Origin of the sequence: Pseudomonas campi (genome assembly GCF_013200955.2) — a bacterium.
Taxonomy (GTDB): Bacteria; Pseudomonadota; Gammaproteobacteria; order Pseudomonadales; family Pseudomonadaceae; genus Aquipseudomonas; species Aquipseudomonas campi.
The window spans coordinates 1,419,973-1,532,623 of record NZ_CP053697.2 but is presented as its reverse complement, the minus strand read 5'-3'; the positions used below and the strand labels follow the sequence as shown (position 1 = coordinate 1,532,623).

The 112,651-nt window shown below is 63.5% G+C and carries 110 protein-coding genes, 1 pseudogene and 2 riboswitches (2 of these 113 running past the window's edge); of the genes and pseudogenes, 58 read left to right on the top strand and 53 right to left on the bottom strand.

The genetic code is table 11. The features are described 5' to 3' along the window. Positions 1-237: the 3' end of a type I glyceraldehyde-3-phosphate dehydrogenase gene (gap, locus tag HNE05_RS07040; protein ID WP_173204832.1), read on the top strand. Its footprint begins 780 nt before the window's first position; the window shows 237 of its 1,017 coding nt (coding positions 781-1,017); its start codon lies beyond the left edge, outside the window; it ends in the stop codon at positions 235-237. Between the two features lie 12 nt (positions 238-249). Here the strand turns inward: gap and HNE05_RS07035 are convergent, their stop codons facing one another. The 8 genes from HNE05_RS07035 to HNE05_RS07000 form a co-directional block, all read right to left on the bottom strand. Beyond that, positions 250-720, bottom strand: a complete 471-nt coding sequence (locus HNE05_RS07035; protein ID WP_240008829.1) for a GNAT family N-acetyltransferase — start codon at positions 718-720, stop codon at positions 250-252. A 32-nt stretch (positions 721-752) separates the two neighbouring features. Beyond that, on the bottom strand, positions 753-1,847 hold the full coding sequence (locus HNE05_RS07030) for a PLP-dependent cysteine synthase family protein (protein WP_173204829.1): 1,095 nt from the start codon (positions 1,845-1,847) through the stop codon (positions 753-755). Positions 1,848-1,856: 9 nt separating this feature from the next. Then, entirely contained in the window at positions 1,857-2,765 is a 909-nt protein-coding gene (locus tag HNE05_RS07025) for a DMT family transporter (protein WP_240008828.1), read from the bottom strand. 257 nt (positions 2,766-3,022) lie between these two features. After that, positions 3,023-4,801: an ABC transporter ATP-binding protein gene (locus HNE05_RS07020; RefSeq protein WP_240008827.1), complete on the bottom strand. Its 1,779-nt coding sequence runs from the start codon at positions 4,799-4,801 to the stop codon at positions 3,023-3,025. Beyond that, on the bottom strand, positions 4,794-5,402 hold the full coding sequence (locus tag HNE05_RS07015) for a DsbA family protein (protein ID WP_173211622.1): 609 nt from the start codon (positions 5,400-5,402) through the stop codon (positions 4,794-4,796). The genes HNE05_RS07020 and HNE05_RS07015 overlap by 8 nt, the downstream gene beginning before the upstream one ends. A gap of 37 nt (positions 5,403-5,439) precedes the next feature. After that, the gene (gene trhO / locus HNE05_RS07010) at positions 5,440-6,375 is read right to left on the bottom strand and encodes an oxygen-dependent tRNA uridine(34) hydroxylase TrhO (RefSeq protein ID WP_173204827.1); all 936 of its coding nucleotides are present in this window, start codon (positions 6,373-6,375) and stop codon (positions 5,440-5,442) included. Between the two features lie 183 nt (positions 6,376-6,558). Beyond that, the gene (locus HNE05_RS07005) at positions 6,559-6,867 is read right to left on the bottom strand and encodes a BolA family protein (protein ID WP_173204825.1); all 309 of its coding nucleotides are present in this window, start codon (positions 6,865-6,867) and stop codon (positions 6,559-6,561) included. A 10-nt stretch (positions 6,868-6,877) separates the two neighbouring features. Further along, the gene (locus tag HNE05_RS07000) at positions 6,878-7,375 is read right to left on the bottom strand and encodes a DUF2059 domain-containing protein (RefSeq protein WP_173204823.1); all 498 of its coding nucleotides are present in this window, start codon (positions 7,373-7,375) and stop codon (positions 6,878-6,880) included. A 229-nt stretch (positions 7,376-7,604) separates the two neighbouring features. Here HNE05_RS07000 and HNE05_RS06995 point away from each other — a divergent pair, with 229 nt between their 5' ends. The 4 genes from HNE05_RS06995 to HNE05_RS06980 all read left to right on the top strand — a co-directional run bounded on the left by HNE05_RS06995 (position 7,605) and on the right by HNE05_RS06980 (position 11,122). Continuing rightward, entirely contained in the window at positions 7,605-8,618 is a 1,014-nt protein-coding gene (locus HNE05_RS06995; RefSeq protein ID WP_173204821.1) for a DUF2804 domain-containing protein, read from the top strand. Positions 8,619-8,696: 78 nt separating this feature from the next. Continuing rightward, a complete protein-coding gene (locus HNE05_RS06990) occupies positions 8,697-10,091 on the top strand; it encodes a class II fumarate hydratase (protein ID WP_173204819.1) in 1,395 nt (464 codons plus the stop codon). Continuing rightward, entirely contained in the window at positions 10,084-10,704 is a 621-nt protein-coding gene (locus tag HNE05_RS06985) for an NAD(P)H-dependent oxidoreductase (RefSeq protein WP_173204816.1), read from the top strand. The genes HNE05_RS06990 and HNE05_RS06985 overlap by 8 nt, the downstream gene beginning before the upstream one ends. Before the next feature lie 208 nt (positions 10,705-10,912). Next, positions 10,913-11,122: a DUF6316 family protein gene (locus HNE05_RS06980; protein WP_173204813.1), complete on the top strand. Its 210-nt coding sequence runs from the start codon at positions 10,913-10,915 to the stop codon at positions 11,120-11,122. Between the two features lie 304 nt (positions 11,123-11,426). On the opposite strand, the gene pap is transcribed toward HNE05_RS06980, so the two are convergent. Further along, the gene (pap, locus tag HNE05_RS06975; protein WP_173204810.1) at positions 11,427-12,914 is read right to left on the bottom strand and encodes a polyphosphate:AMP phosphotransferase; all 1,488 of its coding nucleotides are present in this window, start codon (positions 12,912-12,914) and stop codon (positions 11,427-11,429) included. 85 nt (positions 12,915-12,999) lie between these two features. Here pap and mnmC point away from each other — a divergent pair, with 85 nt between their 5' ends. From mnmC to HNE05_RS06950, 5 genes are all read left to right on the top strand, one after another. Further along, entirely contained in the window at positions 13,000-14,964 is a 1,965-nt protein-coding gene (gene mnmC, locus HNE05_RS06970; RefSeq protein WP_173204807.1) for a bifunctional tRNA (5-methylaminomethyl-2-thiouridine)(34)-methyltransferase MnmC2/FAD-dependent 5-carboxymethylaminomethyl-2-thiouridine(34) oxidoreductase MnmC1, read from the top strand. A gap of 225 nt (positions 14,965-15,189) precedes the next feature. Next, the gene (locus HNE05_RS06965; protein ID WP_173204804.1) at positions 15,190-15,456 is read left to right on the top strand and encodes a metal-sensing transcriptional repressor; all 267 of its coding nucleotides are present in this window, start codon (positions 15,190-15,192) and stop codon (positions 15,454-15,456) included. Positions 15,457-15,475: 19 nt separating this feature from the next. Then, entirely contained in the window at positions 15,476-16,018 is a 543-nt protein-coding gene (locus HNE05_RS06960; protein ID WP_173204801.1) for a rhodanese-like domain-containing protein, read from the top strand. Next, complete coding sequence (locus HNE05_RS06955) at positions 16,018-16,773, top strand: sulfite exporter TauE/SafE family protein (RefSeq protein WP_173204798.1); 756 nt, start codon at positions 16,018-16,020, stop codon at positions 16,771-16,773. Before HNE05_RS06960 ends, HNE05_RS06955 begins: the two co-directional genes overlap by 1 nt. A 2-nt stretch (positions 16,774-16,775) precedes the next feature. After that, the gene (locus HNE05_RS06950; protein ID WP_173204795.1) at positions 16,776-17,468 is read left to right on the top strand and encodes an MBL fold metallo-hydrolase; all 693 of its coding nucleotides are present in this window, start codon (positions 16,776-16,778) and stop codon (positions 17,466-17,468) included. Between the two features lie 39 nt (positions 17,469-17,507). On the opposite strand, the gene HNE05_RS06945 is transcribed toward HNE05_RS06950, so the two are convergent. Then, complete coding sequence (locus tag HNE05_RS06945; protein ID WP_173204792.1) at positions 17,508-17,972, bottom strand: MarR family winged helix-turn-helix transcriptional regulator; 465 nt, start codon at positions 17,970-17,972, stop codon at positions 17,508-17,510. A 111-nt stretch (positions 17,973-18,083) separates the two neighbouring features. Between HNE05_RS06945 and HNE05_RS06940 the strand changes: the two genes are divergently transcribed. From HNE05_RS06940 to HNE05_RS06920, 5 genes are all read left to right on the top strand, one after another. After that, a complete protein-coding gene (locus HNE05_RS06940; protein ID WP_173204787.1) occupies positions 18,084-19,853 on the top strand; it encodes an N-acetylglutaminylglutamine amidotransferase in 1,770 nt (589 codons plus the stop codon). A 14-nt stretch (positions 19,854-19,867) separates the two neighbouring features. Beyond that, positions 19,868-21,604 (top strand): N-acetylglutaminylglutamine synthetase, encoded by a 1,737-nt coding sequence (ngg, locus tag HNE05_RS06935; RefSeq protein ID WP_173204784.1) that lies wholly within the window; start codon positions 19,868-19,870, stop codon positions 21,602-21,604. 194 nt (positions 21,605-21,798) lie between these two features. Further along, positions 21,799-22,995: an osmoprotectant NAGGN system M42 family peptidase gene (locus HNE05_RS06930; RefSeq protein ID WP_173204781.1), complete on the top strand. Its 1,197-nt coding sequence runs from the start codon at positions 21,799-21,801 to the stop codon at positions 22,993-22,995. Positions 22,996-23,076: 81 nt separating this feature from the next. Continuing rightward, positions 23,077-25,830 carry a hybrid sensor histidine kinase/response regulator gene (locus tag HNE05_RS06925; RefSeq protein ID WP_173204778.1) on the top strand — a complete coding sequence of 918 codons (2,754 nt, stop codon included), beginning with the start codon at positions 23,077-23,079 and terminating at the stop codon, positions 25,828-25,830. A 91-nt stretch (positions 25,831-25,921) separates the two neighbouring features. After that, on the top strand, positions 25,922-26,158 hold the full coding sequence (locus HNE05_RS06920) for a YheU family protein (protein WP_173204775.1): 237 nt from the start codon (positions 25,922-25,924) through the stop codon (positions 26,156-26,158). Positions 26,159-26,233: 75 nt separating this feature from the next. Here the strand turns inward: HNE05_RS06920 and HNE05_RS06915 are convergent, their stop codons facing one another. From HNE05_RS06915 to HNE05_RS06905, 3 genes are all read right to left on the bottom strand, one after another. Next, positions 26,234-26,566: a YnfA family protein gene (locus HNE05_RS06915; RefSeq protein WP_173204772.1), complete on the bottom strand. Its 333-nt coding sequence runs from the start codon at positions 26,564-26,566 to the stop codon at positions 26,234-26,236. Between the two features lie 75 nt (positions 26,567-26,641). Next, entirely contained in the window at positions 26,642-27,070 is a 429-nt protein-coding gene (locus tag HNE05_RS06910; protein ID WP_173204769.1) for a hypothetical protein, read from the bottom strand. A gap of 67 nt (positions 27,071-27,137) precedes the next feature. Then, the gene (locus HNE05_RS06905) at positions 27,138-28,298 is read right to left on the bottom strand and encodes an MFS transporter (RefSeq protein WP_173204766.1); all 1,161 of its coding nucleotides are present in this window, start codon (positions 28,296-28,298) and stop codon (positions 27,138-27,140) included. A gap of 218 nt (positions 28,299-28,516) precedes the next feature. Here HNE05_RS06905 and HNE05_RS06900 point away from each other — a divergent pair, with 218 nt between their 5' ends. Next, a complete protein-coding gene (locus tag HNE05_RS06900) occupies positions 28,517-30,163 on the top strand; it encodes a GGDEF domain-containing protein (protein ID WP_173204763.1) in 1,647 nt (548 codons plus the stop codon). A gap of 279 nt (positions 30,164-30,442) precedes the next feature. Next, on the top strand, positions 30,443-32,494 hold the full coding sequence (locus HNE05_RS06895) for a hypothetical protein (RefSeq protein ID WP_240008848.1): 2,052 nt from the start codon (positions 30,443-30,445) through the stop codon (positions 32,492-32,494). Between the two features lie 91 nt (positions 32,495-32,585). Here HNE05_RS06895 and HNE05_RS06890 read toward each other — a convergent pair whose 3' ends face one another. From HNE05_RS06890 to HNE05_RS06875, 4 genes are all read right to left on the bottom strand, one after another. Then, positions 32,586-34,598: a polysaccharide biosynthesis protein gene (locus HNE05_RS06890; RefSeq protein ID WP_240008826.1), complete on the bottom strand. Its 2,013-nt coding sequence runs from the start codon at positions 34,596-34,598 to the stop codon at positions 32,586-32,588. Between the two features lie 98 nt (positions 34,599-34,696). Beyond that, positions 34,697-35,485 (bottom strand): hydroxypyruvate isomerase family protein, encoded by a 789-nt coding sequence (locus HNE05_RS06885; RefSeq protein WP_173204760.1) that lies wholly within the window; start codon positions 35,483-35,485, stop codon positions 34,697-34,699. Next, complete coding sequence (locus HNE05_RS06880; RefSeq protein ID WP_173204757.1) at positions 35,482-36,372, bottom strand: NAD(P)-dependent oxidoreductase; 891 nt, start codon at positions 36,370-36,372, stop codon at positions 35,482-35,484. The genes HNE05_RS06885 and HNE05_RS06880 overlap by 4 nt, the downstream gene beginning before the upstream one ends. Before the next feature lie 147 nt (positions 36,373-36,519). Beyond that, positions 36,520-36,837 (bottom strand): DUF2288 domain-containing protein, encoded by a 318-nt coding sequence (locus HNE05_RS06875; RefSeq protein WP_173204754.1) that lies wholly within the window; start codon positions 36,835-36,837, stop codon positions 36,520-36,522. A 324-nt stretch (positions 36,838-37,161) separates the two neighbouring features. Here HNE05_RS06875 and HNE05_RS06870 point away from each other — a divergent pair, with 324 nt between their 5' ends. The 6 genes from HNE05_RS06870 (at position 37,162) to sstT (ending at position 43,720) form a co-directional block, all read left to right on the top strand. Then, positions 37,162-38,283 (top strand): branched-chain amino acid ABC transporter substrate-binding protein, encoded by a 1,122-nt coding sequence (locus HNE05_RS06870; RefSeq protein ID WP_173204751.1) that lies wholly within the window; start codon positions 37,162-37,164, stop codon positions 38,281-38,283. Positions 38,284-38,400: 117 nt separating this feature from the next. After that, the gene (gene livH / locus HNE05_RS06865; RefSeq protein WP_173204748.1) at positions 38,401-39,324 is read left to right on the top strand and encodes a high-affinity branched-chain amino acid ABC transporter permease LivH; all 924 of its coding nucleotides are present in this window, start codon (positions 38,401-38,403) and stop codon (positions 39,322-39,324) included. After that, complete coding sequence (locus HNE05_RS06860) at positions 39,324-40,580, top strand: high-affinity branched-chain amino acid ABC transporter permease LivM (RefSeq protein WP_173211619.1); 1,257 nt, start codon at positions 39,324-39,326, stop codon at positions 40,578-40,580. The genes livH and HNE05_RS06860 overlap by 1 nt, the downstream gene beginning before the upstream one ends. Before the next feature lie 109 nt (positions 40,581-40,689). Further along, positions 40,690-41,457 (top strand): high-affinity branched-chain amino acid ABC transporter ATP-binding protein LivG, encoded by a 768-nt coding sequence (gene livG, locus HNE05_RS06850; RefSeq protein ID WP_173204745.1) that lies wholly within the window; start codon positions 40,690-40,692, stop codon positions 41,455-41,457. After that, a complete protein-coding gene (locus HNE05_RS06845) occupies positions 41,457-42,158 on the top strand; it encodes an ABC transporter ATP-binding protein (RefSeq protein ID WP_173204742.1) in 702 nt (233 codons plus the stop codon). Before livG ends, HNE05_RS06845 begins: the two co-directional genes overlap by 1 nt. Positions 42,159-42,499: 341 nt before the next feature. Next, a complete protein-coding gene (sstT, locus tag HNE05_RS06840) occupies positions 42,500-43,720 on the top strand; it encodes a serine/threonine transporter SstT (protein WP_173204739.1) in 1,221 nt (406 codons plus the stop codon). A 151-nt stretch (positions 43,721-43,871) separates the two neighbouring features. Here sstT and HNE05_RS06835 read toward each other — a convergent pair whose 3' ends face one another. Beyond that, on the bottom strand, positions 43,872-45,209 hold the full coding sequence (locus tag HNE05_RS06835; protein WP_173204736.1) for a DEAD/DEAH box helicase: 1,338 nt from the start codon (positions 45,207-45,209) through the stop codon (positions 43,872-43,874). A 233-nt stretch (positions 45,210-45,442) separates the two neighbouring features. Here HNE05_RS06835 and HNE05_RS06830 point away from each other — a divergent pair, with 233 nt between their 5' ends. The 3 genes from HNE05_RS06830 (at position 45,443) to HNE05_RS06820 (ending at position 47,262) form a co-directional block, all read left to right on the top strand. Beyond that, on the top strand, positions 45,443-46,096 hold the full coding sequence (locus HNE05_RS06830) for a 7-cyano-7-deazaguanine/7-aminomethyl-7-deazaguanine transporter (protein WP_173204733.1): 654 nt from the start codon (positions 45,443-45,445) through the stop codon (positions 46,094-46,096). Between the two features lie 102 nt (positions 46,097-46,198). Then, on the top strand, positions 46,199-46,612 hold the full coding sequence (locus tag HNE05_RS06825; protein ID WP_173204729.1) for an anti-virulence regulator CigR family protein: 414 nt from the start codon (positions 46,199-46,201) through the stop codon (positions 46,610-46,612). 86 nt (positions 46,613-46,698) lie between these two features. Next, positions 46,699-47,262, top strand: a complete 564-nt coding sequence (locus HNE05_RS06820) for a dihydrofolate reductase family protein (RefSeq protein ID WP_173204726.1) — start codon at positions 46,699-46,701, stop codon at positions 47,260-47,262. Here the strand turns inward: HNE05_RS06820 and rarD are convergent. The 3 genes from rarD to HNE05_RS06805 form a co-directional block, all read right to left on the bottom strand. Further along, a complete protein-coding gene (rarD, locus tag HNE05_RS06815; protein ID WP_173204723.1) occupies positions 47,259-48,155 on the bottom strand; it encodes an EamA family transporter RarD in 897 nt (298 codons plus the stop codon). The genes HNE05_RS06820 and rarD overlap by 4 nt on opposite strands. Positions 48,156-48,342: 187 nt before the next feature. Next, positions 48,343-48,942 carry an FMN-dependent NADH-azoreductase gene (locus HNE05_RS06810; protein ID WP_173204720.1) on the bottom strand — a complete coding sequence of 200 codons (600 nt, stop codon included), beginning with the start codon at positions 48,940-48,942 and terminating at the stop codon, positions 48,343-48,345. 297 nt (positions 48,943-49,239) lie between these two features. Continuing rightward, positions 49,240-49,554 carry a 3-phosphoglycerate kinase gene (locus HNE05_RS06805; RefSeq protein ID WP_173204716.1) on the bottom strand — a complete coding sequence of 105 codons (315 nt, stop codon included), beginning with the start codon at positions 49,552-49,554 and terminating at the stop codon, positions 49,240-49,242. A gap of 48 nt (positions 49,555-49,602) precedes the next feature. Between HNE05_RS06805 and HNE05_RS06800 the strand changes: the two genes are divergently transcribed. The 3 genes from HNE05_RS06800 to HNE05_RS06790 are packed head-to-tail and all read left to right on the top strand — an operon-like array spanning position 49,603 to position 51,913. Further along, positions 49,603-50,529, top strand: a complete 927-nt coding sequence (locus HNE05_RS06800) for a PA3225 family LysR-type transcriptional regulator (RefSeq protein ID WP_173204713.1) — start codon at positions 49,603-49,605, stop codon at positions 50,527-50,529. A 10-nt stretch (positions 50,530-50,539) separates the two neighbouring features. Beyond that, the gene (locus tag HNE05_RS06795; RefSeq protein WP_173204710.1) at positions 50,540-51,331 is read left to right on the top strand and encodes an alpha/beta fold hydrolase; all 792 of its coding nucleotides are present in this window, start codon (positions 50,540-50,542) and stop codon (positions 51,329-51,331) included. Between the two features lie 15 nt (positions 51,332-51,346). After that, positions 51,347-51,913 (top strand): peptidylprolyl isomerase, encoded by a 567-nt coding sequence (locus HNE05_RS06790; RefSeq protein ID WP_173204707.1) that lies wholly within the window; start codon positions 51,347-51,349, stop codon positions 51,911-51,913. Between the two features lie 177 nt (positions 51,914-52,090). Here HNE05_RS06790 and HNE05_RS06785 read toward each other — a convergent pair whose 3' ends face one another. From HNE05_RS06785 to HNE05_RS06755, 7 genes are all read right to left on the bottom strand, one after another. Beyond that, entirely contained in the window at positions 52,091-52,444 is a 354-nt protein-coding gene (locus tag HNE05_RS06785; protein WP_173204702.1) for a VOC family protein, read from the bottom strand. A 42-nt stretch (positions 52,445-52,486) separates the two neighbouring features. Next, positions 52,487-52,981, bottom strand: coding sequence for an STM3941 family protein (locus tag HNE05_RS06780; RefSeq protein ID WP_173204699.1), 495 nt, complete (start codon positions 52,979-52,981; stop codon positions 52,487-52,489). Continuing rightward, complete coding sequence (locus tag HNE05_RS06775) at positions 52,978-53,328, bottom strand: hypothetical protein (protein ID WP_173204696.1); 351 nt, start codon at positions 53,326-53,328, stop codon at positions 52,978-52,980. Before HNE05_RS06775 ends, HNE05_RS06780 begins: the two co-directional genes overlap by 4 nt. Positions 53,329-53,349: 21 nt before the next feature. After that, positions 53,350-53,673, bottom strand: a complete 324-nt coding sequence (locus HNE05_RS06770; RefSeq protein WP_173204693.1) for a low molecular weight protein tyrosine phosphatase family protein — start codon at positions 53,671-53,673, stop codon at positions 53,350-53,352. Positions 53,674-53,689: 16 nt separating this feature from the next. Further along, positions 53,690-53,911, bottom strand: a complete 222-nt coding sequence (locus HNE05_RS06765; protein WP_173204689.1) for a hypothetical protein — start codon at positions 53,909-53,911, stop codon at positions 53,690-53,692. Between the two features lie 103 nt (positions 53,912-54,014). Continuing rightward, entirely contained in the window at positions 54,015-55,673 is a 1,659-nt protein-coding gene (locus HNE05_RS06760) for a cation acetate symporter (RefSeq protein ID WP_173204686.1), read from the bottom strand. Further along, positions 55,670-55,981, bottom strand: a complete 312-nt coding sequence (locus HNE05_RS06755; protein ID WP_173204683.1) for a DUF485 domain-containing protein — start codon at positions 55,979-55,981, stop codon at positions 55,670-55,672. The genes HNE05_RS06760 and HNE05_RS06755 overlap by 4 nt, the downstream gene beginning before the upstream one ends. Before the next feature lie 454 nt (positions 55,982-56,435). Here HNE05_RS06755 and HNE05_RS06750 point away from each other — a divergent pair, with 454 nt between their 5' ends. After that, positions 56,436-56,660 (top strand): DUF2061 domain-containing protein, encoded by a 225-nt coding sequence (locus HNE05_RS06750; protein ID WP_173204679.1) that lies wholly within the window; start codon positions 56,436-56,438, stop codon positions 56,658-56,660. Between the two features lie 62 nt (positions 56,661-56,722). Next, complete coding sequence (locus HNE05_RS06745) at positions 56,723-58,276, top strand: glycoside hydrolase family 17 protein (protein ID WP_173204676.1); 1,554 nt, start codon at positions 56,723-56,725, stop codon at positions 58,274-58,276. Between the two features lie 169 nt (positions 58,277-58,445). On the opposite strand, the gene HNE05_RS06740 is transcribed toward HNE05_RS06745, so the two are convergent. After that, a complete protein-coding gene (locus HNE05_RS06740; protein WP_173204672.1) occupies positions 58,446-59,435 on the bottom strand; it encodes a tRNA dihydrouridine synthase in 990 nt (329 codons plus the stop codon). A 279-nt stretch (positions 59,436-59,714) separates the two neighbouring features. On the opposite strand from HNE05_RS06740, the gene HNE05_RS06735 reads away from it, so the two are divergent. Further along, positions 59,715-60,413 (top strand): pirin family protein, encoded by a 699-nt coding sequence (locus HNE05_RS06735; RefSeq protein WP_173204669.1) that lies wholly within the window; start codon positions 59,715-59,717, stop codon positions 60,411-60,413. A 66-nt stretch (positions 60,414-60,479) separates the two neighbouring features. Here the strand turns inward: HNE05_RS06735 and HNE05_RS06730 are convergent, their stop codons facing one another. From HNE05_RS06730 to HNE05_RS06710, 5 genes are all read right to left on the bottom strand, one after another. Further along, on the bottom strand, positions 60,480-61,961 hold the full coding sequence (locus tag HNE05_RS06730) for a DNA recombination protein RmuC (protein WP_420827001.1): 1,482 nt from the start codon (positions 61,959-61,961) through the stop codon (positions 60,480-60,482). A gap of 66 nt (positions 61,962-62,027) precedes the next feature. Further along, positions 62,028-62,450 (bottom strand): tetratricopeptide repeat protein, encoded by a 423-nt coding sequence (locus HNE05_RS06725; protein WP_173204665.1) that lies wholly within the window; start codon positions 62,448-62,450, stop codon positions 62,028-62,030. Between the two features lie 534 nt (positions 62,451-62,984). Further along, positions 62,985-63,737: an RES family NAD+ phosphorylase gene (locus HNE05_RS06720; RefSeq protein WP_173204662.1), complete on the bottom strand. Its 753-nt coding sequence runs from the start codon at positions 63,735-63,737 to the stop codon at positions 62,985-62,987. A 271-nt stretch (positions 63,738-64,008) separates the two neighbouring features. Further along, positions 64,009-64,380, bottom strand: coding sequence for an antitoxin Xre/MbcA/ParS toxin-binding domain-containing protein (locus HNE05_RS06715; protein WP_173204659.1), 372 nt, complete (start codon positions 64,378-64,380; stop codon positions 64,009-64,011). A 114-nt stretch (positions 64,381-64,494) separates the two neighbouring features. Continuing rightward, entirely contained in the window at positions 64,495-64,932 is a 438-nt protein-coding gene (locus HNE05_RS06710; protein WP_173204656.1) for an HIT family protein, read from the bottom strand. Between the two features lie 130 nt (positions 64,933-65,062). On the opposite strand from HNE05_RS06710, the gene HNE05_RS06705 reads away from it, so the two are divergent. Next, a complete protein-coding gene (locus HNE05_RS06705; protein ID WP_173204653.1) occupies positions 65,063-65,767 on the top strand; it encodes a glutathione binding-like protein in 705 nt (234 codons plus the stop codon). A gap of 124 nt (positions 65,768-65,891) precedes the next feature. On the opposite strand, the gene HNE05_RS06700 is transcribed toward HNE05_RS06705, so the two are convergent. From HNE05_RS06700 to HNE05_RS06690, 3 genes are read right to left on the bottom strand one after another with little or no spacing between them, the layout of a single operon-like run. After that, the gene (locus HNE05_RS06700; protein WP_173204650.1) at positions 65,892-66,119 is read right to left on the bottom strand and encodes a DUF2798 domain-containing protein; all 228 of its coding nucleotides are present in this window, start codon (positions 66,117-66,119) and stop codon (positions 65,892-65,894) included. Continuing rightward, on the bottom strand, positions 66,116-66,715 hold the full coding sequence (locus HNE05_RS06695; protein WP_173204647.1) for a flavodoxin family protein: 600 nt from the start codon (positions 66,713-66,715) through the stop codon (positions 66,116-66,118). The genes HNE05_RS06700 and HNE05_RS06695 overlap by 4 nt, the downstream gene beginning before the upstream one ends. 38 nt (positions 66,716-66,753) lie before the next feature. Further along, positions 66,754-67,251: a DUF2938 domain-containing protein gene (locus HNE05_RS06690; protein WP_173204644.1), complete on the bottom strand. Its 498-nt coding sequence runs from the start codon at positions 67,249-67,251 to the stop codon at positions 66,754-66,756. Positions 67,252-67,332: 81 nt separating this feature from the next. On the opposite strand from HNE05_RS06690, the gene HNE05_RS06685 reads away from it, so the two are divergent. Continuing rightward, positions 67,333-67,770: a helix-turn-helix domain-containing protein gene (locus HNE05_RS06685; protein ID WP_173204641.1), complete on the top strand. Its 438-nt coding sequence runs from the start codon at positions 67,333-67,335 to the stop codon at positions 67,768-67,770. Positions 67,771-67,815: 45 nt separating this feature from the next. Here HNE05_RS06685 and HNE05_RS06680 read toward each other — a convergent pair whose 3' ends face one another. From HNE05_RS06680 to HNE05_RS06655, 6 genes are all read right to left on the bottom strand, one after another. After that, on the bottom strand, positions 67,816-69,261 hold the full coding sequence (locus HNE05_RS06680) for a SulP family inorganic anion transporter (RefSeq protein WP_173204638.1): 1,446 nt from the start codon (positions 69,259-69,261) through the stop codon (positions 67,816-67,818). 283 nt (positions 69,262-69,544) lie between these two features. Beyond that, a complete protein-coding gene (locus HNE05_RS06675; protein WP_173204635.1) occupies positions 69,545-70,846 on the bottom strand; it encodes an MFS transporter in 1,302 nt (433 codons plus the stop codon). 449 nt (positions 70,847-71,295) lie between these two features. Continuing rightward, entirely contained in the window at positions 71,296-71,970 is a 675-nt protein-coding gene (locus HNE05_RS06670) for a DUF3313 domain-containing protein (RefSeq protein WP_173204632.1), read from the bottom strand. A gap of 195 nt (positions 71,971-72,165) precedes the next feature. Beyond that, positions 72,166-73,209 (bottom strand): FUSC family protein, encoded by a 1,044-nt coding sequence (locus HNE05_RS06665; RefSeq protein WP_173204629.1) that lies wholly within the window; start codon positions 73,207-73,209, stop codon positions 72,166-72,168. Next, positions 73,199-74,353: an HlyD family secretion protein gene (locus tag HNE05_RS06660; protein ID WP_173204626.1), complete on the bottom strand. Its 1,155-nt coding sequence runs from the start codon at positions 74,351-74,353 to the stop codon at positions 73,199-73,201. Before HNE05_RS06660 ends, HNE05_RS06665 begins: the two co-directional genes overlap by 11 nt. 66 nt (positions 74,354-74,419) lie before the next feature. Then, positions 74,420-74,944 carry a transporter suffix domain-containing protein gene (locus HNE05_RS06655; RefSeq protein ID WP_173204623.1) on the bottom strand — a complete coding sequence of 175 codons (525 nt, stop codon included), beginning with the start codon at positions 74,942-74,944 and terminating at the stop codon, positions 74,420-74,422. 410 nt (positions 74,945-75,354) lie between these two features. Here HNE05_RS06655 and HNE05_RS06650 point away from each other — a divergent pair, with 410 nt between their 5' ends. Further along, the gene (locus HNE05_RS06650) at positions 75,355-75,750 is read left to right on the top strand and encodes an ElaB/YgaM/YqjD family protein (RefSeq protein ID WP_173204619.1); all 396 of its coding nucleotides are present in this window, start codon (positions 75,355-75,357) and stop codon (positions 75,748-75,750) included. A gap of 193 nt (positions 75,751-75,943) precedes the next feature. After that, positions 75,944-76,420, top strand: a complete 477-nt coding sequence (locus HNE05_RS06645) for a PA2169 family four-helix-bundle protein (RefSeq protein WP_173204617.1) — start codon at positions 75,944-75,946, stop codon at positions 76,418-76,420. Positions 76,421-76,471: 51 nt separating this feature from the next. Here HNE05_RS06645 and HNE05_RS06640 read toward each other — a convergent pair whose 3' ends face one another. After that, positions 76,472-76,876: a DUF1801 domain-containing protein gene (locus HNE05_RS06640; protein ID WP_173204614.1), complete on the bottom strand. Its 405-nt coding sequence runs from the start codon at positions 76,874-76,876 to the stop codon at positions 76,472-76,474. A gap of 162 nt (positions 76,877-77,038) precedes the next feature. Then, positions 77,039-77,231: pseudogene (locus tag HNE05_RS20655) on the bottom strand (winged helix-turn-helix transcriptional regulator). A gap of 473 nt (positions 77,232-77,704) precedes the next feature. Here HNE05_RS20655 and HNE05_RS06630 point away from each other — a divergent pair. Together HNE05_RS06630 and HNE05_RS06625 are read left to right on the top strand one after the other, a co-directional pair. Beyond that, positions 77,705-78,520, top strand: a complete 816-nt coding sequence (locus tag HNE05_RS06630; RefSeq protein WP_173204611.1) for an FRG domain-containing protein — start codon at positions 77,705-77,707, stop codon at positions 78,518-78,520. A 2-nt stretch (positions 78,521-78,522) separates the two neighbouring features. After that, positions 78,523-79,971, top strand: coding sequence for a GmrSD restriction endonuclease domain-containing protein (locus tag HNE05_RS06625; RefSeq protein WP_338053201.1), 1,449 nt, complete (start codon positions 78,523-78,525; stop codon positions 79,969-79,971). 134 nt (positions 79,972-80,105) lie between these two features. Here the strand turns inward: HNE05_RS06625 and HNE05_RS06620 are convergent, their stop codons facing one another. Next, positions 80,106-80,567 carry an Lrp/AsnC family transcriptional regulator gene (locus tag HNE05_RS06620; protein WP_160495428.1) on the bottom strand — a complete coding sequence of 154 codons (462 nt, stop codon included), beginning with the start codon at positions 80,565-80,567 and terminating at the stop codon, positions 80,106-80,108. Between the two features lie 300 nt (positions 80,568-80,867). Between HNE05_RS06620 and HNE05_RS06615 the strand changes: the two genes are divergently transcribed. The 6 genes from HNE05_RS06615 (at position 80,868) to HNE05_RS06590 (ending at position 87,568) form a co-directional block, all read left to right on the top strand. Then, positions 80,868-82,100, top strand: coding sequence for a 3-methyl-2-oxobutanoate dehydrogenase (2-methylpropanoyl-transferring) subunit alpha (locus HNE05_RS06615; RefSeq protein ID WP_173204605.1), 1,233 nt, complete (start codon positions 80,868-80,870; stop codon positions 82,098-82,100). Continuing rightward, a complete protein-coding gene (locus tag HNE05_RS06610; protein ID WP_173204603.1) occupies positions 82,097-83,149 on the top strand; it encodes an alpha-ketoacid dehydrogenase subunit beta in 1,053 nt (350 codons plus the stop codon). Before HNE05_RS06615 ends, HNE05_RS06610 begins: the two co-directional genes overlap by 4 nt. After that, the gene (locus HNE05_RS06605; protein WP_173204601.1) at positions 83,150-84,430 is read left to right on the top strand and encodes a dihydrolipoamide acetyltransferase family protein; all 1,281 of its coding nucleotides are present in this window, start codon (positions 83,150-83,152) and stop codon (positions 84,428-84,430) included. A gap of 4 nt (positions 84,431-84,434) precedes the next feature. Beyond that, a complete protein-coding gene (gene lpdA / locus HNE05_RS06600) occupies positions 84,435-85,841 on the top strand; it encodes a dihydrolipoyl dehydrogenase (RefSeq protein ID WP_173204599.1) in 1,407 nt (468 codons plus the stop codon). A 302-nt stretch (positions 85,842-86,143) separates the two neighbouring features. Beyond that, complete coding sequence (locus HNE05_RS06595; protein WP_173204597.1) at positions 86,144-86,872, top strand: hypothetical protein; 729 nt, start codon at positions 86,144-86,146, stop codon at positions 86,870-86,872. A gap of 36 nt (positions 86,873-86,908) precedes the next feature. Beyond that, positions 86,909-87,568 (top strand): OmpH/Skp family outer membrane protein, encoded by a 660-nt coding sequence (locus tag HNE05_RS06590; protein ID WP_173204595.1) that lies wholly within the window; start codon positions 86,909-86,911, stop codon positions 87,566-87,568. Between the two features lie 87 nt (positions 87,569-87,655). On the opposite strand, the gene HNE05_RS06585 is transcribed toward HNE05_RS06590, so the two are convergent. Both HNE05_RS06585 and HNE05_RS06580 read right to left on the bottom strand, forming a co-directional pair. Then, positions 87,656-88,555, bottom strand: a complete 900-nt coding sequence (locus HNE05_RS06585; RefSeq protein ID WP_173204593.1) for a serine hydrolase domain-containing protein — start codon at positions 88,553-88,555, stop codon at positions 87,656-87,658. A 250-nt stretch (positions 88,556-88,805) separates the two neighbouring features. Further along, positions 88,806-89,333, bottom strand: coding sequence for a DUF3087 domain-containing protein (locus tag HNE05_RS06580; protein WP_173204591.1), 528 nt, complete (start codon positions 89,331-89,333; stop codon positions 88,806-88,808). Positions 89,334-89,480: 147 nt separating this feature from the next. Between HNE05_RS06580 and HNE05_RS06575 the strand changes: the two genes are divergently transcribed. Next, on the top strand, positions 89,481-90,164 hold the full coding sequence (locus tag HNE05_RS06575; RefSeq protein WP_173204589.1) for a ParA family protein: 684 nt from the start codon (positions 89,481-89,483) through the stop codon (positions 90,162-90,164). Between the two features lie 129 nt (positions 90,165-90,293). On the opposite strand, the gene hrpA is transcribed toward HNE05_RS06575, so the two are convergent. After that, positions 90,294-94,391: an ATP-dependent RNA helicase HrpA gene (gene hrpA, locus HNE05_RS06570; RefSeq protein ID WP_173204587.1), complete on the bottom strand. Its 4,098-nt coding sequence runs from the start codon at positions 94,389-94,391 to the stop codon at positions 90,294-90,296. A 201-nt stretch (positions 94,392-94,592) separates the two neighbouring features. Between hrpA and HNE05_RS06565 the strand changes: the two genes are divergently transcribed. Continuing rightward, positions 94,593-96,074, top strand: coding sequence for a methyl-accepting chemotaxis protein (locus tag HNE05_RS06565; protein WP_173204584.1), 1,482 nt, complete (start codon positions 94,593-94,595; stop codon positions 96,072-96,074). 144 nt (positions 96,075-96,218) lie between these two features. Here the strand turns inward: HNE05_RS06565 and fadD1 are convergent, their stop codons facing one another. Together fadD1 and fadD2 are read right to left on the bottom strand one after the other, a co-directional pair. Next, complete coding sequence (gene fadD1, locus HNE05_RS06560) at positions 96,219-97,910, bottom strand: long-chain-fatty-acid--CoA ligase FadD1 (protein WP_173204582.1); 1,692 nt, start codon at positions 97,908-97,910, stop codon at positions 96,219-96,221. Positions 97,911-98,149: 239 nt separating this feature from the next. Continuing rightward, a complete protein-coding gene (fadD2, locus tag HNE05_RS06555) occupies positions 98,150-99,838 on the bottom strand; it encodes a long-chain-fatty-acid--CoA ligase FadD2 (protein WP_173204580.1) in 1,689 nt (562 codons plus the stop codon). A gap of 464 nt (positions 99,839-100,302) precedes the next feature. Here fadD2 and HNE05_RS06550 point away from each other — a divergent pair, with 464 nt between their 5' ends. From HNE05_RS06550 to HNE05_RS06540, 3 genes are all read left to right on the top strand, one after another. Then, complete coding sequence (locus tag HNE05_RS06550; RefSeq protein WP_173204577.1) at positions 100,303-101,034, top strand: substrate-binding periplasmic protein; 732 nt, start codon at positions 100,303-100,305, stop codon at positions 101,032-101,034. A 67-nt stretch (positions 101,035-101,101) separates the two neighbouring features. Next, positions 101,102-102,061, top strand: a complete 960-nt coding sequence (locus HNE05_RS06545) for an alpha/beta hydrolase (RefSeq protein WP_173204574.1) — start codon at positions 101,102-101,104, stop codon at positions 102,059-102,061. Then, positions 102,058-102,528, top strand: a complete 471-nt coding sequence (locus HNE05_RS06540; RefSeq protein WP_173204571.1) for a MaoC family dehydratase — start codon at positions 102,058-102,060, stop codon at positions 102,526-102,528. Before HNE05_RS06545 ends, HNE05_RS06540 begins: the two co-directional genes overlap by 4 nt. Before the next feature lie 72 nt (positions 102,529-102,600). Here the strand turns inward: HNE05_RS06540 and HNE05_RS06535 are convergent, their stop codons facing one another. Beyond that, entirely contained in the window at positions 102,601-103,602 is a 1,002-nt protein-coding gene (locus tag HNE05_RS06535) for an AraC family transcriptional regulator (RefSeq protein ID WP_173204568.1), read from the bottom strand. 125 nt (positions 103,603-103,727) lie between these two features. On the opposite strand from HNE05_RS06535, the gene HNE05_RS06530 reads away from it, so the two are divergent. The 3 genes from HNE05_RS06530 to HNE05_RS06520 all read left to right on the top strand — a co-directional run bounded on the left by HNE05_RS06530 (position 103,728) and on the right by HNE05_RS06520 (position 106,211). After that, a complete protein-coding gene (locus HNE05_RS06530) occupies positions 103,728-104,045 on the top strand; it encodes an Mpo1-like protein (protein WP_173204564.1) in 318 nt (105 codons plus the stop codon). A 40-nt stretch (positions 104,046-104,085) separates the two neighbouring features. Next, positions 104,086-104,673: an HD domain-containing protein gene (locus HNE05_RS06525; protein ID WP_173204560.1), complete on the top strand. Its 588-nt coding sequence runs from the start codon at positions 104,086-104,088 to the stop codon at positions 104,671-104,673. A gap of 161 nt (positions 104,674-104,834) precedes the next feature. Further along, on the top strand, positions 104,835-106,211 hold the full coding sequence (locus HNE05_RS06520) for an adenylate/guanylate cyclase domain-containing protein (RefSeq protein WP_173204557.1): 1,377 nt from the start codon (positions 104,835-104,837) through the stop codon (positions 106,209-106,211). Positions 106,212-106,295: 84 nt separating this feature from the next. On the opposite strand, the gene HNE05_RS06515 is transcribed toward HNE05_RS06520, so the two are convergent. Next, complete coding sequence (locus HNE05_RS06515; protein WP_173204554.1) at positions 106,296-106,802, bottom strand: hypothetical protein; 507 nt, start codon at positions 106,800-106,802, stop codon at positions 106,296-106,298. Between the two features lie 315 nt (positions 106,803-107,117). After that, a riboswitch (guanidine-I (ykkC/yxkD leader) is annotated at positions 107,118-107,229 on the top strand. Between the two features lie 60 nt (positions 107,230-107,289). Between HNE05_RS06515 and HNE05_RS06510 the strand changes: the two genes are divergently transcribed. The 6 genes from HNE05_RS06510 to HNE05_RS06485 form a co-directional block, all read left to right on the top strand. Continuing rightward, on the top strand, positions 107,290-108,351 hold the full coding sequence (locus HNE05_RS06510; RefSeq protein ID WP_173204551.1) for a putative urea ABC transporter substrate-binding protein: 1,062 nt from the start codon (positions 107,290-107,292) through the stop codon (positions 108,349-108,351). 258 nt (positions 108,352-108,609) lie between these two features. Next, positions 108,610-108,721, top strand: a riboswitch (guanidine-I (ykkC/yxkD leader). Between the two features lie 71 nt (positions 108,722-108,792). Next, a complete protein-coding gene (locus HNE05_RS06505; RefSeq protein ID WP_173204548.1) occupies positions 108,793-109,860 on the top strand; it encodes a putative urea ABC transporter substrate-binding protein in 1,068 nt (355 codons plus the stop codon). 72 nt (positions 109,861-109,932) lie between these two features. Further along, positions 109,933-110,748, top strand: coding sequence for an ABC transporter permease (locus HNE05_RS06500; RefSeq protein WP_173204545.1), 816 nt, complete (start codon positions 109,933-109,935; stop codon positions 110,746-110,748). Beyond that, positions 110,745-111,539, top strand: a complete 795-nt coding sequence (locus HNE05_RS06495; RefSeq protein WP_173204542.1) for an ABC transporter ATP-binding protein — start codon at positions 110,745-110,747, stop codon at positions 111,537-111,539. Before HNE05_RS06500 ends, HNE05_RS06495 begins: the two co-directional genes overlap by 4 nt. A gap of 9 nt (positions 111,540-111,548) precedes the next feature. Beyond that, positions 111,549-112,277, top strand: coding sequence for an urea amidolyase associated protein UAAP1 (locus tag HNE05_RS06490; RefSeq protein ID WP_173204539.1), 729 nt, complete (start codon positions 111,549-111,551; stop codon positions 112,275-112,277). A gap of 11 nt (positions 112,278-112,288) precedes the next feature. After that, positions 112,289-112,651, top strand: partial view of an urea amidolyase associated protein UAAP2 gene (locus HNE05_RS06485; RefSeq protein ID WP_173204536.1) — the 5' portion only. Its footprint extends 273 nt past the window's final position; 363 of the gene's 636 nt are visible here — the first part of the coding sequence; its start codon is at positions 112,289-112,291; the stop codon falls past the right edge of the window.

Genomic DNA, 112,651 nt, shown 5'->3' with positions numbered 1-112,651 from the left:
CTGAGCAAGGCCGCCCGGCAATTCCCCTTAGGGGTGATGGAATGCAACGACCTGCCGCTGGTGTCCTGCGACTTCAATGGCTACCCGGTGTCCTGCGTGGTCGACCTCAATCACACCCGCGTGCAGGGCAATGACCTGGTCAAGGTACTGGCCTGGTACGACAACGAATGGGCGTTCGCCAACCGCCTGCTGGATGTGCTGCTGGCCTGGCTCAAGCCGCAGGGGCCAGGCGTCTAGCCCGCTGCGCCTTTACTCGACCTGCAGATAGCACAGCGTGGTGCGCCGTGAGCCATTGGCGCGGCGCTCGGGGTCGGCAAAGGTGCGCACCTCGACGAAACCGGCCTTGCGCATCATCCCCGCCGAGCCGGGATTCTCCTCGTGGCGTTCGATGTAGATATCGCGTACGCCCTGCGCCGCCAGCTGACTCACCGCCTCGCTCAATAAACGCGAACCCAGCCCCTGGCCAACCCAGTCACGATGCACCACCGCCTCTCCGATGTAGCCCTGGGGCAGATCACGGCGCGGCGCTGGCTGATAATCACGGCAGTTGCTGCTGTGCAGGAAGGTGACGAAACCAACCAGCTCCCCCGCTTGCTCCGCCACCACGGCCTGCACACTGCCCTCGACTATGCCGTGCAGATGCCCCAGTACCGCCTCCTGCGGCAGGTAGTTCCAGGGGTTGGCGCCATGCTCGAAGATAAAGACGGCCAGCGCTGGCACATCCGCAGGCCGCGCCAGCCTGCTAGCGGGATTCACAGGCCAGCCCGGCGCAGATGGTCCGGCAAGGCGATGCCCTGCTCGGCGCAGGCGGCCACGCAGTCGATCAGCGGCGCCAGCTCGAAGCCCTCGGCCTGCAGCCAGGCGGCATCGTAGTAGCTGGTGGCGTAGCGCTCGCCACCATCACAGAGAATCGCCACCAGCGAACCCTGTTCGCCGGCCGCGCGCATCTGCTGCGCGGCCAACAACGCGCCAACCAGGTTGGTGCCACTGGAAGCGCCAACCCTGCGCCCCAGGCGCTGCGCCAGGTAATGCATGGCCGCCAGCGACAGGCCGTCCGGCACCTTGCACATGGCGTCGATCACCTGCGGCACGAACGACGGTTCGACCCGTGGCCGACCGATGCCCTCGATGCGCGAACCGCAGTCCAGGGTCAGGCTGCGGTCGCCACTGACGTAGCTGTCGAAGAACACCGAACGCTCGGCATCGGCGCACAGCACGCGGGTGGCGAGCTGACGGTAGCGCACGTAGCGCCCGAGGGTCGCCAAGGTGCCGCCCGTGCCGGGGCTGGAGACCAGCCAGCTGGGCTCGGGGAAACGCTCGTGACGCATCTGCTGGAAGATCGACTCGGCGATATTGTTGTTGGCGCGCCAATCGGTGGCGCGCTCGGCGTAAGTGAACTGATCCATGAAGTGACCGCCGTGCTCAGCAGCCAGACGCACGGACTCGGCGTGGATCTGCGTCGGGTCGGCGACCAGATGGGTCTGGCCACCGTAGAAGGCGATCTGCGCCAGCTTCTCGCGGGCCGTGCTGGCCGGCACCACGGCGATAAAAGGCAGGCCGAGCAGACGGGCGAAATAGGCCTCGGAGATTGCCGTGGAGCCGCTGGAAGCCTCGATCACCGGCGCCCCCGGCTTGAGCCAGCCATTGCACAGGGCATAGAGAAACAGCGAACGGGCCAGGCGATGCTTGAGGCTGCCGGTGGGGTGACTGGATTCGTCCTTGAAATACAGCTCGATACCGGGAAAACCCGGCAGATCGAGGGGGATCAGGTGGGTGTCGGCGCTGCGCTGGAAGTCCGCCTCGATGATGCGTACGGCTTCACGGGTCCACTGACGGCTATCGCTCATGACTGTTCCTCAATCGAGAATCCCGGCTGGCGGCGGCACACTGCTGCGCCACTGGCTCAACGCCACGCCGACGAACACCAGCGCCGCCGCCAGGTATTGCAGCGGACTCAGGCTCTCACCCAGCAACAGCGCGGCGAAGATCAGGGTGAATACCGGGATCAGGTTGGTGAACCCCGACGCCTGGCTGGCCGGCAGGCTGCTCACCCCATAGTTATAGAGGCCATAGGCGCCCACCGTAACCACCAGGCCGAGGTACACCACCGAGCCGACACCCAAGGCGCTGAACTGACTGGGCAACGGCTCGGTCAGCAGCGCCAGCGGCAGGAAGAACAGCGAGCCGATGAAGGCCTGCATGGCGGTGAGGATGAACGGAGAGTAGCGCTGCGAGAGAAATTTCAGCAGCAGCGTGTAGCCCATGGCACAGAGCATGGCGAGAAACTCGTAGAAGTTGCCCAGCAACGGCGCCGGCGCGCTGCTGCTGGCTTCACCGGCCAGGCTCAGCCACACCGCACCGACCACCGCCAGGAGAAAGCCGGCCAGGGTGGTGCGGGTGATACGTTCGCGCAGGAACAGATAAGCGCCCATGGCCACTAAAAGCGGCAACAGCGCGGTGATCATGCCGGCCTGGGCGGCGCTGGTGTTCTGCAACGCCAGGGCCTCGAAGATGAAGTACAGGCAGGGCTCGCACGCCGTCAGGGCGAGCAGGTATTGCCAGTCGCCGGCCCGGTAGTCGAGCCGCCCACGCCAGCGCCAGGCCAGCAGAAAGACCAGGCTGCCGAGGGCCATACGGCCGAAGATCACCCACATCGGCGGCAGTTCGCTGAAGGCGAATTTAAGGGCAATGAACGAACTGCCCCACAGGGCCATGGCCAGTACCAGGCAACCCATCGCCAGCCCGCGGCTATGCTGCAGCGTCATTGCACACTCCGATCAGAAAACGCTCAGCATAGAGACTGGAAAGAGACGGCGACAGACACAGCCGGGCAGCAAAACTGTGTGGCTAGCAGGCGATTGAAGAACGGTGGCGAGGCAGCCGAGACAAGGCACAACGAGCAACGGGAGTAACAGCCACAGGCTGGCCCTGCGGGTCGCGCTGAAGCGCGTTAGCCGCAAGCGGCTTGCTGAGCCTGTTGTTAACGCCGCGATGGCAACGCAGGTGGTTTTTCAACAGCCTGCTAGTGCTGCAGATGCCCGTAGAGCTTGGCATACAGCCCCCCGTCGGCGATCAGCTGCTGATGGCCGCCATCCTCGGCGATGCGCCCGCCGTCGAACACCAACACCCGATCGGCCTGTTTCACCGCACTCAGGCGGTGGGCGATGATCAGTGTGGTGCGGCCGCGGAGGAAGCTGGTCAGGGCCTGGTGCAGGGCATATTCGGTGGCCGCATCCAGGGCCGAGGTGGCTTCATCGAGGATCACCACCTTGGGCTCGGCCAGCACCATGCGCGCCACGGCCAGGCGTTGGCGCTGGCCCCCGGACAGGCGCACGCCGGAACGGCCGACCATGCTGTCCAGACCCTGCGGCAGCGCACGGATGGTCGCCGCCAGCTGGGCGATTTCCAGGGCCCGCCAGCAGGCTTCGTCGTCACGCTCGCGGCCCATGCACAGGTTGGCGCGCACCGTGTCGTTGAACAGGGCCGGATGCTGCAGGACCACGGCGACGTTCTCGCGCACGGTTTCCAGGCCGATTTCCTCCAGACTGGCGCCACCGAAGCGGATGCTACCCGCCTGGGCCGAGTACAGACCTAGAAGCAATTGCACCAGGGTGCTCTTGCCACCACCGCTGGCGCCGACAATCGCGACCTTTTCACCCGGCGCGATGCTCAGGTTAAGGTCATCCAGCACCGGTTCCTCGCGGTAGGCGAAACTCAGTCCGCGCACCTCGATACCCACCGTATCGCGACCCTTGAACGGGTCGAAACGGCCGGGATGCTGCGGCTCGTCGGCCCGTGCCAGCAGCTCGTTGATCCGCTGCAGCGCACCACCGGCCGCGTAGTAGGCATATTGCAGGCTGAGCAGTTGCTCCACCGGGCCGATCATGAACCACAGGTAGCTGAACACGGCGAGCATCTGCCCGATCGACAGGTCGGACAGCAGCACGGTGAGCATGGCTGCGGCACGGAACAGGTCGATGCCGAACTGGAACAGCAGGCCGCTGCTGCGACTGGCCGCATCGCTCTTCCACTGCGAAGCCACCGCGTAGTCGCGGACCTCTTTGGCGCGCAGGCCGAGGCGGCCGAGGAAGAAGCCCTGGCGATTGCCGGCGCGTACTTCCTGGATGGCTTCGAGGGTTTCAGTGAGGGCCTGGGTAAAGCGCGAGGTGCTGTCGTTCTCCAGTTTCTTCAGGTGCTTGACCTGTTTACCCAGCTGCACCGTGGCGAAGATCACCAGCGGGTTGAACAGCAGGATCAGCAGCGCCAGCTGCCAGTGCATCCACAGCAGGATCGCGGCGGTGCCGGTCAGGGTCAGCAGGGCGACCAGGACGCGGCTGAGGGTTTCCCCGATGAACTTGTCGAGGGTGTCCAGATCGGTCACCAGGTGCGCGCTGACCGTGCCACCCCCGAGGTTCTCGTACTCGCCGAGGGAGATGCGCTTGAGCCGCTCGATCAGGCGAATGCGCAGGCGATAGATCACATCTTTGGACAGCCGGGCGAACAGGCGCGCCTGCAGCACGTTGCTGGCCAGGGCGCCGAGGCGCAGCAACAGGGTCAGGCCGAGCATCAGGCCGATATAGCCGGCGGCGTTTTCCCAGGAAGCCGGGAGGAACTGATCCATCACCTTGAGCGCGGCATTGCCATCGCCGAGCAGGACTTCATCGACCAGCAGCGGCAGCAACAGGGGAATCGGTACGCTGCACAGGGTGGCGAAGACGGCAATCAGGTTGGCCAAAATCAGCGCCTTGCGATGCTGCAAGGCGAGCTGGCGGATCTCCGCCCAGGTCAGCCGATCAGCCACGCGCACCTCGCTGCAGCCAACGTTCGAGCATGGGCGCCAGCTCCTCCAGCGGTTGGTAGCCATTGGTCAGCAGCGCCAGCTGGCCATCGCGTTCGGCCAGCAAGGTAGGGAAACCGGCGATACCCAGATCCTGCACCCAAGAAAAATCGGCGGCAGTCGCCGCGTGCATCTGCTCGCTGTCGAACAGCTCGGCGAATTCGATGCGCGGGATACCGGCCTGCTCGGCCAGTTCCACCAGCAACTGCGGGCGAGTCACATCGCGGCCCTCGGCGTAGAAGGCCTCCTGGATCAGCTGCAGCAGCGGCCACACACTCTGCTCGTCCAGGCTACGCGCAGCCACCAACGCGCGGCAGGCCGGCTCGGTGTTGTAGACCAGGCCATCGGGCAAGGCGTCATGGAAGTTGAACAACTGGCCAGTGCGCGCGTTGACCGCCTGCCAGTGCGCGAGGATGCGCACCTTACTTACTGGGTCGAGCGCAGCGCGCTCCTGGCGCAAGCCGCCCACCACGATATGCAACGGCACCCCGCCGGCCGCCGCCTGCTGCGCCAACGCCGCAACCACCGGAGCGAAGCCCCAACACCAGGAGCACATGGGATCCATCACGTAGAGCAGGCGGGGTGGGCGCACAGGCTGATCCTTACTGGTCGAGGGCCTTGTAGTTGAAACCTATGGGGTGCGGCAGATTGCGCGCCTTGGCGATCTCGATCTGCTTCTGCCGTTCACGGGCGCTGGTGCGGGTCTTCTCCGACAGCGTATCCCAGCAGTGCGGGCAGCTGATGCCGGGGGCATAGTGCTCGGACTGGCGATCATCCACGGAAATCGGCGTACGGCAGGCATGACACTGGTCGTAGTCGCCTTCGGAGAGATCGTGACGCACGGTGACCCGGTTGTCGAACACGAAGCAGTCACCGCGCCATTTGGTCGCTTCCTGCGGCACTTCTTCGAGGTATTTAAGGATGCCGCCCTTGAGGTGATAAACCTCCTCGAAACCTTCGCCCAGCATGTAGCTGGAGGCCTTCTCGCAGCGGATGCCGCCGGTGCAGAACATCGCCACTTTCTTGTGCTTGCTCGGGTCGAAGTGCGCCTTGATGTATTCGGGGAACTCGCGGAACGACTTGGTCTTGGGGTCGATGGCGCCTTCGAAGGTACCGATGGCCACTTCGTAGTCGTTGCGGGTATCGATCAGCAGCACTTCGGGGTCATTGATCAGGGCATTCCAGTCCTGCGGCTCGACGTAGGTGCCGACCTTGCTGTTCGGATCCACGCCCGGTACGCCGAGGGTGACGATTTCCTTCTTCAGCTTGACCTTGGTGCGGTAGAACGGCTGATCGTCGCAGTAGGATTCTTTATGGTCGATATCGGCCAGGCGCGGATCCAGGGCGAACCAGGCAAGCAGGCCATCGACGCCTTCGCGGGTACCGGAAACGGTGCCATTGATGCCCTCTTGGGCCAGCAGCAGGGTGCCTTTGATGCCGTTGTCGAGCAGGGTTTGCAGCAGGGGTTCGCGCAGCGCTTCGTAGTCCGGCAGGGAGACGAACTTGTACAGCGCCGCGACGACGATCTTTGCAGTCATCGGGACTTCTCTCCAGTGGTCGTCCTCGCAAAGGACGGACCGGGGTTTAAACGACAGCGCCGGCAAGGGCCGGCGCGGGAGCAATTCTAACGCAGGGCAAGGCGGCGGTGCAGCCTGGCTGGATCAACGGAGTCTGTAGGGCGGGTGAAACCCGCCAACCGAGCAACGCGGGTTTCACCCGCCCTACGTATGATCGTGCTGGCTGCCGCCCTTACAGGTCGGCGAGGCCGGCGCGACGCCCTGCTCCGTCCACTCCTCGGGGGTATAGGTGTGCAAAGCCAGGGCATGGAACTGGCCCATCAGCTCGCCCAGGCTGGCATACACCTTCTGGTGCCGTTTGACTGCGTTGAGGCCGCCGAAAACCGGGCTGACGATGATTGCCTTGTAGTGGGTCTGCTGGCCACGGCTGTGCATGTGGCTCTCGTCCAGCACCTCGAGGTGCTCGGGTTGCAAGGCGTCCAGGGCCTGCAGAATCTGTTCGCGCATGTTCATCGATCAGTCCTCAGGGCTTCTGCTTGTCCAGTTCGGCGCTCATTTCTTCCAGCAACCGGTTCACTTCCGGCACTGCAGCTTGCAGGCGCGACTGGGAAATCTGTACCGACTGGGCCGCCAGCACCGGCATCTTCTCCAGCACCTTGCGCCCGATCGGGCTCTGGTAGAAAGCCATCAGTTCCTGCAGCTCGGACTCGCTGAAGGTGCTGGTGTAGAGCTTGATCATGTCCGGCTCCAGCTTGTCCCAGCCGATGGCGCGGTTCAGCGCCGCATCGGCCTTGACCTGATAGCTCTCCAGCAGAGCCTGCTTGTCGGCCGGCGCCTGGGCCTGGGCAAAACGCTGGGCAAACATCTGCTGCACCTGGGCATACACCGGCACGGCCAGCTTGTCGGCACGGGTCAGTTCGAGGAAGCGTTCGGCCTGGGCAGCATGGCTGGCGGCATCGGCGAATACCGGACCACTGACGGCCAGCAGCAAAGCAGAACAAACAAGGCGCAGACGGCTCATGGAGTTTCCTGGGTTAATAAAGGCAGAAAAGTGCGGGCGCACATTCTGCGCCCACCGCCTGCTCCGCTCAAGCCAGGGCCAGCACGCGGCAGCGTCCAGCGGTTGTCAAAAGGCCAGCACTTGCCCATTCTTGATCCATGGAGGCATGCTGCGCAGCACTTGAGCAGCTGCCCCACTTTATATACGTCACCGGCACAGCCCGGTGACGCCTTGCACATGGACGTGTCTGATGAACAGCTTCATCAACAGCATCACCGCCCCGCCCTTACAGCCACTGTGCGACAGCCAGGGCCGGCTCAACCCACAGGCCGTGGGCTGGTCGTCACGCCCCGTGGTGCATTGCGCCCTGCCCGGCAATGTCGGCCGACGCAAACGCTGGAACCACTGGTGCATCACCACCCCGCACTGGATGCTGGCCCTGACCTTCGCCGACCTCGATTACCTGGGTTATGGCGCGGCCTACTTCCTCGACCTCGACAGCGGCAAGCTGGTCAGCCACACCCAGCTGCGCCTGCTCGGGCGGGGCTGCACGCTGCCCGATACGCCACTGGAAAGCCATGAGTTCTGCAGCAACCGCCTGCACCTGCGCGCCGATGACCGTGGCTCGGCGGTACGCCTGACGGCCAGGGCCGCCAATATCGGCGGCCAGCCCCTGCAGGCGGCTCTGGACATCCTGCGGCCCGCGCACCTGGACTCGGTCAACCTGGTCTGCCCCATGGGCGGCCGCGCGTTCCACGCCACCTGCCGCCAACTGGGCCTGCCCGTCAGCGGTAGCGTGCAACTGGGCGGTCGGCAGTACCACTGTGTGCCGGGGCAGAGCTTTGCCTCGCTGGATTTCGCCCGTGGCATCTGGCCCCTGCGCAGCCACTGGACGCGCGCTGCCTTTGCCACTGCGGGCGGCATCGCCGGCAACTTCGGCGCCGGCTGGAGCGACTACAGCGGGCTCTCGGAGAACGCCTTGTGGTTCGGTGGCGAGCTGCTGCACCTGGAGGAGCCGGTGCAGATCGAACAGAACCCACAGGGCCCGTTGGCGCCGTGGCGCCTGAGCAGCGCCAGTGGTCAGGTCGAACTAACCTTCACACCCCGCCAGCAGCATCAGGCCTATCCGAAAATCGGCCCGTTCTACGCCGATACCCGCCAGTGGTTCGGTTGCTTCGATGGCGTCCTGCGCGGCCCGCGCGGCGAGAAGGTGCCGGTGGCGAATGCCTATGGCTGGGTCGGAGCAACCCACGCACGCTGGTAATCGCTTCGATAGAAACAGCCGGGAACCGCTCCAGCCTGGCGCGGCCTAAACTGCCGGAAGCCCATTTGGAGAAAGCCCATGAGCCGCATCGAAACCGACAGTATCGGCGCCATCGAAGTCCCCTCCGAGGCTTACTGGGGCGCGCAGACCCAACGCTCGCTAATCAACTTCGCCATCGGCGAGCAGCGCATGCCGCTGGCAGTGGTGCATGCCCTGGCACTGATCAAGAAAGCCGCGGCGCGGGTCAATGACCGCATCGGCGAACTGCCACCGGATATCGCCCGACTGATCGAACAGGCCGCCGACGAGGTGCTGGCTGGCCAGCATGACGCGCAGTTCCCGCTGGTGGTGTGGCAGACCGGCAGTGGCACGCAGAGCAACATGAACGTCAACGAAGTGATCGCCGGACGCGCCAATGAACTGGCCGGCAACGCACGGGGCGGCAAGAGTCCGGTACATCCCAACGACCACGTCAACCGCGCACAGAGTTCCAACGACAGCTTTCCCACCGCCATGCACATCGCCGCGATGCAGGCCGTGCAGCATGAGCTGCTGCCGGCCATTGCCGAGCTGTCCGGCGGCCTGGCCGAGCAGGCGGCGCGGCACATGGATCTGGTCAAGACCGGGCGGACCCACCTGATGGACGCCACGCCCATCACCTTCGGCCAGGAGCTGTCGGCCTTCGTCGCGCAGATCGACTACGCCGAGCGGGCGATCCGCGCCACCCTGCCGGCCGTCTGCGAACTGGCTCAGGGCGGCACCGCCGTGGGCACCGGACTGAATGCCCCGCACGGCTTTGCCGAAGCCATGGCGGCCGAGCTGGCAGCACTGGCCGGCCTACCCTTCGTCCCGGCGCCGAACAAGTTCGCCGCCCTCTCCGGCCATGAGCCGCTGACCAGCCTGTCCGGTGCGCTGAAAACCCTGGCCGTGGCGCTGATGAAGATCGCCAATGACCTGCGTTTGCTCGGCTCGGGGCCGCGCGCCGGCTTCGCCGAGGTCCGCCTGCCGGCCAACGAGCCGGGCAGCTCGATCATGCCCGGCAAGGTCAATCCGACCCAGTGCGAGGCGCTGTCCATGCTCGCCTGCCAAGTGCTGGGCAACGACACCACCATCGCCTTCGCCGCCAGCCAGGGGCACCTGCAGCTCAACGTGTTCAAGCCGGTGATCATCCACAACCTGCTGCAATCGATCCGCCTGCTCGCCGACGGCTGCCGCAACTTCAACCAGCACTGCATCGACGGCCTGCAGCCGGATGCCCGGCAGATGGCCGCACACCTGGAGCGCGGGCTGATGCTGGTCACCGCGCTGAACCGCCATATCGGCTACGACAAGGCCGCCGAGATCGCCAAGAAGGCCTACGCCGAAGACCTCAGCCTGCGCGAAGCGGCCTTGCAGTTGGGCTACCTGAACAACGAACAATTCGACGCCTGGGTGCGTCCGCAAGACATGCTGGAGTCTGGACAACATGGTTGATGAAGCGAAAAGCGGCGCCACCCCGCTGGAAGGTGACGGCAAACGTATCCTGATGATCCTGGGTACGCCCAAGACCGACAGTTTCTGCCATGCCCTCGCCGAGGCCTATAGCAACGGCGCGCGCGGCGAAGGCCACGTGGTACGCCAGCTCAAATTAGGAGAAATCCACTTCGATCCGATCCTGCGCGACGGTTACAGCCAGGGCCAGGCCCTGGAACCGGACCTGCTGGAAGCGCAGCGGCAGATCCACTGGGCCGAGCACCTGGTGTTCGTCTACCCGGTCTGGTGGGGTGGCGTGCCGGCCCTGCTCAAGGGCTTTTTCGACCGCACCTTCCTGCCCGGCTTCGCCTTCAAGTACCGCAACCGCTCGCAGCTGTGGGACAAGCTGTTGAGCGGTCGCACCGCCGACCTGCTGGTGACCCTGGATACGCCGCCCTGGTACTTCCGCTGGATCTACGGCGCGCCGGCGCACCGCCAGATGACCCGTACCATCCTTGGCTTCAGCGGCATCAAGACCCGCCGCCTGGCCGAGTTCGCCCCCGTGCGCCCGTCCACCGAGGAACAGCGCCAGGGCTGGCTGCGCCGTGCCGAACGCCTGGGAGTTCGCGCCTGAATCTCTCTTGATCGACGACCTGAGGCACCTTGCTCGCCATCCGTCAGGTAAGCCTCCACAGCCCGCGCCGAGCAGACGACAGCAGGAGCCGATAATCGGCTCCACCGCCTGCAACTGAACAAAATTTGACCACTTGTCGCCCACGCCTGCTCGGCGCCCTGCAGCCGCTAGACTAAAAACAGTGCAGCTTCGAGCAGGAGATTCCACTATGTTTGGTCAGCGTCGCGTCGACCCGACCGCCGGCACCCATTACCGCAGCGAGCGGGTCAGTGCGGTCAACGGCCAGTACTTCTTTTCCACCCGCGAAGGCACCCTGGAAGGCCCTTACTTCACCCGCGTCGATGCCGAACGTGAGATTGGCTCCTATATTCGCCGCATGATGCAGGCCAACCAACTCGCCGCTAGCAGGGTGTACTAGGGTCTGTTGCCGTTCCGTTCGCGAACCGCGTTGCTGCGCAAAATCGCGCCAGGCTAGGCGCGGGACGCAGGCAATGGCATCCCCTTGGCAAGTCCCGCAACAACGCATGGCGCGATTTTGCGCGCAACCCGCAGGGACGGGCCCGTTTTTTGCGCGGGACGTCGTTACTCGACGGCTCATTTGGACGACCAAACTTCGCGTCTCGCGCCTAGCCCCGCGCAAAAACGGGCTCCGTCGCGGCCGTGAACGAAACGGCAACAGACCCTAGGCATCAGGGCGCCTGTCGGGCTCACATCAGCGTCGATCAACCCTTGGCAAAGGCCTTCTCCAGCGCCTCATTGATGGTGCGCAGCACCTTGACCCGGGCAAAGCGCTTGTCGTTGGCTTCGACCAGGGTCCAGGGCGCAATCGCCGTACTGGTGCGGTCGACCATGTCACCTACCGCATCGCGGTACTCCTGCCACTTGTCCCGGTTGCGCCAGTCTTCCTCGGTGATTTTGAAGCGCTTGAAGGCGATCTGCTCACGCTCCTTGAAGCGCTGGTACTGGGTGTCCTCGTCGATAGCCAGCCAGAACTTCACCACCACCACCCCAGCCTCGCTCAGTTGCTCCTCGAAATCGTTGATCTCACTGTAGGCACGCAGCCAGTCGCCAGGCTCACAAAAACCTTCGACCCGCTCCACCAGCACCCGCCCATACCAGGAGCGGTCGAACACGGTGAAGTTGCCGCGCGCCGGGATATGCCGCCAGAAGCGCCACAGATACGGCTGGGCACGTTCCTCCTCGGTGGGTGCGGCGATCGGCACGATGCGGTACTGGCGCGGGTCCAGCGCCGCCGCCACGCGGCGAATGGCGCCGCCCTTGCCGGCGGCGTCGTTGCCTTCGAACACCGCCACCAGGGCGTGCCGGCGCATGCGCTTGTCACGCATCAGGCCGGCCAGGCGGGCCTGCTCGGTGGCCAGCTGCTCCTGGTAGTCCTCCTTCTCCAGCGCCTGACTCATATCCAGGCTGTCGAGCAGGCCGCGGTTATCCAGGCTGGCCGTCAGCGGCGCCACATGCGGGTGCCCCGACCGCCGCGCCTTGGCCTTCAGCGCCGCCTGCAGACCGTCGAGCAGAATGCGTCCAACCGTCAGGCTGCGGTAATACTCGTCGACACCCTCCACCACGTACCAGGGCGCGAAATCGCGGCTGGTGCGCCGCAGCACCCGCTCGCCGTAGCGCACGAAGCGGTCGTAGGTCTCCGACTGCTGCCAGTCCAGCGGGCTGATGCGCCAGCTGTGCAGCGGATCATCGCGCAGCGACTTGAGGCGCGCCTTCATCTGCTTCTTGGACAGGTGGAACCAGAACTTGAAGATCAGCGCACCCTCGTCGCAGAGCATCTGCTCCAGGTTGAGCGCGCCATCGATGGCCTGATCCAGCACCGCGGTCTTGAAGTGGCCATGCACCCGCCCCTGCAGCATCTGGCTGTACCAGTTGCCGAAGAAGATGCCGATCCGCCCCTTCGGTGGCAGCTGCCGCCAGAAGCGCCAGCCCGGCGGTCGCGCGCGCTCCTCATCGGTCTGCTGATCGAAGGTGCTGACCTGGATCAGACGGGGGTCCATCCACTCGTTGAGCAGTTTGACCGTCTCGCCCTTGCCGGCACCCTCGACCCCGTTGATCAGGATGATCACCGGGAAACGCCCCTGCTGCTTGAGCTCGTACTGGGCTTCCAGCAGCGCTTCGCGCAGCGCCGGCGCTTCCTTGTCGAAGGTTTCCTCGTCGACGGCGTGGCCCAACTCGGCGGATTCGAACATGTGCAACTCCCTGATGTGATTTGCACAGCCTAGCCCGTCGGCGCGCTGCTGGCATTACAATGCGCGCCTCTGCACAGGTGTCCGCATGCCCGACTCTCCCTACGCCCAGCTCGACTGGGATGCCCAAGGCCAACCGCTGTCACGTCAGTTCGACGACGTGTACTTCGCCCGCGAAGATGGCCTGGGCGAAACCCGCCATGTCTTTCTCGCCGGCAATCAGCTGGCCGCGCGCTGTGCCGCGCTGCCAGCCGGCGGGCGCCTGTGCATCGGCGAAACCGGTTTCGGCACCGGTACCAACTTCCTCTGCGCCTGGCAGCTGTTCGAGCAGAGCGCACCGAGCGACGCCCAGCTGCATTTCGTCAGCGTGGAAAAATACCCGCTGAGCCCCGCCGACCTGCAACGCGCCCTGGCCCTGTGGCCGGAACTGGCGCCCTGGTCCAGCCAGTTACTGGAGCAGTACGTGGCCATCCACGCCGGCTTCCAGCGCCTGCTGCTGGCCGGTGGCCGGGTGGTGCTGACCCTGCTGATCGGCGATGCCATGGAGCTGCTGCCGCAGCTCGATGGACAGATCGACGTGTGGTTCCTCGACGGCTTCGCCCCGGCGAAGAATCCGGACATGTGGGGCTTGCCGCTGTTCCAGCAACTGGCCCGGCTGTCCGCTCCCGGCGCCAGCCTGGCCACCTTCGCCAGCAGCGGCTTCGTGCGCCGCGCACTGATCGAGGCCGGCTTCGCCATGCGCCGCGTGCCGGGCTATGGGACCAAGTGGGAAAACCTCAACGGCCATTACGCCGGGCCCGCCGCAGCAGCGGAAAAACCCTGGTTTGCCCGCCCGCAGTACCGTCCGCCGCAACGCACGGCGCTGGTGATCGGTGCCGGCCTGGCCGGCTGCGCCACGGCCGCCAGCCTGGCCGCACGGGGCTGGCAGGTGAGCCTGCTGGAGCGCCACGCCGACGTGGCCCAGGAGGCCTCAGGCAATCCTCAGGGCGTGCTCTACCTCAAGCTCTCCGCCCATGGCACGGCGCTGTCGCAGCTGATCGTCAGCGGCTTCGGCCATACCCGCCGCCTGCTCCAGCGCTTGCAGACGGGCAGCGACTGGGCGCCCTGCGGTGTGCTGCAACTGGCCTTCGACGCCAAGGAAGCAGAACGCCAGGCGCGCCTGGCCGCCGCCTTCCCCAGGCAGCTACTGCACAGCCTCGACCAGGCCCAGGCCGAAGACCGCGCCGGTATCCGCCTGCCGGCCGGAGGCCTGTTCTACCCCGACGCTGGCTGGGTGCATCCGCCGGCACTCTGCCAGCTGCTGGCCGAGCACCCGCAGATCCGTCTACTGACGCATAGCGAAGCCCTGCAGCTGCGCCGGGTCGATGGCCAGTGGCAGGCCCTGGACGGCGAGCGCCTGCTGGCCAGTGCGGCGGTCGCCGTGCTGGCCGGCGCCGCCGAGGTCAAGCGCTTCGCCGCTGCCGCCGAGCTGCCGCTCAAGCGCATTCGCGGGCAGATCAGCCGCCTGCCGCAAACGACTGCCAGCGCCGCACTGGCCTGCGTGGTCTGCGCCGAAGGCTATGTCGCCCCGGCGCGCCACGGCGAACATACCCTGGGCGCCAGCTTCGACTTCCACAGCGACGACCTCAGCCCGACCGCCGCCGAACATGCCGGCAACCTGCAGCTGCTGCAGGACATTTCCAGCGACCTGGCCGCCCGCCTGCAGGCCGATCAGCTCGACCCGGCGCAGCTCGAAGGCCGCGCCGCCTTCCGCTGCACCAGCCCGGACTACCTGCCCATCGTCGGCCCGCTGGCCGACAGCACGGTCTTCGCGGCGGCCTATGCCGTGCTCGGCAAGGATGCCCGTCAGGTGCCGGACAGCCCCTGCCCCTGGCTCGACGGCCTGTACGTCAACAGCGGCCACGGTTCACGCGGGCTGATCACGGCCCCGCTGTCCGGCGAACTGCTGGCCGCCTGGCTGAATGACGAGCCGCTGCCCGTACCACGCAGCGTGGCCGAAGCCTGCCACCCCAATCGCTTCGCCCTGCGCAGACTGATCCGCAACACCAAATAACCCTTCATCGCTGCGCAGGGTGCGCCATGCACCCTCAGCGCAAAGCAGCACCGCGACGTAGTGTCCCTGCACCAAGCAGTAGCTGACGCTACTTCGCGCCCATCCCTCAGCGCGCAACTCACCAGACTCGCACCAGAGCGACAGACGGACTTGCCTGTCGAGCCACCCCGGCACATACTCCCCCCAGTAATTTTATACCCCCACGGGTATACCAGGAGAGCACAAATGACCGCCCCCAACCTGCAGCAGCAAGACGCCATGCTCAAGCGCCTGGCCCGTGTCGAAGGGCAGATTCGCGGTATCCAGGCCATGATCCGCCGCGGCGAGGAATGCGAGGCCATCGCCCAGCAGTTCGCCGCCGCACGCAAGGCCCTGGATAAGGCCTACCAGGAAATGCTCGCCTGCCTGCTCGAAGAAACCATGCTCGACCCGGAACGCGACGATGCCGAGACCCTGGCCCGGGTCCGCGCCATTTTCACCAAATACACCTGATACCCCAGGGGAGTATCCAATGAACCAATCAATCTGCCTGATCGACGCCCCACGCTTCGCCGCCGCCCAGCGCCAGGGCCAGGTGCGCTTCCTTATCGATGTGCGCAGCCCGGCCGAATTCCGCGCCCAGCATGTGGCCGGCGCGCGCAACGTACCGCTGGACCAGTTGCAACCCGAGCAACTGGTCGCTCAGCTCAAGCAAGAAGGCCTGCGTAGCGGCGATGAACTGTTCCTGCTGTGCCAGCGCGGACAACGCGCCCAGCGCGCCGCCGAGCAGCTGCAGCATCTGCTCCCAGGGGTGCAGGTGATCGACGGCGGCACCGAGGCCTGCGTGGCCTGCGGCATGGCTACCAATCAGGGTGCCAGTGGCGTGATCAGCCTGCAGCGCCAGGTACAGATCAGCGCCGGCAGCCTGGTGCTGCTCGGCTGCGCGCTTGGCACCTGGCTGCATCCGGGCTGGTACGGCCTGGCGGCATTCGTCGGTGCCGGGCTGACCTTTGCCGGCCTCAGCAATACCTGCGCCATGGCCCTGCTGCTGGCGCGCATGCCCTGGAATCGCTGATGGATCTGTTGCTCCTCGAAGCCCTGGGGGTCGGCGCGATCCTCGGCCTGCTGCTGGGCCTTACCGGTGCCGGCGGTTCGCTGGTGGCCCTGCCCCTGCTGCTCAGCCTGCATCTGCCGCTGCGCGATGCGATCGGCGTGAGCCTCGGCGCCGTGGCACTGACCGCCCTGGTTGGCGCCACCCCCCGCGCCTTCCAGGGGCTGGTGGCCTGGCGCCCGGTGCTGCTGCTGAGCCTCTGCGGTTTACCGGGCAATGCCCTGGGTCAATGGCTCGGGCAGTTCATCGCCGAAAGCCTGCTGATCATCGCCTTCTGCCTGCTGGTGTTGTGGTCGGCCTGGCGCATGTGGCGCGGCGCCAAGCTGCCGCGCAGCAACCAGCAGCACACCCGTAACTTGCCGCTGCTTGGCATCGGCCTGGGAGTCGGCCTGCTGTCGGGACTGATGGGGGTCGGCGGCGGCTTCCTGGTGGTGCCAGCGCTACTCTGGTTCACCCCATTGTCGATGCTGGCGGCCACCGCCACCTCAATGGCCTTGATCGCCATCGTTTCCGGCGGCGGCTTCCTGCTCTACCTGAGCGAGGCCAATCCCTCGCCACTCCTGTTACTCGGTCTGGCCGGCGGCGGCGCCCTCGGCGTGCTGGCCGGCAACTACTGGGCCCAGCGCCTCGGCGGGCAACTGCTGCAACGCCTGTTCGCCCTGATGCTCGTTGTGGTCAGCCTGTCGCTGGCCGCGCAGAAACTCTTTGGAGGACACTGACCGTGTTATTTCGCCAACTCTTCGATGCCGCCAGCTCGACCTACAGCTATCTGCTGGCCGACCAGGGCGAAGCCGTCTTGATCGACCCGGTGAAGGACAAACTGGACGACTACCTGCGCCTGCTGCACGAGCTGGATCTCAAGCTGATCCTGGCCATCGACACCCATACCCATGCCGACCATATCACCGCCCTCGGCGACCTGCGCAGCGCCACCGGCTGCCGCAGCGGCTTCGGTACGCAGAGTGGCAGCCAGTGCGCCAGCTTCACCTTCGTCGACGGCCAGGCGCTGACCTTCGGCCAGCGCCAGTTGATCGCCTGGCATACGCCGGGACATACCGATGATTCCTACTGTTTCCTGCTGCCCGCAGCCGGCAACGAAACGGCCCAGCTGTTCAGCGGCGATACCCTGCTGATCCGCGGCAGCGGCCGTACCGACTTCCAGAACGGCGACGCCCGCACCCAGTGGGCCAGCCTGCAGCGCCTGCTGGCCCTGCCCGGCGACACCGTGGTCTGGCCCGGCCACGACTACCGCGGCTGGACCCGCTCCAGCATCGCCGAAGAGGCCGCGCACAACCCGCGCCTGCAGGTGGCCGATGTGGAAGCCTATGCGCAGCTGATGGCTAACCTCAAGCTGCCCAACCCCAGGCTGATGGACATCGCCGTGCCGGCCAACCGCGCCTGCGGCCAGGACTAGCAGAGTGCTGCAGAACTACCTACGTTCCTCAACACTCTGCTAATCCACTTCCCCACACAGCTCCGCCACCCGCAGCAGGGCGGCGGTCAGGCTGTGCCTCTCCCACTCCGGCAGCGCCGCGAAGCCGGCACGCAGAGCCGGCGGTAACAGCGGCGGTGCCGCCACCAGTAGCGCGCGCCCCGCTTCGCTGACGCTCATCCACTGACGGCGGCGATCCGTTTCGTCACGCTGACGCAGCAGCAGGCCACGCTCCTCCAGGCGTTCGAGCATGCCCGAGAGGGTCGCCGCGCTGAGGCTGACCCGCCGGCTCAGCCCGCTGGCGGTGAGCCGTCCCTCCCCCTCCATCACCCGCAAGATCATCAGCTGCATCGGCGTCAGCCCACCGAAGCGTCCAAGGCGCTTGGCGTGCACCTCTCCGGCCTGCTGCAGGCGCCGCATGGCGCCGAACAGGGCCGGCTCGAAGGCGGATAAATCGATTTCAGTTGGAAGTAATTTATCTGACATACACACCGCTTTATCGGAAATAAAACTTTGACATCAAAGCACTAGTTTGTTTTTTTAAAAAGGTTCGTCACCGCGCGAACACCTCCCCAACGGCAACACCGGTAAGGAATTATGTGCGGAATCGCTGGAGAAATACGCTTCGACCAACAGCCGGCCGACCTGGCTGCCCTCGAGAAAATCACCCACCACCTGGCCCCGCGTGGCCCTGACGCCTGTGGCTTCCACAGCAGCGGGCCACTGGCCTTCGGCCACCGCCGCCTGAAGATCATGGACCTCGCGCCGGCCTCCGGCCAGCCGATGATCGACCACCAGCTGGGCCTGAGTCTGGTGTTCAATGGCGCCATCTACAACTACCCGGAACTGCGCGAGGAACTGCAGGCACTGGGCTACCAGTTCCACTCCGACGGCGACACCGAAGTGCTGCTCAAGGGCTACCACGCCTGGGGCGAACAGCTGCTGCCGAAACTCAACGGCATGTTCGCCTTCGCCATCTGGGAACGCGACCGCGAGCGCCTGTTCCTGGCCCGTGACCGCCTCGGCATCAAGCCGCTGTACCTGACTCAGGACGGCGCGCGCCTGCGCTTCGCTTCGACCCTGCCGGCCCTGCTCGCCGGTGGTGGCGTGGACACCGACCTGGACCCGGTGGCGCTCAACCACTACCTCAACTTCCACGCCGTGGTGCCCGCACCGCGCACCCTGCTGCGCGACGTGGAGAAACTGCCGCCGGCCAGTTGGCTACGCCTGGACCTGGCCGGCAACCGCGAGCAGCAGTGCTGGTGGCAGCTGGAGTTCGGCCCGCACCGCGACGAAGTCATGCTGGAACTGCCGGACTGGCGCGACCGCGTGCTCGACGGCCTGCGCGAGGCCGTGACGATTCGCCAGCGCGCCGCCGTGGAAGTCGGCGTACTGCTTTCCGGCGGGGTGGACTCCAGCCTGCTGGTCGGCCTGCTGCGCGAGGCCGGGGTCGACGACCTGTCGACCTTCTCCATCGGCTTTGCCGATGCCGGCGGCGAGCGCGGCGACGAGTTCCACTACTCCGACCTGATCGCCAAGCACTACGGCACCCGCCACCACCAGCTACGCATCGGCGAGCGGGAGATCATCGAGCAGCTGCCGGCAGCCTTCCGCGCCATGAGCGAGCCGATGGTCAGCCACGACTGCATCGCCTTCTACCTGCTGTCGCGGGAAGTAGCCCAGCACTGCAAGGTGGTGCAGAGCGGCCAGGGCGCCGACGAACTGTTCGCCGGCTACCACTGGTACCCGCAGGTGGACGGCCACAGCGATCCCTTCGCCGCCTACCGCGCGGCCTTCTTCGACCGTGACCACGGCGAACTGCTGGAGACCCTGCAGCGCAAGTGGCAGGGCGAGGACTGGGCCGGCGAGTTCGTCCGCGAGCACTTCGCCATGCCGGGCGCCGCCGCCCCGGTGGACAAGGCGCTGCGCCTGGACACCACGGTGATGCTGGTCGACGACCCGGTGAAACGGGTCGACAACATGACCATGGCCTGGGGCCTGGAAGCACGCGTACCGTTCCTCGACTACCGCGTGGTCGAGCTGGCCGCGCGCATCCCGGCGCGCTTCAAGCTCGGCGACGGCGGCAAGCAGGTGCTCAAGGAAGCTGCGCGCCAGGTCATTCCGCACGCGGTCATCGACCGGCCCAAGGGCTACTTCCCGGTGCCCGGTCTCAAGCACCTGCAAGGCGCCACCCTGGACTGGGTGCGCGAACTGCTGCTCGACCCCAGCCAGGATCGCGGCCTGTTCGAGCCGGCCATGCTCGACCGCCTGCTCAGCGACCCGCAGGGCCAGCTCACGCCGTTGCGCGGCTCCAAGCTGTGGCAGCTGGCGGCGCTTCACCTGTGGCTGGATCAACAGGGACTCTGAGGGAGGGATCATCCATGCGTGCCACTGCCTACAACCAGCGCCTGCAACGTGGCCAGGCACCGTCCTACCAGCGCCTGCAAGCGCACCTGGCCAAGGATGGCGCCGAGAGCTGCCAGCCGCAGAGCCTGCATTGCGGCTGGGGCCGTCTGCTGATGGGCCACACTTACCCGGATGCCGCCAGCCTGGCCGCAGAGCTGCAGCAGGAACGCCCCGGCGAACGCGACATCGCCCTGTACGTGGCCGCACCGCAGCAGGTGCTGGCCCAGGCGCCGCAGCAGCTGTTCCTCGACCCCTCCGATACCCTGCGTCTGTGGTTCACCGACTACCGCCCGGCGTCGCGCAGCTTTCGCGGTTTCCATATCCGTCGGGTGCAGAACGAGGCCGACTGGCAGGCGATCAACCGCCTCTACCTGCAGCGCGGCATGCTGCCGGTGGATAACACCCGGCTGACCCCGCGCGAGGCCGGCGGCCCCAGCTACTGGCTGGCCGAGGATGAGGTCGGCGGCACGGTGATAGGCAGCGTAATGGGCCTGGACCATCACAAAGCCTTCGCCGACCCGCAGCTCGGCAGCAGCCTGTGGTGCCTGGCAGTGGCGCCGGACTGCCAGCGCCCAGGCGTCGGCGAGGCCCTGGTGCGCCATCTGATCGAGCACGGCATGAGCCGCGGCCTGGCCTACCTGGACCTGTCGGTGCTGCACGACAACCTGCAGGCCAAAGCGCTCTACGCCAAGCTCGGCTTCCGCGACCTACCGACCTTCGCCATCAAGCGCCGCAACGGCATCAACCAGGCGCTGTTCCTCGGCCCCGGGCCGGAGACCGGGCTCAACCCCTACGCCCGCATCATCGTCGACGAGGCCCAGCGCCGCGGTATCGAGGTGCAGGTGGACGACGCCGAGGGTGGCCTGTTCACCCTTAGCCAGGGCGGCCGGCGCATCCGCTGCCGCGAGTCGCTGTCGGATCTGACCAGCGCGGTGAGCATGAGCCTGTGCCAGGACAAGCGCCTGACCCACCGCGCCTGCGCCCGCGCCGGCCTGCGTCAGCCGGTGCAGCGCCTGGCCGGCGACGCTGCGGAAAACGCCGCCTTCTTCGCCGAACACGGCAGCCTGGTGGTCAAGCCGGTGGACGGCGAACAGGGCCAGGGCGTGGCCGTGGACCTGCGCAGTGCGGAAGCGGTCGAGGACGCCATCGAACGCGCCCGCCACTTCGACAGCCGCGTGCTGCTGGAGAGCTACCACCCAGGCCAGGATCTGCGCATTGTGGTGATCGGCTACCAGGTCGTGGCCGCCGCCATCCGCCACCCGGCCACGGTGGTCGGCGACGGCACACACTGCATCGGCGCGCTGATCGAGGCGCAGAGCCGCCGACGCCAGGCCGCCACCGGCGGCGAAAGCCGCATCCCGCTGGACGCCGAAACCCAGCGTACCCTGCACGATGCCGGCTACGACTATTCCAGCGTGCTGCCGGCCGGCACCCGCCTGGCCGTGCGCAAGACCGCCAACCTGCACACTGGCGGCACCCTGGAGGACGTCACCGCGCGCCTGCACCCGACATTGGCCGAGGCGGCGATCCATGCCGCGCGGGCCCTGGAGATCCCGGTGGTCGGCCTCGACCTGCTGGTGCCGGCCGCCGACCAGCCCGACTACGTGCTGATCGAAGCCAACGAGCGCGTCGGCCTGGCCAACCACGAGCCACAGCCGACCGCCGAACGCTTCATCGACCTGCTGTTCCCGCTCAGCCGTCCCCACCTATGAGAGCCTGTTCACGATCTTTTGGACTAGAGCCAGACAAGGCGCTACGCCAGTAACAGCCTCCGGCTGGTCAAAACAGGCGAGGAAGCGGAGCTTACGAGCTGTAAATGAGCATTCCGAGCCTGTTTTTAACGCGGTATGGCCGACGGACAAGAGATCGTGGACAGGTTCTGAAACCTGGTTCCTGAGGAGACCGTATGACCCGACTCGTCGAACCCGACCTCATCTATTTGCGCCAGGTGCTGCTGGAGATGCTCGCCATCCCCAGCCCCACCGGCTTCACCGACACCATCGTGCGCTACGTCGCCGAACGCCTGGAAGAGCTCGGCATCCCCTTCGAGCTGACCCGCCGCGGCACCATCCGCGCCACCCTCAAGGGCCGCCAGACCAGCCCGGATCGCGCCGTATCGGCGCACCTCGACACCATCGGCGCCATCGTCCGCGAGCTGAAAGACAACGGTCGTCCGGCCCTGGCACCCGTGGGTTGCTGGTCCAGCCGCTTCGCCGAGGGCAGCCGGGTCAGCCTGTTCACCGACAACGGCGTACTGCGCGGCAGCGTGCTGCCATTGCTGGCCTCCGGGCACGCCTTCAACACCGCGGTGGATCAGTTGCCGGTGAGCTGGGATCAGGTCGAGCTGCGCCTCGACGCCTACTGCGCCACCCGCGCCGATTGCGAGTCCCTGGGCGTGGCGGTGGGCGACTTCGTCGCCTTCGACCCGCTGCCGGAGTTCACCGAGAGCGGCCACATCAGCGCCCGTCACCTGGACGACAAGGCCGGCGTGGCAGCCCTGCTGGCCGCACTCAAGGCCATAGTCGAGAGCGGCGAAGAGCCGGAAATCGACTGTCACCCACTGTTCACCATTACCGAGGAAGTCGGCTCCGGTGCCGCCGCCGCGCTGCCCTGGGACGTCAGCGAGTTCGTCGGCATCGACATCGCCCCGGTGGCGCCCGGCCAGCAATCCAGCGAACACTGCGTCAGCGTCGCCCTGCAGGACTCCGGCGGCCCTTACGATTATCACCTGTCACGCCACCTGCTGCGCCTGGCCGGCGAAGGCGAGATCCCGGTACGCCGCGACCTGTTCCGCTACTACCACAGCGACGCCCAGTCGGCGGTGACTGCCGGCCACGATATCCGCACCGCCCTGCTGGCCTTCGGCTGCGATGCCACCCACGGCTACGAGCGTACCCATATCGACAGCCTGGCGGCGCTGAGCCGCCTGATCGGCGCCTATGTGCTCAGCCCGCCGGTATTCGCCAGCGACGCCCAGCCGGCTCGCGAACATTCGCTGGAGCGCTTCAGTCACCAGATCGAGCACGACGTGCAGATGGCCAGCGATACCCAGGTGCCGGCCATCGACAGCCTGCTCGGCGGCCGTTCAAGCCCGCCGGAATAACAGGCAGACGGAACTCTTGCTGACAACGACACAACTGGGCACAGTGCAGGCAACAACCGACACGAAAGCAGAGGGTGGTGGATGTCGCGCTTCTGTCTGGCTTTGCTTCTGCTCTGCCTCAGCGGACCGCTCTGGGCACTCGCGCCAGCACCACTGGACCGGGATGAGTTGCGCCTGTCACTGGCGCCCTACATGGGCTTCCACGAAGACCCTAGTGGCACACTGACGGCCGAACAGGTCCAACAGCTGCCCGACAGCGCCTTTACCGGCGTCAGCGGCGACCACGCCAACCTGGGCAAGAATGATTCGGTGTGGTGGTTCAAGGTGCGCCTGGTCAACAGCCGCCCGCAGCCGCTGAACGGCTACCTGGAAGTCAACTACGCCCTGCTCGACCAGATCGACGTCTACCTGGCCGACGCCGGTGGTCAATTGCAAGCCCAGCAGGGCGGCGACCGCTTCGCCTTCGTGCAGCGCCCGGTGCAAGTCCGCCATTTCTGGTTCCCGCTGCAACTGCCGCACGGCAGCAACGAGCTGCTGCTGCGCGTGGAAACCACCAGCACGGTATTCGTGCCGCTGTTCTTCAGCACCTACGGTGCCAGCGCGGCGGCCCAGGAAAACCTGATGGGCATCAACGGCGCCTTCTATGGCGTGCTGTTCGCCATGTTCATCTACAACCTGTTCCTGTTCATCTCGCTGCGCGAGCGCGCCTACTTTTGGTACCTGATCTACAACATCAACGTCGGCCTGTTCGCCGCCTGTTTCGACGGCATGCTGTTCAAGCTGTTGCCCGAGCACGTGGCCCTGCAGTCGGTGAGCATCTACATCCTGATGTTCCTCCACTGCCTGACGGCCACCCAGTTCAGTCGCCACTTTCTGCACACCCGCCAGCACTTCCCGCGCCTGGATCGCAACCTGCGCCTGCTGATGCTGGCGACCTTCGGCTGCCTGCTGTCGGTGCCGCTGATCGGCCTGCAGGCCTGGAACATCCTGGCCAGCCTGACGGTACTGGTGATCTCGCTGCTGCTCTTGCTGACCGGTATCTACGTCTGGCGCCAGGGCATCCGCCACGGCTCCTACTATGTGCTGGCTTGGAGCGTGCTGCTGGTGGCCTTCATGCTGGTCACCAGTGGTTCACTGGGCGTCGAGCTGTTCGGCATCTATGGCTCGGCAGTGGTCAAGATGGGCGTCACGGTCGAGCTGCTGACCCTGTCCATCGGCCTGGCCGACCGCATCAACCTGCTCAAGGAAGAAGGCTATCGCTCACGCCAGGCGGCCGAGCAGGCCGCCTTCGAGAACCAGGCCAAGAGCCGTTTCCTGGCCAAGATGAGCCACGAGATCCGCACCCCGCTGAATGGTGTGCTGGGCATGCTGCAGCTGCTGCGCGACACGCCACTGGATCGCAACCAGCGTTTCTATGTGGACACCATCAGCAGCTCCGGCAGCTCACTGATGGCGGTGATCAACGACATCCTCGACTACGCGCGCATCGAGTCCGGCAAGCTCAGCCTGGAAGCGATCGAGTTTGATCTGGAGCAGATGGTGTCCGACACCCTCAGCCTGTTCACCGGCCAGGCCCTGGAAAAACGCCTGCGCCTGTACGTCAGCCTGGAAGGCGGCGTGCCGCGGCGGATCAATGGCGATCCGACCCGTCTCAAGCAGGTGCTGATGAACCTGCTCAGCAATGCCCTGAAATTCACCCAGGAAGGCCATGTCGCGCTGCATGTGGGCAAACGCAGAGACAGCCAGGGCCAGGAACATCTGCTCTTCGCCATCCGCGACAGTGGCATTGGCATGCGCAGCGAAACGCTCAGCCAGCTGTTCAAGTCCTTCTCCCAGGGCGACTCCAGCACCACCCGCCGTTACGGCGGCAGCGGCCTGGGCCTGGCCATCAGCAAGGAGCTGGTGGAGATGATGGGCGGCCATATCGAAGTACAGAGCAGCCAGGGCCAGGGCTCGCGCTTTGCCTTCGACATTCCGCTGCAAGCCGTCAACGCCGAGGCGGATGAACTGGCCCAACGGCTCAACAGTCGTACCGCCCTGCTCTGCTCGCTGGATAGCCTGGGCCTGGATGCCCTCAGCCACCTGCTCGGCCGCTGGGGCATGCGCACCGAGCGTTGCCAGGACCCGGAGCGTCTGCGCGACTACCTGGAAGATTTCAGCAACCCGCCGCTGCTGGTGTTGATGGCGCCCTGGCCGGGCAGCATCGGCCATTGGCTGGACAGTCTCAGCCCGCTGCTGGAGCGCGGTCAGCGGGTGCTGTTGCTGCATCCACCCCAGCACAGCCAGCAAATACCCGATACCCGCGGCCTGCGCCTGCTCAATCTGGCCCTGCCGGTAGCCATCACCAGCCTGCGCGATGCCTTGCAGGAGCTCTACAGCGAACGGCGGGTCGAGCCACGCGCAGCGGTTACCGAACTGCGCAGCGATGGCAGTGCCACCCCATGCATCCTGGTCGCCGAAGACAATGCGGTGAATCAACTGGTGGTGCAGGGCTTCCTGAAGAAGCGCGGCTACTGCGTGCGCCTGGTGACCAACGGCCTGGCCGCAGTCGCCGAGTACAACCGCGACCCAACCTCGATCCAGCTGATCCTGATGGATTGCGAGATGCCGGAGATGGACGGCTTCGAAGCGACCCGGCAGATCCGCAAGCTGGAGCACAGCAAGCGCCTGCCAGCAGTGCCGATCATCGCCCTGACCGCCCATATCCTCGACGAGCACCGCGAACAGGGCGCCCAGGCCGGCATGGATGACTTCCTCGGCAAACCACTGGATTGCCAGCTGCTCTATGCCACCCTGGATCACTACCTGCTTACCCAGCCACTGGATAACGGCTAGGTCGACGTCCGCCAGCGAACTGGCGAGGCATCGCCAACCCTGCAACAGCGCCACATGTTCTAAGATGGCCGCCCGCCGACAAGGACCCGCCATGCTGATCCCCTACCAGATGCTCGAAGCCGATACCCTCACCCGCCTGCTGGAGGACTTCGTCAGCCGCGACGGCACCGACAACGGTGACGAAACCCCGCTGGTCACCCGCGTCGAGAGGGCACGCAAGGCGCTGCTCAAGGGCCAGGCGTTGATCGTCTTCGATCCGGAAAGCCAGCAATGCCAGTTGCTATTGAGAGAAGAAGTGCCACGCGAGTGGCTGCAGGATCAGAACTGAACAGTCCTGCTCCGCAGCAGAGATCACCTACAGCGCCCGGTGCGCGCGGCGCACCCTACGTGAGGAGGACGCCCCTCAGCGCCAACCGAAACGCGGCCCGAGCAGGATGATCGCCGCGCCCAGCAGACAAACAGCGGCTCCCAACCAGTCGCTGGGCATGGGCCGGGTACGTTCGACGGCCGCCAGCCAGAGCAGCGAAGCGACGATATAGACCCCGCCATAGGCGGCATAGGCACGCCCGGCATAGGCTGCCTCGACACGGGTCAGCAACAGGGCGAACAGGCTCAGGCTGAGCAGGCCGGGCACCACCCACCAGGCACTCTTGCCCAGGCGCAGCCACATCCAGAAGGCATAGCAGCCAGCGATCTCGAAGAGTGCGGCGAGAAAGAACCACAGGTAGTTGAGCATCGAGGGGCGCTCTCCAGGCGAATGTCATCAGGGGGCGCTGGTGTGCGAGCAGCGCTCGCTCTCACCGCGGGTAACTCAACCGCGCAGGCTGCCTTCGCGCTCCCACACGCAGCGCATGCGCAGATCGCCTTCCTGCGGGCTGTGGAAACCGCTCTCGGATTCCCAACGAAAGGTATGCACGCCGTTCAGCTCGGTTTCCAGGTGCACCACCGCACTGGCCCAGTACAGGCGCTTGAGCAGGGCCTCGAACTCCTGCACCCAGAGTGCCCATTCGTACTCCACCGCACGGTAACTGGCACCGAAGTGAATCACCTGGGTCTGGTACAGGCCCTCGCCTTCGTCGGCACAGAAGGAAAACATCTCCCGCCCGAGAAACGGCCAGCCCTCGCCCTGTGGCAACTGGTCGAGCACACGGTGATTGCTGCTACGGCGCAACAAGCGCTGCTCACGCTCACCCGAGGGCCAGTCGCGGATGCAGCCGTAGACGATGGATTCAGGCTCCACGCGGGTACTCCAGAAAATGCAGGCTGCCTTCTATCACAGGGTCTGGCCGCTGCAAAGGAACCACTGCCTAACTCTGCCGATTGGGCGTGCGCAGGCACCAGGCAATCAGCGTCATCAACACACCCAGGCCGGCCAGCACCATGAACGGTACCTGATAGTTGCCCGCCAAGTCGCGAGCCAGCCCCGCCAGAATGGGCGCCAGGCAGGCCATGCAATAACCGGCGCAGAGCATCATCGCCGTCCAGCGACTGACCGCCAGCGACGTATGCACCTCGTACAACGGCAGCACCAGCGACAGGGCGAAAGAGCCACTCAGAGCCAGGCCCATGAGCAGCGCCCAGACTTCCGGCAGCCACTGCGGGACAACGCTGATCATGCCCAGGCACAGGGTCATCGTCAGGCCACAGAACACCAGCAGCGGCTGACGGATATCGAAGCGCTGGGCCAGCCAGGGCAGCAGCCAGGCGCTGGGCAAGCCGACCAGCATGAAGCTGCCAAACAAGCCGTTGCTGTACAGCAGGCTGAAGCCGGCTTCGTGGTAACGCGCCACCAACCAGGTGGCCAGCGTGTAGAACATCCCCGCCTGAATGGCGAAGAAGCCGGTCACCAGCCAGGCCCGCGGCTCACGCCAGGGCAAACCCTGGCCATCGTTCTCACCGGGAATTTCCTTGCGGTTCGGCAAGCAGGCCCACAGCGCCGCGGCGATCAATGCGGGCACGGCCCAGCCAGCCAAGCCGAAGCTCCAGTTATCGCCCAGCGCGCGCGTGACGGGAATGGTCAGCACCGCCCCGGCCGCCCCACCAATCGCCATACCGAACGAATACCAGCCCACCACCCGGCCGATATGGCCGACGAAATGACGTTTGATATAGGCCGACAGCAGCGGCCCGGCCACGGCGATGGCGCAACCCAGCAGCACGGCGCTGCCGATCAGCAAACCACTGGCCTGGCTGCCCAGACGCAGCAGCAGGGCCAGACCGATCAACACCAGGCAGCCGGTAATCGTGCGCTCCAGGCCGAAACGTACCGCACAGCGGGGCGCCAGCAGGGCCAGCAGGCCCATGCACAACACGGGCAAGGCCGTGGTCAGGCTGATCAGCCCACGGCTCAGCGCGAGCTCACTGGCAATTCGCTCGATCAAGGGGGCAAGGGAAGTGATGCCGGGGCGCAAATTGATCGCCGCCAGCAGCAGAGCCAGCATCAGCAAGGCCCGAGAAGCAGATTTCACAGCACATCCACACGCAGAACGGCCGCCTGGACCGGGCCCGCCACCCTACCCCGCAGGCTGCGCGCCGGGCAAGCCCGCACAGGAAAATACTGACCAGACAGACAAGTAGAAATCACCTCAGCACATTCATCCAACGCTCTGATCAGGCAATCTGCGGATATCCAGAAAGCGCCAGAAACCGCTACAGTGAAAGCAAAGTGCCACTCCCAGAGTATTCCGTGCCGCCCAGCCAGCCACTCATCTCGCGCCGCCATGCTAGCCAGAGGGCCATCTGCCTATGCCTGCTGGCTCTGTTCGCCCTCTGTTCACTGCATGCGGGCACGGCCCTGGCCGCCGACAAACTGCGCCTGCAACTGCGCTGGCTGCACCAGTTCCAGTTCGCCGGCTACTACATGGCCCTGGAAAAAGGCTATTACCGCGATGCCGGGCTGGACGTGGAAATCCTCGAAGGCGGCCCCAGCGCGCTCAAACCAGTGGATGCCCTGCTGGCAGGCGACAGCGACTTCGCCATCAGCAACAGCGGCATGGTCATCGAGCGCATGGCCGGCAAGCCGGTGGTGGCGCTGGCGGCGATCATGCAGACCTCGCCCATCGTGTGGATCGTGCGCGCCGACTCCGGCATCCGCACCCCGATGGACCTGGCCGGCAAGCGCCTGATGCTGATGCCGGCGCCGGAAAGCGCCGAACTGCTGATCACCCTGCGCCGGGAAGGCATCGACATCAACCAGCTGACCATCCAGCCCACCAGCTTCAACCTGCAGGACCTGCTCGACGGCAAGACCGACGCCTACGACGGCTACATTTCCAACGAACCCTACTGGCTGAGCCAGCATGGCGCCGACTACCACCTGATCAACCCGCGCGAGTACGGCGTCAACTTCTACAACGATGTGCTGTATACCCGCGAGCAACTGGTGGAAGACAAACCCGCTCAGGTTGCCGCCTTCGTCGCGGCCAGCCTCAAAGGCTGGCAGTACGCCCTGGCACACCAGGAAGAAACCATTCGCCTGATCCAGCAGCGCTATGCGCCCGGCAAAACCCTGGAGCACCTGCGCTTCGAGGCCGAGGCCCTGCACAAACTGATCATGCCGGAGCTGGTGCAGCTCGGGCACATGAACCCCGGGCGCTGGGAATACATCGCCAACAGCTATGTGCAACTGGGCATGGCGCCCGGGCCGGTCGACCTGCAGGGGTTTCTCTACACTGAGCATGTCGCGCAGGATTACCGCATGGTCTACCTGGGCGGCGTGCTCGCCCTGCTGGTCATCGTTCTAGTCGGCGCCATTGCCCTGCGCTTCGCCACGCTGTCCCGCGCCCTGCAACGCGAGGTCAACCGTCGGCAAACGACCGAACAGCAGCTGCTCACCAGCAACTGCACGCTGGAGCGCCTGGCCAATACCGATCGCCTGACCGGCCTGTGGAATCGCCTGAAGTTCGAGGAAGTCGCCCACCAGGAGGTAAGCCGCGCCGAGCGCTATGGCTACCCCCTGTCGCTGGTGTTCTTCGACCTCGACCATTTCAAGGATATCAACGACCAGCATGGCCACGAGGTGGGCGATCAGGTGCTGTGCCGCCTGGCGCAACTGGTCGGCGGGCACCTGCGTGAATCCGACAGCCTGTGCCGCTGGGGTGGCGAGGAATTCCTTATCCTCATGCCCCACACAGACCGGCAGCAAGCCGAACAGTTGGCGGAAAAGCTACGTGAACGGGTAGCCAAGGCCTCATTGCTGGTACAGCAGCCCATCAGCGCCAGTTTCGGCATTGCCCAACTGGTGCCCGGAGAGCTCCTGCGCGACCTGGTGCGCAATGCCGATGCCGCACTTTATAGAGCCAAGCAACTGGGTCGTAATCGAGTGGAGGCATAAACAAAAAGCCAATAAAAAACCGCCAGCAATCCGGCACCACCTCGAAGAATGCACATTCGCTGTATATAGTGCGTATTCGTGTAACAAGAATGCATTTAGTTGAATACCAACCCCTGATACGCCGCACACATCCACGGAATGTCGATGATGAAAACAACAAAAGACGCAGATTCCACCGTTTCCGAAGCGCGCCAAGTCGTTGCCGAAATCGCTGAAGTTGCTGAAGCACCCGCGCCGCCCCGGGTAACCATCAGCCCAGCTGGCAATGGCGAGCAGTACATGTACTTCACCGAGCGCGACATCGACCGCATCCTGGAAAATCTCGACGGCCTGCGTGAGCGGGTATTCCCCAAGGTACTGGGCGACGATGGCAGTGACATACGCTCCAGCCAGCACTTCCCCTCCGTGTGCCTGATCGGCCTGGGCCGCTGCGGCTCCAACATCGCCCTGGATGTTGCCTCCCTGGTGTACAACGCGCGCAAGTTCTACCTCAACGAATTCAGCAGCCAGGAAAAACCGGCCAACGAGCAGCGCCCGACCAGCTGGATCCGCAGCAACCTGCGCCTGGCGCCCAGCCGTGCAGCCAAGCCGGTGTTCCTCATCGAGCCACTGGTGATGCTCGGCGACTTGGACAAGGACATCGAGGGACGCATCCGCTTCTCGCGCAAGACCGAGAAAAGCGGCTTCCTCAGCGACTACAGCAAGATGAAGATCATGGACCTGTCCGAGGTGCATGCCGGTGGCGCCGGTAACGCGCCGATCCTCGGTCAGTACCTGGCCAAGATCATCCTCAACAAGGACACCCAGCGCTTCAGCAATGCCGACTGGAAGTTCATCCACAGCTACCTGATCGACTCCTGCGGGATCAAGGCCAACCAGTCGCGCCTGTACTTCTACATCTTCAGCGCTGGCGGCGGCACCGGCTCGGGCATGGCCTCGGAATTCGGCCTGGCCCAGCAGTTCGCCTACATGAGCAAGACCTTCGAGACCAAGGCCGAAGAAAGCAACGACGACAACCGCGATCACTCCTTCGTCTTCGAACCGATCTTCACCAGCGGCATCTGCATCCTGCCGAACATCTCCGACCAGCGAATAGAAATGTCGGAGGCCCTGCATATCAACGCCGGCCGCCTGCTGTGCAAGTACCTCGCCGAGGAGTGGGACTTCTCCTACAACTTCGACAACGAGGAAACCGGTGAAGAAAGCGTGATGCGCCGCATCCGCCCGTGGAACGCGATGATGCTGATCTCCAACGACATCATGCGTTACGCCGAGGAAAGCGACGGCGGCAACATCCAGAACATCGACGTGAACGCCATGGAGCGCCACGCCAACCAGTACATCTCGCAGCAGATCTTCAACATCCTCACCGCCCAGGCGGTGACCACCGACTACGACCAGAACTACTTCCGCCGCGCCGGCATCGACATCGGCGAGACCATCCGCCTGGATGCCAACGACCTGTTCATGAGCCTGGCCGGCCCGGTGGCCGTGGCCTATGCCGAATCGGTCGTGGCCGAACAGGCGCCGCCGACCACCACCGACAAATTCAAGGTATTCGAGAAAGAGCAGCCCAAGCTCAATATCGACGACCTGTTCTTCCGCTCCATCGACCTGCCGCACTTCAACAAGGCGACCCAGGCCATCGAAGGCATCAGCCTGCTGCCGATCGAATCCAAGCGTTACCGTGCGGCGCTGGAGCAATACAAGAAGTCCAACTTCGACGCCAGCGAGCTGAGCGATCTGCACTTCTTCAAGAACTGCTCCTCGGTGGTGTCCATCGTGTCCCTGCCCAAGGACTACAAACTGTCCTACATGGACCTCAACCGCCTGAAGAGCCACCTCAACAGCCTGTTCCCCAACACCACCCTGAAGCGCTACGCCCTGGTGATCGGCGCCTCGGCCAACCTGTCGCTGACCACCCTGATCGTCAAGAGCCCGTGCCTGTCGGACGATTTCCTGACCCTGATCGTGGCCTTCATCAAGCGCTGCTTCGCCCGCGACCAGTACCGCTACGACGACAGCCTGGACAACGCCATGCTCGACTTCATCGTCTCCGAGGAGTTCGATGAGGAATTGATCGAAGCCATGCTCAACGAGCACGAAAACCCGGCGAAGATCCTCGACACCAACTGGTACGCGATCAAGCCGATGTACGAGAAGAAGTACCGCGAGCTGATCAACGACAAGGACAAGTTCGTCTCGATCAATGACATCCGCCTGTCCCGCGAGAGCGTGAAGAAAGCCATCAAGTACCTGCGCGAGATCTACCGCCACCGTGTCGGCAAGACGCGGGTCATCTCGCTCAATGACTACAGCGGCAAGGACTGAACGGACGGCTGCGGCAACAAAAAAAGGGCCTGCATATGCAGGCCCTTTTTGTTAGGTGAATGGGGTGCAGGCAATCTTAGCCTGACCCGCTTCAGTTACCGTGGCCAGGTCCCTGTTGCTGCAAATACATCAGATCAACGATGTCATCACTCGGCGCATAACCATTGACTGTCTGGCGCAGCAGCTGGCGCACCCTGGAGAAATCACCGTCATCTACCGCACCCAGCAGTTCAGTCAAACGCTGTTTGAAATCGTCCCAAGCCAAATGCTCTTCACTGGCACAGAGAATCATCGGATGCTCTGTAGGCCTTACATTTTCCCCAATCAACAACTCTTCATAGAGTTTTTCGCCGGGGCGCAGGCCGCTGTACTCGATGGCAATATCGCCATGGGTATTTTTTTCATTACGCACGGTCAATCCAGACAGATGAATCATCTTGACCGCCAGATCAACGATCTTGACCGGTTGCCCCATGTTTAACACGAACACATCGCCGCCCTGGCCCATGGCGCCCGCCTGGATAACCAGCTGGGCAGCTTCGGGGATGGTCATAAAGTAACGGGTAATATTCGGGTGAGTCACCGTCACCGGACCACCGCACCGAATCTGCTCACGAAAGCGCGGAATAACCGAGCCCGAAGAGCCCAGCACATTACCGAAACGGACCATGGTAAAGCGTGTCTTGTTGATCTGGCGCACGCCATCCTTATCGCCCATGAGCACCGGGGCAGTCTCGCGACTGAGAGCCTGAAGCACCATTTCGGCAAGGCGCTTGGTGCTGCCCATGACATTGGTCGGACGAACTGCTTTATCCGTAGAAATCAGAACGAAGTGTTCCACTCCGGCCCGGACAGCTGCTTGTGCAGCATTGATGGTACCCAGCACATTATTGAGCACGCCCTCGGCGATATTGTGCTCAACAATCGGTACATGCTTATAGGCCGCGGCATGGTAAAGCGTGTTCACCTTCCAGCAGCGCATGACATCGAGCAAACGGGAAGCGCTGCCGATTGAGCCCAGAATCGGTACCAATTTGATGGATAGCGCCTCTCTCTCAATGCGTGCTTCCAACTCACCATGAATTGCATACAAGTTGTATTCAGCGTGATCGAACAATATTAATGCAGCGGGCTCCACACTGATGATCTGCCGGCACAGTTCAGCACCAATAGATCCGCCGGCGCCTGTCACCAGAACAACCTGCCCACGAATGCAGCGCTCGAACAACGCCTTCATGGGTGGCACGGCATCACGCCCCAATACATCGGCAATATCGACTTCCTGAAGCGCGTCAACCTGCACGCGGCCGCTGGCCAGGTCCATGAAGTCAGGCACACTGCGCACATGCAGAGGGAACTGTTCCAGGTACTCGAGAATTTCCCGTCGGCGCATACGCGACACCGACGGCATGGCCAACAAAATCTCCTGCACCCCGGTATCTTCAATTAGCTGGGTAATCCTGCCCGGCTTATAGACTTTGAGCCCGGCGATGACTTGACTGACGATACCCTTGTCATCATCGATGAACGCTACGGGGTTCATCGATCGCCCCATGCGCAGCGCAGCAACCAGCTGATTACCTGCAGTACCAGCGCCATAAATGGCTACCTTAGGGGCTCTGCCATCGCCCTGAGAAAGCCTGGCACTCCGACCGCTGCTGTACCAGTCACCCATAAAGTAATGACGCATGAGCAAACGCAACCCGCCAATCAGGGTCAGGCTCAGCCACCAGTAATTGAATACCAGAGAACGCGGAACAACGACAGGCGCATCCCGATACCAGTACACGACCAAGGCCAGAAGCAGCGCAGATACCGAAACCGCCTTGGCAATGGTCAATAGCGCATCATTACCCAAGTAGCGCAATACCGCCCGGTACATACCCAAGCGGATAAACAAGGGGATAGCTATCACGGGGGCAGCAATAAACAGCCAACCATATTTGCTGAAGACATTAATGGAGTTGTCAAAACCAATCCGAACAACAAATGCCAACCAGAGTGCCAACCAGACCAGAACCACATCGGCAGCAACCTGCAACAAACGTTTATGACGGCGACGCAGCCCCAACAAGCGTTCACGCAATACAGTAGGCTTGATCACGCGCTATTCCATCCTGATAGACAAAAATCCCAACACCCTAACTTACCCACAGTACTCCATGCGTCAGCCAGCAGCTGACTCATACAACATCTGCGCAATCATACCCCAAGGAGGTTCTGCCATAGTCGGAGCCAGGCGAACGACCCGACGTGCAGTCTATCTCCCTTGTACTCGGCGCCCAACCAGCCACCATATCCCCGTGCCTGCAATACCCTGATCAAGGGTAGAAAATCCAGCTCGCCACTCCCCGGTTCTCCTCTGCCTGGGCAGTCCGCGAACTGCACATGGCCAATGCGCCCGGCCAACAAAGCAATGCCCGCCTCGATATCCAGCCCCTGCCGGGCCATGTGGTAGAGATCGAACTGAGCCTGGCAGTTCGGGTGATCGACTGCTCGCAGCAGCTCGTCCAGCTGCTCGGGGGTATTGATCAGAAAGCCCGGCATGTCGAGGGGATTGATCGCTTCGCACAGCACGCGAATCCCTAGGCACTGAAAAGCCTCGGCCGCCTTGCGTAGATTGGCCACCAGAACTGCCAGAGCCTCTTCACGTGTCACGCCCTCGGCCAGTCGCCCCGGCAGTACGTTGACACAGCTCGGCCGGACCATAGCGGCATAGGTCAGCGCTTCCTGCAGCGCTGCAGCAAACTCGGCCTGCCGCGCAGGCACTGCCGCCAGCCCCGGGCCGCCAGTCATCAGATCAGCGGCCGGCAGGTTGATCAGCACCAGCGGCAAACCGGCGCGCTCCAGCGCTTCCTTGAGACGAATGGCCGGTACTTCATAAGGGAACTGGATTTCCACGCCCTCGAAACCGACCGCCGCGGCCGCCTGTGCGCGCTCGAGCAGCGGCAGTTCGGTGAACAGCATGGACAGGTTGGCCGCAATTTTCATGCGTCAGTCTCGCGATAGAGCTGCACCAGCGTGGCGGGATCATGCTCCAGATGCCCCTGACTGCCATGCAAACGCATCAACTGCGCCGCCAGGCCACTCATGGGTGTAGCGCTGCCCTGCTCGCGAGACAGTTTGCTGGCCGTATCGAGATCCTTGAGCAGGGTGCGCACATGCCACTTGACCGGCTCGAACTGGCTGTCCGCCATCTGCGGCGCCAGTATCTGCAGCGGCCTGGAATCGGCAAAACCGCCGGCCAGTGCCGGAGCCAGCAGACGAGCATCGACTCCGGCCTGCTCGGCCAGGGCCACCACCTCGGCGATCACCAGAGCATTGCAGGCAACGATCATCTGGTTGCAGACCTTGGTCACCTGCCCGGCCCCAACTTCGCCCATGCGTGTGAGGCGCTGGCCCAGGTGCGCGAGGATCGGCCGCAGCCGCTCAATGTCTTCGACCCGCCCACCCGCCATGATCGCCAGACTGCCGGCTTCTGCGCCGAGCGTGCCACCCGACACCGGGGCATCGACCCAGCGCATGCCCGTGCGCTGCTCCAGCTCGACAGCCATTTCGCGCGTGGCGGCGGGCTCAAGGCTGGAGAAGTCGACCAGCAGCTGGCCAGGACGTGCGCCCTCGACGATGCCGCCAGGGCCGAACACCACCTCGCGCACCGCCGCAGTATCGGCCAGGCAGAGCATGACGATCTCCGCCTCGGCACACAGCTGTGCCGGCGCCGCGGCCGCCTGCGCGCCCTGCGCCAACAAGTCCTGCAGTTTTTCCGGCGAACGGTTCCACAGCCGCAGCGGATACCCCGCCGCCAGCAGGCGACGGCTCATGGGCAGTCCCATCAGGCCAATACCGGCGAAGGCCAAAACAGGCGGGGATACAGGCATGCAGGGCTCCAATACTTGAAGGGACGGCTTTCACCGACCTGTGGCGAATTTATCCTCGATAAAACCTCGGTGGCGGAGCCTCTTGCGTGGCTCAAACCGCTGCCACGAAAAGCGCGCGGGCCTTGGCCCAACCCTGGCCACCCGGTTTCAGTGCACTGTGGGCGCTTCTGCACGCTCCTGAATCAGCACCCAGGGCGCCACCACCACGGCCCAGAGCTTGGGGTCACGGGCCAGCAGGTCTTCGGCACGAGTTTCCTCGACTTTGGCCACCTGCCCGGCCTGCAACCAGCCAGCCACCTTGGCCTGATCGTCTTCGGCAACGGCCAGCGCGACCTCCACCAGATCCAGTGCGCTATCGACCCAGAGCAAGGCGCCACGAGCAAAGAAAGGTTGCAGCTCCTGCCAGGTGATCGGCGCGGTTTCGCCAAGCAGCTTGGCATAGAGGGTGCTAGGTTGTTCTGTCATGACGGGCCTGTTTACAAGCAGCTGGTTGAGGGTGCGGCGCGCATGATAGCGTCGGACGTCCGACAGGCAAGTCAGTTGAGCGGCCAGCCCTTCGCCAACGACTGGCCAGTCAGCAAAAGCTGCGCCGTTATTATGTACGTTTGTTTCAATTAAGCGACACACCCCCTCTTCGCTCCGGACTGCCCGCTTTTCAAGGCAGGAAACGGAGTTCTACACTGTCCCGGTACAGTTGCCGGGGGGTGTGGCCGGGGAAACTGAACCGGTCCCGCAGCTTTGGCCGCGTGGATTACAACAACGAAAAACACCAATAAAGAGTGGAGCACTATGAATAAGGCTAGCAAGCAAGTATCCAAGCTGTTCGCCGCCATGGCTCTGGCTGGCATGACCAGCTATTCGATGGCCGCTGATACCATCAAAATCGCTCTGGCAGGCCCGGTTACCGGTGCTGTTGCCCAGTACGGCGAGATGCAGTTCATCGGTGCCGAAATGGCCATCGAGCAGATCAACAAGGCCGGCGGGGTGAACGGCGCGATGCTCGAAGGCGTCAAGTACGACGATGCCTGCGACCCGAAACAAGCCGTTGCCGTAGCCAACAAGATCGTCAACGACGAAGTCAAATTCGTGGTTGGCCACCTCTGCTCCAGCTCCACTCAGCCGGCGTCCGACATTTACGAAGACGAAGGCATTCTGATGGTCACCGCGGCGTCCACCAGCCCGGAAATCACCGCTCGCGGTTATCAACTGGTGTTCCGCACCATCGGTCTGGACAGCCTGCAAGGCCCGACCGCCGGCAACTTCATTGCAGACCACGTCAAACCGAAAACCGTTGCCGTGATCCACGACAAGCAGCAGTACGGTGAAGGCATCGCCACCGCGGTCAAGCAGACCCTGGAAGGCAAAGGCACCAAAGTTGCCCTGTTCGAAGGCATCAACGCCGGCGACAAGGACTTCTCCGCCCTGATCGCCAAGCTCAAGCAGGCCGGTGTCGACTTCGTCTACTACGGCGGCTACCACCCGGAACTGGGTCTGCTACTGCGCCAGACCAAAGAGAAAGGCCTGAACGTCAAGTTCATGGGTCCGGAAGGCGTGGGTAACAAGGAAATCTCGGCCATCGCTGGCCCGGCTTCCGAAGGGATGCTGGTGACCCTGCCGAAATCCTTCGACCAGGATCCGAAGAACCAGGCTCTGGTAGACGGCTTCAAGGCCAAGAACCAGGACCCGAGCGGCCCGTTCGTATTCCCGGCCTACGCTGCCGTGCAAGTGATTGCCGAAGGCATCAAGAAGGCGGGCGATACCGACACCGCCAAAGTGGCTGCGGCGCTGCGCGCCAACAGCTTCGACACCCCTACCGGAACCCTCGGCTTTGACGAGAAAGGCGATCTGAAGGACTTCAGCTTCGTGGTTTACGAGTGGCACCAGGACGGCACCAAAACCGAAGCTAAATAAGCTTCCCGCCTGAACCCAGAGCCCACTGCCAATGCAGTGGGCTTTGTTTATTCGAAGAATCCCGGTCTTACGCTGCGCCACAAGCGCCGCCTTGCGTAGCGACCCAGGAGTTAGGCAATGCCTGATCTTTATCACTACCTGCAGCAGCTGATCAACGGGCTCACCGTTGGCAGTACCTATGCCCTGATCGCCATCGGCTACACCATGGTCTACGGCATCATCGGCATGATCAACTTCGCCCACGGCGAGGTTCTGATGATTGGTTCGTATGTGGCCTTCATCGCCATCGCCGGCCTGACCCTGATGGGTCTGGACAGCCTACCTATCCTGATGATCGGCGCTTTTTCCGCCAGCATCATTGTCGCCAGCGCCTATGGCTACAGTATCGAACGGGTGGCCTATCGCCCCCTGCGCGGCAGCAACCGCCTGATCCCGCTGATCTCCGCGATCGGCATGTCGATTTTCCTGCAGAACGAAGTGCTGCTGGCCCAGGACTCCAAGGACAAGGCCATCCCCAACCTGCTGCCGGGCAACTTCGTGTTCGGTGAGAGCGCCATGCACAGCGTGACCATCTCCTACATGCAGGTGCTGATCTTCGTCGTCACCTTTGCCGTGATGTACGGCCTGACCCTGTTCATCTCCCGTTCGCGCCTGGGTCGCGCCTGCCGCGCCTGCGCCGAAGACATCAAGATGGCCAACCTGCTGGGCATCAACACCAACAACATCATCGCCCTGACCTTCGTCATCGGCGCCACCCTGGCCGCCGTGGCTGCGGTGCTGCTGGGCATGCAGTACGGGGTGATCAACCCGCACATCGGTTTCCTCTATGGCATCAAGGCGTTCACCGCCGCGGTGCTGGGCGGCATCGGCAGCATCCCCGGCGCCATGCTCGGCGGCCTGGTGCTCGGTGTGTCCGAAGCCTTTGGCGCCGATGTCTTCGGCGATCAGTACAAGGACGTGGTGGCCTTCGGCCTGCTGGTCCTGGTGCTGCTGTTCCGTCCGACCGGCATCCTCGGCCGCCCGGAGGTCGAGAAAGTATGATGACCAAGAATCTCAAGACCGCCTTCTTCAGCGCCCTGCTGGTGCTGGCCGTAGCCTACCCGGTACTGGGCCTGAAGCTGACCACCGTTGGCATCCAGCTGGAAGTGCATGGCGCCAGCCCCGCCGTGCTGTGGACCATCGCAGCCTGCGCCATTGCCATGTTCTTCTGGCAGCTGTTTCGCGATCAGCTCGGCGCCGCCTGGGCCAATGCGCCCAAGCTGCCGGTGATGCCGGACAAGGCCAGCAACTTCCTGACCCTGCCCTCGACCCAGCGCTGGATCATTCTCGGCCTGATCGTGGTCGGCCTGGCCTGGCCGTTCTTCGGCAGCCGTGGCGCGGTGGATATCGCCACGCTGATCCTGATCTACGTGATGCTCGGCCTCGGCCTGAACATCGTGGTCGGCCTGGCCGGCCTGCTCGACCTCGGTTACGTCGGTTTCTACGCCGTCGGCGCCTACAGCTACGCGCTGCTGTCGCACTACTACGGCCTGGGTTTCTGGATCTGCCTGCCGATTGCCGGTCTGATGGCGGCCTTCTTCGGCTTCATCCTCGGCTTCCCGGTGTTACGCCTGAGGGGCGACTACCTGGCCATCGTCACCCTCGGTTTCGGCGAGATCATCCGCATCCTGCTGCGCAACATGACCGAACTGACTGGCGGCCCCAACGGCATCAGCAACATCGAGAAACCGAGCCTGTTCGGCCTGTCCTTCGAACGCCGCGCCGCCGAAGGCATGCAGACCTTCCACGAGTACTTCGGGATTGCCTACAACGGCATCAACAAGGTGATCTTCCTCTACCTGATCGCCCTGCTGCTGGTATTGCTCACCCTGTTCGTGATCAACCGCCTGCTGCGCATGCCGATCGGCCGTGCCTGGGAAGCCCTGCGTGAAGACGAAATCGCCTGCCGCGCGCTGGGTATGAACCCCACCGTGATCAAGCTCTCGGCCTTCACCCTCGGTGCCACCTTCGCCGGTTTCGCCGGCAGCTTCTTCGCTGCGCGCCAGGGCCTGGTCACTCCGGAGTCGTTCACCTTCATCGAGTCGGCGATCATCCTCGCCATCGTCGTGCTGGGTGGCATGGGCTCGCAGCTCGGCATCATCCTCGCCGCCGTGGTGATGATCCTGCTGCCGGAACTGGCTCGCGAGTTCAACGAGTACCGCATGCTGATGTTCGGTGCCCTGATGGTACTGATGATGATCTGGCGTCCGCAGGGCCTGCTGCCCATGCAACGCCCGCACCTGGAGTTGAAATCATGAGCCGCCCGATTCTTGAAGTCAGCGGGCTGACCATGCGCTTCGGCGGCCTCTTGCAGCCCGTCAACGGTGTGGCCCTCAGCGTGCAGCCCCAACACGTGGAGTTGAAAGCATGAGCCGGCCAATACTTGAAGTCAGCGGGCTGACCATGCGCTTCGGCGGCCTGCTGGCCGTCAACAATGTCGCCCTCACCGTGCAGCCCAAGCAGGTGGTGTCGATGATCGGCCCCAACGGCGCCGGCAAGACCACCGTGTTCAACTGCCTGACCGGCTTCTACCAGCCCACCGGCGGGGTGATCCTGCTCGACGACGAGCCGGTGCAGCACCTGCCCGGCCACAAGATCGCCCGCAAAGGCGTGGTGCGCACCTTCCAGAACGTTCGCCTGTTCAAGGAAATGACGGCGGTGGAGAACCTGCTGGTCGCCCAGCATCGCCACCTCAACACCAACTTCCTCGCGGGCCTGCTGAAGACCCCGAGCTTCCGCCGCAGCGAACAAACGGCAATGGAATATGCCGCGCACTGGCTGGAACAGGTCAACCTGACCGACGTCGCCAACCGCCCGGCCGGCACCCTGGCCTACGGCCAGCAGCGCCGCCTGGAAATCGCACGTTGCATGATGACCCGCCCGCGCATCCTCATGCTCGACGAGCCGGCCGCCGGTCTCAACCCGCGCGAGACCGAAGACCTCAAGGCGCTGATCGGCATGCTGCGCCATGACCACGACGTCACCGTGCTGCTGATCGAGCACGACATGAAGCTGGTCATGAGCATTTCCGACCACATCTACGTGATCAACCAGGGCACCCCCCTGGCGGACGGCACGCCGGAGCAGATCCGCAACAATCCGGACGTGATCAAAGCCTACCTGGGGGAAGCCTAATGCTGCGTTTTGACAACGTCTCCACCTTCTACGGCAAGATCCAGGCCCTGCACGATGTCAGCATCGAAGTGCAGCAAGGCGAGATCGTCACCCTGATCGGCGCCAACGGTGCCGGCAAGTCGACCCTGCTGATGACCCTGTGCGGCAACCCGCGCGCGGCCAGCGGCAGCATTCGCTACATGGGCGAGGAACTGGTCGGCCAGGACTCCTGCGACATCATGCGCAAGAGCATCGCCGTGGTGCCGGAAGGACGTCGCGTGTTCGCCCGCCTGACCGTGGAAGAAAACCTGGCCATGGGCGGCTTCTTCGGCAGCAAGGCCGACAACCAAGAGCAACTGGACAAGGTCCTGCACCTGTTCCCGCGGCTCAAGGAGCGCTTCGACCAGCGTGCCGGCACCATGTCCGGCGGCGAACAGCAGATGCTCGCCATCGGCCGGGCGCTGATGAGCAAGCCCCAGCTGCTGCTGCTCGACGAGCCGTCGCTGGGCCTGGCACCGATCATCATCCAGCAGATCTTCGACATCATCGAACAGCTGCGCAAGGACGGGGTCACGGTGTTCCTGGTCGAGCAGAACGCCAACCAGGCGCTCAAGCTGGCCGACCGCGCCTACGTGCTGGAGAACGGCCGCATCGTCATGCAGGGCAGCGGCGCCGACCTGCTGGTGGACCCGAAAGTGCGCGACGCCTACCTCGGCGGTTGATGCTCGCAAGGTCAATGGCAACGGCCCTCACGGGCCGTTTTCATTTGCCCAGATCGACATTACCTGCTGCACGAAAGCCCGTCTGACTAGGGAGCACCGTGCACACTAGTTTTAACCTGACGCGCATGGCACACCCACAGCAACCAACTGACGGAAGGCCATCACCCGCGGCTTCGAGCCTTTAGAATCGCCGCCTTGTTTTCTGCGTCTGCCGTAATCCGGCAGGCACCCGGAATCCGACTGCCCAGCCAGCACGAGTTACCACTCCTGCCCGACTGGACTGTCGCCCCGCATGCAGTGCGCCCACCGACGCGGCATGCCGAACCTCAGGAACATCGACCATGATCCATCGCCCTATCCTGCAATTGCTGACCCGCACCAGCCTGGTCAGCCAGATCATCATCGGCCTGATCGCCGGTATCCTGCTGGCCCTGCTGTGGCCGCAAGCCACCGATGAAGTCGGCTTCCTCGGCAGTCTGTTCATCTCCGCGCTGAAAGCCGTGGCACCGATCCTGGTATTCATCCTGGTGGCCTCGGCGATTGCCAACCACAAGCCCGGCCAACCGACCCATATCCGCCCGATCCTGATTCTGTACCTGATCGGCACGCTGGCCGCCGCCATCGTCGCGGTGATCGCCAGCAGCCTGTGGCCAACGACCCTGGTGCTCAGCGATGTCGCCACTGGCAGCACGCCACCCGGCGGCATCGCCGAAGTACTCAAGACCCTGGCCATGAGCACCGTGGACAACCCGGTCAATGCCCTGCTCAAAGGCAATTTCATCGGCATCCTGGCCTGGGCCATCGGCCTGGGTATCGCCATTCGCCACGGCAGCGCAACCACCCGCAGCGTATTCGGCGACCTGGCCGAAGGCGTTTCGCTGATTGTCAAAGTGGTGATCCGCTTCGCCCCACTCGGGGTGTTCGGCCTGGTCGCCACCACCTTTGCCGACGCCGGCATCAAGGCCCTGCTCGGCTATGTCCAGCTGCTGGCGGTGCTGGTCGGCTGCATGCTGTTCGTGGCGCTGGTGGTCAACCCGCTGATCGTCTTCAGCCAGATCCGCCGCAACCCCTATCCGCTGGTATTCACCTGCCTGCGCGAGAGCGGCATCACCGCCTTCTTCACCCGCAGCTCGGCGGCCAACGTGCCGGTCAACCTGCAGTTGGCCGCACGCCTGGGTCTGCATGAAGACACCTATGCGGTGTCCATCCCGCTGGGTGCGACCATCAACATGGCCGGTGCCGCCATCACCATCAGCGTGCTGACCCTGGCCGCCGCGCACACGCTCGGCGTCGTCGTCGATATGCCGACCGCCATTCTGCTGTGCGTGGTGGCCGCCGTCTGCGCCTGCGGCGCCTCGGGCGTGGCCGGTGGTTCGCTGCTACTGATTCCGCTGGCCTGCAGCCTGTTCGGCATCCCCAGCGAGACCGCCATGCAGGTGGTGGCCATCGGTTTCATCATCGGCATCCTGCAGGACAGCGCGGAAACCGCACTGAACTCCTCCACCGACGCGCTGTTCACCGCTGCGGCCTGTCTGGCCAAGGAAGAGCGCCCGGTGAGCTGATAGCTCAGCCCCAGTGGCGGATCTATCCGCGAAAAGCCGCCAGCGCGGAACAGCTTTCGTGGCTAAAACAGCCCTACGAATCGGCGGCCTGGATCAACGCCGACTCGGCATAGCGACAATAAAAAAGGGAGCCAACTGGCTCCCTTTTGTTTTATTCCGCCGCCGGCTTCTTGCGCTTGAGCGGTGCCAGGCCGTCCTGGCTGACCACCGCGGACGGTGCATTGTTCGGTCGTGCAGTCGGCTTGCGCTTGGGTGCGGCGGCCTTGGCGCCCGGCTTCTTGGCGTCCTTCTTGTCGACCTTTTTCTTCTTCGGCCCGACCGGCTTGCCGGAGGCCTTGAGGTTCTTCGGCCCCTGGTAGATGCCCTTCAGGTCTTTGATATTGCGTCGTTCGAAACGCTGTTTGAGGTAGCGTTCGATGCTCGACATCAGGCTCCAGTCGCTGTGGGTGATCAGCGAGATCGCCAGGCCTTCACCACCGGCACGCCCGGTACGACCGATACGGTGCACGTAGTCATCGCCGGAGCGCGGCATGTCGAAGTTGATCACCAGATCCATGCCGTCGACATCCAGGCCGCGGGCGGCCACGTCGGTGGCGACCAGCACCTTGGCCCCGCCCTGCTTGATGCGGTCGATGGCCAGTTTGCGGTCCTTCTGGTCTTTCTCGCCGTGCAGCACGTACACCTTGTGCTCGGCCGCCACCAGCTTGCCCCACAGACGGTCGGCCTGGACCCGGGTGTTGGTGAAGATGATCGCCTTCTGGTAGGTCTCGTTGGCCAGCAGCCACTCGACCAGTCGTTCCTTGTGGTAGTTGTGGTCGGCGGTGATGATCTGCTGGCGGGTGCCCTCGTTCAGCTCGCTGACGCTGTTGAGCTTGAGGTGCACCGGCTCGCGCAGCACGCTGGCGACCATTTCGCGCAGGCCGTTACCGCCGCTGGTGGCGGAGAACAGCATGGTCTGCTGGCGGTTCGCACATTCCTTGCCCAGGCGCTGCACGTCTTCGGAGAAGCCCATGTCGAGCATGCGGTCGGCTTCGTCGAGGATCAGCACTTCCACGTCATTGAGCTTGAGGGTGCCGGCGTTGAGGTGTTCGAGCAGGCGCCCCGGAGTACCGATAAGGATGTCCGGCACCTTGCGCAGCATGGCTGCCTGCACCTTGAAGTCCTCGCCACCGGTGATCATCCCGGACTTGATGAAGGTGAACTGAGAGAAGCGCTCGACTTCCTTGAGCGTCTGCTGGGCCAGTTCGCGGGTCGGCAGCAGAATCAGCGCGCGGATGGTCACCCGCGGCAGGGCATCGCCCATCAGGCGGTTGAGCAGCGGCAGGACGAAGGCCGCGGTCTTGCCGCTGCCGGTCTGCGCCGTCACCCGCAGGTCGCGCCCTTCCAGTGCCGGCGGAATCGCCGCTTGCTGCACCGGCGTCGGCTCGGTGAAGTTGAGCTCGGCGACGGCCTTGAGCAGGCGTTCATGCAGGGCGAATTGGGCGAACACGGGGCATACCTCGACAAAAAATCAGCAAAACAGCCGCATAGATTACCGGTTGTCAGGGTAAATGACCGCCTCTGTTATGCAAAAAGCCACTCGGCACCGGCCGAACGGCAGTTTTCTGCCCCACAACTGCTGTTTGTTTTTTGTACAAAGTTGAACAAGCAGATAGAATGCGCGCCGCTTTCAATCCCGAAAGCATGGGTTCCCTAACCCCATTTATTAAAAAGGTAATGCCCATGTCCCTGCTTCCCGAGCAGCGTCGGCGCTCCGCGCTGGCCGTACTGATCGCCTTCCACATCCTCATCATCATCGCCAGCAACTACCTGGTGCAGCTGCCGATCACCCTGTTTGGCTGGCATACCACCTGGGGCGCATTCAGCTTTCCGTTCATCTTCCTCGCCACCGACCTGACCGTGCGCCTGCTCGGCAAGAAGCCGGCGCGTCAGGTGATCGCCCGGGTCATGCTGCCGGCGCTGCTGGCCTCCTACATAGTCTCGGTGCTGTTCCAGGAAGGCGCCTTCCACGGTGTTGCAGCGCTGGGCCAGTTCAACGAATTCGTCCTGCGCATTTCCGTGGCCAGCTTCCTCGCCTATGTGCTCGGACAGGTCCTCGATATCCAGGTGTTCGACCGCCTGCGCCGCCTGCCGCAGTGGTGGATCGCCCCCACCCTGTCGACCATCGTCGGCAACCTGCTGGATACCTTCGCTTTCTTCTCCGTGGCCTTCTGGCGTAGCAACAATGCCTTCATGGCCGAGCACTGGGTGGAAATCGCCACCGTGGACTACGGCGTCAAACTGGCCGTCAGCCTGCTGCTGTTCGTGCCGCTCTACGGCCTGCTGCTCAACGCCATCCTGCGTCTGCTGGCTGGGCGGGCGCGCGTGGCTGCCTGACGAAGCAGGCGACGATGGCGTTTTCCCTGAACCCGGCAACACTCAGGGAACACCCAACGTCTGCCGGGCTCCAATGCCCTGTCCCCACACGGAGTAGTCAGCATGTCGCGCTCAACCTTTCTCGTACTCACCGGTCTGGCCCTGACCATCAGCCTGAATGGCGCCAACGCCGCACCCAAGCACGACAAACACAGCAATGAGGGTAAGCACGGTGGCGGCGAGGATGTTCAGGTCGACCTGCGCGGCCCGACCATCGACATCGGCCAGGTCCGCATCACCCTGGGCAACAACCGCGAGCTGATCGGCCCGACGCAAGCGCTGCCACCGGGCATCCGCAAGAACCTGGCGCGCGGCAAGCCGCTGCCGCCCGGTATCGCCAAACGCTTCGACAGTCGTCTGCAGGGGCAACTGCCGCACTACGATGGCTACGAGTGGCAGCAGGTCGGTACCGACGTGGTGCTGGTCGCCATTGCCACCGGCATCATCTATGAAGTGCTGCAGAACGTACTGGACTGAGTCGCAGGAAACTTTGCCGGCGCAGCGCGGCTCCAAACTCTAGCGGCCCGCGGGTGGTCGCCTTGGGCTGACTGAGAACCGCGCACTTGAAACCAGCATTGATCTATTACGTGGCCGCCAGCCTGGATGGCTATATCGCCCGTCCGGATGGCCGGGTGGACTGGCTGCAACCCATCGAAGCCTCTGGCGACGACCATGGCTACCAGGCTTTCTACGCCAGCATCGATGGACTGCTGATGGGCCGCGGCACCTATGACACGGTGTTGGGCTTCGCCGGTGACTGGCCCTACCCCGACAAACCCTGCCGAGTCCTGACCCGCCACCCCATGGAGCAGACGCCGGCAGGCGTGATCGCCCGGCATGCCAGCCCCGCAGAAGCCCTCAGCGAACTCGAAGCGCTGGGTTGCCAACGTATCTGGCTGGTCGGTGGCGGCGCCCTGGCCGGCACCTGCTTTGCGGCAGGCCTGCTCGACGAACTGGTGGTCAGCCTGGTGCCTTACCTGCTCGGTGCCGGCATCCCGCTGTTTGCCACCGGCCTGGAACGCCACCTCAAGCTGCATGAGCAGCGCAGCTTCAGCAGCGGCGTGGTGCAGCTGCATTATCAGGTCCTGCCAGAGAACGCCCTGCCGGACAGTTTTCAGCAGACCTAGGGACCCTGCCGCGCCTGCTTGCGCAACAAGCGCGCGCTGTCCCAACCGGTCAGCAATACGGCCAGCCAGATCGGTGCATAGGTCCACAACTGCAGGGGGTCGAAGGTCTCGCCGAGAAACACCACCGCGAGGGCAAACAGCAGCACCGGCTCGACATAGCTGAGAATACCGAACAGGCCCAACGGCAGCAGGCGACTGGCTGCCATCATCGCGCCGAAGGCCAGGGCGCTGAGCAGCCCCAGGCCGGGCAGCAACCACCAGAGCTGCGGCGCCTGATCGAATACCCCGAGCGGACCGTGGGCATGGATCAGCCAGATCGCCAGGGGCGCCAGCACCAGCATCTCCAGGATGAAACCGGATAGCGCATCCAGGCGCATCCAGCGGCGCAGCATGAAGTACGGCGGATAACCCAGCGCCGCCACCAGCGTCACCCAGGAAAACGCCTGAGTCAGCCACAACTCATGGGCCACACCCAGCAGCGCACAGACCACCGCCAAGCGTTGCAGCGGGCGCAGGCGCTCGCCGTAGAACAGGCGGCCGACCAGGACCATGGCCAGCGGCAGCAGAAAATAACCGAGCGACACTTCGAGCATGCGCCCAGCCAACGGTGCCCAGACGAACAGCAACCACTGCACGCCCATCAACGCCGCCGCCAGCACCAGGGCCGGCAACAGCAGCGGCTCACTGCGCAGGCGATTAAACGCTGCGGCCAATACCGTCCACTGGCGCGCCAGGGCGACCAGCAGCAGGACTGCAGGAATCGACCAGAGAATGCGCTGGGCGAACACCTGCACGCCATCCAGCGGTGCCAGTTCGCGCACATAGCCGGGAATCAGCACGAACAGCACCGACGCCGCCACCGACAGCGCCACACCACGACCCGACAAATACACGGGAGCCTCCGGCCCTGATTAAGTGGCGACGATATCAGCACAGGCCGTGCGATATTTCAAACACAGTTGCGCAGGAAAGCGAGCATACAGCCGGATAAAAAATGACCCGCCAAACGCAGGGCCTGGCGGGTCAAACGTCGGGCCGAGGAGCACGGCCCGGAGGGAAGATCGGTGGTTCAGGTGTAGATCAAGCGACCTTGGCCAGCTGCTCGCGCGCCTGGGCCAGGCCCTTCTCGAGGAACTCGGCGCCCATGTTCAGGCCTTCGGCATGGATGAAGGTCACGTCATGGATACCGACGAAGGCCAGCGCCTGGCGCAGGTAGGGTTCCTGGTGATCCATCGCGCTGCCGCTGTAGACGCCGCCACGGGCGGTCAGCACATAGGCGCGCTTGCCGGTCAGCAGGCCTTGCGGGCCGGTTTCGGTGTACTTGAAGGTGACGCCGGCACGCAGCACATGGTCCAGCCAGGATTTCAGGGTGCTGGGGATGGCGAAGTTGTACATCGGCGCCGCCAGAACCAGCACATCGGCGGCCAGCAGTTCGTCGGTGAGCAGATTGGAACGGGCTGCAGCGGCCTTCTCCACTTCGTTCTGCTGGTCGGCCGGCTTCATCCAGCCACTGAGCAGGTCGATATCCAGATGCGGCACCTGCTCCACGGCCAGGTCGCGGACCTGGATCTGATCCTGCGGATTGGCGGCTTGCCACTGACCGATGAAATCGGCGGTCAGCTGACGGGATACGGAACCTTCTTTGCGGGCGCTGCTTTCGATAACCAGGACACGGGACATTTGGCTTACCTCCATCGGGGGTTGTTGTGCGTCGATGGGGGCAGATTAGGGTGATGCAGATCGATTAAAAAGCGCAAAAAACCGCTACTAACTATCGATTAAGTTGATTTGTAGGCAGCCCCGCACTAGGCTGCCAGCAGCTCTGCTTAACGCTTCAGAACCTGTTGACGATCTTTTGGACTAGAGCCAGACAAGGCAAAAATAGCCGAGGAAGCGGAGTTTACGAGTTGTAAATGAGCATTCCGAGGCTGTTTTTAACGCCGTATGGCCGACGGCCAGGAGATCGTAAACAGGTTCTCAGATGGGCTTGCAGGTCAGGTCGACGCGCAGCTTGATCACCTGACGACCGAACTTCACCGTCAGATTGCTGTTCTGCCCCGGCGCCAGATCGATCTTGCGCGTACGCGGCGCATCCGGGCCATTGCGGAACGTGGCCTTGCACTGGGCAGCCCGCTGACCGTAGTTGTAGAGCATCACCGAGCCGATATCGCTGTCGATATCCTCAAGCGTCGCCGACACTTCGGCGCCATTCATCTGCTTGTTCATTTCCACCGGATAAGCCACGGCGGTGAGCGGCAACAGAGTGACCAGAGCCAGGCAAAGCTTTTTCATGCAGCGTCTCCTTCAGGGGACACCAAGAGTAGAGAAGAGGAAGCAACGATGAAAGCGCCCCGTGTCACCCTTGATCAATGGCGCACGCTGCAGGCGGTGGTCGACCACAACGGCTTCGCCCAGGCCGCCGACGTGTTGCATCGCTCGCAATCCTCGGTGAGCTACACGGTGGCGCGCATGCAGGAGCAGCTCGGCGTGCCGCTGCTGCGCATCGACGGACGCAAGGCGGTGCTGACCGAGGCCGGCGAAGTGCTGTTGCGCCGCTCGCGGCAGCTGGTCAAACAGGCCAGCCAGCTGGAAGACCTCGCCCATTATATGGAGCAGGGCTGGGAAGCCGAGGTGCGCCTTGTGGTCGATGCCGCCTACCCCAACGCCCGCCTGGTCCGCGCCCTCTCCGCCTTTATCCCGCAGAGCCGCGGTTGCCGTGTGCGCCTGCGCGAGGAAGTGCTGTCGGGGGTCGAGGAAGTGTTGCTGGAAGGCACCGCCGACCTGGCCATCACCGGCCTGAACATCGCCGGCTACCTGGGCACCGAGCTGTGCAGCATCGAATTCGTCGCCGTCGCCCATCCTGATCACGCCCTGCACCGCCTACAGCGAGAACTGACTTTTCAGGATCTGGAGAGCCAGATGCAGGTGGTGATCCGCGACTCCGGCCGCACCCAGCCACGTGATGTCGGCTGGCTCGGTGCAGAGCAGCGCTGGACGGTCGGCAGCCTGCCCACCGCCGCCTCCTTCGTCAGCAGCGGCCTGGGCTTTGCCTGGTTGCCGCGCCACCTGATCGAACGCGAGCTGCGCGAAGGCCTGCTCAAGCCCCTGCCCTTGGCTCAGGGCGGCACGCGCAATCCCTCCTTCTCGCTGTATGCCAACAAGGAAAAACCCCTGGGCCCGGCCACGCAGATCCTCGTCGAACTGATCAAGACCTTCGATGCCGCCCCACTCGATGCGCCGTTCGCCGCGCCCCTGCCCGCCAACTGAAGGCCCAGCCATGTCTTATTTCGAACACGCCGGCTGCCAACTGCACTTCGAGGACCATGGGCAGGGCAGCCCACTGCTACTGATTCATGGCCTCGGTTCAAGTACCTGTGACTGGGAATACCAGGTGCCGCTGCTCAGCCGCAGCCACCGGGTGATTGCCCTCGACGTGCGTGGCCACGGCCGCTCCGGCAAGCCACGCGAAGCCTACAGCATCGCGCAGTTTGCCGACGACGCGGCCGCACTGATCGAGCACCTCAGCCTCGGCAAGGTGCACCTGGTCGGCATTTCCATGGGCGGCATGATCGCCTTCCAGCTTGGCGTCGACCGCCCTGAGCTGCTGCACAGCCTGACCATCGTCAACAGCACCCCGGAAGTCCGCGCCAAGAGCCTGGGCGACTGGTGGCAGTTGGGCAAGCGCTGGGCACTCTCGCGCCTGCTCAGCCTGGAGACCATTGGCAAGGGCCTGGGCCGCATCCTCTTCCCTCGTCCGGAACAGGCCGAGCTACGGCAGAAGATCGAGCAACGCTGGCCGCAGAACGACAAGCGCGCCTACCTCGCCAGCCTCGATGCCATCATCGGCTGGAGTGTGCGGGAACACCTGGGCCGCATCACCTGTCCTACGTTGGTGATCAGCGGTGATCGCGACTACACCCCGGTGGCGCACAAGCAAAGCTACGTCGAGCTGCTGCCCGACGCGCGCCTGGTGATCATCCAGCAGTCGCGCCACGCCACGCCGATGGATCAACCCGAGCAGTTCAACACGACCCTGCTGAGCTTTATTGGCTCAGTTGAAAAAACCTGAAAACAAGGAACTACCATGCTCAACAAACTTGCCCTCGCCGCCTGCAGCCTGCTGCTCAGCCTCAATCTGATGGCCGCCGAGACTGCCACCGAGAACCCCCATGTGCTGCTGACCACCAGCCTCGGTGAAGTCGAAATCGAGCTGGCCGCCGACAAGGCACCGATCAGCGCCAAGAACTTCCTCGCCTATGTGGAATCCGGTTTCTATGACGGCACCCAGTTCCACCGGGTGATCCCCGGCTTCATGATCCAGGGCGGCGGCTTCGATGCCGACATGGGCGAAAAAGACACCCAGGACCCGATCAAGAACGAGGCCGATAACGGCCTGCGCAACCTGCGTGGCACCCTGGCCATGGCCCGCACCCAGGTAGTCGACTCGGCCACCAGCCAGTTCTTCATCAACCACAAGGACAACGCCTTCCTCGATCACGGCGGCCGCGACTTCGGCTATGCGGTGTTCGGCAAGGTAGTGCGCGGCATGGAAGTAGTCGACAAGATCGCCCAGGTCCCGACCGGCAACCGCGGCATGCACCAGAACGTACCGCGCCAACCGGTGCTGATCATTTCCGCGAAGAAGCTTTAAACCCCCAGTTGACGCAGAGTCGGCTCAAAAGCTCTCAGAACCTGTTTAGGGGCTTTTGAGCTAGAGCCAGGCAAGGCGAAATTGGGCGAGGACGCGGAGTTTACGAGGTGTAAATGAGCAGTCCGAGCCCAATTTCAACGCAGCATGGCCGACGATCAAGAGATCCTAAATAGGTTCTCAGTGCTCGGACCAGACCGCCAGCTCATTCCCATTCGGATCGGCGAACTGGAAGCGGCGGCCACCGGGGAAGCTGAAGATATCCTTGACGATGCACCCACCACCCTCGCGCACCCGCGCCAGCACGGCTTCCAGGTCATCGGCGTAGAGCACCACCAGCACCGAGCCATTGGCGGTGGTGGCATTCAGGTTGGCCTTGTAGAAACCTCCGTCCAGGCGTCCGTCATTGAAGGCGCAATACTCCGGTCCGTAATCGACGAACTGCCAGCCGAATACGCTGTTGTAGAACGCCTTGGCCAGCAGCAGATCCCTGGCGGGCAACTCGATATAGTCGATCTTGCGGTCTGCGGGCATGACACTGTTCCTCAATGAAATGGATAACGGCCGGCCAATCGATCAGCGCATGGCTAAGCGCCGGGTCAGGCACAAGCTATTGAGCTGCTGCGCCAACACCTCGGCGCGCAGACCATAAGTATCCGGCAAGGCACTGTGGTAACCCGACAGCGCCTGCGAAATTGCCACACCACGACCGTGCGGCACATGGCCCTGGGCGAAATTCCAGGCCACCAGCGAGTTGCTGCTGATGCGCACCACCGCGAAACCGGTCACCGCGACCCAGGCAATACGGTGCGCACGAAACAGACTGCAGTAGGTGAAGCCCTGCTCATCCAGATGCAGATAAGCAGCACGCGGATGCAACTGCATGAGAAACACCAATGCGCCCAGGGCAAATAGCAGCGCACAGAAATAACCGAGCAGCACGCCGTTGAGCACCATCCATACGCCCACCCCGCTGAACAGCAGGCACCCCAGCAGCAGAAGCAGGGTTTTCCCGCGCGCGGGATAGAGCACCAGCGGCAAACTCAGCTCAGGCTGCAGGGCTGCGTTCATTGGCGATTGCCTCCATCCGGCCTGGACAGCACCTGCAGGCGATCGCTACGCACCCAGACGCCGGCATCCTCCTCGTCACCCGCCGGGTAGAGGATCTGCGACCAGGAGCCGTACTCGGCGTAGATGGCAACACCATCACCGGGAATGATGAACTTGCCGCGAATCGGGCAGGCCGCATCCGGCGCCGAATGAAACTGCGCGCGCCCCTGGCCGATCACCTCGCCGATATAGGGACGGTGCTCGGCACCGGTCTTCACCGCAGCATCCAGCGCTGCGCAGTCGATCTGCTGCGCCAGTGCCGCTGAGCTGATCAGGCACAACGCCGCCAGCCACTTACCCTTGTGCATCCCTGCTCCTCCTGTGCCCGCTCAGCGCAGCAAGGCGCCTACCTTCTGCTCCAGCAGGCGCACCAACTCCAGCTGCATGAAATCGTAATTGTCGGGAATATCCAGACAGATCACCCGCTTGCCTTTCAGCGCGGCGGCGAAGCGTTGCTTGAGCCGGCGCCCGTGCACCGCTTCCATGACGAAAATCAGTTCGGCCCACTGCACCTGCTCCAGCGACAGCACCTGTTCGGCATCCGGACTGAGGCCCGCCGAGTCGCTTTGTACACCCGGCCAACTGGCAAACACTTGCTCCGCCGTCGGGCTGCGCAGGCGGTTGCGGCTGCAGATAAACAATACGCGCGGCAAGCGCTGCTCTCCGAGATCAGGCGCGGCGGTGCGCGCGGGCCAGCAGGATAATCCCGAGCAGCGCCAGCGCGCCAATCGACAGACCATAGCACCAGGGCGCCGGCCCGGAATGCCCCAGCGCCTCGATACCGATACGGGTATCCAGCCAGCCCCACAGCGGCAGCAACAGCAGCGTCAGCAAGACCCCGCCACACAAGGCGCCCAGGCCGATGGCCAGCAACATAAAAAACACCCGCATCAGTAACACCCTGCTGGTTTAACGTCGATCCAGCCTAGCAAAACAGCGCGCATAAAAAAGGGCAGCCAACAGGCTGCCCGAAACACGCGGAGTATCTTGCGGGTTAGTGCGCGACCGCACCACTGGCGCCCAGGCCGGTCTGCGAGCGGACGAACTGCGAGTAGAAACGTGCACGTTCCTCGCCGGCGGCAACGGACTTGTCGGTGATCGAGAAGAACCAGATACCGGTGAAGGCAATCGCCATGGAGAACAGTGCCGGGTACTCGTAGGGGAAGATCGCTTCGGCATTGCCGAGCACCTGCACCCACACGGTTGGGCCGAGAATCATCAGGCCCACGGCGGTGATCAGGCCCAGCCAGCCGCCAACCATGGCGCCACGGGTGGTCAGCTTCTTCCAGTACATGGAGAGAATCAGTACCGGGAAGTTGCAGCTGGCCGCGATGGAGAAGGCCAGACCGACCATGAAGGCGATGTTCTGCTTCTCGAACGCGATGCCCAGGCCGATGGCCAGGATGCCGAGTGCCACGGTGGTGATTTTCGATACGCGCAGTTCATCTTTCTCGTTGGCTTTGCCTTTCTTGATCACGCTGGCATACAGGTCATGAGACACCGCCGACGCACCGGCCAGGGTCAGACCGGCCACCACGGCGAGGATGGTGGCGAACGCCACAGCGGAGATGAAGCCGAGGAACCAGCTACCGCCCACCGCGTTGGCCAGATGCACTGCCGCCATGTTGTTACCGCCGAGCAGAGCACCGGTGGCGTCCTTGAAGGCCGGGTTGGTGCTGACCAGCAGGATCGCGCCGAAGCCGATGATGAAGGTCAGAATGTAGAAGTAGCCGATGAAACCGGTGGCGTAGAACACCGACTTGCGCGCTTCCTTGGCATCGCTCACGGTGAAGAAGCGCATCAGGATGTGCGGCAGGCCAGCGGTACCGAACATCAGCGCCAGACCGAGGGAAATCGCCGAGATCGGGTCTTTCACCAGGCCGCCGGGGCTCATGATCGCTTCGCCTTTCGGGTGTACGGCGATGGCTTCACTGAACAGGCGGGCGAAGTCGAAATCGACGTGCTTCATCACCATCAGCGCCATGAACGAGGCACCGGAAAGCAGCAGCACGGCCTTGATGATCTGTACCCAGGTGGTCGCCAGCATGCCGCCGAACAGCACGTAGAGCACCATCAGGATGCCGACCAGGATCACCGCCACATGGTATTCGAGGCCGAACAGCAGCTGGATCAGCTTACCGGCGCCGACCATCTGCGCGATCAGGTAGAAGGCCACCACCACCAGCGAACCGCTGGCAGACAGGGTGCGGATCTGGGTCTGGCCGAGACGGTAGGAAGCCACGTCGGCGAAGGTGTACTTGCCGAGGTTGCGCAGGCGTTCGGCGATCAGGAACAGGATCACCGGCCAGCCGACCAGGAAGCCGATCGAGTAGATCAGGCCGTCATAGCCAGAGGTGAACACCAGCGCGGAAATACCCAGGAACGAGGCCGCCGACATGTAGTCGCCGGCAATCGCCAGGCCGTTCTGGAAACCGGTGATGCTGCCGCCGGCGGTGTAGAAGTCGGAGGTCGAGGTGTTGCGCTTCGACGCCCAATAGGTGATGTACAGCGTGGCGCCGACAAAGGCGAGGAACATGACGATGGCCGAAGTGTTCAGCGGCTGGCGCTGCACTTCACCTTCCAGTGCACCGGCGGCCCAGAGTGCTGGGGCCAGTGCCATCAGGCCGATGGCGGTAAGAAGACGCGCGATCATTTCTGCACCTCGTCGAGAATGGACTGGTTCAGGGTGTCGAACTCGCCATTGGCGCGCTGCACATAGATACCGGTCAGCACGAAGGCCGAGATGATCAGGCCCACACCCATGGGAATGCCCCAGGTAATCGGCGAATCCGCACTGATGCGGGTACCGAGCAGCTGTGGCTCGAAGGCGATGAGCAGGATGAAGGCCACGTACAGGCCGAGCATGATGGCGGAAAGGATCCAGGCGAAGCGTTCGCGCTTGGCGACCAACTCCTGGAATTGCGGATTCTGTTCAATCCGCTTGTAGATGCTGTCGTTCATTGTTGTTGTCCTCCGCAGCACGGGTTGCTGGTGAGTCCACTCTAGAACGATGAGCAATCCACGACAGACGACCTTAGTCGTAGCCGGGGGCATTCTCGACCAAAGTCTTAGAACCTGTTTACGATCTCCTGACTCGCGGCCATACCGCGTTAAAAACGGCCTCGGCAAGCAGCTTGCCGCTAACGCGCTTCAGCGCGACCCGAAGGGCGAGTGAACGAGTCATGCTCATTTACAGCTCGTAAACTCCGCTTCCTCGGCGTTTTGACCAGCCGGTGGCTGTTACTGGCGTAGCGCCTTGTCTGGCTCTAATTCAGAAGATCCTAAACAGGTTCTTAGAGCCCGAGACATTCATTAGGCGAATCTATCCAACGGATACATAACCGCCATTTCACCGGGCTCCGGACGCCACCTAAGCTGCACCTCAAGAAAGAACAATTCTTATTCGAGGTGCGCCATGCTCAAGACCATCACCTTCACCCTTATGCACTTCTGCATTGCGTTCGGCGTAACCTACGCACTCACCGGCAGCGTGGCGGCCAGTGGCCTGGTGGCAGCGATCGAGCCGCTGTGCAACTCGGTAGGGTTCTACTTCCACGAAAAAGTCTGGCAGCGCTTCGAGCGGCGTGGCGCGCAGAAGTCAGTCATCCCCCAGCATGCGTGGTTGCACCACCAGGCATGAGCTGCCCGCAGGGGCTTCTGATCCGCTAAGATGCGCGGCTTTGTCGCCACGCATCCAGAACCATGAGCCAGCCCGATCGTTCCCTAGCACTGCCCTACCTGTTTGCCAGCCTGCTCGCCATGCTGGCCCTCGCTGCCCTCTGGTACGCGATTGGCCGTCCGGTCGTGCTGGCCGATGCCGCCACACCGACACACAAGCTGCAGTGCGCTTCCTACACGCCGTTCGGCAAGGATCAGTCACCCTTCCAGCAGCCATTCGTGCTGCGCCCGGAACTGGTGGATGCCGACCTGGCCCTGCTGGCCCAGCGTTTCACCTGCATCCGTACTTACTCGCAGATCGGCCTGGAAGCCATTCCCGAGCTGGCCCGCAAACATGGCCTGAAGATGCTCGCCGGCGCCTGGGTCAGCAGCAATCCGGTCGATAGCGCCAAGGAAGTCGCGGCGCTGATCGACACCGCCAATCGCTATCCCGATGTGGTCGACGCGGTGATCGTCGGCAACGAAGTGCTGCTGCGCAAGGAAACCACCCCCGAACACCTGGTCGAGCTGATCGGCCAGGTCAAGGCCGCGGTCAAACAGCCCGTGACCTATGCCGATGTCTGGGAGTTCTGGCTGGAACACCCCGAGGTGGCGCCCGCGGTGGACTTCCTCACCATCCACCTGCTGCCCTATTGGGAAGATGACCCGAGCAGCATCGAGCGCGCCCTGCACAAGGTCGCCGAGGTGCGCCAGACCTTCGGCAACGCCTACGCACCCAAGGACATCCTGATCGGTGAAACCGGTTGGCCGAGTGAAGGCCGCCAGCGCGAAACCGCCCTGCCAAGCCGGGTCAACGAAGCGCTGTTCATGCGTGGTTTCGTCAAACTGGCCGAGGAACATGGCTGGCGCTACAACCTGATCGAGGCCTTCGATCAACCCTGGAAGCGTGACAGCGAAGGTGCCGTTGGCGGTTACTGGGGCCTGTTCGATGCCGATCGCGGCGACAAGGGCATCCTCGCCGGCCCTGTCTCCAACCTGCCGCACTGGCCGCTGTGGCTGGCACTCAGTGGCGTGCTGCTGGCGGCGACCCTGCTGTTCGCCGGGCGGCCGGCTTCGCGCCGCGCCGCCCTGTTGCTGCCGCTGGCCGCCGCCCTGGGCGGTGCCTGTATCGCCGGCTGGAGCGAGCTGGCCAGCATCACCAGCCGCAGCACCGGCGAATGGCTGTGGGCGCTCGCCCTGCTGCTGCTCAACCTGATCGTGCTGGCGCATATCAGCCTGGCCTTGTCCGCCCGCAACGGCTGGCGCGCCGGTCTGTTCGCCTGGCTGGAAGCCCGTGCTGGCTGGTGGCTGGCGGCCAGCGGCTTTGCTGGCGCGGTGTTGATGCTGGGGCTGGTGTTCGACGCGCGCTATCGCAGCTTCCCCAGCGTGGCCCTGCTGCTGCCGGCACTGGTTTACCTGTGCCGCCCGGTGCACGGCCCGCGCCGGGAAATCGCCCTGCTCGCCCTGCTGATCGGCGCCGGCATCGCCCCGCAGCTGTACCAGGAAGGGCCACACAATCTGCAGGCCATCGGCTGGGCGATCAGTTCGGTACTGCTGGTCGCGGCACTGTGGCGCAGCCTGCGCCTCAAGCGCAGCTGAGCAGCGGTTTTCATCGGTTGGGTGCGCCATGGGCAGCCGACCCTCTCGGCGCACTTACTGAGTGTGCAGGGTGTTCAACCAGGGCATAGGGATAACACCCGCGCACCGCTAACCCCGCGCCAGCCCCTGAGGCGCAGTGCGCACCCGCGTCAGCATCGAACGACCGGGATCAGGACAGCTCAGTACAAGGTTCGGCATCGGCAAGCCGCGCCGTGCTCTGGCAACCGAGCAAGGCATCCAGCCGTTCACAGTCGGTCTCGCGGCGCATGGCCGTGAACAGCGTCAGCGCCTCCGGGTAACTGCGAGTGAGCATGGCCAGCCACTGTTTGAGCCGGCCCGGCGCATAGCGGGGGGCGATCTTGCGCCGCGCCTGTTGCCAGAAGTCCTGCAGCAGCGGTTGCAGATCTATCCAACTCAGCGGCTCGAGCTCCTGCCCAGTGCGGGCGGCGGCGATCTGCCGGGCCAGGTCGGGCCGTGACACCAGGCCGCGGCCGAGCATGATGTCCTCGACACCACTGACTTCGCGGCAGCGCCGCCAGTCGTCGAGGCTCCAGATCTCGCCATTGGCGTATACCGGCACGGCCACCGCCTCCTGCACCCGCGCCACCCATTCCCAGTGCGCGGGCGGCTTGTAGCCATCGGTCTTGGTCCGCGCATGCACCACGATCTGCCCGGCGCCGCCATCGGCCAGGGCCCTGGCGCAATCCAGGGCGCCATCCGGGCTGTCGAAGCCCAGGCGCATTTTCGCCGTTACCGGGATATCCCGCGGTACGGCGCGGCGCACTTCGCTGAGAATCGCGTGCAGCAGCTCCGGCTCCTTGAGCAGCACGGCGCCGCCGCGCGACTTGTTCACCGTCTTGGCCGGGCAACCGAAGTTCAGGTCGATGACCGGCGCGCCCAGTTCGCAGGCATAGGCGGCGTTTTCTGCCAGGCATACGGGATCGGAGCCGAGCAGCTGCACCCGCAACGGTGTGCCGCTGCGCGTACGCGCGCCCGTACCCAGCTCCGGGGCAAGCTTGCGAAAGTGCGAGGCCGGCAGCAGGCGGTCGCTGACCCGGATGAACTCGGTCACGCACCAGTCGATGCCGCCGACACGGGTCAGCACATCGCGGAGGATTTCATCGACCAGGCCTTCCATGGGTGCCAGGGCTATTTGCACAGCGGGAGTCTCGCGAAACGGGGCGGCGATTGTAACGGCCGCCGCCCAGGCTTTACAGGCTGGCCGGGCTTTTACGCCGAGCGGTGGTCGTACCTGCCTGATAAGCGCCGTGACCAGGCGCAGAACTGGGTAACGGGCCATCAGCCCCGACAAATAAACATCTAATTAATAGATATTAAACCTGGATATTTTGCGCTTTTTATCCACACCTAACAGATAGATCATGCCTGCCATCACCACTGCACGGCACGTGCGCCGCGCACCAGCAGGAGTACGAACATGATCGAACTGCGCCCCTTCAACTCCCTCGGCCATGCCCAGCACGGCTGGCTGAACGCTCGCCACCACTTTTCCTTCGCCGAGTACCACGATCCGCAGCGGGTCAACTGGGGCACGCTGCGGGTCTGGAACGACGACGAGATCGCCGCCCACAGCGGCTTCCCGCCGCACCCGCACCACGACATGGAAATCATCACCTACGTCCGCGAGGGTGCCATCACTCACCGCGACAACCTGGGCAACCAGGGTCGCACCGAGGCCGGTGATGTGCAGGTGATGAGCGCCGGCACCGGTATCGCCCACTCCGAGTACAACCTGGAGGATGTCACCAGCAAGATCTTCCAGATCTGGATCATCCCCAACCAGGTCGGTACTGCGCCGTCCTGGGGTGCCAAGCCTTTCCCAAAGGGTGAGCGCGCCGGTCAGTTCGTGGTGCTGGCCAGTGGTCACGAGAGCGATGCCGACGCCCTGCCGATCCGTGCCGACGCCCGCCTGGTGGCCGCCACCCTGGCCGCCGGGCAGAGCGCCGAATACCCGCTGGGCCGCCTGCGCAAGGGTTACCTGGTGGCGGCCAAGGGCCTGATTGAGGTCAATGGCATCAGCGCTGCCGAACGCGATGGCGTCGCCATCTCGGGCGAGGAAGTGGTACGGGTTACAGCGCTCGAAGACAGCGAAGTGATCCTGGTCGACGTGGCCTGAGCCGCAACGTAGCCCGGACTTCGGTCCGGGGCTCACCAGCGCCCCGGCTTGCCCGGGGCCGGCGCCCTACTCGCCTGCTTCGTCCAGCAATGGCACGCCGGCTGCGCGTTCGAGCAGTTCGGTCGGCAAGCTCTTGCTGGCGCGAGCACCAAGCAGCTTGAGGTTTTCAACGCGGTTGATCAGGTTGCCACGGCCTTCACAGAGCTTGTTGCGCGCCGCCGCATACGCCTTGTCCAGCTGCTGCAGGCGGCTGCCGACTTCATCCAGATCACCGATGAAGGCGACGAACTTGTCGTACAGGTCGCCGGCACGCTTGGCGATCTCGATGGCGTTCTGGCTCTGCCGCTCCTGGCGCCACAGGCTGTCGATCACCCGCAGGGTGGCCAGCAGCGTGGTGGGGCTGACGATCACGATGTGCTGCTCGTAGGCCTCCTGGAACAGACCCGGATCGGCCTGCAGGGCGGCGGCAAAGGCCGCCTCGATCGGCACGAAGAGCAGCACGAAGTCCAGGCTGTGCAGGCCCTCCAGGCGTTGGTAATCCTTCACCGAGAGGCCCTTGAGGTGGCTGCGCAGGGACAGCACATGCTGCTTCAGCGCCGTGGCGCGGCTGTCCTCGTCCTCGGCGGCGACCAGTGCCTGGTAGGCGGTCAGGCTGACCTTGGCGTCCACCACCACCTGCTTGTCGCCCGGCAGCTGGATCAGCACGTCCGGCTGGAAGCGCTCGCCATCGGCACCCTTGAGGCTGACCTGGGTCTGGTACTCGCGGCCCTTCTCCAGGCCGGCATGCTCCAGCACCCGCTCCAGCACCAGTTCGCCCCAGTTGCCCTGGGTCTTCTGGCCTTTGAGGGCGCGGGTCAGGTTGGTCGCTTCGTCACTCAGGCGCTGGTTGAGCTGTTGCAGGCGCTCCAGCTCCTTGCCCAGGGAGAAGCGCTCGCGGGCTTCCTGCTGGTAGCTCTCCTCGACGCGCTTCTCGAAGGCCTGGATGCGTTCCTTGAGCGGATCGAGCAACTGGCCCAGGCGCTGCTGGCTGGTTTCGGCGAAGCGCTGCTCGCGTTCATCGAAGATCTTCCCGGCCAGCTCGGCGAACTGCGCGCGCAGTTCGTCGCGGGCGGCCTGCAAGTCGCTCAGGCGTTGCTGATGGTGTTCCTGCTGTTCGCGCAGTTCGGCCGCCAGGCCGGCACGCTGGCTCTCCAGCTGGCGCAGCTCGGCTTCCTTCTGTTCGCGCTCGCGACCCCAGCTCTGCGCCGCCTCGCGCGCCGTTTCACGCTCAACCCCGAGCAGCTCGGTTTCACGGCGCAGGGCCGCCAGATCGGCTTGCTGGCGCGCACCTTCCTGCTGCAGGTGACGCAGTTCGTCGACACTGCTGTCGAGCTGGGCGGATAAGCCGTCCTGGGCCAGGCGCGCGTTATTCAGGCGCTCTTCCAGCAACTGCCGCTCGGCACTGCCCTGTGCCTGCTGGCGTTGCAGACGCCAGACCAGCAGAGCCAGCGGTGCGGCACCCAGCAGCAGGCCGAGCAACAGATTGGAAAGGTCGAGGGTAAAGGGCAAAGGCACGGGCGGGCTCGCTGTCTGGTTCGCGGTGCCCGGCAGTATACCTAGCGAAGAGAGGGTCGATCAGGCGCTTTTTGGCAAGCGGCCAAGCAGTCGAGCGGCTTCGTGGGAGCCTTGTGCGGCAGCCAGTTCCAGCCAGTGGCGGGCCTGCTGCGGTTCGCGCTGGCGCGGCTGGCTATACAGGCGACCGAGCTCCAGTTGCGCACGCGCATCGCCCGAACGCGCAGCCTGACGCAGCAGCTCCAGACCGATGCGGCGGTCACGGGCATTGCCGCAATCGCGGCAGAGCAACTGACCCAGGCGGCTTTGTGCCACCACCACGCCCTGGCGTGCCGGCTGCTTGAGCAGACGCCCGGCCAGCCGCTTGATGCTGGCACTGTGCCCCAGGCGCGGGCTCTCGAGCAGCCAGAGGGCCAGGCGCATCGACAGACGCGGATGTTCGCTGGGTAGATTGTGGGCAGTAACGGGCAGGACGCGAGATTTCATGGAAACACGAGCTGGCTGCGGGGCGCGCCACTCTACTCTCTTTTTTCCAGCGGTAAAGACTTGAAAAAAGCGCAGAAAGCCGTCCTAGAGCAATCGCTCGGGACAATCCACAAAAGCTGTGGATAACTCCGTGGACAACTTGCTGAAAACTCCTCTCGACTCCGATGCCATGGGCCTTCCGCTCAAACTGGTGCTTTTTTCACCAACTTAAAAAATCTTTATTTTTCATTGACTTAAAAAATCGCCATGGATAATCAAGCGGTTACGCGGGTTTATGACAGAAGGTTGACAAGGCGCCTCGCAATTGTGCACAAGTGCGCCCAGCTTGGCTGCGGCGCGCCCCGTTTAAGGGCGATTTCCGGGCACCGTAGAGCCCTAGGGGGCTGCAGGCCGGTGGCTCGTCAGAATGAGGATTAGCTCCTCGTCTCACGGCGATAAAACAGCCCTTGAGAACGAGCACAGTTCGCCCAGCTAGCAGAGGGCGCCGTGCGCCCCATATGGGCCTCTGGGTGCGCAGGGCGGACCCTACGCGCCTCAGGCAGGCAGCGGCAAACGCCCATCAAGCAGAAACAGCGGCAACGGGAAGATCCGCGGCGTGTCCGGGGCCTGGGCATTCTTGAAAGCCACGTAGGTGGGCGTGGTTTCGCACAGCCAGGGCAGCAGGTTGCGCGGGCGCCGCTCGCTGAAGGCCTGCGGTGTATAGAGGGCGACGTTGTTGCCCTGCTGCGGGCAGCGTGCTGAGGGGAACTCGAACGCTTCCACCCCGGCCTCGCGCATGGCGCTGCCCAGTGCGTGGGTGGCGCGGTAATCGCTGCGGTGAGTCAGCAGCTCGCGGTGCTGGTCGAACGGCGGTTGGTGCAGACGGATACCGTGCTGCACCTGGTAGCGCGCCTCGAAGGAAGCATGTTCGGAAAGGATCCGCCCGCTCGGCGGCGGCTCGGCCATGCCGTGCCACAGCACGAAGCGGTAGAAGGCGGTCTCCGCCATCGCCGTTTCCAGCCGGCAGGCGGCGTAGAACAGGCTCGGCTCGTGGCGCCGACCGAAGCGCGAACCCCAGCGCAGCGGCGGATAGCGGAACGGTGTGTGCAACAGGTAATGCAGCGGCTCGTCACTGCGCGGCAGCGGTGGCTTGCTGCTTTCCAGCAGCTGTTCGAGCAGGGCCTGCTCTTCCAGGGTATCGACCAGTTGCAGGGTGGCCACCTGCTCCTGGCTTTCCACCAGGCGCACCAGGCGCCCGCGCAACGGGGTGATCTGCTCTGCACCGGCACAGGCCTGCCAGATATCCATATCGCTGCTCACTTGGACCGACCACTGCGGTCATGAAAACGTAGCCCGGATGCAATCCGGGGAAACCTTGTGGTGCCGCTCCCGGATTGCATCCGGGCTACGTCAGCAGGAAATACCCGAGGCAGGCTCCCAGAACCTGTTTAGGATCTTTTGAGCTAGAGCCAGGCAAGGCGAAATTGGGCGAGGGCGCGGAGTTTACAACTGTAAATGAGCAGCCCGAGCCCAATTTCAACGCAGCATGGCCGACGATCAAGAGATCCTGAACAGGTTCTCAGACCTTGCCGCGAATGGCGTCCAGGTACTCCACCACCCGCACCAGCCCCTGCACCTGGTTCATCTGCTGCAACGGCACGCCGGCCAGGTGGCGGTTGTCGGTGCGCAGGAAGTGGCGCATGTCTTCGAGGTTGCCGCCGAACAAGGCGAACAAGGCGCGGTAGGCGCGGATCAGCAGCAGGGCCAGCTCGCCGGTCTTGCTCTGCGGGCGCAGGCCACCGCTGTCGCCCCAACGGCTGATGGCGGAACGGTTGACCCCGACAATGCCGGCCAGCTCCGCCTGGGTCAGGCCCAGTTGCTCACGGGTATTGAGCAAGGCCTTGAGCAGAACCGCATCGGCGTCGACACCAGGCTTGTTGAGCGCACTCATGGCTGCCTCCTGATTCCTGTTTGAAACAAATCTAGCAAACAATGAAACAAACAGACACCACAATATGCAATCCAGCGCCCAACGGCGCGCCAGGCCGCACCACCGATGGGCGGCCTAGCCTGCCATGCGCGCCAACAAACGCGCCTGCAGCCGCTCCAATTCGGCCGCATCGGCCTTGGCGCTAGCATGCACGCCCAGCTTCTCGCCCTCGAAGCGCGGCACGATGTGCATGTGGATATGGAACACCGTCTGCCCGGCCGGCGCGCCATTGAACTGTGCCACCTGCACGCCGACCGGCTGCAGCTCGTCCACCAGCACGCGGGTCAGGCGCTGCACCACGGCCATTACCTTGGCCAGGCTGTCGCTGTCGATTTCCAGGATATTGCGTGCCGCCGCCTTTTTCGGGATCACCAGCGTGTGGCCGTAGGACTGCGGAAATACGTCGAGAAAGGCCAGCACGTCGTCGTCCTCGTACAGCTTGTAGCAAGGGGCCTCGCCGCGAATGATCAGGGCGAAGATGTTCTGCGGATCGTAAGTGCCGTGCAGGCTCATCGGGGTTCTCCATGGTGCGTGGTTCGATGGCGCACCATACCGACTTCTGCACGCCGGGAAAAACCCGCGAGCTGACCAAACGCACATTCGCCGCTATCCTGACCTTTATGCCACGCTGCCCGGAACGCCCATGCCAGACCTCTCCGCCTTCCCCATCACGCACAAATGGCCTGCTACCCAGCCCGAGCGCCTGCAGCTCTATTCGCTGCCCACGCCCAACGGGGTCAAGGTGTCGATCATGCTCGAAGAGATCGGTCTGCCCTACGAGCCGCACCTGGTCAGTTTCGACAGCAACGACCAGCTCAGCGCGGAGTTCCTCTCGCTCAGCCCGAATAACAAGATCCCCGCCATCCTCGACCCCAATGGCCCGGACGGTCAGGCGCTGGAGCTGTTCGAGTCCGGTGCAATCCTGCTCTACCTCGCCGATAAAACCGGCCAACTGCTGCCCCAGGACTCCGCCGCGCGCTATCAGACCATCCAGTGGCTGATGTGGCAGATGGGTGGGGTCGGCCCGATGTTCGGCCAGGTCGGTTTCTTCCATAAATTCGCCGGCAAGGACTACGAGGATAAACGCCCGCGCGACCGCTACATCGAGGAAGCCAAGCGTCTGCTTGGTGTACTCGACCAGCGCCTGCAAGGCCGCGAGTGGGTCATGGGCGACGCCTACAGCATTGCCGATATCGCCATCTTCCCCTGGGTGCGCAACCTGATCGGTTTCTATGGCGCGGGGGTATTGGTCGAGTTCGAGCGTTTTGCCAATGTGCAGCGGGTTCTCGAGCGCTTCCTCGCGCGGCCGGCGGTGGTGCGGGGGCTGGGGATTCCGCGGCGGGATTGAACGGATGGCAGCCTGCAGCCAGCGCCATTGGCCACTGCCCTGGGCGGCCGCAGGCGCAACCAGACCCATGCTGCAGGCAAACCCACCCGGCCAGGTCACGGGCAGTCAGTCTGCCCCTGCCCCCTTAATCGCTACGCACCAGCCACTCGACCACGCGGCGAGCCAGCGGGCTGATCAGCAACACCAACGGCAAAGCCAGCAGCCAGGCCGTCAGCCAGGCGCCGAGCCACAGGCTGGCAAAGCCGGGGGTCGGGCCTGTGGCGCGGAAGGTGGACAGCCCCGAGACCAGCAGAGACATCACCCCCGAGAGAATCAGGGCGAACAGCAGCGGGCTGTATTTGCGCGGGATCATCCGACCACCTCCAGGCTCTGCGTGAGCGGGCTGGGGTGATGCAGGCGCTGCAGGGTGGCGGCGAAGTTCTGCCCGAATAGCCGCGCGGTCTTGATATCGCCCGGCACAAACGAATCGGCCGACGAGGCCTTTTCCGCCTGGGCCATCAGCCCCGACCAGGAACCAAGACGGTTCGCCGCTTCGTCGTAGGCAACGCCGCTGTGCTGCTCCGGCAAAATCGGATTGCCGACCCACAGCATGCCGTGCTGCATGCAGAAGACGAACATCGACAGCAGCGTCGATTGTTTGTCACCGGCCGGCAACGCCGACACCGTGAAACCCGCCGCCAAGCGCCCGCGCAACTGCTGGCTGCGCCACAGCCCGCCGGTCGCATCCATGAAGGCCTTGACCTGGGCCGACACTCCGCCGAGGTAAGTGGGCGAGCCGAGGATGTAAGCGTCGAAGCCGAGTAACGCATCCGGCGCCGCTGCCAGGTCTTGCGCCTGCAGCAGGTCAACCTCGATCCCGGACACGCTGCGCGCACCTTCAGCAATGAGGCGGGCGATGTGCTCGGTATGCCCATGGGCACTGTGGTAAATCACTGCGATTTTGTTCATGGCTGGTACTCCAGGTTGTGCGTGATGCGTTGCTGCGCTCAGCGCAGCAGTGCGCCGATCAATACGGCGGCCAGGTAAAGGCCCAGGCCGAACACGCTGTGATTGGCCACGCTCTTGATGCAGTTCTGCAGTGGGGCTGGCGTCTTGGCGGCGGCGAAGCCGGAGCCCATGGCCGGCTGAATCACCAGCAAGGGGACGCTGACCGTGGCGACGCCCACCAGCAGCGCCGGGAGCAGCGTCGGCTGCCAGGCCCAGTCCAGGCCGACGATGGCCAGCAGCAGCCCGGCAAAGGCGATACCGGTGACGTAGTGCATCAGCCAACCCAGGGCCAGTTCGCCACGGATCGGCGGCGCCTTGGCGATGGCCGCATGGGCCAGCTTGCCGCGCAGCAGGTGCCCTACCCAGCGGCCGATGAAGGCAAAGTTCAGGGTCGGCACGCCACCGTATTTCAACAGCATCAGCCAGATATCCATCAGCGCCGTCGCCACGATGCCAATGCCGGCCGCCAGGGTTATGAATTGCAGTAAGTTCGTCATAAGGACCTCTTCAAGGTTGACCCGCCAGGGGTTCTGCTTGAATCTACAAGTTCAAGTGAACTTGAGGTCAAGGGGTATCTGATGGATATCGCTGAAGTCGCCAGACGATCCGGCGTACCGGCATCGGCGCTGCGTTTTTACGAAGAAAAGGGACTGATCGCTTCGCTCGGCCGCCAGGGGCAACGACGCAGCTTTGCGCCGCAGATACTCGATCAGCTGGCGCTGATCTCGCTCGGCCAGTCGGCCGGCTTCACCCTGGAGGAAATCCGCTCGATGTTCGCGCCCGGCGGTGCGCCGGCTATCGACCGGCAGATGCTCGCGGCCAAGGCCGATGAGCTCGATGCCACCATCAAGCGCTTGCAGGCCATGAGCAATGGCTTACGCCATGCGGCGGCCTGCCCGGCGCCGAGCCACGCCGAGTGCCCGACCTTCCAGCGCCTGGTGCAAGCGGCAGCGGCCAGCGCGCACGAACGCAAGCACAGCAAGGGCCTGCGCAAGGGCACACCGCCGACCCGCTAGCCATGGTTCAGGCAGAGGACAGCAAGGCCGCGCCGCGTAGCGACCTCAGTCGTGCGCTACGCCGTAGCGCTTGAGCAGTTGCTTGCAACGCCCGGACAGGTGCAGCACGCGCAGCTGCTTGCCAGCCTTGCTGTAACGCTCGCGCAAGGTCTTCAGCGCGGCGATGGCCGAGTAGTCGACGAAGCTCAGGTGACGGCAGTCGAGGACAACCTGCTGCGGATCATTGGCCGGGTCGAACTGGTTGAGGAAGGGCGTGGTCGAGGCGAAGAACAGTGTGCCGTGCAGGCTGTAGAGCTTGCTGCCATCGGCTTGCAGATGGCTGTCGGCATACAGCTCGCGGGCGTGCTGCCAGGCGAAGTTGAGCGCGGCGATGACGATGCCGCAAAGCACGGCGGTGGCCAGGTCGGTGAACACGGTGATGGTGGTCACTGCAATGATCACCAGCACATCGTTCAGCGGCACCCGGTTGAGCACCCGCAACGAAGCCCAGGCAAAGGTCTGCTGCGCCACCACGAACATCACCCCGACCAGCGCCGCCAGCGGAATGCGCTCGATCAAGGGCGAGAGAAACAGCACGAACAGCAGGATCATCACCCCGGCAACCACGCCGGAAAGCCGGCCACGGCCGCCGGAGCTGAGGTTGATCACGGTCTGCCCGATCATCGCGCAGCCACCCATGCCGCCGAATGCCCCGGAGATCATGTTGGCCGCGCCCAGGGTCACGCACTCACGGTCTGGAAAGCCACGGCTCTCGGTGATCTCGTCGGTCAGGTTCAGCGTCAGCAGGGTTTCCAGCAGGCCGACCAGGCCCATCAAGATCGCGTAGGGCGCAATGATGCGCAGGGTTTCCCAGGTCCAGGGCACTTGCGGCAGGGCAAACTCCGGCAGGCCGCCGGCGATGTGCGCCATGTCGCCCAGGGTGTGGGTCGGCAGGCCGAGCAGGTACACCGCCAGGCCCACGCCGAGGATCGCCACCAGCGCCGGCGGCACGCTGCGGGTCAGGCGCGGCAGCAGGTAGACGATGGCCATGGTCAGCGCCACCAGGCCGAGCATCAGGTACAGGGCAGTACCACTGAGCCAGACCTCGCCCTGCTTGAAGTGCTCCAGCTGGGCCAGGGCGATGATGATCGCCAGGCCATTGACGAAGCCGATCATCACCGAGTGCGGCACCATGCGGATCAGTTTGCCCAGGCGCAGCACCCCGAACAGGATCATCAGCAACCCGCCGAGCAGCACGGTGGCCAGCAGGTACTGCACGCCGTGCTCGACCACCAAAGCGACTATCACCACGGCCATCGAGCCGGCGGCACCGGAGACCATGCCCGGACGCCCGCCGAACAGCGCGGTCAGGGTGCAGATGATGAAGGCACCATACAGCCCCATCAGCGGATTGAGGTGTGCTACCAGGGCGAAGGCGATGCACTCCGGCACCAGCGCGAACGAGGTGGTGAGCCCGGCCAGGACGTCGGCACGCAGACGTTTTACTTTCATGCAATAACCCAAGGGCAGACGGGCAAAGCCGGTCCGCGGAGCGTGTGGGGAACGAGGGCTGCGGATGTTACGGAAATGCGCGCGGGCCGGCCAGTGATTGGCCGACCCGCGCGTGAAACAAACCGGCGCATCAGTGGCTTTTAGCCTTCAGGGGCTCCCACGCTATCGCGACGTATCAGGCGGACACGGTGCGCCTTTGCCCCCTCTCCCCCAGCCCCTCTCCCACAAGTGGGAGAGGGGAGTATCCGAGTTCCGTCACAGGCTAATGCGCCCTTCCCCGCCATCATCTCGCCGACTGGTCGCCAGCCTCTGCCGCCGGGTTGGCGCGCTGCATCTGCTCGTGCACCGTGCGTTCCTCCACACGCGGATCGAGGGCGGCCGATAGCGGTGAACTGGTCATGTTGTCCGGCACGGCCACGTGCTGCAGCGGGGCATTTTCCACCGGTTGCATGTGCTTGATGGTGTCCGGGCGCACGCGGAAGATCAGCACGAAGGCGCAGAAGCAGACAAAGGCGTAGAGCATGTTCGGCCCCAGCTCGCGCATCAGCAGACCCGCCGTCAGCGGCCCCAGGCAGGCGCCGATGCCGAAGGTGACCAGCAGCATGGCCGTCAGCGATACCCGGTGCTCGGCCTCGATGTAGTCGTTGGAGAACGCCACGGCCAGCGGGTACAGGCTGAACTGCAACAGGCAGAAGACAAAGCCCAGGGGGAACAGCAGCGCCAGCGGCAGCTCGGTCAAGATGGCCAGGGGCAGACTGGCCAGGGTCAGTAATACCGCGCAGTTGCGAATCAGCGCGCCGCGGTCGTAGCGATCCGACAGCCAGCCCAGCGGCCACTGCACCAGCAGGCCGGCGAGGATGCAGCTGGCCATGAACAGGCCGACCTGCAGGGTACTCAGGCCCATGCGCGAGGCATGCAGCGGCGCCAGACCATAGAAGGAGCCGATGGCCAGGCCCGAGACCAGGATGGTGGTCAGCGACTGCGGCACCCGCTTGATGAAGAACATCGGCTCCAGCGCCACCGGCTGCATCGGCGCCGGGTGGCTGCGACGGGTCATGGCCACCGGCACCAGGCACAGGGTGAAGCACAGCGCCACCAGCATCAGCAGCTCCAGACCCAGTGCCGGATGCAGCACCAGGGTGAGCTGGCCGAGCATCAGGCCGAGGTAGCAGGCAATCATGTAGCCGGAAAACACCCGCCCGCGCTGGCTGGCATCGGCCTGCTCGTTGAGCCAGCTCTCGATCACCATGTACTGGCACATCATGCCCAGGCCCACCAGCGCGCGCAGCACCAGCCAGGCCGGCAACCAGTCAATCAGGCCGTGGCCGAGCACGGCGGCGCCGACCACCCCGGAACTGGAAACGAAGGCGCGCATATGGCCGACCCGAGCAATCAGCCGATGACCGACCTTGCCGCCCAGCACCAGACCGAGATAGTTGGCCGCCATCAGCGCGCCGATCCACGCGGTATCGACCTTGTCCGCGGCCAGGCGCAGGCCCAGGTAGGTACTCAACAGGCCGGAGCCGATCAGCATCAACAGGGTGGCGAAATACAGTGAGCGAAACGACTTCCAAATACTGGTCATGAACGGCTCGGCGGTTCGATCAGGGAGGGCCTAGAGAAACAGGCCGCACAGGCTTATCGGGGAATGGACTGGAGTATGGTTCAGCTAAGCAGAGATCACTGCGCAGCAGACAGGGCCTGGTCATCACGCAAGCCGACGACCCATGAGCTGAGACCGCCCGCTGGACCTGCAGCGTCACAGTGGCCGCAGGAGCACACCCGCCCCACTCAGAGTGGTGGTGCCACACGCGGCCTACCGATAGCGCCACCTTCCACTGGGAGCGCAACTTGAGTGATGTTTATGGCGTAACGCGTGGGGATGGTGTGGCGGGAGCAAGGGTAGTGCGGGACAGGATTGCACGTTGAGCAACGCCAATCAGCTGGGAACTAAAGCGAGTGAGGAAGCAGATCAGCCCCGCAGAATCACAGGCTCGACAGCCTGGATTCTGCGGGGCAGCGTTTAACCAGGCATTACTTGATAAAAGCCTGCATATCCGCGCTCAGGTCTTTGATGGCTACCTTGAAGTCATTCGCAGTGATCGCTTGGCTGTTGTTATCCAGGGCTGCGCCGAAGACTTTGCGCACCACTTTCGCAACCGGCAGGCCGGTAGTCGCGTCGACAAGATCTGCCTCCACATACAGCTCGGTGTTCTGGTCGCGATAACCGCCTGCGACGGAAACGGCGCCAGCAACGGCCGTCACAGGCAGAACTTCATACCAGCGCATCCCCTGGTTCGAGGCGGAAACGCCGGTAATGGCTGCATGCAGAATCAAGGTACGCGAGCCTGGCGCGGCCGCTGTTGCGTTAGAGACAAGCTTGTATTTCTGCCCCAATACGTTCTTTACGCTAAGGCTGGTGAGCGACTGCAATTCCTGTAGCGTCTGCAAGTTGACCCGCTCGTTGGGTTTGGGCGCCGGATACAGTTCAAGCTGGTCGAAGGCGACCGTGTTGTAGGCATCCGGGTTGAAGCCCTCCGCCACCCAGCGCATTACCGGCTGCCCACTCGCCGAGGTAGTCTTCTGCAAACCCTCGTAGCTCGGCAAGAAGCCGGAATACTGGGTTTCGTCCGTCACTTTCGAGACACAACCAACCAGCAATACGCTGCTCAGTGCGATACCACTCAGCAATTTTCCAGACATGTTCATGTACGACCTACTCCCTGTTCTATGAGCTCTATGCGGCAGGTGGCATTAGAGGAAGATCACTTATAACTGATTGAGATTACTTCGGTAAGCGGCGCCCGCGCAGTGTGCAATCGATACCCTGCTGGGTCGTAAACCGCTCTTGCCCGCGACTGCTTGCGCGCATCCGCCCCCTCATTTGTGCCGGGGTGCTGCAACCTAGCGGGCCATCACTCGCTCGATCGCTCTCGGCCTGGGCCACAGCAGAGCCGCCAGGCAAAGGGCATAGAGGATCGCAAACAGTACATAGGCGATGCGCGTGGAGAACAGCTCCGGAGTACTGGTGGGCAACGGAGAGATGCCGAGGCCGAACAGAATCAGGAAGGTGATCAGCCCACCCCCAAACACCTTGCCCGTCGCGTTGCCCATGGCGGCTTTGCCGGCAAACAGCAGGCTCACCAGCAGCAATAGCAGCGCCACCATCCACAGGGTCGGGCGCAGCTCGAACAGGGTAAACGCCAGGGAAGCCGCCACCCCACCGAGCAGGTTGACCAGCATCAGACCGAGTGCCGCACGGCTGGTCATCCCCAGCTCAAACTGGCTAAGCAGCGAAGCTACCGTGATGGGGATAACCATCGCCGTAGCCAGCCTGGGATCGCTCAGGCATAGGGCAACCATGGCCAGCAGAATCAAGGCACTGGCCATGGCCTGGCGAATCACCAGGTCCAGCTCGTACTTGGGGGCGGGCAGATCCTCGTCATGCTCGCCGGCAGGGTCAGGGAACACCGCGTGGGCAGCCCAGGTAAGCAGCAGCCCCAGGCTCACCGCCTTGGCCAGCAGCAGAACGATGGACTCGCCCAGATCGCGCTGGAGGATATCGAGCATCGGTACCGCGATGGCGATCACCAGCATCAGCGCCGGCCCGGCACCACCGACCTGGCGGCCTTGCGCGGTAAAGCAGGCAAAGTAGAACAGCCATAGCAGCGGTAGTAGTACCCACGGCCGCTCGCCCAACAGGCCGGTCGCAAGCACCAGCAGCGCGCCGGTCAGGATGACCACCAGCACCGTCACCAGTCCTTGGCGCAAGGCCGGTGGGCGGCGGCTGGCAAACAGGAACTGGCTGGCAAACAAGGGCGCGAAAAACGGCAACGTGCTGCCCAACACCAGCCCCATGCACAAGCCTACCGTCACCGCCAAGGCAACACGCAGCCCCTGGCGCTTGGCCCGCATGAGTTCCAGCGACGGCTGGCCGTCAGTTGACATAGTTCAGCACGGCGCCAAGGCGGGCAAGCAATGCCCCCAGTGCGTTGGTCAGCGGATTGTCACCGCTATAGATCACCACACTCACTTGCGAGCCATAACGCGGACCGATCGGGTATGGCGTATCCACGAGCAGACGCACCGGGAAACGCTGCGGGTCGCGCACCCAACCGCTCTCGTTACGCACCGAGGGCAGCGCGGAGGTACTGCTGCCCTCCTGCGCCACACCCCAGCCGACGCTTTCTACGCGGCCCTTGAACACCCGGCCCGGCAACAGATCGAACACCAGCTCTGCCGAGTCATTGGCCTGCACATGCTCCAGGCTGTTTTCCTTGAAGGCGGCCGACACCCACACGGTAGTGGAGTCGATAAAGGTCAGCGCCGGCTGGCCAATGCTCACCACCTGGCCGACAGCCAGCTGCAGGTTGGTGATCACACCATCGGCTGGCGCAATAACCTCGGTACGCACCAGATCCAGTCGGGCCTTCTCCAGCGCCGCCAGTGCCTGCTTGAACTGCGGGTTGTCGTTGCCCTTGGGGCCCAGCTCTTGCTGCGCGCGCTGCAGGTCGGCCTGGGCCTTGCTCACCGCCGCTTCAGCGGAATCCAGCGAGGCCTTGGCTTCATCCAGACGCGCGCGGGCATACACCCCACGCTCCACCAGTTGCATGACCCGGCGCGTCTGCTCGCGCACGTTGTCACGCTGGGCACGCGCCGACACCAACTGAGCCTGGGCGGCGTCCACCGAAGCGGTATTGGCGCCCACTGCCTGACCGGCCTCCTCCAGCCGCGCCTCGGCTTCGGCGATGGCAATGTCGTACGGTTGTGAATCGATGCGGAACAACAGCTGGCCGGCCTTCACCCGCGCGTTGTCGACCACGCTGATTTCCGTCACGCGGCCACCGACCTCGGCCGCCATCTGCACCACATAGGCTTGCACCACGGCCTGCGAAGTCGATGGCGTGCGGCGCTCCATCACGATGGACACGGCAAACAGCACCCCAATTGCCACCACCACGCCCAGCGCAATACGCCGCAACGGATTGGCTGGCGCCGGTTTTTCCGTCGGCTTTTCTGCCGGCTTTTGCGCGGCGGGTTCAGCGACCACGGCCGCCTCGGTGGGGTCGGGCGAATTCAGTGTTTCGGACATATCGGCACCTGCTGGTAGCGCAATTCAAGGCAGCCCGGCGCCGGGCCGGGCAAGAGCGGCGTCGGCTCAGGCCGCGTCGGCGCTGGTGACCCGTGCGGTGCGAATAAACAGCGCACGCAATTTCTCCCAGAAATTGCCACCCAGCACGAAGAAGCTGGCAATCAGCAGGCAATCACCGAACAACTGCAGTGCCCAGTTGTTGGGCCGCAGGCCCGGCGCGATGGCGTCGATATAGGGTTCAAGAAAGGAGGACAGCAGCGGCAGGCAGAACATCACCAGGCCAATACGGTGACGGATAGAGCTCACTTCCTCATCGGCACTGGGCACCAGTCCCGATACGTAGCCGAACAGATGTTGTTTGAGTTCCTGGAATCCAGCCTTGCCCATCACGGCAATCACCAGCAGAAACAACACCTTGTTGATGATGAACAAGGCGCCAGTGAGCGCGGCAATGGTCGAGCCGGGCACCCCAGCGGACGCTGCCAGTGGCACCAGAATCCATAGCGCAGGAATCAGACAGATGATCGCGACGCCCAACTTGAAACGCCATTTCGCAGATTTTGGTGTAGCCGTGGTTTGTGCCGAGCTCATATCCGTCATCCCGTCCCTTGCAAGTGTTGTTCTTAGTTTTATCCCGCGAGAAAGCTTATCAGTTGCCCCTTGCAGCCGAAACGCATGCATTCGACGAAGAGGAGATATTTATGGGGCGAACACCCTCACGCGCAGCGCTCTGGCGGGGTCTATTCCGTTGCAACTCACTTGGATGAGCTGGGCAAAACTGACAGCTACAGGACCGCAAGCCCGTAATGATAGGGCTCGCCTCATCTGTTAAGCCCTTGCCTGCAGGGATTCCTAAGTGGCCAAGCGCCAGCGTTTGCTGACGCACAGACGCAAGGACGTTATGCGCCCACGTTAGTGGCTCACGGCATCCGTCGGACTCGCCCGGCGAGCCACGGCGCCATCGTCGCCATGCGGCAGATACCGCTGCAACAGGAGTCACCATGCACAATCCAACTCACCCTGGGAATTCCGCTACCAACAGCCTCGACACCGGTATTGGTCCTATCGTCGCGGGCCCCATTGCACGAGGCGAGGCAAGCCCGCCCTCGTCAAATGCTTCACGGGAGTTCCACAGTTTTCTGGCCGACATCGAGGCGCTGGTCAAGGACGCCACCTCGCTCACCGGTGAGGATCTGGCACAGGCCAAGTTCAAGCTGAGCGCGCGGATCGCCACAGCCAAGGCTGCCGCCGAGGCTGGCGGTACCAACATCTTGCAGCGTGCCCGGCGAACGGCAGTGGCAACCAATGGCTATGTCCGCGAGCAACCCTGGACAGCCGTGGGCGCCGGGGCGGCGCTGGCCTTCCTGCTGGGCCGAACCTTGAGCAAGCGCGGCTGAAAGCCGATCAACCGGTCGCAGTGTTTGACCGGCTCATGTACAGGCGGCCGCCCCCCTGTACTCAGCCCTTTGCTAAGCGTGATAGCGCACCGACGAGGGCAGCGGCGACTGGCATTTTCTCTCTACCGGCCCCCGCAGACTTCAGCAGAGGTCCCCGAACTAGCCGCCGGCCCCACCGGCAAGGAGAATCGCTATGAGCAGTGACAACCTGGATAAAACCATCGACGTACTCAACGACCTGATCGAAACCAGCAAAGATGGTGAAGCTGGATTTCTCAGCTGCGCCGAGGATGTAAACAGCCTGGAATTGAAAAGCCTGTTCAATCAGCGAGCGCGCGAATGTGCGGCCGCGGCCAAAGAGCTGCAAACCCTGGTGCTCGGCCTCGGCGGCGAGCCGGAGGACGACACCAGCGTGGCGGGCGATCTTCATCGGCGTTGGGTCGACTTCAAGGCTATGGTGACCAAACAGGACGAGAAGTCCGTGCTCCATGAGTGTGAGCGCGGTGAAGACGTCGCCAAGAAACGCTATTCAGAAGCCCTGGAAAACGATCTGCCGCTCGATGTGCGTGAACTGGTCAAGCAGCAGTATGCGAATGTGCTGCGTAATCATGATCAGATCAAAGCGCTGCGCAACAACGCTGACATGCGCGCCCACAGTGATCGCCGTTAGAGCAACGATGGAGGGTGGCGCTAGCGGCAACCGACCAGGGCTCTTCGCGTTTCACTGAGCGGAAGTGTTGAGGGCCACGGCGGCGCGAACAAGTGCCGTCAGGGCCTGCTCATCGAGACTGTCGCCCTGATGAACATCAATGGCACGCCGGGTATTGCCTTCCAGGCTGGCGTTGAAGAGACCGCATGGGTCCGCCAACGCGGCACCCTTGGCGAAGGTCATCTTCACCGCATTCTTGTACGTCTCACCGGTACAGATGATTCCCGCGTGTGACCACACGGGAACCCCGCGCCATTTCACTTCCTCGACCACTTCGGGGTCGGCCTGCTTGATAAGCGCTCGAATCCGCGCGAGCGTCTCACCCCGCCAATCATCCAGTTCCTTGATTTTCGCGTCTATCTGCTCAGAGGCAGTGCCTCCCTCCGCTTGCGTAACGCCGATCGTCTCCTTGTGCATGATGGTGCCTGCCCTGTGCATGGTGGTTAGCGGAGTTCGCGCGTAAGTATCGCCAAGCAAACAAATGCTGCCTGCTCACGGCGCAGCGTTTTCTTCCGGCGGGTTGTCCGCGCGGGCCAGCGCTTCGCGGCTGAAGCCACTTGTGTCAGGCCCCGTCGACACTCAGATCGGCGGCGCCGAGCGCAGCATCACCGACTTGAGGGCGAAGGCCGACTTGATTCCGGCGACGCCAGGGATGCAGGTCAGGGTGGTGGGTATAGCCCTGGATGTACTGCTCGTCTTCCAGGCGACGGACCCGACGCAGGACCGGAGTCATCGACAGGCCGACTTTCAGGGCCAGATAGCACCAGCTCATCCGGTCATCTTTGGCCAGTCGGATCGGTGGTGCCGGGGCAGCACTAGCGATATCACAGCCCTCCCACGAAACGGAACCTGATCGGCTAGGACGTGTGATGGGGACTGTGAGCAGGAGTGAGGGTTATGTGGGCCACGACGGCCAATTTAGCGCCCGCCGGGCAGAAGCATATATTCATGGAAGCCTAAACAAAACCTATTGTCCCTCAACATTTGGTTGTCGAATGCGCTGAATCTATTGTTTGCATTCAATGCATAGTCCCCAAATAGTGACAGAGATGCTACGCAGAAAAATGCGCGCTTGCTCGCTATACAATGACCTGTGTCAGATGCGATTATCTGCGTATGGCGCTGAAATTTTGAATGCATTCTGCATGGATAAACACATTACACAGTGTCAACTGTTCGAGCCTATCCCCGAGAAAGGCCACGACACAGGAGGGGGATGCGTAACAATTATGCTTGGAGCTAATTATGGCTAAAATAAAAGAAAAGAAAATAGTTAAGTTCTCAGAATACATAAGCTACATTGAGACTCTCCAAGAAACAATGAGTGGCTCGCTTTGGTACCGAGGCTCTAACAACAGCTCACACCACTTGATCCCAGGGCTTTACCGTCATAAAAAAAGATCCGGAATGCTTGATCTAAGCAACCTTGAAAGCGAGCTCATCACAAGATTCCAACAGCGCAGCATGCCGTTTACAAATAGGTCTTTCAACGACCCGTGGGAAGCCATCTTCTATATGCAGCATTATCGCCTGCCTACAAGATTGCTTGACTGGACAGAAAACCCATTCATTGCCTTTTATTTTGCGATAGGCAACTCTGCTTATGACATCGCCGCAGATGGCGAGCTTATCTTCACCACTGACGCAACCGTCTGGATATTAGATCCGGTGCGCTGGAATCGACACGCCCTATCCCACCAAACGTATGATCGCGGAATCCTTCTAACCATTGATGAAGAGATGAAGGGGTATGTCCCCAGCACATCGATATCTAAAATGAACAATCATCCAGTTGCACTTTATGGCACACATAACAGCCCCAGAATAGTCGCACAGAGGGGTGTGTTCACTGTTTTCGGCCAAAGCGCCTCAGGAATGGATGAACTTTATACTAGCTCTCGTTTCCCCAAAGACTGCCTCATAAAAATTGTCATACCGAAAGAAAATATTAAATCCCTTAGGGCTGCTCTTTTCTCCTATGGATTCACCGAGTCGGTTGTTTATCCAGATCTAGACGGCCTCGCCCTAGAAATCAAACGCTTTTTTGAGTTCGAGGTGTAATTATGTCAGGCGCAGATACCACGTTTTTCATACGAACCATGGACCCTAAGCCACTTACTTGGTGGAGAGCCAGGCAAAATAAAATTGACATGGAACCACCATATCAGCGGCGTGGTCGACTTTGGTCTCAGACTGACAAAGCGTACCTAATTGATTCCATTCTCAACGGTTTTGACATTCCCAAACTTTACATGGCTGACTTTACCGTCGGAGAGGGTTCCTCTCTGAACAAGAGCAAGCTTCCTTACGCCATCATTGACGGCAAGCAAAGGCTTGAGGCCATCTTTGACTTCTTCCAGAACAAGGTTGTACTTAATCAGGACTTCGTATACCTACCAAACCCCGAATTAAAGCTTGGCGGCTTATCCTACAAGGATTTGTACTCAAACTATTACGAGGTTGCGGAGGTTTTTGAGGTTTTCCCACTTACTATAATGTCAGTTCACGCCTCTACTGAAGAGCCAATAAACGAGTTATTTGTTCGACTAAACAGAAACAAACCACTGACAGGTGCAGAAATACGTAACGCTATGTCTGGCCCCGCCCCAGCCATCATTAGAACTATTCGCGAGCATGACTTCTTTGCAAATAATGTAGCATTTCCGTTTACACGCGGCGCGGACCTTAATGCTGCAGCCAAGATCTTACAGTTTGAGTTTGAGGGCAAGCCTGTAGACACCAAGAAAAAGGTGCTCGATAATTTTGTTTCAAGCATCAAGCTAACCGAGCGCCGGGATCATCTAGAGCTGGCAGCAAGACGAGTAAACGAAAATCTTACAGTCATGTCGGAAATATTCCTACCTAAAGACAAGCTCCTTTCAAGCGGAGGTCTTTTACCGGTTTATTATTGGTTTTGCAGAAATCAGCTTGAAGAAAATTATTACTTAGTCAGAGAATTCCTAGTTCAATTTGAAAACGAAAGAAAGGGCGTTAGATCCATCACTGCCGATCATGCAGACAAAGCAGTAGCAACATTTGTTAAGTTTGATAATTACAATCGCAGCACTAACGACCTAGTGAGTCACCAAGGACGCTTTGAGATTTTACAAGGACTATTTTATGAATGGCTAGAAACACGAAGAGCGCACTCTTTAACAGATGAAACCTCAAAAAGCGCAGCACATAAAAGTCGCAAACCCATCCCAGAAGACATGCACTTTGAAATTAACTGCATGAAAACCGGAATCAACCATGCAGGAATAAAACAAATCACTCACTATGGGAATTCCACTGCCAAATGGAGCCTTACTGTTAGCTCTCTGATTGCGAGAATAGACACTGGAAACGAAGCTTATTACATTACTGACAGAGTGACGGGGAAGCGCTCATATTTAGCCGTCATAAGAGAGACAAATAAAAATCCTTATTTAAAGTCTTACGCTGACAATTCATGGAATGAAAACTTAGATAAACTGGCCACCTGTGATGACGATCTGCGCGTCATCGGTTAATTGCCCAACCAAAAGTAGTCTTTTAGTCGTGAAGGGCTACTTTGGGTCGACAGCCGCTCTATCTAACCGCAACACCGGTCAGCACTTCGCGGCTGAAGCCGCACAGGTGTTGCCGACAGGCAACTCGTCGCTTCTCAGATCGGCGGCGCCGAGCGCAGCATCACCGACTTCAAGGCAAAGGCTGACTTGATTCCGGCGACACCGGGGATGCAGGTCAGGGTGTGGGTGAGGAAGGCCTGGTAGGCGGCCAGGTCCTTGACCACCACGCGCAGCATGTAGTCGGCGTCGCCGGTCATCTGGAAGCAGCTCATCACCTGCGGTGCCTCGACGATGCGCTCCTCGAAGCGGGCGAGGTAGTCGCCAGTCTGCTTTTCTAAGGAGACGGAGACGAACACGCTCATCGCTCCGGACAGGCGCTCCTCGTCGAGGCGCGCAAAATAGCCCTGGATGTACTGCTCGTCTTCCAGGCGCCTTACCCGGCGCAGGGTCGGGGTCATCGACAGGCCGACTTTCAGGGCCAGGTCGCGCCAGCTCATGCGGCCGTCTTCGGCCAGCGCGCGGAGGATTTTCAGGTCGATGCGATCAAGTTCGGACATGGCAGCAGGTTTCTACGATTATTGGTTTTATTAGTTCAAACATACTAATACAGCCGGGCAAACCTAGTGACTTTGGAGCAAAAAACTAGCAGTCGAAGCATATACTGAAATCACAAGAACAACGACGAGGGCCTCACCATGAGTGATGTCACGCACACCCGCCTCTCCTGCCGCACCCACCGCGCGCATGCCCTTTGCGCCTCCGTTCAGCCTGCCCGGCTGCATCCGCCCAGTCCGCCGTCCGCCACGCTCACTCGCTGTTGATCCGTTCCCGATCCGAGTTTTTTGGCTGGAGGCAACATGACTGACTACGCGCCCTTGCGCCTGCACGTGCCGGAGCCCACCGGGCGACCGGGCTGCACCACCGACTTCTCCTACCTGCACCTGTCCGCCGCCGGCAGCGTGCGCAAGCCGGCCATCGACGTGGAGCCCGCCGCCACCAGCGACCTGGCCTACAGCCTGGTGCGCGTGCTCGACGAGCAGGGCAACGCGGTCGGCCCGTGGGACCCAAAACTGAGCAGCGAGCAACTGCTGCGCGGCCTGCGCGCGATGCTCAAGACCCGCATCTTCGACGCGCGCATGACCACCGCGCAGCGGCAGAAGAAGATGTCCTTTTATATGCAGTGCCTCGGCGAGGAAGCCATCGCCACCGCGCACACCCTGGCCCTGCAGGACGGCGACATGTGTTTCCCGACCTATCGCCAGCAGGGCATCCTGATCGCCCGCGACTACCCGCTGAAAGAGATGATCTGCCAGCTGCTGTCCAACGAGGCCGACCCGCTCAAGGGCCGCCAGCTGCCGATCATGTATTCCAGCCGCGAGTACGGCTTCTTCTCCATCTCCGGCAACCTGGCCACCCAGTTCATCCAGGCGGTGGGCTGGGCCATGGCCTCGGCGATCAAGGGCGACACCAAGATCGCCTCGGCCTGGATCGGCGACGGCGCCACCGCCGAATCGGACTTCCACACCGCCCTCACCTTCGCCCACGTCTACCGCGCGCCGGTGATCCTCAACGTGGTCAACAACCAGTGGGCGATCTCCACCTTCCAGGCCATCGCCGGCGGTGAAGGCACCACCTTCGCCAACCGCGGCGTGGGCTGCGGCATCGCCTCGCTGCGGGTCGACGGCAACGACTTCCTCGCCGTCTACGCCGCCTCGCAGTGGGCCGCCGAGCGCGCCCGGCGCAACCTCGGGCCGAGCCTGATCGAGTGGGTGACCTACCGCGCCGGCCCGCACTCGACCTCCGACGATCCGTCGAAATACCGCCCGGCCGACGACTACAGCCACTTCCCGCTGGGCGACCCGATCGCCCGCCTGAAGCAGCACATGGTTGGCCTGGGCATCTGGTCCGAAGCGCAGCACGACGCGCTGCACAAGGAGCTGGAAGGCGAAGTGCAGGCCGCGCAGAAGGAGGCGGAAAGCCACGGCTCGCTGGTCGACGGCCACGTCTTCAGCGCCGCCAGCATGTTCGAGGATGTCTACAAGGAGCTGCCGGAGCACCTGCGCCGCCAGCGCCAGGAGCTCGGGGTATGAATGCCATGAACCCGCAACAGCAAACCGACCAGGCCGTCACCAGCATGACCATGATCCAGGCGCTGCGCTCGGCGATGGACGTGATGCTGGAGCGCGACGACAACGTGGTGGTGTTCGGCCAGGACGTCGGCTACTTCGGCGGCGTGTTCCGCTGCACCGAGGGCCTGCAAAAGAAGTACGGCACCTCGCGGGTGTTCGATGCGCCGATCTCCGAGAGCGGCATCGTCGGCGCCTCCGTGGGCATGTGCGCCTACGGCCTGCGCCCGGTGGTGGAGATCCAGTTCGCCGACTACGTCTACCCGGCCTCCGACCAGCTGATTTCCGAGGCGGCGCGCATCCGCTACCGCTCGGTCGGCGACTTCATCGTGCCGATGACCGTGCGCATGCCCTGCGGCGGCGGCATCTACGGCGGGCAGACGCACAGCCAGAGCCCGGAGGCGATGTTCACCCAGGTCTGCGGCCTGCGCACGGTGATGCCGTCCAACCCCTACGACGCCAAGGGCCTGCTGATCGCCTGCATCGAGAACGACGACCCGGTGATCTTCCTCGAACCCAAGCGCCTGTATAACGGCCCGTTCGACGGCCACCACGACCGTCCGGTGACGCCCTGGTCCAAGCACGCGGCCAGCCAGGTGCCGGAGGGTTACTACACAGTGCCGCTGGACAAGGCGGCCATCGCCCGCCCCGGCAACGCACTGACCGTGCTGACCTACGGCACCATGGTCTACGTGGCGCAGGCCGCCGCCGAAGAGACCGGCGTGGACGCGGAGATCATCGACCTGCGTAGCCTGTGGCCGCTCGACCTGGAGGCCATCGTGACTTCGGTGAAGAAGACCGGGCGCTGCGTGATTGCCCACGAGGCCACCCGCACCTGCGGCTTCGGCGCCGAGCTGATGTCCCTGGTGCAGGAGCACTGTTTCCACCATCTGGAAGCGCCCATCGAGCGGGTCACCGGCTGGGACACGCCCTACCCGCACGCCCAGGAGTGGGACTACTTCCCGGGGCCGGCGCGGGTCGGCGCGGCATTCAAGCGCGTCATGGAGGTCTGAATGGGTACGCATGTGATCAAGATGCCGGACATCGGCGAAGGCATCGCCGAAGTCGAGCTGGTGAAGTGGTATGTGCAGGTCGGCGAGACCGTCGCCGAGGACCAGACCCTGGCCGATGTGATGACCGACAAGGCCATGGTGGAAATCCCCTCCCCGGTGGCCGGCACCGTGCTGGCCCTGGGCGGCACGCCGGGCCAGGTGATGGCCGTCGGCAGCGAGCTGATCCGCCTGGAAGTGGCCGGCGCCGGCAATGCCAAGGCCGGCGAGCCTGCACCCAGCGTGGCGCCGCGAGTAGAGCAGCCGGCAGTTACTGAGACGCCCAAGGCCGTGGCCCCGCCGCCAGCACCCGCAGCGCCGGCGCGCCCCGCCGCCAGTCCGGCGCCCGCCCCGAGCGTACGCCGTGAACCGGGCGAGAAGCCGCTGGCCTCACCGGCCGTGCGCCAGCGTGCCCGCGAGCTGGGCATCGAATTGCAGTTCGTCACGGGCAGCGGGCCGATCGGGCAGATCCGCCATGAAGACCTAGACGCCTACCTGACCCGCGGCCAGGGCAACGCGCCCAGCACCAGCGGCTATGCCACGCGCCACGACGAGCAGGCCATCCCGGTGATCGGCCTGCGGCGCAAGATCGCGCAGAAGATGGCCGAGGCCAAGCGGCGCATCCCGCACTTCAGCTACGTCGAGGAAATCGACGTGACCGATCTGGAGGCCCTGCGCGTGCACCTGAATGGCAAACATGCTCAACAGCGCGGCAAGCTGACCCTGCTGTCTTTGCTGATCCGCGCCCTGGTGGTGGCGCTGCGCGAGCATCCGCAGCTCAACGCCCGCTATGACGACGAGGCCGAAGTGGTCACCCGCTACGGCGCGGTCCATGTAGGCATCGCCACCCAGAGCGACAACGGCCTGATGGTGCCGGTGCTGCGCCATGCCGAGTCCCGCGACCTGTGGGGCAACGCCACGGAAATCACCCGTTTGGCCGAGGCCGCACGCAGCGGCAAGGCCCAGCGCGAAGAACTGTCCGGCTCGACCATCACCCTGAGCAGCCTCGGCGCCCTGGGCGGCATCGTCAGCACGCCGGTGATCAACGCGCCGGAAGTGGCCATAGTCGGGGTCAACCGCATGGTCGAACGGCCGGTGGTGCTCAACGGCCAGATCGTGGTGCGCAAGATGATGAACCTGTCCTCCTCCTTCGATCACCGGGTGGTCGACGGCATGGACGCGGCCGCCTTTATCCAGTCGGTGCGCGGCCTGCTCGAACACCCTGCCAGCCTGTTCCTGGAGTGAGCCTGTGAAGCAGAACCAGACCCTCGAAACCACCCTGCTGATCATCGGCGGCGGTCCCGGCGGCTACGTCGCGGCCATCCGCGCCGGCCAGCTGGGCATCCGCACCGTGCTGGTGGAAGGCGCCGCCCTCGGCGGCACCTGCCTGAACATCGGCTGCATCCCGTCCAAGGCGCTGATCCACGCCGCCGAGGAGTTTTCCAAGGCACGCGAATTCGCCGGCCATTCGGCGCTTGGCATCAGCGTGCAGGCACCGAGCATCGACATCCAGCGCACCGTGGCGTGGAAGGACGGCATCGTCGACCGCCTCACCAGCGGCGTCGCCGCGCTGCTGAAGAAGCATGGCGTCACCGTCGTGCAGGGCTGGGCGAAGATCGTCGACGGCAAGACGGTGGCAGTCGATCTTCCCGGCGGCAACAGCCAGCAGATCCATTGCGAACACCTGCTGCTGGCCGCTGGCTCGAAGTCGGTGGAACTGCCGTTCCTGCCGCTGGGCGGCAACGTCATCTCCTCCACCGAGGCCCTGGCGCCGCAGACGCTGCCCCAGCGCCTGGTGGTGGTCGGCGGCGGCTATATCGGCCTGGAGCTGGGCACCGCCTACCGCAAACTGGGCGTCGAGGTGACGGTGGTGGAAGCGCAGCCGCGCATCCTGCCGAGCTACGACGAGGAGCTGACCAAGCCCGTCGCGGCCGCGCTGCGCAAGCTGGGCATGGAGCTGTACCTCGGCCACAGTGTGCTGGGTCTGGAACCCGGCGGCCACGGCCTGCGCGTGCGCGACGATCAGGGCGCGCAGCGGGTGATCGAGGCCGACCAGGTATTGGTCGCCGTCGGCCGCCACCCCAACACGGCTGGCTGGAACCTGGAAAGCCTGGGCCTGGACATGAACGGCCGCGCAGTGAGGATCGACGAGCAGTGCCATACCTCGATGCGCAACGTCTGGGCCATCGGCGATATCGCCGGCGAACCGATGCTGGCGCACTGCGCCATGGCCCAGGGCGAAATGGTCGCGGAAATCATCGCTGGCAAGCGCCGCGCCTTCACCCCCGCGGCCATCCCGGCGGTGTGCTTCACCGATCCGGAAGTGGTGGTGGTCGGCCAGTCGCCGGACCAGGCCAAGGCCGCCGGGCTGGACTGCATCGTGACGAGCTTCCCCTTCGCCGCCAACGGCCGCGCCATGACCCTGGAATCCAGCGACGGCTTCGTCCGTGTGGTGGCGCGCCGCGACAACCACCTGATCCTCGGCTGGCAGGCGGTGGGCAAGGCGGTGTCGGAGCTGTCCACCGCCTTCGTCCAGTCGATCGAAATGCACGCGCGCCTGGAAGACATCGCCGGCACCATCCACGCTCACCCGACCCTCGGCGAAGCGGTGCAGGAAGCGGCGCTGCGGGCGCTGGGGCATGCGTTGCATATCTGAGGGTGTGATTGCTTGACGGGCTGCTGATGGGGGCGACCTCGACAGCGCCCTGCTTTCCTACTTCCCATCAGCTCGCCAAATAAATTGCTCGAACAGCTCAAGCTGCGTAGACGGCTGCATCACTGCGCCATGAGCACTCCGGCGGCAGGCCGAAATCGGCAAGATGAAACACACCGCCCTGCCCCCAGTGAAGCCCATTGTCAGCGGCGCCAAGGCTCATTTACTGTGTCCCCACATCTCTTCGAGATATGCCCAGGCAGGAAGCCTCGCCCAGGCTAACCCCAAGCACTACGGGAGCATGGATGAAAAGAAACCTGAGCCTGGCACTGCTGCTGGTGGTCGCGTCGGGCTGGTATGCCTGCCAGCGTCTGCAAGCGCCATCACCACCCCAGCAGCCGACTGCTGGCGCCCCGCCTCTGCAAACCGTCAGCCTGCCCAGTCAACCGGTCATCGGTGTATCGGGCAGCAGGCTCATCCACAGCAGCACAGCGCAATCTGGAACCACCGCCGCCGGGCAGATCTTCACCCCACCGCCGGGCGCCCACACTCTGCTCAAGCTCGGCTTTCGTTTTCACCAATTCAATAATGACGGCTATCAACCCGAGATCAGCTACCAGATCATGCTCGCCGAGTGGCAGGTTGACCGCCCTTCCCCCGTCGAGATCTGGGCCAGCCCTGCGCAAACCCTGCCCAGCATCAGTGAAACGTTCAAATACAGCTGGCAAGAATTCGATGTACCCCGTATCAAGCTGTCTGCAGGCAAGCAATACATTGCCTGGGTTACCCTGAGCGACTTAGGCAACCCACCGGGCATCAGCATCGGCATTCCCGACATGGGGCCTCGCTACCGTACCTCGCCCGCCACCGATCCCAATGCCGTGCCCATCCATACCTATGCGGAGGGGCGCGCCGCCTTCTTTCGCGAAGCGAATCCAGATGGCAGCCGCACCAAGATGACCGACTTCGCCTGGGAAGAGCAAAAACCCGGAGACAATCTGTTTTTCCGCATGTTGTTCGAGCGCGCGCCCTGATTACCCTTCTGTCCTCATGTGAAAAAGGAGCTTTACATGCATCTCAGAATCATGACCCCAGCCCTGCTGGCCCTCTCCCTGACCGGTTGCAACGACATCTTCAACAGCGGGCCAAGCTGGGCCCTGGCCAACAAGTCCAAGATCCAGTCCGCCGTCAGCGAAAACATCAAACAACTCAACCCTTACCCCGCCGAACTGGATAGCGCATACCAGGAGGCCAAAGAAGAATACGAACGCACCAACAGCCAGATATCCGAGCTCAAGCGCAATGGCATGCAACGCTGCATGAACCTGCAGGTCGAACAACCGGAAAAACAGCCACCACAGCCCATGCAACGCATGCAGCCACCGCCCATGCCCAGCTATGCCTACGGCTCGCTCAGCGCAAACTCCAGGGCAAATCCGCAAGTGCAGGCATGTATCCAGAACCTGGAAAAAGACCAGCTGATTCTCGACCTCAAGGCCAAGGCCCAGTCCTTTAATCAGCTACAGCAACAGCGCCGTGAACACGACCTCAAAGTACACAAGATCGTGGACGCTTCTATCGACACGGCCATTGCCAGCTATGCACGCGAGCACGGTTTCCGCCTCATCATCAGCAACGAGCAGAGCATCCTCTACAACCAGAATCAGCAAGTGCTGGATGTAACCAGCGGAGTTATCGAGCTGCTCCAGCAGCCCGCGCCAACCCAGTAGCACGCTCTACCCCCCTCAAGCAGGCGACAGCCCGGCCAGCGAACTCATTGGCAGGGCTCAGCCCAATCTGAAGACGGTGCGGCGCGATCAGCCTAGTCGCGGATCAGCGCTGCCAACCGCAGCGGCCAGTCGAGATACGGCTTCTGCCTCGACTACCCCTTCATCCGCTCCCTCGGCAAACACCGCACAACTGGCCGTGTCGTTGCCGCGCACACAGTGATAGACCGCGACCACACTACCCGGCCCGGCGCCACTGTGCCCCGACAAGAGCTGACCGCCCTGCACCGTGCCCTGCATCAGGCCGAGAGCGTAACCGGGGGCGATCCAGGGTCGTCCGCCAATCGGCCCACCGAGAGCCCGCGCGGTGCGCATCTCCCGCAGCAGCCAAGCCGGCAGCAGATCCCCGGTCAGCAGACGATCCAGGCACAGCACCGCTTCGCCAAGCGGTCCGACCAGCAGGCCGTGATAGACCCAGCCCGGGTCGTAGGCGGACGCGGCGCCCATGTGCACGTCCTGCAGATCGGCGCACGTCCTGGCGAGACGCACGCGCGACAAACCGAGAGGGGCAAACACCCGCTGCTGCAGCGCCTGTTCGAGCGCCAGGCCGCTCAGCCGTTCGATAAGCCTGCTGACGTACAGGTAGCCGACGTTCGAATAGCGCCAGCCGGCCCCTGGTGCGTAGCGCAACCGCTGGGCATCGAGGCGCTGCAGCATGTCCTCTGCCGACCAGGGCGCGGCATGGGCTGCCACGGCGGCGTGGTAGTCGGCGAGTTCGCCGTAATCGGCCAGCCCGGCCTCATGGCGCAGTAACTGGCGCAGGGTGAACGGCCCTTCGAGTACCTGATCGTCGAGCCCGAGCAGACCATCGCGCACCAGTGACAGGGCTGCGGCAGCAAGCACCGTCTTGCTGAAACTCCACCAGGGCACCGACCCAGCGGGCTGTTCGGACGAGCTTGGAGCACCGTTCACGACAAGAGAGAAACGCATGGTCGAGGGCTCTACGTGAATGGAAGATGTGAACGGAGCGGCCGGACGCTCAGAGCTTGTTGACGACCTTCTGGATTAGAGCCAGACAAGGCGCAACGACCAACGGGAGTAACAGCCGAAAGGCTGGCCCGCAGGGTGAGCGTTAGCGAATCAAATGGCCGAAAAAGCGCAGTTTACGTGTTGTAAATGAGCATTTTGAGGCCACTTTTAACGCCGTATGGCCGACAGCCAGGAGATCGTAAACAGGCTCTCAGGCAGCAGCCTTTTTCACGGCCTCTAGCCACTGGAGATCGAGCCGGTTCTGCTCAGTCTCCAGCCCCTGCACCTGCATGGCCTCGCGGTGTGCGTCGATCTCGCGCGTCATCTGGTTGATCTCGCTGGTGTTGCCGTCCAGTTGGTGCATCTGGGTGACGCCCAGGTGGTAGAAGCGCAGCAGCTTCATCGCCGCCGGGTCGCCGGCCGCCACGCCCGTCTTGACGTGATGCATGACGTTGGTCACCCGCATCAGATTGCGCTTGAGCTGCCAGCCATACACCGCCGGCGCCATCCACGGCAGCGCCCACAGCTTGAAGCGCACCAGGGCGATGGTCAGCCCCAGCCCGAGCAGCACGCCGGTCAGATTCCAGCGGAAATTGTCGCCGCCTGCGGTACCGAACACCTGCACCAGCACAGTGGACAACAGCAGGGCCAGCACGACGAAAGTGGCCGCAATCACCAGGGTGATGCGCCGGGTTTGCCGACGGTAGTCTTCGGGGTTGTGCGGTTTGATCTCGAACATGGGGGCTGCGCGGCTCCGGGGTTGAAGGGATGGCGATGCGTGCATTATCAGGCTCTTGCTCCAGGTTGCCGAGCCATTTGCACGGAGCAGTGCGTAACTGGGCTAGTCTAGGACGGACATTGAGCTCCCCCGGAGTAACCCTCTGCAATGAAACGCATCCTGGTCGCCAATGCCAAGGGCGGTTGTGGCAAGACCACGCTGGCCACGCAGATAGCCGGCCACTTCGCCAGCCAGGGCCGGTCTGTGCTGCTGGCCGACTATGACCGGCAGCGTTCGGCCAGCGACTGGCTGGGTTGCCGGCCCGCCAACTGCGCGCCACTGACCCTACATGCCGCCTGGCGCGATCCGCTGCCGGAGCAGGGCTACGAGATACTGGTCTGCGACATGCCGGCGGCCATTACCGCGCAGGCGCTGTGGCAGGTGCTGCGCGCCGGCGACAAGTTGCTGATCCCGGTCATGCCCTCGCCCAGCGATATGCTCGCCAGCCTGCGCTTCATGATGGCGCTGAACATGGCCGACCTGGCCAAGGCCGGGGTCGAGGTCGGCCTGGTGGCCAACCGTGTGCGCAGCAACACCGAATACACCCGTTCGCTCTACCAGCTGTTGGCGAAAATGGACCTGCCGCTGGTGGCCAGCATTCGCGACACGCAGAACTACGTGCGTGCGTTGGACCACGGCATCAGCCTGTTCGATCTGCCCCTGCCACGGGTGCGCAATGACCTTGAGCAGTGGCAGGTGCTGCTGCAGTGGCTGGAGGGGGACGCCAAGCCGGGGCACAGCATCAACAGCCCGGCCGGTGCAGAAAAGCAGTCTGCCAATATCGTTTTCTGAGCGTCTGGTTCGGATCGCGGAAACGCCCCTCTCCCCAGCCCTCTCCCGTAAACGGGAGAGGGGGCAAGAGCAGGCTGCAGCTAGCTTGGACACCGCTATGACGATGCCCAGAAGACCGCAAACAGCTTCTCAGGCCTCCACCGCGCTCCACTGCTTGCTCAAGCGCTTGTCCGATACCGCCATCCTGGTCCCCAGCTGCTGGGCGAACAGCGACACACGATATTCCTCCAGCATCCAGCGATACAGCTGCAACTGCGCATCGCGCTTGCCTTCCTGGCCGTGTTTACCCAGGCGTGCCTGGTACTGCTCCCAGTAGCCGGCCAGCTCGCCCGCCCAGACGCGGTCGCGCTGCACCTGGCTGCCGATCTTGTCCAGGCGCTGTTCGATGGCCTTGAGGTAGCGCGGTACTTCCTTGAGCCACTCGGCCGGGATTTCGCGGACGAAGCCCGGGTACACCAGGTTGCTCAGTTGCAGCTTGATGTCGTTCAGCGCCATGGCCTGGGCCAGGTCGATCTTGCCCTTGAAGCGCTTCTGCAGGCCGTGCCACAGCTTAAGGATTTCCAGGGTCAGCTTGGCCAGGCGCTCGGCGTGGTCGGCCCAGGCGCCGCGCTTTTTCTCGGCCAGGGCGGCCAGCGCAGCACCATCGCGTGGCAGGATCGCTTCGCCATCGAGGATGCAACTGTCGAGACTGGCCAGCAGGATGTCCTCGACCAGTGCCTCGACCCGGCCCATGTCGCGATACAGCAGGCCCAGCTCGGTCAGCCCCGGTAACTTGTTACGCAGGAACTTGGCGGGCTCGTTGAGCTGTTGCAGCAATAGTTTCTGCAGGGCGCGGCGATGCTGGTAGTCGGCATCGGCCTGGGTCGGGAAGCGGCCTTCCTTGACCACCCCGCCCTCTTCCACCAGCGCCGGGAATACGGTCATGGAGAGCCCGGCGATCTTCTGCTGGGTCTTCTCGGCGACTTCGGCGAAGGCCTTGGCCTGCACCGGTTGCTGCGCCTTGTCGCTCTGCGGAATGGCCAGGGCGGCCTGGCTGGCTTCGGCAAAACGCGCGCACAGCTCGGCCAGGTCACGGCCTTCGCCGAGGAACTTGCCCTTGGCGTCGACCACTTCCAGGTTCATCTTCAGGTGGCTGTCGACCTGCGTGGCGGCCTCGCTCCAGGCTTCCTCGGACACCCGCGCGCCGGTCATGCGCGTCAGTTCGCGGCCGAGGTTTTCCGCCAGGCTGCCCTGGGCGAAGGTGAGCTTGCTCAGCGCCGCGCCGACGAAGTCCGGCACCGGTACGAAGTTCTTGCGCAGCGCCTTGGGCAAGTTGCGCACCAGGGCGATGGCCTTGGCTTCCAGCAGGCCGGGCACCAGCCATTCCAGGCGCTCGGGCGGCAGTTGCGGCAACAGCGGCGCCGGCACGCGCAGGGTCACGCCGTCGCGTGGGTGATTGGGCTCGAAGTGGTAGGTCAGCGGCAGTTGCAGCTCGCCGATGTGCAGGATGTCCGGGTACTGCTGGGCAGTGACTTCCTTGGCATCACGGGCCAGCACGTCTTCCTCGCGCATGATCAGCAACTGCGGATTCTTCGCGCTCTCGCTCTTGTACCAGTGTTCGAAAGTGGCGGCCTGGTTGATCTCCGCCGGAATGCGCGCCTCGTAGTAGGCGAACAGGGTTTCCTCGTCGGCGAGGATGTCGCGGCGCCGCGCCTTGGCTTCCAGTTCGTCGAGCTTTTCCAGCAGCAGGCGGTTGGCGCTCAGGCATTTGGCGCGGCTGTTGATCTCGCCGCGCACCAGGCCTTCGCGGATGAACAGCTCGCGCGAGGCCACCGGATCGACCGGGCCATAGTGCACCGGGCGCCGACCGACCACGATCATGCCGTACAGGGTGACCTGCTCGAAGGCCACCACCTGGCCGCGCTTCTTCTCCCAGTGCGGCTCGAAGTGGTTCTTCTTGATCAGGTGGCCGGCCAGCGGCTCGATCCAGTCCGGCTCGATCTTGGCCACCTGGCGGGCGAACAGCTTGGTGGTCTCCACCAGTTCGGCGGCCATCACCCAGGTCGGCTTCTTGCGCCCGATCACCGAGGAGGGGTGAATCCAGAAACGCCGCTGGCGCGCGCCGAGGTAGTCGCCGTCCTCGGTCTTCTGGCCGATCTGACTGAGCAGGCCGCTGAGGATCGCCTTGTGTACGGCGGCGTAGCCCTTGGCCCGCTGCGCCGCTTCGCTGGCCTCGGCCTGCTCGCGAAGGATCACATTGACCTTGGTGTCGGTGGTCGGTTGCAGCGTCTCGCCACGCTCCGATTTTTTGTAGGAGCCAGCTTGCTGGCGATCCTGCCCGCTCGGTGCCTGACCGACACCACGCTGATCGCGAGCAAGCTCGCTCCTACCCAGTTCGCGGTTGCCTGCGGACAACTGCAGCTCGCGGGCGATCAGCACCAGCTGGCGGTGCGAGTCGCGCCATTCGCGCAGGCGCATGTAGTTGAGGAAGTTCTTCTTGCACCAGTTGCGCAGGGGGCTGCTGCCCAGCTCCTGGCGTTTCTCCTCGAAGCCGCGCCACAGGTTGATCAGCGCGGCGAAGTCGGAATCGACGTCCTTCCACTGCGCATGGGCCTGGTCGGCGGCCTGCTGGCGGTCCATCGGCCGCTCGCGCGGATCCTGTACGGACAGCGCACTGGCAACTATGAGGATCTCGTCCAGGCTGCCGAGCTTGGCCGCTTCCAGCACCATGCGGCCCAGGCGCGGGTCGATGGGCAGGCGTGCCAGCTGGCGGCCGAGCGGCGTCAGCTGGCCCTCGCGGTTGACCGCCGAGAGCTCCTGCAGCAGGTTGAAGCCGTCGCTGATGGCCTTGCCATCTGGCGGCTCGATAAAGGGGAAGTCCTCGATGGTGCCCAGGCGCAGATGGAGCATCTGCAGGATCACCGCGGCCAGGTTGGTACGCAGGATTTCCGGATCGGTGAAGGCCGGGCGGCCGAGGAAATCCTCCTCGCTGTACAGGCGCACGCAGATGCCTGGCTCGACCCGCCCGCAACGGCCCTTGCGCTGGTTGGCGCTGGCCTGGGAGATGGCCTCGATGGGCAGGCGCTGGACCTTGGCGCGGTAGCTGTAGCGGCTGATCCGTGCCGTGCCGGAGTCGATCACGTAGCGGATGCCCGGCACGGTCAGCGAGGTTTCCGCGACGTTGGTGGCAAGGACGATCTTGCGCCCACTCATGGGCGCGAAAATCTTCTGCTGCTCAGCCGGAGTCAGCCGCGCGTACAGCGGCAGTACTTCGGTGAAGCGCAGGTTGGCCTTGCGCAGTACCTCGGCGGCGTCGCGGATCTCGCGCTCGCCGGGGAGGAAGATCAGCACGTCGCCGGGGCGCTTGCCCTCAGCCCTCTCATGGGCGGCGATCTCATCCAGCGCAGCGAGGATGCCCTGGTCGACGGTGAGGTCGTCGAGCAGGCTCTCGCCCTCCTCGTCCACTTCGCCAGCCAGCGGGCGGTACCAGGTGTCCACCGGATAGGTGCGCCCGGAGACCTCGACAATTGGCGCATCATTGAAGTGCTTGGAGAAGCGTTCCAGGTCGATGGTCGCCGAGGTGATGATGACTTTCAGATCCGGACGACGCGGCAGCAGGGTCTTCAGGTAGCCGAGCAGGAAGTCGATGTTCAGCGAACGCTCGTGGGCCTCGTCGACGATGATGGTGTCGTACTTTTCCAGGTAACGGTCGTGCTGGGTCTCGGCCAGCAGGATGCCGTCGGTCATCAGCTTGATCAGGCTGCTGTCCTTGCTCTGGTCCTCGAAGCGCACCTGGTAGCCGACCAGCTCGCCCAGCGGCGTGCCGATCTCCTCGGCCACTCGGGTGGCGACACTGCGCGCCGCTAGGCGGCGCGGCTGGGTGTGGCCGATCAGGCCGTGCACGCCACGGCCGATTTCCAGACAGATCTTCGGCAGCTGGGTGGTCTTGCCCGAGCCGGTTTCGCCGGCGATCACCAGCACCTGGTGCTTCTCCAGCGCGGCCTTGATCTCGTCACGCTTGGCGGCGATCGGCAGGTTGTCGTCGTAGCGCATCACCGGCACGCTGCGCTTGCGCGCCTCGACCTTGGCCACGGAGGCCTGGAAGCGCTCCAGCCACTGCGCCTGCTTGGCTTCGTCCGGCTGTTTGCGCAACTCGTGCAGCTGGCGGCGCAGGCGATGACGGTCGGCCAGCAGGGCCTGGTCGAGGTTGTTCAGCAGCGGATCACGGGCGGGAATGGCGTCGGTCATAGAAAACTTTCAGAAGCGAGCGCTGCTCGCGAACGGCGTGGCTGCACGATTGGCAGACGAAAATACAGGGACGGGATTGTCGCAGCCCGGTCGGGGCTTGCCCAGCCCGCGCCACAACCTTGACCAGGATCAACAGGCGCCGGGCGCGCCTGCGGCAAACTGCATGGCCAAATGCCAGCCAAGCTGCAGTAGAAGGTCATCATGGGCGCGCTGATCCGCAATCTCTCGCTGAAGTACAAGTTCTGGGCGGTCAACCTGGTCGCCTTCGCCACCACCCTGCTGCTGGTGCTGTTCGCCATGCAGCAGGAACAGGCCGGGCGCATCGATACCGCCCGCGAGGCCGCCCAGGCCCGCGCTGCCCTGCTGGTCAGTTGGCCACAGGGCAGCCGCCAGCCGGTAGACAAGGATCTGTTGTACTTCAGCCGCGACAGCCAGCCTGTCATACCTGGCGTCGATACGGCTGGCCTGGCCACGGCCCGTGGCTGGGTCGAGCTAGACGGCGACCAACTCTGGGGCGAGCAGCCGCTGGTCGGCGCCTGGCTGCAGGACAGCACCGAAGGCCAGCGCCTGGCCGTGCTGGCCCGCGCGCCGAGCCTGTGGCAGATATTCGGCGAACGTGCCAGCGCCTACGCCCTGGCCGTAGCCGTGTTGATGCTGTTGCTGCTAGGCGCGTCGCAGCTGCTGATCCACTTTATCCTCAGCCATCTGCACACCCTCAAGGACACCATGCTGCACGTCGAGCGCAGCGGTGACCTGTCCGCTCGCGCGCAGATCGACAGCCAGGACGAAGTCGGCCAGATGGCCAACGCCTTCAACGCCATGCAGGCAGGCTATCAGCGCATCGTCGCCACCGTGGCCCAGGCCGCCGCCAGTCTGGACGAAGGCGCCAAGCGCCTGGAAGCGAGCATGACCCAGGTACGCAGCGGCATGCTGGGCCAACAGAGCGAGACCGACCAGGCCGCCACGGCGATCAACGAGATGTCTGCCACCGTGCATCACATCGCCCAGCACGCCGCCGATACCCGCGACCAGTCCACCGAGGCAGATCGCCTCAGCGGTATCGGCATCCAGGTCGTCGAGCGCGCCAGCGGCGCCATCGCCAACCTGTCGCAGGGCGTGCAGCAGACCGCCGAGATGATTCAGAAACTGGCCGAGGACAGCCAGACCATCGGCGGCATGGTCAACGTGATCCACGGCATCGCCGAACAGACCAACCTGCTCGCCCTCAACGCCGCCATCGAGGCAGCGCGGGCCGGCGAGATGGGCCGCGGCTTCGCCGTGGTCGCCGACGAAGTGCGCAACCTGGCCAAGCGCGTGCAGGACTCCACCGACGAGATCACCCGCATGATCAGCAACCTGCAAGCGGCCAGCCGCGATGCCGTGGAGTTCATGCGGGAAAGCTCACTGAAGGCTGACCATTGCGTGCAGGAAGCCGGCGCCGCCGGCGAAGCCCTGAGCCACATCGCCCAGGCGGTGGCACTGATGCGCCAGAGCAACACGCAGATCGCCGTGGCCGCCGAGCAGCAGAGCCAGGTCGCCGAGGAAATGACCCGCTCGGTGGTCGGCATCCGCGATGTCACCGAGCAGACCGTACAACAGACCCTGGCCTCCGCCAGCACCAGCGCCGAACTGGTCGGCCTGGCCGACGCACTGGGTAAGGCGGTGGGCAAGCTTAAGCTCTGAGCGAATGGCATGACGTAGCGTGCGCCGTGCGCACCAGCTGCGCGCGTAATGCCCGGTGCGTACGGCGCACCCTACGCTGGCAAAACACCCCGCAGAAACGACAAAGCCCCGCCGAAGCGGGGCTTTGTCATTGCAGCGCAGGCATCAGGCCTTGGCGGCGATCTTCTTCAGCTCTTCGTCACGCAGTTCGCGGCGCAGGATCTTGCCGACGTTGGTGGTCGGCAGGCTGTCGCGGAACTCGACAGTGCGAGGCACCTTGTAGCCGGTGAGGTTGGCACGCATGTGCTCCATCACCTGCTCCTTGGTCAGGCTTTCACCCGGCTTGACCACCACGAAGACCTTGATCGCTTCACCGGACTTCTCATCTGGCACGCCGATGGCTGCGCACAGCAGCACGCCCGGCAGGGTCACCAGCACGTCTTCCAGCTCGTTCGGGTAGACGTTGAAGCCAGACACCAGAATCATGTCCTTCTTGCGGTCGACGATGCGCATGAAACCGTCATCCTGGATCACGGCGATGTCGCCGGTCTTCAGCCAGCCGTCCTTGTCGAGCATCTCGTCGGTAGCTTCCTGGCGCTGCCAGTAGCCCTTCATCACTTGCGGGCCCTTGACACACAGTTCGCCACGCTCGCCGATCGGCAGATCGTTGCCAGCGTCGTCGATGACCTTGCACAGGGTCGACGGCACCGGAATACCGATGGTGCCGATCTGGATGTTCTGGAACGGGTTGACCGATACCACCGGGCTGGTTTCGGTCATGCCGTAACCTTCGCAGATGGCACAGCCGGTCACAGCTTTCCAGCGCTCGGCGGCAGCCAGCTGCAGGGCCATGCCACCGGACAGGGTCAGCTTCAGCGCGGAGAAGTCCAGCTTGCGGAAGTCTTCGCTGTTGCACAGGGCGACGAACAGGGTGTTGAGGCCGACGAAGGCGCTGAACTTCCAGTTGCCCAGTTCCTTCACGGTACCCGGCAGGTCGCGCGGGTTGGTGATCAGGATGTTGTGGTTGCCGGTGAGCATCATCGCCATGCAATGGAAGGTGAAGGCGTAGATGTGGTACAGCGGCAGCGGGCAGATGACGATCTCGCAACCTTCGTTGAGGTTGGAGCCCATCAGTTCCTTGGATTGCAGCATGTTGGCGATCAGGTTGCGGTGGGTCAGCATCGCGCCTTTGGCCACGCCGGTGGTGCCGCCGGTGTACTGCAGCACGGCGACGTCGCCGTTGTGCGGGCTGGCTTCCTTGACCGGCTTGCCACGACCCTTGGCCAGAGCCTGGTTGATCGTAACGGCCTGCGGCAGGTTGTAGGCCGGGACCATCTTCTTCACATGCTTGACGACGAAGTTGACCAGGGTGCGCTTGAGCAGCGGCAGCATGTCGGCGACTTCGGTGACCACCACGTGCTTGATGCCGGTCTTGGGCAGCACTTCCTCGGCCAGGTGGGCCATGTTGGCCAGGCAGACCAGGGCCTTGGCGCCGGAGTCGTTGAACTGGTGTTCCATCTCCCGCGCGGTGTACAGCGGGTTGGTGTTGACCACCACCAGGCCGGCACGCATGGCGCCGAATACCACGACAGGGTATTGCAGGACGTTGGGCAGCTGCACGGCGATGCGGTCGCCGGGCTGGAGGTCGGTGTGATTCTGCAGATAGGCGGCAAAGGCGCCGGACAACTCGTACAACTCACCGTAGGTGAGTGTCTTGCCCAGGTTGCTGAACGCAGGCTTGTCGGCAAAGCGTTGGCAGGACTGTTTCAGTACGGTCTGAATATTGGGGTACTGGTCGGCATCGATCTCGGCAGCGATCCCGACAGGGTACTTGTCCTTCCAGAAGTTTTCGGTCATGAAAAGCCTACTCCTGAGCAACAGCTTATTAACACCGCGCAATGGCGGTTATTTTTTGTGATTGGTGTGCGTTTTCGCCGACGGGTCGGCAAAAAATCGGGCCGAGAGTAGCAGCTTTGCCAAACACCGACTAGCACCAAACCTGCCCCGAACGGTCATAAAAATGACCACTCAACGTTGAGTGGTCATTTTCTTGACTATCCGGAAAACTTCTCCGGACAGCAGGCAGCATAGGGCTTTTAGGCGATATCGCGCAGTTCGCGACGAAGAATCTTGCCGACCGGTGTCATCGGCAAGGCGTCCCTGAAGACGATGTGCTTGGGTACCTTGTAGCCGGTGAAGTTCTCCCGGCAGAAGGCCTTCAGCTCTTCCACGCTGACGCCGCCCTCACGCGGCACGACGAACAGCTTGACCGCTTCGCCGGATTTCTCATCCGGCACACCGATGACCGCGCAGCTGGCGACCTTCGGATGAGCCATGACCACGTCCTCGATCTCGTTGGGGTACACGTTGAAGCCGGAGACGATGATCATGTCCTTCTTGCGGTCGACGATGCGTACATAGCCATCAGGGTCGATCACCGCCACGTCACCGGTCTTGAACCAGCCTTCGGCATCCAGTACCTCAGCGGTGGCTTCCGGACGTTGCCAGTAGCCTTTCATCACTTGCGGGCCCTTGATGCACAGCTCGCCACGCTCACCAATCGCTTGTTCGACGCCGTCGTCGTCGATCACCTTGAGTGCCGTGCCGGCCACCGGAATGCCTACCGTACCCAGGCGCGCCAGCTTGCCGTAGCAGTTGGTGGTGGCGACCGGCGCGGTTTCGGTGAGGCCGTAGCCTTCGACAATAGAGCAACCGGTCATCTGCTGCCAGCGCTCGGCCGTGGCCTTGACCAGTGCAGTGCCGCCGGAGTTGGTCAGTTTGAGACGGGAGAAATCCAGGTTCTTGAATTCGGGGTTGTCCATCAGCGCAACGAACAGGGTGTTGAGACCCAGAAACGCGGAGAACTGCCACTTGCCCAGTTCCTTGACGAAGCCCGGAATGTCGCGCGGATTGGTGATCAGCACGTTGTGGTTGCCGCTGACCATCATGCACATGCAGTTCGCGGTGAAGGCATAGATATGGTAGAGCGGCAGCGGCGCGATCATGATCTCGCCGCCCTCCTTCATCAGCGGCTGGCCATCCTCAGTCGTCTGCTGCAGGCAGTTATGCACCTGCTGCATGTTGGCGATCAGGTTGCCGTGGGTCAGCATGGCGCCCTTGGCCACACCCGTGGTGCCACCGGTGTACTGCAGCACGGCGACATCGTCGAAAGCGACCTTGACTGGCTTCAAGGCATGCCCGCGACCGTTGCGCAGCACGTCTTTGAACGACAGCGCCTGCGGCAGGCTGTAGTCCGGCACCAGCTTCTTGACCTTCTTCACCAGGGTATTGACCAGCCAGCCCTTGAGGCTCGGCATCATGTCGCCCATGCGCGCTTCGATCAGGTACTCGATCGGGGTATCGGGCAACACGTCCTGCACCGATTTGCCGAAGGTATTGAGGTAGACCAGGGCACGCACACCGGCGTCATTGAACTGATGGCGCATCTCGCGCACGGTGTACAACGGGTTGGTGTTGACCACGATCAGGCCGGCGCGCATGGCGCCGAACACGGCAATCGGGTACTGCAGGATATTGGGCATCTGCACGGCGATGCGGTCGCCGGGCTTGAGGTCGGTGTTTTTCTGCAACCAGGCGGCGAACGCCGCTGAATGGCGCTCCAGCTCGGCATAGGTCAGCGTGACACCCAGGTTGCTGAACGCCGGGCGGTCAGCGAATTTCTTGCAGGAACGCTCGAACACTTCGACCACCGAACGGTAGGTGGAAAGATCGAGTTGATTGGATACCCCGGCCGGGCGCTTGTCGTCCCAAAAATCAGGTTGCATTGTTGTTATTCCCCTTGACCTGAAAATCCTATCCGGCCACACACATCGACCGGGCTGCCCCGGAACTTAACAGCTCCAGGGGCGCAGGCAAATACCCACACACGACTCATTGACCGTATGAATCTTGTCAATGATTGCAGGCCGATCCCTAGGGTCTGTTCCCGTTTCGTTCACGGCCGCGACGGAGCCCGCTTTTGCGCGGAGCTAGGCGCGGGACGCGAGGTTTGGTCGTCCAAATGAGCCGTCGAGTAACGACGTTCCGCGTAAAAACGGGCCCGCCCCTGCGGGTTGCGCGAAAAATCGCGCCATGCGTCGTTGCGGGACTTGCCAAGGGAATGACCATTGCCTGCGTCCCACGCCTAGCCTGGCACGATTTTGCGCAGCAACGCGGTTCGCGAACGAAACGGGAACAGACCCTATTCTATTGAGCTATAGCTAATAGCCTGTCATCCCGACCCGCCCCCATGCGTCTGAGCCTGTCTACCTTAGCGTTCACCCTGTGCCTGAGCCTGCCTCTGGCGGCAGAACTGCGCCTGGCCACCCTGGAATACCCACCATACAGTTCGCAGGGGTTGCCGGCCGGAGGCAGCATCGTCGAGCTGAGCGTACGCGCCTTCGCCACCCAGGGGCATGTCGCGCAGGTGGATTTCCTGCCCTGGGCACGGGTACGTGCCGACCTGCGCAATGGCAATTACCAGGGCGCGCTGGCCTTGTGGCCGCAGGAGATCGTCGAGGAGCAGTTGATCGCCTCGCGCCCGCTGTTCTACAGCCAGCTGGGCTTCTTCGTGCGCAAGAGCAAACCGGTGCTCTATCAAAACCTGAGCGAATTGCGCGGCCGCCGCGTCGGCATCGTGCGTGGCTATGGCTATCCACCCCACCTGCTGCGCTCGGGTTTCACCGCCGAAGAAGCCGTGGATGACATCAGCAACCTGCGCAAACTGGCGGCGCGGCGTTTCGATCTGGTGTTGCTGGAACGTACCGTCGGCGACTACCTGATCAACCAGGATGCCGCCTTGCGCGGCCGCCTGCGCTGGCAGGAGCCAGCCCTGGAGCGGATTCCGCTATTTGTCGGCTTCACCGCCCAGAAGCCCGGGCAACCGGACTGGGCAGCCATCTTCGCCCGCGGCCTGGCCGAACTGCACAGCAGCGGCGAGTACACCCGCATTCTCCAGCGATACGCCAATCCAGTGCGCTGAACAGTACTTGGCCTGCCCCGCCAAGCCCGTGCACAATGCCGCGACATCCTGGGCACAAGGACCCGCCATGCAGCACCAAGACTTCTGGCTCAACGCCACGGACGGCACCGCCCTGCTGGTCAACCACTGGTATAGCGAGAGCTCACCCAAGGCCGTGGTGATGATCGCCCATGGCATGGCCGAACACAGCGCCCGCTATGCCCGCCTGGCCGAGAGCCTGGTCGCCGACCGTTTTGCCGTGTACGCCCTCGACCAACGCGGCCACGGCCGCACCGCCGAACGCGGCGTCCTCGGCCATTACGCCGATGCCGACGGCTGGAGCAAGGTGGTTGGCGACCTGGCCAGCCTCAATCACCATATCCGCCAACAGCACCCGCAAGCGCCGATCTTTCTGCTGGCACACAGCATGGGCAGCTACATCGGCCAGGCCTACCTGATGCAGCACAGCTGCAGCCTGCAGGGCGCCATCCTGTCCGGTTCCAACTACCAGTCGCCGGGGCTGTACAAACTGGCCAGCCTGATCGCCCGTGCCGAGCGCTGGCGTCAGGGGCCGGGTGGCCACAGCAAGCTGATCGACTTCCTTTCCTTCGGCTCGTTCAACAAGGCCTTCAAGCCCAACCGCACGGCCTTCGACTGGCTCAGCCGCGACCCGGCGGAAGTCGACAAGTACGTCCACGACCCACTCTGCGGCCACCCCTGCAGCAACCAGCTGTGGATCGACCTGCTCGGTGGCATGCAGCACATCAGCCAGGTCGACAACCTGGCGCAGATCGACAGCGACCTGCCGCTGCTGGTCACCGGCGGCTCGCGTGACCCGGTCAGCCAAGGCAAGCGTCTTGCCGATCTGGCCGGCGCCCTGCGCGCGGCCGGTATCAAGGACGTGCAACTGCAGATTTACCCGGACGGACGCCACGAGATGCTCAACGAGAGCAATCGCGACGAAGTGACCCGCCATCTGCACGACTGGCTGAACGCGGCCCTGGCCCGCAGCCGAACCTGCCCCACACCTGTCAAGGAGCCCGCATGACCCAGGTAACCAACATCCCCTACGACGCCCTCGAAGTCGGCCAGCAGGCCAGTTTCGACAAGACAGTTTCAGAACGTGATATCCAGCTGTTCGCCGCCGTATCCGGCGACAACAACCCCGTGCACCTGGACGCCGCCTTTGCCGCTGAAACGATGTTCAAGGAACGTATCGCCCACGGCATGTTCAGCGGCGCACTGATCAGCGCGGCCATTGCCTGCCGCCTGCCCGGGCCGGGCACCATCTACCTCGGCCAGCAGCTCAAGTTCACCCGCCCGGTGAAGCTGGGCGACACCCTGACGGTAAAACTGGAAGTGCTGGAAAAGCTGCCCAAGGGCCGCGTGCGCCTGGCTACCCGGGTGTTCAACCAGAACGCTGAACAAGTGGTCGATGGCGAAGCCGAAGTGCTCGCCCCGCGCGCCGAACAGACCGTAACCATGCCGGCCATGCCGCAGGTAACCGTCGGCTGAGTGGATAGCCCTCTGCGCCTGACGCAGAGGGCTGACAGCCGATCAGCGCAACGCTGCCGGCTGGATCACACCCTACAACCGCGCGCGATACTCACCTGGCGTGACGTCAAACCAGCGGCGGAATGCGCGGAAGAAATTGCTCGGGTCGGCGAAGCCGAGCAGATAGGAAATCTCCAGCAGGGTCAGGTTGGGCTGGGCCAGATACTGGCCAGCCAGTTCACGGCGCGTGTCGTCGAGCAGCTGCTGATAGCTGGTGCCTTCATCCTGCAAGCGGCGCTGCAAGGTCCGTTCGGACAGCAACAGGGCCTGCGCCACGGTCTCGCGCTTGGGCTCGCCCTGCGGCAACAGGCGGCACAGCACCTGACGCACCTGGTGGGTTACCCGACTGCCCGAGAAACGCGCCAGATAATCGCCGGCGAAGCGGTCATGCAGCTGCGCCAGCGCCTCGTTGGCCGAAGGCAGCGGCGCATCCAGGTCGGCCCGCTCGAACAACAGCGCATAGTGCTCGGCGTTGAACTTCAGCGGGCACTGGAATACTTCACGGTAGGGTTGCATATCCACGGGTGCCGGCCCCATGAAGCTGGCCAGACGCGGACTCAGTAGTTTGCCGGTAAGCCAACGACAGAACGCCAGGGAATACGCCAGCGACGCTTCGGCACTCTGGCTTGCGGAAGGCAGGCGATCGCCGTGGATGGCCAGAACGATCTCGTAGCCTTCCGGCGTGGGGTGGAAACTGAGGTCGGCGCCCTCGCCGATGATCCGCTGATAGCGCACCAGACGGGTGAAACCCTCCTGCAGATTGCGGCTGGACATCACCGCATAACCCACCACGTTGAACGACGACGGACGCAGGGTCTTCGCCATGTTCAGACCGATCGCCGGATTGCCGGAGGCTTCCACGGCCAGGTGCCACAGGCGGGTCATGCCATCCTGCGGGAAGCGCGCATCGGCATCGCTGAGCGCCGCGTACTCCATGCCCAGGCGGACAAACAGGCTGCGGCAGTCAACACCGCCAAGCTCCAGCGCCGCAACAATGCCGGAAGCCCAACTGGATGAAGTGGTACGTTCGCTCATAGGCTGATTCTTGTTCTGTTCAAGCGCAGGCTGGCGGCGCAAGGATACTAAACTGGCACTGTATGTCACTGGCCGCAGAAGACAGCCACCCTACACTGTCCGTCGACAATGACAGGAGGTACGCCATGAGCGCCGCACCCACCGAACGCTATCAGAGCTTTGCCGAGTTCTATCCCTATTACCTGCAGGAGCACAGCAACGATATCTGCCGGCGTCTGCACTATGTCGGCAGCCTGCTGGTCCTTGCCATCCTCGGTTACAGCCTGCTGACCCAGCAATGGCTCTGGCTGCTGGCCCTGCCGGTCGCGGGCTATGGCTTTGCCTGGGTTGGCCACTTCGTGTTCGAGAAGAACCGCCCCGCCACCTTCCAGTACCCGTTGTACAGCCTGATGGGCGACTGGGTGATGCTCAAGGATGCCTGCACCGGGCGCATCCGCTTCTGATCAAGCCATCATCGGCAACAACAAGAACGAGACCGACCTGATGAACAGCCGCGCCCGCTTCACCCACATGGAAGACGGCCAGGCCGAGGACTGGGCCATCATCGCCGAGGATTTCGCCCACTACGCCGCCCACCTGCCGGATCGCATTCTGAGCCACCTCAAGCTGCTGGATGGCGACTTCGGCGGTTTTCCGGTGGATCGTCTGACCCACTCGCTGCAGGCCGCCACCCTGGCCCACCGCGCCGGCGAGGATGAGGAGTACGTGGTCTGCGCCCTGCTCCACGACATCGGCGACACCCTCGGCAGCTACAACCACCCGGATATCGCCGCCGCCATCCTCAAGCCCTTCGTCAGCGCGGAAAACCTGTGGATGGTGGAGAAGCACGGGATCTTCCAGGGCTACTATTTCTTCCACCATTTGGGCCTGGATCGGCACCTGCGCGAGCAGTTCAAGGACCATCCGCAGTACCAGCGCACCATCGAGTTCTGCGCCCGTTACGACGCCGCCGCCTTTGATCCGCAAGGCGAAACCCTGCCGTTGGCGTTCTTCGAGCCCATGTTGCGCCGGGTCTTCGCCCAGCCACGGCAATCCATCTACAAAGCCGCCATGCGGCCTGCGGCCAGCTGAACCAGGCGAGCACCGAAAATCACCATTCGGCGGTCGTACTTGGCCGTCGAGCATACGCTTGGTTATGATCCCCCACCTGCCATACCACTGGCTCAGGTTTTGCAAACCCTCTGAACGCTCGACTAGAAGCGTCAGAAAAATATCGGGGATCGTTTCACTTCATGAAGTCACCTGCCCAGGTTCAGTCCGCCCCGTTGCTGCGCGAATACTACTCACGCGTGCTGGCCTACATCGCCTCCGCCGCCAGCATCGCCGCCGGCACCTACGCCCAGCACTTCGCCTACGACATCCTGTGGATGGTGCCCTACGCCCTGCTCTACCCGCATCTGGCTCATCACCTGGGCAACCGCTTCAAGCAGGACTACCCACAACAGACGCACCTCGGCTTGCTGTTCATCGACGCCGTCCATGCGGGTACGGCGGCCGTGCTGATGGGTTTCTCGGTGGTGCCGGGGCTGATGATCCTGCTGACTCTCAGTTTCAGTGCACTGATCTCCGGCGGTCTGCGCCACATGGGCCTGGTCCTGCTGATCGCCGCTGGCAGCATGGCCCTGTGCACAGCCCTGCTGCACCCGCAAATCAATGCGGCCACGCCGATCCTGGTGGCCATGGTCAGCATCCTGCTGACCACTCTGTATATCTGCATCACCGCCTTCTTCGTGCATGCCCAGGGCCAGCGCCTGACCCTGGTGCGCAGCGAGATCAAGAAGGAGCAGGAAAAAGCCGCCCGCCTGGCACGCAACCTGGCCAAGTACCTGTCGCCGCAGGTCTGGGAAATGATCTTCAGCGGCAAGAAGCACGTGCGCCTGGAAACCCAGCGCAAGAAACTCACCGTGTTCTTCTCCGACATCAAAGGCTTCACCGAGCTGTCCGAAGAGCTGGAAGCCGAGCAGCTCACCGACCTGCTCAACACCTACCTCAACGAAATGTCGAAAATCGCCCTGAAGTACGGCGGCACCATCGACAAGTTCGTCGGCGACAGCGTCCTAGTGTTCTTCGGCGACCCCAAGACCCTGGGCGCCAAGCAGGACGCCGTCAACGCCGTGTCCATGGCCATCGCCATGCGCAAGCACATGAAAGTGCTGCGCCAGCAGTGGCGTGCCCAGGGCATCACCAAGCCGCTGGAAATCCGCATGGGCCTCAACACCGGCTACTGCACGGTGGGCAACTTCGGCGCCGACACGCGCATGGACTACACCATCATCGGTCGCGAAGTGAACCTGGCCAGCCGCCTGGAAAGCTCGGCCGAAGCCGGCGAGATCCTGATCTCCCACGAGACCTACTCGCTGATCAAGGACGTGATCATGTGCCGCGACAAGGGCCAGATCACGGTCAAGGGCTTCAGCCGCCCGGTGCAAATCTACGAGGTGGTGGACTTCCGCCGCGACCTGGGCGCCAAGTCCAGCTATGTCGAACACGAACTACCCGGCTTCTCCATGTACCTGGATACCAACGGCATCCAGAACTACGACAAGGAAAAAGTCATCCAGGCGCTCAACCATGCCGCCGAAAAGCTGCGCGACAAGGTCATCCTCTAGCGAATAAACCAGCGCAAGGTGGCCAAAAGAAAGCCGGCCTGCCATTTGGCAGACCGGCTTTTTCATGCGCATCCATTGACCACGCTAATTGCGCTCTCGACGCTTTTCTTTCTCGTCATGACGCTGCTGATGGCGCGGTCGATCCTCACGCTGGATCTGGTAATGCTTGCCGGGCTGCGGAAGCGAGAGCACCTGATTACGTCCGTACTCGCGCTGCTGGTAGCGGTTGTCATCGTGGCGCGAGGGCCTGTAGCCATGGACATTCGGTACCGGCCGCGCATGCTCCTGGCCACGGTGTTCATCGCGGCGGTCATGGCGACGATCATGCCCCTGCCAGCCGTAGCGCCCGTCGTAACCCGGCGCATAGTGATGGTGGCGGCGCTCCTGATAGCGATCGTGGTGCCAGTTGTAACGGCGGTCATCCTCATAGCGGTAAACCCGGTACGTGGGGTACGCCGGATACACCTCATAACGCTGCACGTGATAGCTACTGCCGCCGGAATAACCACCGTAGTAGCGTCCATCATCCGAAACGGCACAACCACTCAAGGTCAGGCCCAATACTGCACATAGGATTGATCGACTGGACATGGCGGCCTCCTTCGACCGCTGGGACGGCGACGACGAATGTCGGCACCTGGGATTGCTCCCACTGTGTTTGACCACGCCCCCAGCACTGAAGTGCAGTGACCTCCGGCTCGATAAGTTGTATCCACGCATGTCCAGCCCTGGCGCACTGAAATGATCCACAAACCGCTCTATTACGGTGCCTACCGCCACAACTCGATGCGTCATAACGAGACCCCGCTCACATCCGCAAGGCTATTTCACAGGTTGGCACGCCATTCGCTAAGCAGCCGCTGCACAGGATTGCCGCGGCACATGGAGTCGCCTCAATACCGCAACACAATGGTTGACTAGGGTTCCGGCTCGCCCCTCTGCACAGAGCGGCAAGTGACTGGTCCGAGAGTCGGCGACCTCGATCGGGGTTACACGGCGGGACAAAAGCCCGGGAGAACGCGCAGCACATGATTGCCGCCGTCCCGTGCGCCTTTCGTTAATCCGCCTGAGGTCTTCCATGTCACTACGCGTCCTGCTCCCCAGTCTGCTCGCCCTGCTCCTCCTGCAACCACTCGGCGCCAGCGCGGAAACCCCCAAGTTCAAGGTCTGCTGGTCGATCTACGCCGGCTGGATGCTCTGGGGGCAGATGGCCGAACAGGGCATCATCGACAAGTGGGCAAAACAGTACGGCATCCAGATCGAGGTCGAGCAGGTGCCGGACTACGTCGCCTCCATCGAGCAATACACCAAAGGCGACTACGCCGCCTGCGCCATGACCAATATGGACGCATTGACCATTCCGGCTGCGGCCGGGGTCGACTCCACCGCTCTGATCGTCGGTGACTTCTCCGCCGGCGCCGACGGCATCCTGGTGCGTGGCGGCAATCGCGACATCAAGGACCTCAAGGGCAAGACCATCCTGCTGGTGGAAAACTCGGTATCCCACTACCTGCTCGGCCGCGCGCTGGAATGGGCGCACCTGCAGGAAAGCGATGTGATCATCGAGAACGTCTCGGACAAGGACCTGGCCCAGGTCTGGCGTAGCGGTAAAGGGGATGCAGTGGTGACCTGGAACCCGATCCTCTCCGACCTGCGCCAGGACGGCGACACCACCCAGGTGTTCAGCTCGCACCATATCCCCGGCGAAATCCTCGACCTGCTGGTGATCAACAGCGCCACCCTGACCGAGCACCCGGAACTGGGCAAGGCGCTGACCGGCGCCTGGTACGAAGGCATGCGCCTGATGGGCATGCCGACCGCCGAAGGCAAGGCCGCCCGCACGCAGATGGCAAACGCCGCCGACACCACCCTGGAAGACTTCGACCTGCAACTGAAGACCATCCGCTCCTTCTACTCACCCCGCTCGGCGCACGCCTTCGCCAGCAGCGAGAAGATGCCTCTAATGATGGAGCGGGTTGCCCAGTTCGCCGACGCCCATCACCTGCTCGGCAACCAGGGTAATGGCCTGGATTTGCTCGGAATCAGCTTCAGTGGCAACCGCGTACTGGGCAACCCGGCGCAGATCAAGCTGCGCTTCGACCCCAGCTATATGCAGCAAGCGGCCGAAGCCAAGCTTTGACAGGCTGTTGTGGCAGCGGATTTATCCACGAATGGCGCAACTACGGTTGCGCCATGGCATGGGACTGCACACACGCTCACGCACAACCCTGGCACCAACAACGAACACTGCGCACCAGGATGGCGCAACAAGCGATCCCATCCGCTGCCACGCTCTCCACGCAAAGCGCCAAGCCAAGGGCTTTGCGCCAGCTGGCACGATGTTCGCTTTAGCTAAAACATGCAGAAGCACCCCGCAAGGGGCGCGGCACGACAATTTGCAATGGCTGACTAGGGTTCCGGCTCGCCGCTCTTAACAGAACGGCAAGTGACTGGTCCGAGAGTTGGCGACCTCGTTCGGGGTTACACGGCGGGATAAAAGCCCGGGAGAACGCGCCACCTGGCTAGCCAGGCACGTGCCGCGCTGCTCCTGCCCGTATTCCCTAGAACTGGAGGTCTACCCATGCGCAAGTCTCTGCTGTCCTCGCTGATCGCTACCGGCCTGTCCGCCGCCCTGAGCTTCCCCGCCCTCGCCGCCCCGAAGACCGACTTCAGCGTCTGCTGGACCATCTATGCCGGCTGGATGCCGTGGGAATACGGCCAGGCCGAAGGCATCGTCGACAAGTGGGCGAAGAAGTACGACATCAACATCGATGTGGTGCAGCTCAACGACTACGTCGAGTCGATCAACCAGTACACCGCCGGCCAGTTCGACGGCTGCACCATGACCAACATGGATGCCCTGACCATTCCCGCCGCCGGTGGCGTCGACTCCACCGCGCTGATCATCGGCGACTTCTCCAACGGCAACGACGGCATCGTGCTCAAGGGCGAGAAGAAGACCCTGGGCGATCTCAAGGGCCAGGACGTCAACCTGGTCGAACTCTCCGTCTCCCACTACCTGCTGGCGCGCGGCCTGGAAAAGGCCAACCTGAGCGAGAAAGACCTCAAGGTGGTCAACACCTCGGACGCCGACCTGGTCGCCGCCTTCGCCACCGATGACGTCACCGCAGTCGCCACCTGGAACCCGCTGCTGGCCGAAATCGAAGCCGCACCGAGCGTGACCAAGGTCTTTGACTCCAGCCAGATCCCTGGCGAAATCATCGACCTGATGGTGGTCAACAGCGACACCCTGAAGGACAACCCCGCCCTGGGCAAAGCGCTGACCGGCGCCTGGTACGAAATCATGGCGACCATGAGTGCCGACAGCGACGCAGGCAAGGCCGCCCGCGAGCACATGGCCAAAGCCTCCGGCACCGACCTGGCCGGTTACGAAGCGCAACTGGCGGCGACCAAGATGTTCTACAGCGCCAAGGATGCCGTGGCCTTCGCCAACAGCCCGAAACTGCCGGCGACCATGACCAAGGTGGCCGAGTTCTCCTTCAGCCACGGCCTGCTCGGTGAAGGCGCCAAGAGTGCCGACGCCATCGGCATGGGCTTCGCCAAGGACGTGATCACCGGCGACAAGTCCAACCTCAAGCTGCGCTTCGATCCTTCGTTCATGCAGATGGCGGCCGACGGCACGTTGTAAGGCTTTCCCTCCCCTCTCCCATTCATGGGAGAGGGGCCGGGGGAGAGGGAATCTGCTCTCAGAGATGCATCCATGCGCCTGATCAACCGACACCCGGACCGCGGCGGCCGCCTGCTGCTGATCCTGTTGCCCTTCGCCCTGCTGCTGTTCGCCTACTTCACGGGCTCGGCGGCGCGGCTGACGGACAACCCCAACGACAAGCTGCTGCCCAGCGCCAGCCAGATGGCCGACGCTATTGACCGCCTGGCCTTTACCGAGGACAAGCGCAGCGGCAAGTACCTGTTCTGGCAGGACAACGCCGCCAGCCTGGCCCGCCTCGGCATGGGCATCGGCATCGCCGCCCTGGTCGGCCTGTGCTTAGGGATAGCCGCTGGCATTCTGCCGCTGTTTCGCGCGCCGCTGTCGCCACTGCTGACCGTGCTGTCGATGGTGCCGCCACTGGCAATCCTGCCGATCCTGTTTATCGTTTTCGGCCTCGGTGAATTATCCAAGGTAATGCTGATCGTCATCGGCATTACCCCCGTACTGGCCCGCGACCTAGAACAGCGTGCCCGTGAAATCCCCCAGGAAATCCTGATCAAGGCGCAGACCCTCGGCGCCAGCACCTGGACGCTGATCCTGCGCGTGGTGCTGCCGCAGTTGCTGCCACGCCTGCTGATCGCCCTGCGCCTGGTACTCGGCTCGGCCTGGCTGTTCCTCATCGCCGCCGAAGCCATCGCCGCCACCGACGGCCTCGGCTACCGCATCTTCCTCGTGCGCCGCTATATGGCGATGGACGTGATCCTGCCGTACGTGGTGTGGATCACCCTGCTCGCCTGGTTGATGGACCTGGGCCTGCGGCAGACCACCAGACTTGTTTTTCCCTGGTATGAAGGAGCGAAAGCATGAGCGCCTTTATCGAGGTGAAGAACGTCTGGCAGGAATACGCCGACCAAGTTGTTCTGGAGCGCCTGAACCTGTCGATCAACGAGGGCGAGTTCTGCACCCTGGTCGGCGCTTCCGGCTGTGGCAAGTCGACCTTCCTGCGCCTGCTGCTAGGCCAGGAGCGTGCCAGCCGCGGTGAGATTCTGCTGGCGGGCCAACCGCTGGCCGGCGAACCGGATAGCAGCCGCGGCGTGGTGTTCCAGCGCTACTCGGTGTTCCCGCACCTCTCCGTGCTGGACAACGTCGCCATCGGCCTGGAGCTGCCCCGCTCGCCGCTGCTCGGCCGGCTGTTCGGCGCCGCCAAACGCGACGCCCGCGCCCAGGCCGAGGTAATTCTCCGGAAAGTCGGCCTCGGCCAAGCCCTGGACAAATACCCCAGCCAGCTCTCCGGCGGCATGCAGCAACGCCTGGCCATCGCCCAGGCGCTGATCATGAAGCCGCGCGTGCTGCTGCTCGACGAGCCGTTCGGCGCCCTCGACCCGGGCATCCGCAAGGACATGCACGCCCTGCTGCTGGAGCTGTGGAACGAGACCAAGCTGACCGTATTTATGGTCACCCATGACCTCTCCGAAGGCTTCAGCCTCGGCACCCGCCTGCTGGTGTTCGACAAGACCCGTATCGACCCGCACGCGCCGAATGCCTTCGGCGCACGCATCACCTACGACATCCCCCTGAACAGCGACCGCCGCGCCACCCGCGCCGCCGTCGAGGCGCTGCCGGCGCACATCACCGGCACCCCGCAACCGGCCCTGTAAGGAGCAACCATGACCGCATCCCTGACCCTGCGCCCCAGCCTGTACGAAGAACTCGTACCTGGCGGCGGCCACACCTCCTTCGTCCTCAAGCGCGGCCAGCTGCTGCGCATCACCGATATCGAAGGCGACGCCAACGTCAGCCTGCTGCTGCTCAGCGCCGCCGAGAAAAGCGAGCGCCTCAACCTGCCGGACACCCTCAAGTGCCAGCACACCGCCAAGCTCACCGCCGGCCACTGCCTGTACTCGGACATGGGCCGCGTACTGGCCGCCATCACCGCCGACACCTGCGGCTGGCATGACAGCTTTGGCGGCGTGCTGAACGCCGCGGAGGTGACGGAGAAGTACGGCGCCGGTCGTTACCAGGAACTGCGCAATGGCTTCTTCCGCAACGGCGTGGACAACCTGCTGGTGGAAATGGGCAAGTGGAACCTGAACCTGCAGGACCTGCTGATGGCGCTCAACCTGTTCAGCAAGGTCAGCGTCGATGGCGACGGCCGCTTCCACTTCGAGCCCGGCAATTCCAAGGCCGGCGACTACATCGAGCTGTACGCGCCGATGGACTGCCTGGTGGTGCTCACCGCCCTGCAGCACCCGCTGGACCCCAACCCGCAGTACGCGCCCAAGCCGGTGCAGCTGAGCTGGAGCAAGGTCGAGAGCGACGGCATCAGCGTGCTCTGCCGCACCTCGCGCCCGGAAAACGGCCGCGGCTTCCACAACACCGAACGTCTGTATATCTAAGGGCTGCCAGCATGACTCTTACCCATAGCGACAAGCACCCCGAAGCCGCCGTCTACCGCCACGAGATCCCCGCCGGCGAGCCGTTCCTTTGCGAAGTCAAAGCCGGGCAGACCGTGCGCCTGCTCGACCTGGAAGGCAACCAGGCGGTCGACACGCTGTTCTTCAGCGCCAAGAACCCGCGCGAGCGCTACGATCCGCAACGCACCCTGCGCAAACAGAACAGCGTGTACCTGACGACCGGCACCGTCCTCTACTCCAACCTGGGCAACCCGCTGCTGACCATCAGCGCCGACACTTGCGGGCGCCACGACACCCTCGGCGGCGCCTGCGCGCAGGAGAGCAACACGGTCAGATACGCGCTGGACAAGCGCTAC

Bases quoted from the DNA above. Each gene is read 5' to 3' on its own strand.
- HNE05_RS06665 (WP_173204629.1), bottom strand. From the start codon at position 73,209: ATGTCAACTGACGGCCAGCCGTCGCTGGAACTCATGCGGGCCAAGCGC.
- HNE05_RS06505 (WP_173204548.1), top strand. From the start codon at position 108,793: ATGCGCAAGTCTCTGCTGTCCTCGCTGATCGCTACCGGCCTGTCCGCC.
- HNE05_RS06995 (WP_173204821.1), top strand. From the start codon at position 7,605: ATGAACAGCTTCATCAACAGCATCACCGCCCCGCCCTTACAGCCACTG.
- HNE05_RS06585 (WP_173204593.1), bottom strand. From the start codon at position 88,555: ATGCGTTTCTCTCTTGTCGTGAACGGTGCTCCAAGCTCGTCCGAACAG.
- HNE05_RS06745 (WP_173204676.1), top strand. From the start codon at position 56,723: ATGAGCCAGCCCGATCGTTCCCTAGCACTGCCCTACCTGTTTGCCAGC.
- HNE05_RS07000 (WP_173204823.1), bottom strand. From the start codon at position 7,375: ATGAGCCGTCTGCGCCTTGTTTGTTCTGCTTTGCTGCTGGCCGTCAGT.
- HNE05_RS06680 (WP_173204638.1), bottom strand. From the start codon at position 69,261: ATGAAAGTAAAACGTCTGCGTGCCGACGTCCTGGCCGGGCTCACCACC.
- HNE05_RS06785 (WP_173204702.1), bottom strand. From the start codon at position 52,444: ATGCCCGCAGACCGCAAGATCGACTATATCGAGTTGCCCGCCAGGGAT.
- HNE05_RS06670 (WP_173204632.1), bottom strand. From the start codon at position 71,970: ATGAACATGTCTGGAAAATTGCTGAGTGGTATCGCACTGAGCAGCGTA.
- HNE05_RS06605 (WP_173204601.1), top strand. From the start codon at position 83,150: ATGGGTACGCATGTGATCAAGATGCCGGACATCGGCGAAGGCATCGCC.
- HNE05_RS06805 (WP_173204716.1), bottom strand. From the start codon at position 49,554: ATGAAAAAGCTTTGCCTGGCTCTGGTCACTCTGTTGCCGCTCACCGCC.
- HNE05_RS06965 (WP_173204804.1), top strand. From the start codon at position 15,190: ATGACCGCCCCCAACCTGCAGCAGCAAGACGCCATGCTCAAGCGCCTG.
- HNE05_RS06925 (WP_173204778.1), top strand. From the start codon at position 23,077: ATGTCGCGCTTCTGTCTGGCTTTGCTTCTGCTCTGCCTCAGCGGACCG.
- HNE05_RS06695 (WP_173204647.1), bottom strand. From the start codon at position 66,715: ATGAACAAAATCGCAGTGATTTACCACAGTGCCCATGGGCATACCGAG.
- HNE05_RS06880 (WP_173204757.1), bottom strand. From the start codon at position 36,372: ATGCCTGTATCCCCGCCTGTTTTGGCCTTCGCCGGTATTGGCCTGATG.
- HNE05_RS06720 (WP_173204662.1), bottom strand. From the start codon at position 63,737: ATGGATATCTGGCAGGCCTGTGCCGGTGCAGAGCAGATCACCCCGTTG.
- HNE05_RS06565 (WP_173204584.1), top strand. From the start codon at position 94,593: ATGGGCGCGCTGATCCGCAATCTCTCGCTGAAGTACAAGTTCTGGGCG.
- HNE05_RS06775 (WP_173204696.1), bottom strand. From the start codon at position 53,328: ATGCACAAGGGTAAGTGGCTGGCGGCGTTGTGCCTGATCAGCTCAGCG.
- HNE05_RS06930 (WP_173204781.1), top strand. From the start codon at position 21,799: ATGACCCGACTCGTCGAACCCGACCTCATCTATTTGCGCCAGGTGCTG.
- HNE05_RS06980 (WP_173204813.1), top strand. From the start codon at position 10,913: ATGTTTGGTCAGCGTCGCGTCGACCCGACCGCCGGCACCCATTACCGC.
- HNE05_RS06795 (WP_173204710.1), top strand. From the start codon at position 50,540: ATGTCTTATTTCGAACACGCCGGCTGCCAACTGCACTTCGAGGACCAT.
- HNE05_RS06550 (WP_173204577.1), top strand. From the start codon at position 100,303: ATGCGTCTGAGCCTGTCTACCTTAGCGTTCACCCTGTGCCTGAGCCTG.
- HNE05_RS06500 (WP_173204545.1), top strand. From the start codon at position 109,933: ATGCGCCTGATCAACCGACACCCGGACCGCGGCGGCCGCCTGCTGCTG.
- HNE05_RS06940 (WP_173204787.1), top strand. From the start codon at position 18,084: ATGTGCGGAATCGCTGGAGAAATACGCTTCGACCAACAGCCGGCCGAC.
- HNE05_RS06495 (WP_173204542.1), top strand. From the start codon at position 110,745: ATGAGCGCCTTTATCGAGGTGAAGAACGTCTGGCAGGAATACGCCGAC.
- pap (WP_173204810.1), bottom strand. From the start codon at position 12,914: ATGTTCGAATCCGCCGAGTTGGGCCACGCCGTCGACGAGGAAACCTTC.
- HNE05_RS06875 (WP_173204754.1), bottom strand. From the start codon at position 36,837: ATGACAGAACAACCTAGCACCCTCTATGCCAAGCTGCTTGGCGAAACC.
- fadD1 (WP_173204582.1), bottom strand. From the start codon at position 97,910: ATGACCGAAAACTTCTGGAAGGACAAGTACCCTGTCGGGATCGCTGCC.
- HNE05_RS06655 (WP_173204623.1), bottom strand. From the start codon at position 74,944: ATGAGCTCGGCACAAACCACGGCTACACCAAAATCTGCGAAATGGCGT.
- mnmC (WP_173204807.1), top strand. From the start codon at position 13,000: ATGCCCGACTCTCCCTACGCCCAGCTCGACTGGGATGCCCAAGGCCAA.
- HNE05_RS06725 (WP_173204665.1), bottom strand. From the start codon at position 62,450: ATGAAATCTCGCGTCCTGCCCGTTACTGCCCACAATCTACCCAGCGAA.
- HNE05_RS06690 (WP_173204644.1), bottom strand. From the start codon at position 67,251: ATGACGAACTTACTGCAATTCATAACCCTGGCGGCCGGCATTGGCATC.
- HNE05_RS06825 (WP_173204729.1), top strand. From the start codon at position 46,199: ATGTCGCGCTCAACCTTTCTCGTACTCACCGGTCTGGCCCTGACCATC.
- sstT (WP_173204739.1), top strand. From the start codon at position 42,500: ATGATCCATCGCCCTATCCTGCAATTGCTGACCCGCACCAGCCTGGTC.
- HNE05_RS06750 (WP_173204679.1), top strand. From the start codon at position 56,436: ATGCTCAAGACCATCACCTTCACCCTTATGCACTTCTGCATTGCGTTC.
- HNE05_RS06490 (WP_173204539.1), top strand. From the start codon at position 111,549: ATGACCGCATCCCTGACCCTGCGCCCCAGCCTGTACGAAGAACTCGTA.
- HNE05_RS06540 (WP_173204571.1), top strand. From the start codon at position 102,058: ATGACCCAGGTAACCAACATCCCCTACGACGCCCTCGAAGTCGGCCAG.
- HNE05_RS06800 (WP_173204713.1), top strand. From the start codon at position 49,603: ATGAAAGCGCCCCGTGTCACCCTTGATCAATGGCGCACGCTGCAGGCG.
- fadD2 (WP_173204580.1), bottom strand. From the start codon at position 99,838: ATGCAACCTGATTTTTGGGACGACAAGCGCCCGGCCGGGGTATCCAAT.
- HNE05_RS06710 (WP_173204656.1), bottom strand. From the start codon at position 64,932: ATGAGCCTGCACGGCACTTACGATCCGCAGAACATCTTCGCCCTGATC.
- HNE05_RS06960 (WP_173204801.1), top strand. From the start codon at position 15,476: ATGAACCAATCAATCTGCCTGATCGACGCCCCACGCTTCGCCGCCGCC.
- HNE05_RS06530 (WP_173204564.1), top strand. From the start codon at position 103,728: ATGAGCGCCGCACCCACCGAACGCTATCAGAGCTTTGCCGAGTTCTAT.
- HNE05_RS06715 (WP_173204659.1), bottom strand. From the start codon at position 64,380: ATGAGTGCGCTCAACAAGCCTGGTGTCGACGCCGATGCGGTTCTGCTC.
- HNE05_RS06985 (WP_173204816.1), top strand. From the start codon at position 10,084: ATGGTTGATGAAGCGAAAAGCGGCGCCACCCCGCTGGAAGGTGACGGC.
- HNE05_RS06510 (WP_173204551.1), top strand. From the start codon at position 107,290: ATGTCACTACGCGTCCTGCTCCCCAGTCTGCTCGCCCTGCTCCTCCTG.
- HNE05_RS06860 (WP_173211619.1), top strand. From the start codon at position 39,324: ATGACCAAGAATCTCAAGACCGCCTTCTTCAGCGCCCTGCTGGTGCTG.
- HNE05_RS06650 (WP_173204619.1), top strand. From the start codon at position 75,355: ATGCACAATCCAACTCACCCTGGGAATTCCGCTACCAACAGCCTCGAC.
- HNE05_RS06830 (WP_173204733.1), top strand. From the start codon at position 45,443: ATGTCCCTGCTTCCCGAGCAGCGTCGGCGCTCCGCGCTGGCCGTACTG.
- HNE05_RS06845 (WP_173204742.1), top strand. From the start codon at position 41,457: ATGCTGCGTTTTGACAACGTCTCCACCTTCTACGGCAAGATCCAGGCC.
- livG (WP_173204745.1), top strand. From the start codon at position 40,690: ATGAGCCGGCCAATACTTGAAGTCAGCGGGCTGACCATGCGCTTCGGC.
- HNE05_RS07025 (WP_240008828.1), bottom strand. From the start codon at position 2,765: ATGACGCTGCAGCATAGCCGCGGGCTGGCGATGGGTTGCCTGGTACTG.
- HNE05_RS06625 (WP_338053201.1), top strand. From the start codon at position 78,523: ATGTCAGGCGCAGATACCACGTTTTTCATACGAACCATGGACCCTAAG.
- HNE05_RS06645 (WP_173204617.1), top strand. From the start codon at position 75,944: ATGAGCAGTGACAACCTGGATAAAACCATCGACGTACTCAACGACCTG.
- HNE05_RS06685 (WP_173204641.1), top strand. From the start codon at position 67,333: ATGGATATCGCTGAAGTCGCCAGACGATCCGGCGTACCGGCATCGGCG.
- HNE05_RS07030 (WP_173204829.1), bottom strand. From the start codon at position 1,847: ATGAGCGATAGCCGTCAGTGGACCCGTGAAGCCGTACGCATCATCGAG.
- HNE05_RS06580 (WP_173204591.1), bottom strand. From the start codon at position 89,333: ATGTTCGAGATCAAACCGCACAACCCCGAAGACTACCGTCGGCAAACC.
- HNE05_RS06955 (WP_173204798.1), top strand. From the start codon at position 16,018: ATGGATCTGTTGCTCCTCGAAGCCCTGGGGGTCGGCGCGATCCTCGGC.
- HNE05_RS06705 (WP_173204653.1), top strand. From the start codon at position 65,063: ATGCCAGACCTCTCCGCCTTCCCCATCACGCACAAATGGCCTGCTACC.
- HNE05_RS06660 (WP_173204626.1), bottom strand. From the start codon at position 74,353: ATGTCCGAAACACTGAATTCGCCCGACCCCACCGAGGCGGCCGTGGTC.
- HNE05_RS06920 (WP_173204775.1), top strand. From the start codon at position 25,922: ATGCTGATCCCCTACCAGATGCTCGAAGCCGATACCCTCACCCGCCTG.
- HNE05_RS06700 (WP_173204650.1), bottom strand. From the start codon at position 66,119: ATGATCCCGCGCAAATACAGCCCGCTGCTGTTCGCCCTGATTCTCTCG.
- HNE05_RS06575 (WP_173204589.1), top strand. From the start codon at position 89,481: ATGAAACGCATCCTGGTCGCCAATGCCAAGGGCGGTTGTGGCAAGACC.
- HNE05_RS06760 (WP_173204686.1), bottom strand. From the start codon at position 55,673: ATGATCGCGCGTCTTCTTACCGCCATCGGCCTGATGGCACTGGCCCCA.
- HNE05_RS06545 (WP_173204574.1), top strand. From the start codon at position 101,102: ATGCAGCACCAAGACTTCTGGCTCAACGCCACGGACGGCACCGCCCTG.
- HNE05_RS06945 (WP_173204792.1), bottom strand. From the start codon at position 17,972: ATGTCAGATAAATTACTTCCAACTGAAATCGATTTATCCGCCTTCGAG.
- ngg (WP_173204784.1), top strand. From the start codon at position 19,868: ATGCGTGCCACTGCCTACAACCAGCGCCTGCAACGTGGCCAGGCACCG.
- trhO (WP_173204827.1), bottom strand. From the start codon at position 6,375: ATGACTGCAAAGATCGTCGTCGCGGCGCTGTACAAGTTCGTCTCCCTG.
- HNE05_RS06535 (WP_173204568.1), bottom strand. From the start codon at position 103,602: ATGAGCGAACGTACCACTTCATCCAGTTGGGCTTCCGGCATTGTTGCG.
- HNE05_RS06525 (WP_173204560.1), top strand. From the start codon at position 104,086: ATGAACAGCCGCGCCCGCTTCACCCACATGGAAGACGGCCAGGCCGAG.
- HNE05_RS06790 (WP_173204707.1), top strand. From the start codon at position 51,347: ATGCTCAACAAACTTGCCCTCGCCGCCTGCAGCCTGCTGCTCAGCCTC.
- HNE05_RS06915 (WP_173204772.1), bottom strand. From the start codon at position 26,566: ATGCTCAACTACCTGTGGTTCTTTCTCGCCGCACTCTTCGAGATCGCT.
- HNE05_RS06590 (WP_173204595.1), top strand. From the start codon at position 86,909: ATGCATCTCAGAATCATGACCCCAGCCCTGCTGGCCCTCTCCCTGACC.
- HNE05_RS06885 (WP_173204760.1), bottom strand. From the start codon at position 35,485: ATGAAAATTGCGGCCAACCTGTCCATGCTGTTCACCGAACTGCCGCTG.
- HNE05_RS06765 (WP_173204689.1), bottom strand. From the start codon at position 53,911: ATGCGGGTGTTTTTTATGTTGCTGGCCATCGGCCTGGGCGCCTTGTGT.
- HNE05_RS06675 (WP_173204635.1), bottom strand. From the start codon at position 70,846: ATGACCAGTATTTGGAAGTCGTTTCGCTCACTGTATTTCGCCACCCTG.
- HNE05_RS07015 (WP_173211622.1), bottom strand. From the start codon at position 5,402: ATGGATCCCATGTGCTCCTGGTGTTGGGGCTTCGCTCCGGTGGTTGCG.
- HNE05_RS06595 (WP_173204597.1), top strand. From the start codon at position 86,144: ATGAAAAGAAACCTGAGCCTGGCACTGCTGCTGGTGGTCGCGTCGGGC.
- HNE05_RS06630 (WP_173204611.1), top strand. From the start codon at position 77,705: ATGGCTAAAATAAAAGAAAAGAAAATAGTTAAGTTCTCAGAATACATA.
- HNE05_RS06895 (WP_240008848.1), top strand. From the start codon at position 30,443: ATGTACTTCACCGAGCGCGACATCGACCGCATCCTGGAAAATCTCGAC.
- HNE05_RS06870 (WP_173204751.1), top strand. From the start codon at position 37,162: ATGAATAAGGCTAGCAAGCAAGTATCCAAGCTGTTCGCCGCCATGGCT.
- HNE05_RS06990 (WP_173204819.1), top strand. From the start codon at position 8,697: ATGAGCCGCATCGAAACCGACAGTATCGGCGCCATCGAAGTCCCCTCC.
- HNE05_RS06810 (WP_173204720.1), bottom strand. From the start codon at position 48,942: ATGTCCCGTGTCCTGGTTATCGAAAGCAGCGCCCGCAAAGAAGGTTCC.
- HNE05_RS06610 (WP_173204603.1), top strand. From the start codon at position 82,097: ATGAATGCCATGAACCCGCAACAGCAAACCGACCAGGCCGTCACCAGC.
- livH (WP_173204748.1), top strand. From the start codon at position 38,401: ATGCCTGATCTTTATCACTACCTGCAGCAGCTGATCAACGGGCTCACC.
- HNE05_RS06520 (WP_173204557.1), top strand. From the start codon at position 104,835: ATGAAGTCACCTGCCCAGGTTCAGTCCGCCCCGTTGCTGCGCGAATAC.
- HNE05_RS07005 (WP_173204825.1), bottom strand. From the start codon at position 6,867: ATGAACATGCGCGAACAGATTCTGCAGGCCCTGGACGCCTTGCAACCC.
- HNE05_RS06515 (WP_173204554.1), bottom strand. From the start codon at position 106,802: ATGTCCAGTCGATCAATCCTATGTGCAGTATTGGGCCTGACCTTGAGT.
- HNE05_RS06780 (WP_173204699.1), bottom strand. From the start codon at position 52,981: ATGAACGCAGCCCTGCAGCCTGAGCTGAGTTTGCCGCTGGTGCTCTAT.
- HNE05_RS06755 (WP_173204683.1), bottom strand. From the start codon at position 55,981: ATGAACGACAGCATCTACAAGCGGATTGAACAGAATCCGCAATTCCAG.
- HNE05_RS06735 (WP_173204669.1), top strand. From the start codon at position 59,715: ATGATCGAACTGCGCCCCTTCAACTCCCTCGGCCATGCCCAGCACGGC.
- HNE05_RS06615 (WP_173204605.1), top strand. From the start codon at position 80,868: ATGACTGACTACGCGCCCTTGCGCCTGCACGTGCCGGAGCCCACCGGG.
- HNE05_RS06620 (WP_160495428.1), bottom strand. From the start codon at position 80,567: ATGTCCGAACTTGATCGCATCGACCTGAAAATCCTCCGCGCGCTGGCC.
- HNE05_RS06640 (WP_173204614.1), bottom strand. From the start codon at position 76,876: ATGCACAAGGAGACGATCGGCGTTACGCAAGCGGAGGGAGGCACTGCC.
- hrpA (WP_173204587.1), bottom strand. From the start codon at position 94,391: ATGACCGACGCCATTCCCGCCCGTGATCCGCTGCTGAACAACCTCGAC.